Annotated in this window: 107 protein-coding genes and 9 tRNA genes (2 of these 116 cut by a window edge); 22 read left to right on the top strand and 94 right to left on the bottom strand. The window is 38.7% G+C overall.

The genetic code is table 11. From position 1 onward, the window contains the following. Positions 1-1,752, bottom strand: partial view of a 1,4-alpha-glucan branching protein GlgB gene (glgB, locus tag DPX34_RS00190; protein WP_111976396.1) — the 5' portion only. It extends 435 nt beyond the left edge of the window; only the first 1,752 of its 2,187 coding nucleotides appear in the window; it begins with the start codon at positions 1,750-1,752; its stop codon lies beyond the left edge, outside the window. A gap of 257 nt (positions 1,753-2,009) precedes the next feature. Next, positions 2,010-4,187: a 4-alpha-glucanotransferase gene (gene malQ / locus DPX34_RS00195; protein WP_111976397.1), complete on the bottom strand. Its 2,178-nt coding sequence runs from the start codon at positions 4,185-4,187 to the stop codon at positions 2,010-2,012. 238 nt (positions 4,188-4,425) lie between these two features. On the opposite strand from malQ, the gene gap reads away from it, so the two are divergent. Beyond that, positions 4,426-5,439 (top strand): type I glyceraldehyde-3-phosphate dehydrogenase, encoded by a 1,014-nt coding sequence (gap, locus tag DPX34_RS00200; protein WP_111976398.1) that lies wholly within the window; start codon positions 4,426-4,428, stop codon positions 5,437-5,439. A 65-nt stretch (positions 5,440-5,504) separates the two neighbouring features. After that, positions 5,505-6,401, top strand: a complete 897-nt coding sequence (locus DPX34_RS00205; RefSeq protein WP_111976399.1) for a D-hexose-6-phosphate mutarotase — start codon at positions 5,505-5,507, stop codon at positions 6,399-6,401. Between the two features lie 125 nt (positions 6,402-6,526). Here DPX34_RS00205 and DPX34_RS00210 read toward each other — a convergent pair whose 3' ends face one another. From DPX34_RS00210 to zwf, 5 genes are all read right to left on the bottom strand, one after another. Beyond that, entirely contained in the window at positions 6,527-7,177 is a 651-nt protein-coding gene (locus DPX34_RS00210) for a bifunctional 4-hydroxy-2-oxoglutarate aldolase/2-dehydro-3-deoxy-phosphogluconate aldolase (RefSeq protein WP_111976400.1), read from the bottom strand. A 3-nt stretch (positions 7,178-7,180) separates the two neighbouring features. Then, a complete protein-coding gene (locus DPX34_RS00215; protein ID WP_111976401.1) occupies positions 7,181-8,137 on the bottom strand; it encodes a glucokinase in 957 nt (318 codons plus the stop codon). Between the two features lie 10 nt (positions 8,138-8,147). Beyond that, positions 8,148-9,968, bottom strand: a complete 1,821-nt coding sequence (gene edd / locus DPX34_RS00220; protein ID WP_111976402.1) for a phosphogluconate dehydratase — start codon at positions 9,966-9,968, stop codon at positions 8,148-8,150. 257 nt (positions 9,969-10,225) lie between these two features. After that, positions 10,226-10,921, bottom strand: a complete 696-nt coding sequence (pgl, locus tag DPX34_RS00225; RefSeq protein ID WP_111976403.1) for a 6-phosphogluconolactonase — start codon at positions 10,919-10,921, stop codon at positions 10,226-10,228. Between the two features lie 11 nt (positions 10,922-10,932). Continuing rightward, positions 10,933-12,402 carry a glucose-6-phosphate dehydrogenase gene (gene zwf / locus DPX34_RS00230; RefSeq protein WP_111976404.1) on the bottom strand — a complete coding sequence of 490 codons (1,470 nt, stop codon included), beginning with the start codon at positions 12,400-12,402 and terminating at the stop codon, positions 10,933-10,935. Between the two features lie 268 nt (positions 12,403-12,670). Between zwf and DPX34_RS00235 the strand changes: the two genes are divergently transcribed. Together DPX34_RS00235 and pyk are read left to right on the top strand one after the other, a co-directional pair. Further along, positions 12,671-13,513 carry a MurR/RpiR family transcriptional regulator gene (locus tag DPX34_RS00235; protein ID WP_111976405.1) on the top strand — a complete coding sequence of 281 codons (843 nt, stop codon included), beginning with the start codon at positions 12,671-12,673 and terminating at the stop codon, positions 13,511-13,513. 167 nt (positions 13,514-13,680) lie between these two features. Next, a complete protein-coding gene (gene pyk / locus DPX34_RS00240; RefSeq protein ID WP_111976406.1) occupies positions 13,681-15,114 on the top strand; it encodes a pyruvate kinase in 1,434 nt (477 codons plus the stop codon). Between the two features lie 318 nt (positions 15,115-15,432). On the opposite strand, the gene DPX34_RS00245 is transcribed toward pyk, so the two are convergent. Both DPX34_RS00245 and DPX34_RS00250 read right to left on the bottom strand, forming a co-directional pair. After that, positions 15,433-16,251 carry an alpha/beta fold hydrolase gene (locus DPX34_RS00245; RefSeq protein WP_111976407.1) on the bottom strand — a complete coding sequence of 273 codons (819 nt, stop codon included), beginning with the start codon at positions 16,249-16,251 and terminating at the stop codon, positions 15,433-15,435. Then, positions 16,251-17,279 carry a M14 family zinc carboxypeptidase gene (locus tag DPX34_RS00250; protein ID WP_111976408.1) on the bottom strand — a complete coding sequence of 343 codons (1,029 nt, stop codon included), beginning with the start codon at positions 17,277-17,279 and terminating at the stop codon, positions 16,251-16,253. Before DPX34_RS00250 ends, DPX34_RS00245 begins: the two co-directional genes overlap by 1 nt. 420 nt (positions 17,280-17,699) lie before the next feature. On the opposite strand from DPX34_RS00250, the gene DPX34_RS00255 reads away from it, so the two are divergent. After that, the gene (locus tag DPX34_RS00255) at positions 17,700-19,595 is read left to right on the top strand and encodes a diguanylate cyclase domain-containing protein (protein WP_111976409.1); all 1,896 of its coding nucleotides are present in this window, start codon (positions 17,700-17,702) and stop codon (positions 19,593-19,595) included. Between the two features lie 296 nt (positions 19,596-19,891). Here the strand turns inward: DPX34_RS00255 and DPX34_RS00265 are convergent, their stop codons facing one another. The 20 genes from DPX34_RS00265 to ylqF all read right to left on the bottom strand — a co-directional run bounded on the left by DPX34_RS00265 (position 19,892) and on the right by ylqF (position 34,801). Continuing rightward, positions 19,892-20,278, bottom strand: a complete 387-nt coding sequence (locus tag DPX34_RS00265; RefSeq protein WP_111976410.1) for a tautomerase family protein — start codon at positions 20,276-20,278, stop codon at positions 19,892-19,894. Positions 20,279-20,419: 141 nt separating this feature from the next. Next, positions 20,420-20,510: transfer RNA gene (locus DPX34_RS00270), tRNA-Ser, on the bottom strand. A gap of 158 nt (positions 20,511-20,668) precedes the next feature. Further along, positions 20,669-21,730, bottom strand: coding sequence for a quinolinate synthase NadA (gene nadA, locus DPX34_RS00275; protein WP_111976411.1), 1,062 nt, complete (start codon positions 21,728-21,730; stop codon positions 20,669-20,671). 132 nt (positions 21,731-21,862) lie between these two features. Beyond that, positions 21,863-21,938, bottom strand: a tRNA-Lys gene (locus DPX34_RS00280). 33 nt (positions 21,939-21,971) lie between these two features. Then, positions 21,972-22,047, bottom strand: a tRNA-Lys gene (locus tag DPX34_RS00285). Between the two features lie 29 nt (positions 22,048-22,076). Continuing rightward, positions 22,077-22,152, bottom strand: a tRNA-Lys gene (locus DPX34_RS00290). A 186-nt stretch (positions 22,153-22,338) separates the two neighbouring features. Then, positions 22,339-23,100, bottom strand: a complete 762-nt coding sequence (gene ybgF, locus DPX34_RS00295) for a tol-pal system protein YbgF (protein ID WP_111976412.1) — start codon at positions 23,098-23,100, stop codon at positions 22,339-22,341. A gap of 8 nt (positions 23,101-23,108) precedes the next feature. After that, a complete protein-coding gene (pal, locus tag DPX34_RS00300; protein ID WP_111976413.1) occupies positions 23,109-23,654 on the bottom strand; it encodes a peptidoglycan-associated lipoprotein Pal in 546 nt (181 codons plus the stop codon). Between the two features lie 47 nt (positions 23,655-23,701). Beyond that, entirely contained in the window at positions 23,702-25,048 is a 1,347-nt protein-coding gene (gene tolB, locus DPX34_RS00305) for a Tol-Pal system beta propeller repeat protein TolB (RefSeq protein WP_198673589.1), read from the bottom strand. Between the two features lie 65 nt (positions 25,049-25,113). Further along, complete coding sequence (gene tolA / locus DPX34_RS00310; RefSeq protein ID WP_232824613.1) at positions 25,114-26,004, bottom strand: cell envelope integrity protein TolA; 891 nt, start codon at positions 26,002-26,004, stop codon at positions 25,114-25,116. Positions 26,005-26,008: 4 nt separating this feature from the next. Continuing rightward, entirely contained in the window at positions 26,009-26,437 is a 429-nt protein-coding gene (tolR, locus tag DPX34_RS00315) for a protein TolR (RefSeq protein ID WP_111976415.1), read from the bottom strand. Further along, a complete protein-coding gene (gene tolQ / locus DPX34_RS00320; protein ID WP_111976416.1) occupies positions 26,438-27,139 on the bottom strand; it encodes a protein TolQ in 702 nt (233 codons plus the stop codon). Further along, positions 27,129-27,551, bottom strand: a complete 423-nt coding sequence (locus tag DPX34_RS00325) for a YbgC/FadM family acyl-CoA thioesterase (RefSeq protein WP_111976417.1) — start codon at positions 27,549-27,551, stop codon at positions 27,129-27,131. The genes tolQ and DPX34_RS00325 overlap by 11 nt, the downstream gene beginning before the upstream one ends. A gap of 815 nt (positions 27,552-28,366) precedes the next feature. After that, entirely contained in the window at positions 28,367-29,371 is a 1,005-nt protein-coding gene (ruvB, locus tag DPX34_RS00330; RefSeq protein WP_111976418.1) for a Holliday junction branch migration DNA helicase RuvB, read from the bottom strand. Between the two features lie 2 nt (positions 29,372-29,373). Then, complete coding sequence (ruvA, locus tag DPX34_RS00335) at positions 29,374-29,991, bottom strand: Holliday junction branch migration protein RuvA (RefSeq protein ID WP_111976419.1); 618 nt, start codon at positions 29,989-29,991, stop codon at positions 29,374-29,376. An 8-nt stretch (positions 29,992-29,999) separates the two neighbouring features. Then, positions 30,000-30,524, bottom strand: coding sequence for a crossover junction endodeoxyribonuclease RuvC (ruvC, locus tag DPX34_RS00340; protein WP_111976420.1), 525 nt, complete (start codon positions 30,522-30,524; stop codon positions 30,000-30,002). Positions 30,525-30,662: 138 nt separating this feature from the next. Then, entirely contained in the window at positions 30,663-32,441 is a 1,779-nt protein-coding gene (gene aspS / locus DPX34_RS00345; protein ID WP_111976421.1) for an aspartate--tRNA ligase, read from the bottom strand. 248 nt (positions 32,442-32,689) lie between these two features. Next, positions 32,690-33,115: a secondary thiamine-phosphate synthase enzyme YjbQ gene (locus tag DPX34_RS00350; RefSeq protein ID WP_198673598.1), complete on the bottom strand. Its 426-nt coding sequence runs from the start codon at positions 33,113-33,115 to the stop codon at positions 32,690-32,692. Then, on the bottom strand, positions 33,112-33,582 hold the full coding sequence (locus DPX34_RS00355; protein WP_111976423.1) for a chemotaxis protein CheX: 471 nt from the start codon (positions 33,580-33,582) through the stop codon (positions 33,112-33,114). The genes DPX34_RS00350 and DPX34_RS00355 overlap by 4 nt, the downstream gene beginning before the upstream one ends. Before the next feature lie 292 nt (positions 33,583-33,874). Then, a complete protein-coding gene (gene ylqF / locus DPX34_RS00360) occupies positions 33,875-34,801 on the bottom strand; it encodes a ribosome biogenesis GTPase YlqF (protein ID WP_111976424.1) in 927 nt (308 codons plus the stop codon). 252 nt (positions 34,802-35,053) lie between these two features. On the opposite strand from ylqF, the gene DPX34_RS00365 reads away from it, so the two are divergent. From DPX34_RS00365 to DPX34_RS00375, 3 genes are all read left to right on the top strand, one after another. Further along, positions 35,054-35,129: transfer RNA gene (locus DPX34_RS00365), tRNA-Val, on the top strand. Positions 35,130-35,161: 32 nt separating this feature from the next. After that, a tRNA-Val gene (locus DPX34_RS00370) sits at positions 35,162-35,237 on the top strand. Positions 35,238-35,277: 40 nt separating this feature from the next. After that, positions 35,278-35,353: transfer RNA gene (locus DPX34_RS00375), tRNA-Val, on the top strand. A gap of 76 nt (positions 35,354-35,429) precedes the next feature. On the opposite strand, the gene DPX34_RS00380 is transcribed toward DPX34_RS00375, so the two are convergent. The 15 genes from DPX34_RS00380 to DPX34_RS00450 all read right to left on the bottom strand — a co-directional run bounded on the left by DPX34_RS00380 (position 35,430) and on the right by DPX34_RS00450 (position 46,900). After that, positions 35,430-35,636, bottom strand: a complete 207-nt coding sequence (locus DPX34_RS00380; RefSeq protein WP_198673599.1) for a DUF3565 domain-containing protein — start codon at positions 35,634-35,636, stop codon at positions 35,430-35,432. 288 nt (positions 35,637-35,924) lie between these two features. Then, a complete protein-coding gene (locus DPX34_RS00385) occupies positions 35,925-36,722 on the bottom strand; it encodes a TatD family hydrolase (protein WP_111976426.1) in 798 nt (265 codons plus the stop codon). Between the two features lie 64 nt (positions 36,723-36,786). After that, positions 36,787-37,113 carry a PilZ domain-containing protein gene (locus DPX34_RS00390; RefSeq protein WP_111976427.1) on the bottom strand — a complete coding sequence of 109 codons (327 nt, stop codon included), beginning with the start codon at positions 37,111-37,113 and terminating at the stop codon, positions 36,787-36,789. 4 nt (positions 37,114-37,117) lie between these two features. Continuing rightward, positions 37,118-38,059: a DNA polymerase III delta subunit-related protein gene (locus DPX34_RS00395; protein ID WP_111976428.1), complete on the bottom strand. Its 942-nt coding sequence runs from the start codon at positions 38,057-38,059 to the stop codon at positions 37,118-37,120. Continuing rightward, positions 38,056-38,673 carry a dTMP kinase gene (gene tmk, locus DPX34_RS00400; RefSeq protein ID WP_111976429.1) on the bottom strand — a complete coding sequence of 206 codons (618 nt, stop codon included), beginning with the start codon at positions 38,671-38,673 and terminating at the stop codon, positions 38,056-38,058. The genes DPX34_RS00395 and tmk overlap by 4 nt, the downstream gene beginning before the upstream one ends. Before the next feature lie 6 nt (positions 38,674-38,679). After that, a complete protein-coding gene (mltG, locus tag DPX34_RS00405) occupies positions 38,680-39,705 on the bottom strand; it encodes an endolytic transglycosylase MltG (RefSeq protein WP_157964574.1) in 1,026 nt (341 codons plus the stop codon). Further along, the gene (gene pabC, locus DPX34_RS00410) at positions 39,692-40,492 is read right to left on the bottom strand and encodes an aminodeoxychorismate lyase (protein WP_157964575.1); all 801 of its coding nucleotides are present in this window, start codon (positions 40,490-40,492) and stop codon (positions 39,692-39,694) included. The genes mltG and pabC overlap by 14 nt, the downstream gene beginning before the upstream one ends. A gap of 212 nt (positions 40,493-40,704) precedes the next feature. Further along, positions 40,705-41,943: a beta-ketoacyl-ACP synthase II gene (gene fabF, locus DPX34_RS00415; RefSeq protein ID WP_111976432.1), complete on the bottom strand. Its 1,239-nt coding sequence runs from the start codon at positions 41,941-41,943 to the stop codon at positions 40,705-40,707. Between the two features lie 72 nt (positions 41,944-42,015). Next, complete coding sequence (gene acpP / locus DPX34_RS00420; protein WP_111976433.1) at positions 42,016-42,252, bottom strand: acyl carrier protein; 237 nt, start codon at positions 42,250-42,252, stop codon at positions 42,016-42,018. A 211-nt stretch (positions 42,253-42,463) separates the two neighbouring features. Then, positions 42,464-43,204, bottom strand: a complete 741-nt coding sequence (fabG, locus tag DPX34_RS00425) for a 3-oxoacyl-ACP reductase FabG (protein WP_111976434.1) — start codon at positions 43,202-43,204, stop codon at positions 42,464-42,466. A gap of 5 nt (positions 43,205-43,209) precedes the next feature. Further along, positions 43,210-44,145 carry an ACP S-malonyltransferase gene (fabD, locus tag DPX34_RS00430; RefSeq protein WP_111976435.1) on the bottom strand — a complete coding sequence of 312 codons (936 nt, stop codon included), beginning with the start codon at positions 44,143-44,145 and terminating at the stop codon, positions 43,210-43,212. Between the two features lie 51 nt (positions 44,146-44,196). Then, positions 44,197-45,156 carry a beta-ketoacyl-ACP synthase III gene (locus tag DPX34_RS00435; protein WP_111976436.1) on the bottom strand — a complete coding sequence of 320 codons (960 nt, stop codon included), beginning with the start codon at positions 45,154-45,156 and terminating at the stop codon, positions 44,197-44,199. Positions 45,157-45,163: 7 nt separating this feature from the next. Then, entirely contained in the window at positions 45,164-46,192 is a 1,029-nt protein-coding gene (gene plsX / locus DPX34_RS00440) for a phosphate acyltransferase PlsX (protein WP_111976437.1), read from the bottom strand. 12 nt (positions 46,193-46,204) lie between these two features. Next, the gene (gene rpmF, locus DPX34_RS00445) at positions 46,205-46,375 is read right to left on the bottom strand and encodes a 50S ribosomal protein L32 (RefSeq protein WP_111976438.1); all 171 of its coding nucleotides are present in this window, start codon (positions 46,373-46,375) and stop codon (positions 46,205-46,207) included. A 15-nt stretch (positions 46,376-46,390) separates the two neighbouring features. Continuing rightward, positions 46,391-46,900 (bottom strand): YceD family protein, encoded by a 510-nt coding sequence (locus DPX34_RS00450; RefSeq protein ID WP_198673590.1) that lies wholly within the window; start codon positions 46,898-46,900, stop codon positions 46,391-46,393. A gap of 99 nt (positions 46,901-46,999) precedes the next feature. On the opposite strand from DPX34_RS00450, the gene DPX34_RS00455 reads away from it, so the two are divergent. After that, positions 47,000-47,593, top strand: a complete 594-nt coding sequence (locus tag DPX34_RS00455) for a Maf family protein (RefSeq protein WP_111976440.1) — start codon at positions 47,000-47,002, stop codon at positions 47,591-47,593. A 102-nt stretch (positions 47,594-47,695) separates the two neighbouring features. Here DPX34_RS00455 and DPX34_RS00460 read toward each other — a convergent pair whose 3' ends face one another. Together DPX34_RS00460 and rluC are read right to left on the bottom strand one after the other, a co-directional pair. After that, on the bottom strand, positions 47,696-48,346 hold the full coding sequence (locus tag DPX34_RS00460) for an HAD-IA family hydrolase (protein ID WP_111976441.1): 651 nt from the start codon (positions 48,344-48,346) through the stop codon (positions 47,696-47,698). After that, a complete protein-coding gene (rluC, locus tag DPX34_RS00465) occupies positions 48,339-49,295 on the bottom strand; it encodes a 23S rRNA pseudouridine(955/2504/2580) synthase RluC (RefSeq protein ID WP_111976442.1) in 957 nt (318 codons plus the stop codon). Before rluC ends, DPX34_RS00460 begins: the two co-directional genes overlap by 8 nt. 659 nt (positions 49,296-49,954) lie before the next feature. Here rluC and rne point away from each other — a divergent pair. After that, positions 49,955-53,062: a ribonuclease E gene (gene rne / locus DPX34_RS00470; protein ID WP_111976443.1), complete on the top strand. Its 3,108-nt coding sequence runs from the start codon at positions 49,955-49,957 to the stop codon at positions 53,060-53,062. Positions 53,063-53,331: 269 nt separating this feature from the next. On the opposite strand, the gene DPX34_RS00475 is transcribed toward rne, so the two are convergent. The 6 genes from DPX34_RS00475 to nudF all read right to left on the bottom strand — a co-directional run bounded on the left by DPX34_RS00475 (position 53,332) and on the right by nudF (position 58,738). Continuing rightward, positions 53,332-54,084, bottom strand: a complete 753-nt coding sequence (locus tag DPX34_RS00475; protein ID WP_111976444.1) for a hydratase — start codon at positions 54,082-54,084, stop codon at positions 53,332-53,334. A gap of 191 nt (positions 54,085-54,275) precedes the next feature. Then, entirely contained in the window at positions 54,276-56,168 is a 1,893-nt protein-coding gene (parE, locus tag DPX34_RS00480; protein ID WP_111976445.1) for a DNA topoisomerase IV subunit B, read from the bottom strand. Between the two features lie 159 nt (positions 56,169-56,327). Then, the gene (locus DPX34_RS00485; RefSeq protein ID WP_111976446.1) at positions 56,328-56,918 is read right to left on the bottom strand and encodes a YqiA/YcfP family alpha/beta fold hydrolase; all 591 of its coding nucleotides are present in this window, start codon (positions 56,916-56,918) and stop codon (positions 56,328-56,330) included. Beyond that, the gene (locus DPX34_RS00490; protein ID WP_157964576.1) at positions 56,915-57,655 is read right to left on the bottom strand and encodes a metallophosphoesterase family protein; all 741 of its coding nucleotides are present in this window, start codon (positions 57,653-57,655) and stop codon (positions 56,915-56,917) included. Before DPX34_RS00490 ends, DPX34_RS00485 begins: the two co-directional genes overlap by 4 nt. A gap of 2 nt (positions 57,656-57,657) precedes the next feature. Beyond that, entirely contained in the window at positions 57,658-58,083 is a 426-nt protein-coding gene (locus tag DPX34_RS00495; protein WP_232824615.1) for a DUF1249 domain-containing protein, read from the bottom strand. Positions 58,084-58,108: 25 nt separating this feature from the next. Next, positions 58,109-58,738: an ADP-ribose diphosphatase gene (gene nudF, locus DPX34_RS00500; protein WP_111976448.1), complete on the bottom strand. Its 630-nt coding sequence runs from the start codon at positions 58,736-58,738 to the stop codon at positions 58,109-58,111. A gap of 168 nt (positions 58,739-58,906) precedes the next feature. On the opposite strand from nudF, the gene DPX34_RS00505 reads away from it, so the two are divergent. Both DPX34_RS00505 and DPX34_RS00510 read left to right on the top strand, forming a co-directional pair. Beyond that, on the top strand, positions 58,907-60,199 hold the full coding sequence (locus DPX34_RS00505; RefSeq protein WP_111976449.1) for a TolC family outer membrane protein: 1,293 nt from the start codon (positions 58,907-58,909) through the stop codon (positions 60,197-60,199). 251 nt (positions 60,200-60,450) lie between these two features. Next, positions 60,451-60,828: a hypothetical protein gene (locus tag DPX34_RS00510; RefSeq protein WP_111976450.1), complete on the top strand. Its 378-nt coding sequence runs from the start codon at positions 60,451-60,453 to the stop codon at positions 60,826-60,828. Positions 60,829-61,279: 451 nt separating this feature from the next. On the opposite strand, the gene DPX34_RS00515 is transcribed toward DPX34_RS00510, so the two are convergent. From DPX34_RS00515 to DPX34_RS00565, 11 genes are all read right to left on the bottom strand, one after another. Beyond that, positions 61,280-62,134, bottom strand: a complete 855-nt coding sequence (locus tag DPX34_RS00515; protein ID WP_111976451.1) for a PA4780 family RIO1-like protein kinase — start codon at positions 62,132-62,134, stop codon at positions 61,280-61,282. A gap of 110 nt (positions 62,135-62,244) precedes the next feature. Beyond that, the gene (locus DPX34_RS00520; protein WP_111976452.1) at positions 62,245-62,532 is read right to left on the bottom strand and encodes a Dabb family protein; all 288 of its coding nucleotides are present in this window, start codon (positions 62,530-62,532) and stop codon (positions 62,245-62,247) included. Positions 62,533-62,675: 143 nt separating this feature from the next. Continuing rightward, positions 62,676-63,710, bottom strand: coding sequence for a DUF4340 domain-containing protein (locus DPX34_RS00525; RefSeq protein ID WP_111976453.1), 1,035 nt, complete (start codon positions 63,708-63,710; stop codon positions 62,676-62,678). 15 nt (positions 63,711-63,725) lie between these two features. After that, the gene (locus DPX34_RS00530; RefSeq protein WP_111976454.1) at positions 63,726-65,564 is read right to left on the bottom strand and encodes a GldG family protein; all 1,839 of its coding nucleotides are present in this window, start codon (positions 65,562-65,564) and stop codon (positions 63,726-63,728) included. A 10-nt stretch (positions 65,565-65,574) separates the two neighbouring features. Further along, positions 65,575-66,309, bottom strand: a complete 735-nt coding sequence (locus DPX34_RS00535) for an ABC transporter permease subunit (protein WP_111976455.1) — start codon at positions 66,307-66,309, stop codon at positions 65,575-65,577. 2 nt (positions 66,310-66,311) lie between these two features. Beyond that, positions 66,312-67,232 carry an ABC transporter ATP-binding protein gene (locus DPX34_RS00540; RefSeq protein ID WP_111976456.1) on the bottom strand — a complete coding sequence of 307 codons (921 nt, stop codon included), beginning with the start codon at positions 67,230-67,232 and terminating at the stop codon, positions 66,312-66,314. A gap of 806 nt (positions 67,233-68,038) precedes the next feature. Continuing rightward, a complete protein-coding gene (locus DPX34_RS00545; RefSeq protein ID WP_111976457.1) occupies positions 68,039-69,262 on the bottom strand; it encodes an EAL and HDOD domain-containing protein in 1,224 nt (407 codons plus the stop codon). A 119-nt stretch (positions 69,263-69,381) separates the two neighbouring features. Further along, a complete protein-coding gene (locus DPX34_RS00550; protein ID WP_111976458.1) occupies positions 69,382-69,927 on the bottom strand; it encodes a DUF6942 family protein in 546 nt (181 codons plus the stop codon). 65 nt (positions 69,928-69,992) lie between these two features. Beyond that, entirely contained in the window at positions 69,993-73,052 is a 3,060-nt protein-coding gene (locus DPX34_RS00555; protein ID WP_111976459.1) for an efflux RND transporter permease subunit, read from the bottom strand. After that, a complete protein-coding gene (locus DPX34_RS00560) occupies positions 73,049-74,161 on the bottom strand; it encodes an efflux RND transporter periplasmic adaptor subunit (RefSeq protein WP_157964577.1) in 1,113 nt (370 codons plus the stop codon). Before DPX34_RS00560 ends, DPX34_RS00555 begins: the two co-directional genes overlap by 4 nt. Positions 74,162-74,294: 133 nt before the next feature. Continuing rightward, the gene (locus DPX34_RS00565) at positions 74,295-75,374 is read right to left on the bottom strand and encodes an AI-2E family transporter (RefSeq protein WP_111976461.1); all 1,080 of its coding nucleotides are present in this window, start codon (positions 75,372-75,374) and stop codon (positions 74,295-74,297) included. 213 nt (positions 75,375-75,587) lie between these two features. Here DPX34_RS00565 and folX point away from each other — a divergent pair, with 213 nt between their 5' ends. Further along, entirely contained in the window at positions 75,588-75,950 is a 363-nt protein-coding gene (gene folX / locus DPX34_RS00570; protein WP_111976462.1) for a dihydroneopterin triphosphate 2'-epimerase, read from the top strand. 187 nt (positions 75,951-76,137) lie between these two features. Here folX and DPX34_RS00575 read toward each other — a convergent pair whose 3' ends face one another. The 18 genes from DPX34_RS00575 to DPX34_RS00660 all read right to left on the bottom strand — a co-directional run bounded on the left by DPX34_RS00575 (position 76,138) and on the right by DPX34_RS00660 (position 92,710). Then, positions 76,138-76,611 carry an acyl-CoA thioesterase gene (locus DPX34_RS00575; protein WP_111976463.1) on the bottom strand — a complete coding sequence of 158 codons (474 nt, stop codon included), beginning with the start codon at positions 76,609-76,611 and terminating at the stop codon, positions 76,138-76,140. Positions 76,612-76,837: 226 nt separating this feature from the next. Further along, positions 76,838-78,346: a hypothetical protein gene (locus DPX34_RS00580; protein ID WP_111976464.1), complete on the bottom strand. Its 1,509-nt coding sequence runs from the start codon at positions 78,344-78,346 to the stop codon at positions 76,838-76,840. 220 nt (positions 78,347-78,566) lie between these two features. Continuing rightward, positions 78,567-79,559 (bottom strand): phospholipase A, encoded by a 993-nt coding sequence (locus DPX34_RS00585; protein WP_198673591.1) that lies wholly within the window; start codon positions 79,557-79,559, stop codon positions 78,567-78,569. A gap of 334 nt (positions 79,560-79,893) precedes the next feature. Beyond that, positions 79,894-79,969: transfer RNA gene (locus DPX34_RS00590), tRNA-Gly, on the bottom strand. Positions 79,970-80,010: 41 nt separating this feature from the next. Further along, a tRNA-Leu gene (locus tag DPX34_RS00595) sits at positions 80,011-80,097 on the bottom strand. Between the two features lie 459 nt (positions 80,098-80,556). Then, positions 80,557-81,780 (bottom strand): NADH:ubiquinone reductase (Na(+)-transporting) subunit F, encoded by a 1,224-nt coding sequence (gene nqrF, locus DPX34_RS00600; RefSeq protein WP_111976466.1) that lies wholly within the window; start codon positions 81,778-81,780, stop codon positions 80,557-80,559. A gap of 63 nt (positions 81,781-81,843) precedes the next feature. Further along, positions 81,844-82,467, bottom strand: a complete 624-nt coding sequence (nqrE, locus tag DPX34_RS00605) for an NADH:ubiquinone reductase (Na(+)-transporting) subunit E (RefSeq protein ID WP_111976467.1) — start codon at positions 82,465-82,467, stop codon at positions 81,844-81,846. 5 nt (positions 82,468-82,472) lie between these two features. Then, a complete protein-coding gene (locus tag DPX34_RS00610; protein WP_111976468.1) occupies positions 82,473-83,096 on the bottom strand; it encodes an NADH:ubiquinone reductase (Na(+)-transporting) subunit D in 624 nt (207 codons plus the stop codon). Further along, complete coding sequence (locus DPX34_RS00615) at positions 83,096-83,866, bottom strand: Na(+)-translocating NADH-quinone reductase subunit C (RefSeq protein WP_111976469.1); 771 nt, start codon at positions 83,864-83,866, stop codon at positions 83,096-83,098. The genes DPX34_RS00610 and DPX34_RS00615 overlap by 1 nt, the downstream gene beginning before the upstream one ends. Beyond that, on the bottom strand, positions 83,859-85,061 hold the full coding sequence (locus DPX34_RS00620; RefSeq protein ID WP_111976470.1) for an NADH:ubiquinone reductase (Na(+)-transporting) subunit B: 1,203 nt from the start codon (positions 85,059-85,061) through the stop codon (positions 83,859-83,861). The genes DPX34_RS00615 and DPX34_RS00620 overlap by 8 nt, the downstream gene beginning before the upstream one ends. Before the next feature lie 2 nt (positions 85,062-85,063). Then, positions 85,064-86,401: a Na(+)-translocating NADH-quinone reductase subunit A gene (locus DPX34_RS00625; RefSeq protein WP_111976471.1), complete on the bottom strand. Its 1,338-nt coding sequence runs from the start codon at positions 86,399-86,401 to the stop codon at positions 85,064-85,066. 300 nt (positions 86,402-86,701) lie between these two features. Further along, complete coding sequence (fabV, locus tag DPX34_RS00630; RefSeq protein ID WP_111976472.1) at positions 86,702-87,889, bottom strand: enoyl-ACP reductase FabV; 1,188 nt, start codon at positions 87,887-87,889, stop codon at positions 86,702-86,704. Between the two features lie 84 nt (positions 87,890-87,973). Beyond that, positions 87,974-89,068 (bottom strand): TRAP transporter substrate-binding protein, encoded by a 1,095-nt coding sequence (locus DPX34_RS00635; protein ID WP_111976473.1) that lies wholly within the window; start codon positions 89,066-89,068, stop codon positions 87,974-87,976. 10 nt (positions 89,069-89,078) lie between these two features. After that, a complete protein-coding gene (locus DPX34_RS00640) occupies positions 89,079-89,768 on the bottom strand; it encodes a PilZ domain-containing protein (RefSeq protein ID WP_111976474.1) in 690 nt (229 codons plus the stop codon). Positions 89,769-89,802: 34 nt separating this feature from the next. Next, positions 89,803-91,164 (bottom strand): TRAP transporter large permease, encoded by a 1,362-nt coding sequence (locus tag DPX34_RS00645; protein WP_111976475.1) that lies wholly within the window; start codon positions 91,162-91,164, stop codon positions 89,803-89,805. Then, positions 91,164-91,679, bottom strand: coding sequence for a TRAP transporter small permease subunit (locus DPX34_RS00650; protein WP_111976476.1), 516 nt, complete (start codon positions 91,677-91,679; stop codon positions 91,164-91,166). The genes DPX34_RS00645 and DPX34_RS00650 overlap by 1 nt, the downstream gene beginning before the upstream one ends. A gap of 29 nt (positions 91,680-91,708) precedes the next feature. After that, positions 91,709-92,023, bottom strand: a complete 315-nt coding sequence (locus DPX34_RS00655; RefSeq protein ID WP_111976477.1) for a BolA family protein — start codon at positions 92,021-92,023, stop codon at positions 91,709-91,711. A 63-nt stretch (positions 92,024-92,086) separates the two neighbouring features. Further along, positions 92,087-92,710 (bottom strand): alpha-ketoglutarate-dependent dioxygenase AlkB family protein, encoded by a 624-nt coding sequence (locus DPX34_RS00660; protein ID WP_111976478.1) that lies wholly within the window; start codon positions 92,708-92,710, stop codon positions 92,087-92,089. A gap of 81 nt (positions 92,711-92,791) precedes the next feature. Between DPX34_RS00660 and DPX34_RS00665 the strand changes: the two genes are divergently transcribed. The 3 genes from DPX34_RS00665 (at position 92,792) to DPX34_RS00675 (ending at position 95,146) form a co-directional block, all read left to right on the top strand. Further along, positions 92,792-93,943: a class I SAM-dependent methyltransferase gene (locus DPX34_RS00665; protein ID WP_111976479.1), complete on the top strand. Its 1,152-nt coding sequence runs from the start codon at positions 92,792-92,794 to the stop codon at positions 93,941-93,943. 11 nt (positions 93,944-93,954) lie between these two features. Beyond that, positions 93,955-94,548 carry a peptidylprolyl isomerase gene (locus DPX34_RS00670; protein ID WP_111976480.1) on the top strand — a complete coding sequence of 198 codons (594 nt, stop codon included), beginning with the start codon at positions 93,955-93,957 and terminating at the stop codon, positions 94,546-94,548. Positions 94,549-94,816: 268 nt separating this feature from the next. Beyond that, on the top strand, positions 94,817-95,146 hold the full coding sequence (locus DPX34_RS00675) for a hypothetical protein (protein ID WP_111976481.1): 330 nt from the start codon (positions 94,817-94,819) through the stop codon (positions 95,144-95,146). A gap of 20 nt (positions 95,147-95,166) precedes the next feature. On the opposite strand, the gene DPX34_RS00680 is transcribed toward DPX34_RS00675, so the two are convergent. The 8 genes from DPX34_RS00680 to ffh all read right to left on the bottom strand — a co-directional run bounded on the left by DPX34_RS00680 (position 95,167) and on the right by ffh (position 104,944). Next, a complete protein-coding gene (locus DPX34_RS00680) occupies positions 95,167-96,528 on the bottom strand; it encodes an AmpG family muropeptide MFS transporter (RefSeq protein ID WP_111976482.1) in 1,362 nt (453 codons plus the stop codon). 347 nt (positions 96,529-96,875) lie between these two features. Continuing rightward, a complete protein-coding gene (glnS, locus tag DPX34_RS00685; protein ID WP_111976483.1) occupies positions 96,876-98,537 on the bottom strand; it encodes a glutamine--tRNA ligase in 1,662 nt (553 codons plus the stop codon). Positions 98,538-98,832: 295 nt separating this feature from the next. Continuing rightward, positions 98,833-99,027, bottom strand: a complete 195-nt coding sequence (gene csrA, locus DPX34_RS00690; RefSeq protein WP_111976484.1) for a carbon storage regulator CsrA — start codon at positions 99,025-99,027, stop codon at positions 98,833-98,835. Positions 99,028-99,152: 125 nt separating this feature from the next. Next, positions 99,153-101,777 (bottom strand): alanine--tRNA ligase, encoded by a 2,625-nt coding sequence (alaS, locus tag DPX34_RS00695; RefSeq protein WP_111976485.1) that lies wholly within the window; start codon positions 101,775-101,777, stop codon positions 99,153-99,155. 196 nt (positions 101,778-101,973) lie between these two features. Continuing rightward, positions 101,974-102,444, bottom strand: coding sequence for a regulatory protein RecX (locus DPX34_RS00700; RefSeq protein WP_111976486.1), 471 nt, complete (start codon positions 102,442-102,444; stop codon positions 101,974-101,976). Positions 102,445-102,492: 48 nt separating this feature from the next. Beyond that, positions 102,493-102,987, bottom strand: coding sequence for a WbuC family cupin fold metalloprotein (locus tag DPX34_RS00705; protein ID WP_111976487.1), 495 nt, complete (start codon positions 102,985-102,987; stop codon positions 102,493-102,495). 43 nt (positions 102,988-103,030) lie between these two features. Beyond that, the gene (locus DPX34_RS00710; protein ID WP_157964578.1) at positions 103,031-103,405 is read right to left on the bottom strand and encodes a Rieske 2Fe-2S domain-containing protein; all 375 of its coding nucleotides are present in this window, start codon (positions 103,403-103,405) and stop codon (positions 103,031-103,033) included. Between the two features lie 114 nt (positions 103,406-103,519). Next, positions 103,520-104,944 (bottom strand): signal recognition particle protein, encoded by a 1,425-nt coding sequence (gene ffh / locus DPX34_RS00715; protein WP_111976489.1) that lies wholly within the window; start codon positions 104,942-104,944, stop codon positions 103,520-103,522. 235 nt (positions 104,945-105,179) lie between these two features. On the opposite strand from ffh, the gene DPX34_RS00720 reads away from it, so the two are divergent. From DPX34_RS00720 to pepB, 6 genes are all read left to right on the top strand, one after another. Then, positions 105,180-105,971, top strand: a complete 792-nt coding sequence (locus DPX34_RS00720; RefSeq protein ID WP_157964579.1) for a cytochrome C assembly family protein — start codon at positions 105,180-105,182, stop codon at positions 105,969-105,971. A gap of 127 nt (positions 105,972-106,098) precedes the next feature. Beyond that, the gene (locus DPX34_RS00725; protein WP_111976491.1) at positions 106,099-107,385 is read left to right on the top strand and encodes an HlyC/CorC family transporter; all 1,287 of its coding nucleotides are present in this window, start codon (positions 106,099-106,101) and stop codon (positions 107,383-107,385) included. A 95-nt stretch (positions 107,386-107,480) separates the two neighbouring features. Further along, entirely contained in the window at positions 107,481-108,257 is a 777-nt protein-coding gene (locus DPX34_RS00730) for an alpha/beta fold hydrolase (RefSeq protein WP_111976492.1), read from the top strand. Between the two features lie 57 nt (positions 108,258-108,314). After that, a complete protein-coding gene (locus DPX34_RS00735) occupies positions 108,315-108,515 on the top strand; it encodes a DUF2788 domain-containing protein (RefSeq protein ID WP_111976493.1) in 201 nt (66 codons plus the stop codon). A 14-nt stretch (positions 108,516-108,529) separates the two neighbouring features. Beyond that, positions 108,530-109,054: a flavodoxin FldA gene (gene fldA, locus DPX34_RS00740; protein WP_111976494.1), complete on the top strand. Its 525-nt coding sequence runs from the start codon at positions 108,530-108,532 to the stop codon at positions 109,052-109,054. A gap of 435 nt (positions 109,055-109,489) precedes the next feature. Beyond that, on the top strand, positions 109,490-110,788 hold the full coding sequence (gene pepB, locus DPX34_RS00745; RefSeq protein WP_111976495.1) for an aminopeptidase PepB: 1,299 nt from the start codon (positions 109,490-109,492) through the stop codon (positions 110,786-110,788). Positions 110,789-110,856: 68 nt separating this feature from the next. On the opposite strand, the gene DPX34_RS00750 is transcribed toward pepB, so the two are convergent. The 5 genes from DPX34_RS00750 to DPX34_RS00770 form a co-directional block, all read right to left on the bottom strand. Next, positions 110,857-111,747: a DMT family transporter gene (locus DPX34_RS00750; protein ID WP_111976496.1), complete on the bottom strand. Its 891-nt coding sequence runs from the start codon at positions 111,745-111,747 to the stop codon at positions 110,857-110,859. A 41-nt stretch (positions 111,748-111,788) separates the two neighbouring features. Next, positions 111,789-112,481: an SDR family NAD(P)-dependent oxidoreductase gene (locus tag DPX34_RS00755; RefSeq protein WP_111976497.1), complete on the bottom strand. Its 693-nt coding sequence runs from the start codon at positions 112,479-112,481 to the stop codon at positions 111,789-111,791. 189 nt (positions 112,482-112,670) lie between these two features. Continuing rightward, positions 112,671-114,104 carry a sigma-54 dependent transcriptional regulator gene (locus tag DPX34_RS00760; RefSeq protein WP_111976498.1) on the bottom strand — a complete coding sequence of 478 codons (1,434 nt, stop codon included), beginning with the start codon at positions 114,102-114,104 and terminating at the stop codon, positions 112,671-112,673. Positions 114,105-114,260: 156 nt separating this feature from the next. Further along, positions 114,261-115,073, bottom strand: a complete 813-nt coding sequence (locus tag DPX34_RS00765; protein ID WP_111976499.1) for a flagellin — start codon at positions 115,071-115,073, stop codon at positions 114,261-114,263. 114 nt (positions 115,074-115,187) lie between these two features. Further along, positions 115,188-115,343, bottom strand: the 3' end of a protein-coding gene (locus DPX34_RS00770) for a nucleotidyltransferase family protein (RefSeq protein ID WP_157964580.1). The gene runs 579 nt beyond the window's last position; only the last 156 of its 735 coding nucleotides appear in the window; its start codon lies beyond the right edge, outside the window — the gene reads right to left on this strand; it ends in the stop codon at positions 115,188-115,190.

Raw genomic sequence — 115,343 nt, forward strand, 5'->3', positions numbered from 1 at the left:
GTTATAATTCCATTCAGCCGATTGACCAAATTCATTACCCATAAAGTTAAGTTTTTTACCTGGGTGTGCATACATAAAGGCGGCATAAGTACGCAGGTTTGAAGCGGCTTGCCATTCATCACCTGGCATTTTACGCAACATTGAACCTTTACCGTGTACCACTTCATCATGTGAAATAGGCAATACAAAGCTTTCATTGTAGGCATACACCATTGAGAAGGTGATCTCATTATGATGAAACTTACGATAAGCCGGATCTTTAGAAATATAATGTAAACTATCGTGCATCCACCCCATATTCCATTTAAAACCAAAACCTAAACCGCCCTCAAAGGTGGGTTTAGACACTTTAGGGAATGCCGTTGACTCTTCAGCAATGGTAAACGCGTGCGGATGTTGGGTGTAAACTTCTTCATTAAACCAACGCAATAAACTAATGGCTTCGTAGTTTTCGTTACCCCCATCAACATTTGGGATCCATTCGCCTTCATTACGAGAATAATCCCAGTACAGCATACTGGCAACAGCATCTACGCGTAATGCATCAACATGATAATGCTCTAACCAAACTAAGGCGCTAGCCACTAAGAACTGACGCACATTGTCGCGGCCAAAGTCATAGATGCAAGAATTCCAATCTGGATGCCAACCACGACGTGGATCTTCATACTCATATAAATGCGTACCATCAAATCGAGACAAACCATGTGAATCTTCAGGGAAATGAGCCGGAACCCAATCAATAATAACCCCGACTTCAGCTTGGTGAGCCGCATCAACAAAAGCTTTAAAATCGTTTGGATCGCCAAATCGACTCGTCGGCGCAAATAACCCAACAGGCTGATAGCCCCAAGATCCATCATAAGGATGTTCTGATACCGGTAAAACTTCTATGTGTGTATATCCCATGTCTTTAACATAAGGAATAAGCTGTTCAATAAATTCTTGATACGTTAATGAGCGCAGTCCTGTTTCTGTTGCCACTTTACGCCAGCTAGCTAAATGTAGCTCGTAAATACTCATTGGCGTTTTGTAGCGATCCACTTTTGCTTGTGCTTTTAACCATTTTTCATCATTCCATTGGTAAGTAGATTGGTCAAAAACAAGTGATGAATGCGATGGATATTGATCTTGGTGAAAACCAACAGGGTCAGATTTATGCGGCAAGCGATTGCCTAATGGATCTTTAATTTCATATTTGTACTTAGTACCTTCTGTGACACCCGGTACAAATAAAACCCAGTGACCACAATTGGTTTTTTGCATTGGATGATAGCGGCCATCCCAATGGTTAAACTCACCAATTAAGCTAACAGCAGATGCACTAGGTGCATAAACAGCAAAACGAACACCCTTTAAACTATTACCGGCATCGGTAACCACATCAACAAGTTGCGCACCTAATTGCTTATAAATATTCTCAGGTGCCGTGTTAACATAATGAACAGCATGAAAAGCGGCTTCAGCAAATTGATATGGGTCTACAACTTCGTAAGTATGTTCTTTGTTTGTGATGCGTAATTTATAATCAAATGTTTGTGTTTTTCCTGATATTAAGGCTTCAAACAAACCATTTTCATCGGTTAACCCAAGGTCTTGAATATATTGACCCGTGATATAATCAAGGACCTCAACTTTTATTGCGCCTGGACTCCAAGCCCGTAACTTTAAACTTCCATCTTCTGTTTTAATAAACCCGAGAACATCGAGAGGATTATATACTTTTGCTTGTTGTAAATTATTTGCGAGCATCTTTCCATCCATTAAAATAAAGTGTACTTAGCCTGTGTGTTATGACTAGATTAATACAATAACGTTAGCATTATCAATTATTTATTAAGTGATAATAATAGAATATAAGAATTATTAGTTGTGGGTGTGTTAAAAACATGACAATGCACAAAAATAAAAAGGCTGTACACTTCAATTAACCTCATTAATCAAAGTAAATACAGCCATTTAATTAAGCGACTTAATTAAGCGACTTAATTAACGTCTTAAATTATGTTTTAACTGGCGTCGTTACGGGCTTGCGTTAAACGAGCGGTTAAATCATCAATTGCTTCTTGACTGAATATTTCACTTAAATTCATCGTCAATTTACGACGCCAGTTTGGATATTCCGTGCTTGTGCCCGGTATATTAACCGGCTTGTCCATTTGCATCCAATCTTCTAATTGCAAACTTAAGAGTGCACTTGAGCCTTTAGCCATATGATATTGCAACCCAAAATTTAACTCTTGTGTCATCTCGGTATATTCCACGTCACGTGGTACCGCATCTGAAATAGATTGATGCCCATGTAATGTATCTAATATGGCTTGTTTATCACGATGACGGCTCGCAAATAAAGTTTGTAATACCTCTTCATCTGGGTAAACCCCCACTTCACGCCCTAGGTTTAAATCGTCACAATGCCAATAACCACGTAGAGTTGGCATATCATGCGTCGTTAATGTAGACATTGCTTGTACGGGATAGTGCGCAGGCGAGAAGAAACCACCATCGGGTGCAACTTCAAAAAAGAATACTCGGTAAGAATGAACACCATTTTCTTGCAGTAATTCGTAAATGCCATCTGGCACCGTACCAAGATCTTCACCGATCACTAAACACTTATTTCGATGACTTTCTAATGCCAGCAATGCTAACAAATCATCTACGGGGTAATACAGGTAAGCACCTTGCTTAGCGGTATCCCCTTTTGGCACCCACCATAAGCGCAATAACGCCATTGCATGATCAATACGTAAAGCGCCACACGCGCGCATGTTTGATCTAAATAACTCAACAAAAGGTGAATAACTTTGTTTAATTAATTTTTCAGGATCCATCGGGGGTAATCCCCAATTTTGTCCTTGTGGGCCTAATACATCAGGTGGAGCACCTACACTGGCATTAGTGCAATATAAATCACTATTTGCCCAAATTTCAGCACTACCTTCACTAACACCCACGGCTAAATCACGATATATACCAATCGACATGCCCGCATCCACAGCCGCTTGTTGGCAAGCATTAATTTGCTTGTCGGCTAGCCATTGTAAATAACAATAATAGTTAACTAATTCCGCATTATTTTTCGCGAATTCAGCAACGGCTTCTTTGTGGTATTCGTTAAGTGAATCAGGCCATGCCGGCCAACCCCAAGCGATTTCGCCCGTTGCGGCGACGGTTTCTTGGATGGCATCAAAAATAGCAATTTGCTGTAATGACTCGCCACCTTCTTCAACAAAAGCCGCAAAATCAGCTTGATCTTTTTGCTGATTAAACCAAGCAAAAATCAGCTTAAGTGCACTGTGTTTTAATTGTGTAACGGCTTCATAATCAACCGATTCAACATCACGTGCATGTTGTAATTTTTGTTGAAAATCGGCTGAATTAACCAAGGTTTGTACCGCCTCGGTATCAAAACCGGCAACGGCTTTTACGTCAATGTATAAACTATTTAACCACCGACGTGAAGACGGACTATAAGGACTACAACTATCAGAGTTAGCAGGGTAAAGTGCATGAATAGGGTTTAAACCGACAAACTCAGCTCCGCGAGCGGCGACTTCTTTTATTAATGTCGTTAAATCAGAAAAGTCACCAATACCCCAGTTATTTTCTGTTCGGATACAATATAACTGAACACTCGGCCCCCAACCTTTTTTACCTTGTGCAATCGCAGGTTGTTTATAACAAGCGGTTGGAGCAATAATGAGATCTTGCTTAGCTTCTACCTTAGCGTCGTCACTTTTTATGCTCAGTGTATGATAACCAATAGGTAAAAGCTGATCGATTTCAAGTAAGTATTCTTGATACTCTAAACCATCAAACTGGGCGACATCGACTAAATTTCCATCGATAGGCGTAAAAGGTGCTTGATATTGCTGACCCTGCTCTGTTGTGATTAACCAATTAAATTCGGTATTTACCGCTGTTATCGGCAAACGAATACTGGTGAGTAACGAGTCTGTATCACGTAAAATAGTTACCGGATTTAGCGGTGAACTCCAATGCTCCTCTGTTTCTGCTTCAATAGCTTCTTTTAAAGCCTCTTCATCATCTACCGGATATCCCATACCCGCTAATAGTTTAACTTTAACTGAAGGATCGACTACGGCATCCTTTCCCCATGCATCGACGTAATTACTTTCTATACCGCGAGCTTGCGCTAGCTGCTCGATCAACTCATTTTTCATTCGTTTGTTAACCTTATCGCTCAAATTTTAACTAATTAAAGGATACCCTACTTTTAAAATAATTCATCACTTAAACCCGTAAATTAAGTCTAATGCATACGTATTTATTCTTTGAGAAACAGACTAATGATCGTTTATAATCTAATTCAATTATAAAAGTGCTTAATTGGTTTAAATATTAAAGATTAATTAAACATACCAAAACATACAAATTTACTAACTAACAGTGGAACCAACAATGACTATTAAAGTTGCTATAAACGGATACGGACGTATCGGAAGAAATGTTCTTAAAGCGTTATATGAATCAGAAAAAAATTATGACATCAAAATCGTTGCGATTAACGATTTAGGCGATTCAGATATTAATGCTCATTTAACAAAATACGATACCGTTCACGGTCGTTTTAACGCAAAAGTTTCTCATGATGACGAAGCTCTTTATGTAAATGATGACAAAATTCTTACTTTCTCAGAGCGCAACCCAGCTGATTTACCTTGGGCTGAGCTAGGCGTAGACGTAGTTTACGAATGTACTGGTTTCTTTGCAGATAAAGACAAAGCTCAAGCACATATTGATGCCGGCGCTAAAAAAGTCATTATTTCAGCTCCAGCTAAAGGCAACATTGACGCAACTGTTGTATATGGTGTTAACCAAGATGTGATCACATCTGACATGACAATTATTTCAAATGCTTCATGTACAACTAACTGTTTAGCCCCAATCGCTAAGCCATTAAACGATGCTTTAGGCATTGTTTCTGGTTTAATGACAACTATCCATGCTTATACAAACGACCAAAAATTATCTGATGTTTACCATACAGATAAATATCGTGCACGTGCTGCAGGTCATAACATGATCCCGACAGCAACAGGTGCTGCAAAAGCGGTTGGTTTAGTGGTTCCAGAACTTCAAGGTAAGTTCGACGGCATGGCTGTTCGTGTACCAACAATCAATGTTTCATTAGTTGATTTAACATTTGAATCAGAAAAAGAAACAACGGTTGAAGAAGTTAATAAGATCATTGCTGATGCAATCGCAGCCGATCCAGTATTAGCTGAAGTATTATCAATCAATGTAGAACCATTAGTTTCTTCTGACTTCAACCATTGTGCATATACTTCAAACTTTGATGCAACACAAACACGTGTTATCGGCAAGTTAGTTAAAGTTATGGCTTGGTACGATAATGAGTGGGGCTTTAGTAACCGCATGTTGGACAACACTGTTCAATTAATGAAGGCCTAAACCTCAAAAGAACATCTAGCGCAGGCGGCTTATGCCGCCTTTTGTTTTTAGCGAGTTTTATTCCTATGAAAAATCCATTTATTCAATTCGACATTCTTGAAAACTATTCAGACGAGTTTAGTTTACGTGCTTTACCAACGGGTTTACATTATTGGTGGGTAGAGACCGAACGATATAAAGCCGCGATCACAGTAACGGGTGGTCAAGTCATTTGGTATGAAACCAGTAAACATCCTCACCCTGTAATTTGGCTTAGCGATTTTAGTCATTTAGATAACAGTAAATCATTAAGAGGCGGCATACCCGTTTGTTGGCCTTGGTTTGGTCGACATAGAACCGATAAAAGCAACCCGAGTCATGGGTTAGTGCGTAATATACCTTGGGTGATCAAAGATTTTAAGTTTGAAAATAGCGAATTTACATTACGTGTAACCCCGACTCAAACTGACGAAATGCGCAAACACATCCCAGAAGGCGTCGTGTTAACTGAAGTTATTAAGTTAACCGAAACACTCGATGTTAGTTTAGTTACAACCAACAATAGCCATGCGCCCTATGAATTCAGCGCCGCTTTACATACCTATTTTTATGTTGGTAATATCAAAGAAACCGAGTTACATGGATTAACTCAATCGCATTATATTTCTGAACAAACTAACTGGCAGTCTACCGATTCACCTAAATGCTACCGCTTTAGAGAACACACAGACAGAATACATATTGATCAAGCTGAATATGCAGAAATTGAAAGTCCGGTGCATACTTATCAATTAACTCAAAGTGGTCACAATAGCTTAATTGTGTGGAATCCGTGGAGAGAAGTTTCAACAAAGACTCCGGGCATGGGTTCGGAAGTTTGGCAAGAAATGCTTTGTGTTGAGCCTGCAGCATTTAAACCTTATTTAAATTTAAAGCCAGGTCATTCGCATACACTAAAACAGCATATTGATGTAGTTAAATAAGCTGACTACAAACGACTTTAATTAGACATAAAAAAACCGATGCAAGCATCGGTTTTTTTGTACCTTAATTAATTTAATGTCTAGGTACATTAAAAAAACCTGGGTGTATACAAATAAATGGAGGCCTAACCTTTAGCACCTTCAACAGCTGCTTTAGCGATTTGTGTAATGCGTTTCCAATCACCCGCTTCGACAGCATCTTGTGGCACTAGCCATGAACCACCGACACAAGCTACATTAGGCAAGGCTAAGTAATTTTTGTAGTTATCAGGGTTAATTCCGCCAGTAGGACAGAAAGTAATTTGCGGACAAGGACCGGCAATCGACTTAAGCATAGGAACGCCACCCGCAGCTTCTGCTGGGAAGAATTTAAAACAATCTAAGCCATGCTCAATGCCCGTCATCATCTCAGAAATTGATGCAATCCCCGGAATTAAAGGCATTGTACCTTGGTTAGCTGCTTGCAATAGCGCAGGTGTTAAACCTGGGCTAATACCAAATTGACCACCCGCACTTTCAACAGCACGATACTGATCAGCATTAATGATCGTTCCAGCGCCTGTTACCGCTTCAGGTAATTTGTTAGCTAATAATTCAATAGCATCAAGTGCGCATTCAGTTCTTAGTGTCACTTCTAAAACTTTAACGCCGCCTTCTAATAAGGCTTCTGATACCGGTAATGCATGTTCTAATTTTTTAAAAACAAGTACAGGTACAACTGTACCTTGCTTTAAAATGTCTAGAGAAGTTGTTTTCCAATTATTTGTAGTACTCATTTGTTAAGCCTCAATATTTTGAGTTAAATACGCAGCAGCACCTAATAATCCCGGTTGTTTTTCGGTGATAACAAACACCGGAATTTTTTTGTTTAATGCGGTAAATCGTCCTTTGGCTTCAAATTGTGTTCTAAAATCACTGTTTTTAAAATACTCAATAAAGCGTGGAATGATCCCACCCGCAATATAAACACCGCCATAAGTTAAAGTTGTTAATGCTAAATTACCACCAAAGCTGCCCATTACACGACAGAAAGTATCTAATGTTAGCTTACAATATTCACAGGTACCATCAACAGCATGTTTAGTTATATCAGCAGGTGAGCTAAAACTTAACTCAACACTTTTTATGTGACAAATTGCTTGATAAATTTCTAAAATACCGGGACCTGACACTAAACGCTCAACAGAAACATGCCCATATTTGCTCTGTAAAACATTTAGTATTTTTTGTTCTAATTCATCGTTACTGGCAAAATCAACATGTCCACCTTCGCCAGGAAGCGGGATATATTTTTCATTTGCTTTAATTAAGTGAGCAACACCTAAACCTGTACCGGGACCATAAACCGCCATCGGTGCAGATAAATCAGCTTTATCACCACCCACTTGAATTTTATTTTCGTCGGTTAAAAACGGCAAACACATAGCTTGAGCCGTAAAATCATTAATAACTAAAAAGCTATCTAGATTTAATTTCTTTTTAACCGCTTCAATCGAAAAAGACCACGTATGATTAGTCATACTGACTTGGTCACCATTAATCGGACACGCGATGGCAACACAAACATGCTGAACTGCATTGATGTTTTCATCGGTACAATATTGATTAATCACATCATCAATATTGTCATAGCCAGTAACAGGGTAAGTTCGATCTTGAGTAAATTGAGTATCAACACCATTTGTTTGGGCTATACGCATGTTGGTTCCACCAACATCTGCGATTAAACAAATCATATTAAATTCCTTAATCTTGGGTAAATACACATGATGCGCCTAACTCAGCACCCGTCATGTTGCTACGTAATGCGCCAAAAAATTCACGCCCCATACCCGAACGTTCACCTTCTACTCGTGTCGGTTCAGCAGGCTTTCTAGCCGCTAGCTCAGCATCATCAACCAACAATTGAATACCACCATTAGCTGGATCAACGCGAATTAAATCGCCGTTTTGCACTTTTGCCAGCAAACCGCCATCGATGGCTTCTGGTGTCATATGGATTGCTGCCGGTATTTTACCTGAAGCACCCGACATACGACCATCCGTTACAAGGGCAACAGAATAACCTTTATCTTGCAATACGCCAAGAGGTGGGGTTAATTTATGTAGCTCTGGCATACCAATCGCTTTAGGTCCTTGGAAACGCACAACAACCACGCAATCTTTGTTCAAATCACCGCTTTTAAATACGGCCTCTAAATCATGTTGACTTTCTAATACAACGGCTGGCGCTTCTATTACGGCATCTGGGTCTGGCATTGCTGACGTTTTCATAACACAGCGCCCAAGGTTACCTTCTAGTACCGATAATCCCCCATTCGATTTGAATGGTTTTGCGGCTGAAGCCACAACCTCGAGATCAGCAGACGATGTAGGGCCATCGCGCCAAACTAATTCGGCATTTTCTAAGAAAGGCTCTTTTGTGTACTTGTCTAAACCTTCACCACAAATAGTTTTAACATCATTGTGCAATAAACCTGCATCAAGCAATTCACGAATTAATAAAGCCATTCCGCCAGCTGCAACAAAGTGATTGATGTCTGCATGGCCATTTGGATAAATACGCGTCATTAATGGTGTCGCGCTAGATAACTCTGCAAAGTCATCCCAATTAATAATGATGCCAGCAGCTCGAGCCATAGCGACTAAATGCATCGTGTGGTTAGTTGAACCACCCGTTGCCAATAAAGCAACCACACCATTAACCACTGATTTTTCATCAACGATATGACCTATCGGTGTGTAGTTAGTCCCTAAATCAGTAATACGGGTCGCTTGTACAGCAGCAGCTTTGGTTAAAGCATCACGTAAAGGTGTACCAGGGTTAACAAATGATGAACCAGGCAAATGCAAGCCCATCACTTCAACCACTAATTGATTAGAGTTAGCCGTACCATAGAAAGTACAGGTGCCCGCTGAATGATAAGAAGCAGACTCTGCTGCTAACAATTCATCACGGCCCGCTTTACCTTCAGCATATAATTGACGTACATGGGCTTTTTCTTTATTAGAAATACCCGATGGCATAGGGCCAGCTGGTACAAACACCATAGGTAGATGACCAAATGATAAAGCAGACATCACTAAGCCAGGCACTATTTTATCGCAGATGCCTAACATTAAAGCACCATCAAACATATTGTGTGATAAGCCAATACTTGATGACATCGCGATCACATCGCGACTGATCAAGCTTAAATCCATACCCGCTTGGCCTTGTGTTACGCCGTCACACATAGCAGGAACGCCGCCTGCCACTTGGGCAACACTACCCACTTCTGAAATCGCTTCTTTAATAAAAGCAGGATAGGTTTCATACGGTTGATGTGCAGAAAGCATATCGTTGTATGACGTAATAATACCAATATTGGCTTTGGTGAATTGTTTTAATGAAGTTTTGTCTTCGCTGCCACAAGCCGCAAAACCATGCGCTAGATTACCGCAACTTAAAACGCCACGATGTGGTCCTTTTTCACGGGCTTTTTCAATTTTATCTAAATAGGCTTGGCGAGTTTCGCGACTTCTTTCAACGATCCGCTTAGTAACTTTATCAACTATAGGGTTCATAATTTCGTCTCAGGTTTATCTGTGTGTAATACTCAATATAAAAATCACACGAGCGTGTTATCTTCAGTTGAGTGCATGATGATGCTATGCATTCATTATGTGTTTGGTACATTGTAGCTATAAGGTATAGGGACTCAATTAAGCCCCTATTACAACGCAGCTCTGATGGCTACTTAGTTGTTTATTTTCATACTGTTATTAGGCTTAACCTTTTGGCTTGTTAATACAAAAAGGGTTAGCCAAATACTCTGTTCGCGTTATAACTTTGTTGCCGTGTAGATAACGTCAACAGGTACAGCGTCCTGCTGTAAAATAGCGCGAATAGGCATTTCAAATTTATCATCTGAAGCAAGCGCTTTATCTAAAACCGTTTTTTTGCTTGCGCCGACAATGTGTAAAAAGATTTGATTCGCGTTTAAAAGTGATTTCAATGTTAACGACATACGCTCATGAGGCGCTGTAGTCGGTTGTACCGCAATCACTAATTCTTCGCTTTCGAAGCATTGCTTAATTTGTTCTGAACAGGGGAACAAAGATGCCGTATGACCATCTTCACCCATGCCTAAAATCAGCACATCTAACGGTTGAGGTAAACCGGCTAAGCTTGCTGTCACACTTGCTTCTGAACCAAACGCCGATGCTTCAGGTGTTTTGATTGCAGCAAAAGTAGCCACCGCTGCTTTATTTTGCAGCAAGTTATTTTTAACTAAAGCGGTGTTACTGTCTTTGTGATCTTCTTCAACCCAACGCTCATCCGCTAGCGTAACGGTTACTTTTTCCCAAGCTAAATCAATTTGTGATAACGCTTTGAAAAAAGGAAGTGGCGTACTACCACCCGATACCACTAATGATGCTGCGCCTTTTGTAGCAATAGCGTCAGCCAAGATCCCCGCTACGCGTTCAGCGAAAGCAGGGTTTAACTCGTTAGTGTCTTTATATTCAACTAAATTCATCATACTTAACCTTATTTATCCCAATGACGACCGTCTTTATCTAACAATTCAAAAGACTCAACCGGCCCCCACATGCCAGCAGGATATGACTTAGGTTTATCACCTACTGTTTTCCATGCATCAAAAATGCCATCTACATATTTCCAAGCCGATTCAACTTCATCTCTACGCACAAATAAAGATTGATTACCTAATAACGCTTCAAGTAGTAAACGCTCATAGGCATCTGCAATACGTGAGTTTTTAAACGTGTCAGAGAAACTTAAATCCAGTTTAGTTTGCTGAAGTTTCATCGTTTCATCTAAGCCTGGAACTTTGTTCATCACTTGTACTTCAACACCTTCGTGTGGCTGTAAGCGGATGATCAATTTATTGTCTGGCACTTTTTGATATTCTTCGCTGAATATGTTGTGTGGTAATGATTTAAAATGGACAACGATTTCAGTTAACTTTTGTGGCATACGTTTACCCGTTCTAAGGTAGAACGGTACGCCAGCCCAGCGCCAATTATCAATATCGCAACGTAGCGAAACAAAGGTTTCAGTGCTGCTTTCAGTATTTGCACCTTCTTCTTCAAGGTAACCAGGCACATCATTGCCATTCATTTTGCCAGCGATGTATTGACCACGAACGGTTTTTATAGCTACGTTATCGGCTGTAATAGGACGTAAACATTTAATAACACGTACTTTTTCATGACGAATATCATCCGCATTTAAGCTCACCGGAGGATTCATCGCCACCAAGCTTAATACCTGTAATAAATGATTTTGTACCATGTCACGCATTTGACCGGCATCATCAAAATATCCCCAACGGCCTTCTATGCCCACTTCTTCAGCAACGGTGATTTGCACATGATCTATGCTTTTGTTATCCCAGTTTGAAGTGAAAATAGCGTTAGCAAAACGTAATGCAAGTAAGTTAAGAACGGTTTCTTTACCTAAGTAATGATCAATTCGGTAAGTTTGTTCTTCTTTAAAGAAACGAGCAACTTGGTCATTAATCACAGCAGAAGACACTAAATCATGGCCAATTGGCTTTTCTAAAACCACACGCGTTTCATCGTTAATTAATTCAGCAGTATGTAAACCTTCACAGATAGCCCCAAAAATCGACGGTGGCGTTGACATGTAATTAACCATCACTCGATTTTTAAGATCAACATGCTGTGCTAAATTTTTATAATCTTCGGTATCAGCCATGTTAACCATGCAGTAATCTAAACGGGCTTTAAAACGGCCCCAAACGGCTTGGTCGATCTCTTCTTTTACGAATGTCGATAAAGCGTCTTCAACAATATCAACATAATCATCAAGTTTGTATTCGTAACGAGCTACACCAACAATGCGCGTGTCGCTATGTAAAAGGTTTGCTTTTTCTAATTGATATAAAGCAGGTAATAATTTACGGCGTGCTAAGTCACCTTTTGTACCGAAAAGGACAAAATCGCAAGCTTTAGCTTTAGATTCAGAGACCATGATTGCTCCCATCGTGGATTTGATTAAAAGTGTGTGTATTAGGCATTTAAAGCCAATGCTTAATATATAACTATAAAAACTGTAATTTTACAACCTAAATAGCGTTTTTTAGTTAACAAAACGCTATTTTTTGTCTAAACTTACTAAAAAATAGGCACTAATTTGTTGCATACTTTCATTTTGCTGCATTAAGTGGCATTATAGCCTAACAATATGAAATTAAATTTCAGTGACATTAGCGTGAACCTTTTATACGGTATATAAAGCAATGAACATCTTAGAGAAAATCTCTCAGGTCCAAAACTCGTTCAGTAAATCTGAGCGTAAAGTAGCTGATGTTATAATAGCGTCTCCTGAAACAGCCATTCACTCAAGCATTGCCGCTTTAGCTAAAGCGGCCGACGTTAGTGAACCCACTGTAAATCGATTTTGCCGTCGACTAGAGACTAAAGGTTTCCCTGACTTTAAATTACACCTTGCACAAACAATTGCCAATGGCACTCCCTATGTTAGCCGTCATGTCGATGTTGACGATGGCCCTGACGCCTACTCTGCTAAAATTTTTGAATCTATAATGGCTGCGCTTGATGATGCCAGAAAAAGTTTAGATATTGTTAAGGTCAACAAAGCCGTTGATTATTTAACACAAGCAAAACATATTTCTTTTTTTGGGCTTGGCTCTTCATCATCGGTTGCACATGATGCGCAATATAAGTTCTTCAGGTTTAATATCCCTGTTAGCTGTTTTGACGATGTGTTGATGCAACGTATTAATTGTATCAATGCCAATGATAGTCATGTGATCGTGATCATCTCGCATACTGGCCGCACAAAAAGCTTAGTCGAAATAGCGAATATTGCACGTAGCAACGATGCGATCGTGATAGGTATTACCAGTGAAGATAGTCCACTTGCACAAGCTTCAAATTTGGTATTATCTATGGATGTACCAGAAGACACTGATATGTATATGCCAATGGCATCGCGTATTGCGCAACTGGCCTTAATCGATATTCTGGCTACAGGCTTTACATTACGCCGCGGCGATAAATTTATGCAAAATTTAAAGCGTGTCAAAGACGGACTCAAAGACTCTCGATATGAGAAATAAGCATTTAGATTAGCGATATAAAAAAGAATAAGGTTAAAGAAACTATAAACACTTGAAACCTAGCTGAAACACATGCAGAGTATCTTTAAACAAATTGAACACACAAAACGTTACATTAACGAACACGTTGCCGACTAAGTGCATCGGCAAACTAACGGGGAAATAGAATGACTAGAAGAACAAAAATAGTAACCACTTTAGGTCCAGCGACTGATCGTGATAATAATTTAGAAGAAATAATTAAAGCTGGCGCGAACGTTGTTCGCATGAATTTTTCACACGGTAGTGCTGAAGATCATATTGAACGAGCGGATAAAGTCAAAGCAATAGCAAAAAAATTAGGTGTTTATGTTGGTATCTTAGGGGACTTACAAGGCCCTAAAATTCGAGTTTCAACTTTTAAAGATGGCCCGGTATTTTTAGAAGAAGGTGCGGCATTCACACTCGATGCCGATTTAGGTAAAGGTGAAGGTACTGTTGATAGCGTGGGTCTCGACTATAAAGCGTTAGTCAAAGATGTTGTTGCAGGTGATACATTATTACTTGACGATGGCCGTGTACAACTGATTGTGAGTGGCGTTGAAGGCAACAAAATATTAACCAATGTCTCTATTGGCGGCAAACTATCGAACAACAAAGGCATTAATAAATTAGGGGGTGGCTTATCGGCCCCAGCACTAACAGCTAAAGATAAAAAAGATATCAAATTAGCCGCTAAAATTGGCGTTGATTTTTTAGCCGTTTCTTTCCCTCAATCCGGTGCTGATTTACGTTATGCGCGTCAATTAGCTGAAGAAGCGGGTTTAAATACCCAAATTGTTGCTAAAGTTGAGCGAGCTGAAACAGTTGCAACAGATGAAGCAATCGACGATATCATTATAAACTGTGATGTTGTCATGGTTGCACGTGGCGATTTAGGTGTAGAAATTGGCGACCCAGCATTAGTCGTTATCCAGAAAAAACTAATCTCTCGCTCTCGTCAATTAAACCGCGCGGTTATCACTGCAACACAAATGATGGAATCGATGATTGAAAACCCGATGCCAACACGTGCTGAAGTGATGGACGTTGCTAACGCGGTATTAGATGGCTCAGATGCGGTTATGCTTTCAGGTGAAACGGCAGCAGGTAAATACCCAATTGAAACGGTAACCTCGATGGCAAGTGTTGCAGTGGGCGCAGAAACTCACCCACATGTGTCATCTTCTAAGCATCGTTTATCTGAAGAGTTTGATTCAATTCCAGAAACGACAGCACTTTCAGCAATGTATGCGGCTAATCACTTACACGGCGTTAAAGCTTTAGTTTGCTTAACTGAATCAGGTAATACAGCGAAGTTAATGTCGCGAATTAGCTCTGGTATCCCAATTTTCTCTTTGTCACGCCATACCAGCACTTTAAATACCTGCGCTATGTATCGTGGTGTTCAACCTTTCTTTTTTGATTCAACAAAAAGTAACCCTGCATCATTAACAAAAGATGTCATGACTCTTTTGAAAGAATCTGGAAAATTAGAAGATGGCGATTTAGTGGTAATGACACACGGTGACGCAATGGAAACCGTTGGTGCCAGTAACTCATTTAAAGTGGTTAGAGCTTAATTAAAACCGCCTAAATCAACACTATAGTCAAAGCGATCGGGTTTTAGGGGAAGCCGTCAAAGCTACCGCGTCCTGCTCTCGCCCCTTACCTGCATCCATGCAGGCAAGCTTCGAGACGCCATGAGCATATGCTCTACTATGTGATTGGGGCCGCCTAAATGGATTTAGGTGTTAGAACGACGCAGGAGCCAAAGTCGAGAGTAAGCGCTGACAATGAACCATAAAACCTGAGCGAGAAGACTATATTAAGCCTGTGAGTTGCTAACCACAGGCTTTTTTTATGCCTATTTCGAGCTTACTTAGACAAAATTAACCCTATTAATCAACATTAACATACAGCCAAAACTCAGATAACTGCTCGCATAACCACTTCGGATCATCTAAAGGCAAATCGTGCCCTGCACTTTCATGCTGTATATGTTTAGTTTGCCACGCCTTTGCTAAATCAAGACTACATTGCTGATCAACTAATTGATCTAATTTTGAGCTCAATATTAACATCGGACAATTAGGTTTATTAACTAAGGTAAACCGTGCAGCCGCCTTTAATTGTTGATAAGCATTGTATATTGAAACAGGTTGACTCTGAGCAAATAAAAGCCAAGAACGCAGCAATGCTGAACTTAAGTCGACCGATTGTTGAGCGTGAATATTCGATGTTAATTGATATATAAGTTGCTCGCGTGCAGCGCTTTTACTGAATAACGCTTTGAAAATAAGCGGGTACTTCTGCCAACGTAATCGTTTATAAAAAGGCGTTATACCTTTTAAACTGCTATTGATTAAAACTAAAGATCGCACTTTTTTAGGTTCTGCTGTCGCCCACTCTGTCGCAACCATTCCGCCCATCGATAAACTTACGATATCAATAACTTGATGAGCGGGCACAAATGTCTTTAATTGCCTTTGCAATGACTTACGCATTGCCTGAATGGTATCTGGTGATGTTTCCGTGTTTAATAAACCGTTACCGGGTATATCTAAACAAATGAATTCTCGATCATAAAAATACTGCTTGGCGATACCGGTAAAATCCCCCCAATGCCTTTTTTCACGTAGTAGACCTCGCAATAAAATAACAGGTGGCTGCGGGTGAACACCGTTATTTTCAACTTCGTCATTATTCAAGTATCCCATTATGCTTGATCCTTGTACCAAAGTTTTTTTGCTCGTTCACAAAACTCACTATCGTTATCCATCTCTAGCCAATTTTTATAGGATGCCGTTGCTTGAATTAAAAAATCAATTAACGTTTGATGACCCCGTAAGACTCTTTTAATTCGATGCGGCTTTATCGGGTGATACAAACCCAATATTTTGAGTAATTGTAACGGGTTCTTTTTAACCCAACGCCACGATCCCATTTCTAACGTTAGGGGTAACAAGGTCGTTTGAGAGTCTATTGATAAATCATACAAATGATCCCATAAGTCACCATGACACAGATAATGTTTGGATTGCGGTTCAAATACATAGGGATGATAAGGGTGTGTTTTATTTAATAAGTTTTGCAGTTGATACAATTTACCAATATCACGGATGGGCTGAGTGGTTTTAGCGTAAGGAAACCATAATCGGTCACGAATACCAAAACCCGAATGACAATCAATAACCACACTCAATGGTGCTTTAAACGTTTTAGTTATAATAAAATCACACAAAGCTTGCGACTCTGTTTGCATTGGCTCATTCGCTTTACCTCTATACCAAGGTATACGTGTAGAAATACGTTGCCCGCCAACTAAAAAAGCCGCTCTTTTTTCGCTTTCTACCGGGGCATTGCGCATTAAATCAACGTGTTCACCATTTGATCGCCAATGGTTTAACATACCCACGGGGTTTAGTAATGGAATAAAATGAATACGTACATGCTCAAGTAAATGTTTAAAGTGAATATCCCAACTGAGCCGCTCAATTAACGTTTCTAAGGCAGCTAATACCACTTGAGTACCAATGCGTTCTAATCCATGTACACCGCCTACTAACGTGATAACAGGAGCATCGGGGTTATCTGAGCCCATACTGATCGCATATATTGGGAAAACATGAGTTTTATCACTCACCTCTGCAATGGTATTCACTTCTACGAATGAGGGAACTTGCGCAATAATCGATTCAAGCTGAACTAATTCGGGCAACAGAGAGGAATACTGACTAACCGGCATTTTACCTACCTAATATGATTTAGTGTTAATTTATTCTAATTTGGCGTGAGTTATCAGCGTATGCCCCATTATTTAATTTATCGTTAACTGATTTCGCCTAAGCAAATAACTTAGATCTAAAAAAGCACAACAAATAGCGAGTCCAACTTTTTAGTGTGATGTTACTTGTGATCTTAAAACACGCATACACTCACCATGATAACTAAACTAACTTAGCTTACTTTAAAATGAGATTAGCTGAATTATTGACTAATTTTTTATGACATTTATACGACATAAAGATTACACATGGCCTAGGTTTATACTTAAAGTTATTCCTGCTTTTCGAAAAAAATACAACGTGAATATTTTGCAGCAATGAATAATCACTATTACGCTTATAAAAGATAACGGTTTTAATGAGCTTAAACGTTGATAGATTTGAAGCAAAAAATAACGATTGGTTTTTTAACCAGCGAGATCACGCGTAATAATAATAGCCGGCTGTTTTTTGCATTAAAAAACCAAGCCATCAAAGCGAATTTAAATTTTATAGCGTACGAAGGCCGTTCGTTAAAAAGCGCAAACTACGCAGAAAAACAAAACAACTTTACTTACCAATTAGTGAATCAATCCAGAGTGGATCACATCATCGTACCTTCAGCGGCGATGCCAGAAAGTGTCAGTAACAAAGCATTTGATCAATTCTTTCAAAGTAAAACGAAACATCCAGTGATCACATATTATAATAAGCGAGCTCATCACCATGCTATACGCATTAATAATAGCTACGGTGAAACCAAGTTACTTGAGCATTTGATCAACGATCATGGCTTTCGAAAATTTATCGTTGTGCGTGGGCCAATAAGAGATTTAGACGCTAATCAGCGATTTGCATCGAGTATTCATATGCTTGAAAACGCGAGAATCAAACCGTTAGAATTTCAAAGCTCGTGGGCAGCAATAGACGGTATTAAAATAATAAAGCAGATCATTAAAAATCACTTAGATTATCAAGTCATTGTATTTCCAAACGATGAAACCGCAATAGCCGCCTTAGATTACATCAATAACTTTAAACCCGAGCTAAAACATCATTTTGCAATTGTTGGTTTTGATAACTCAGTCAATTCAAAAAATATTTCCCCCCAATTGACGACTGTCGATCATCCACACGAGGCGATGGCACAAAAAGCGATTGAACTGATTACAACAAAGCAACCTGTTATTACCGACAATATTTTCAATACCCATGAAATTATTAGAGCATCTTGTGGTTGTTCAACTAAAAATGAAGAGACAGCACCGACTCTAAAACTGTTCACCGATACTTTCAACATGCATGAAAACATTCAGGCGTTGAGTTACGATGAATATTTTAATAAGTTGTGTATCGCTTTAGCGGAAAAAGATATGCTGGGCTGCTCCATTTGTTTATACAATCACCCGCCATTTCAGCTCGACTCCAAATCAAACGTTCCACCCCAATCAACGCTTATATTTGAGTTTCATGATGGCCAACGTCAAGCCGAATTTGAAAAAGCCCATTTTGAAACCGGTAAATTACTACCCGATAATGTGATTTATAGAAAGCCTAATCATTACTTGCTCGTTAAAAATTTATTTTATAGTAATCATCATTTTGGCTATGTGGTATTTGATGTAAGCAGTGGTCGGCTACAAGACATAGCCGATATAACAGCGAATATAGCCACCTCGTTACACATAATATATTTGTTTGAATCGATGCAAAAAGCGCTCACTGAGAATGCACGGTTAGTTGAAAGCTTATCAGAAAAAAATACACATTTAATTAATGACAATTGTAGTCTCAAAGCTATATCAACAACGGATGAAATGACTAAATTGCTTAATCGTCGCGGCTTTAATCAAGCGATTAAACCGCTGATAAAAAATAACGAAGGTCAAACAGTGACTTTTTTATATGCCGATATGGATAGATTGAAATACGTTAATGATACATTTGGCCATCAAGCAGGCGACCATGCGATAACAGTTATGGCAAATACACTAAAAACCGTCTTTAGAAAAGACGATATCATCGCTCGCATTGGTGGCGATGAATTTGTTTTGTGTATCACAACCGATGATTTAGCTTACATACACACCATGATACAACGAGTAGATACCGAGTTAGCTAAACTCAATGATAACCCTTTCACTATCAGTATGAGTTTTGGTGTGCATTTAGCCATGCTTGATGAATTTTTTGATTTGGAACTTGCTATTAAGCAAGCTGACAAAAATTTATATACTCAAAAACAATTAAAAAAACAACGTTTAAAACAATCGAATCATACCAATTCATATAAATAAGTGATCTCTCAGAATGCATCCAGCGGTTTTTGAACAAGGCGTCGGTATACTTCAGGCATCCTGCCTTTCGCTAAAGCCAGCAAAGCTGTTCAAAAATGTTCCAGACATTTTTGTGTAGGAATGGTTGTTCCCTTTCAAATACCGATAACGCAGGTCAAAAGCCGCTGGGGCATTCCTTACAGCCGAGTTTAAATGCGCTTACTCTGTATTGCTCGAACTCAAAAGAGCACCACTATTCTTTCATTTAAGCGCATTTAAACGCTCGCTGACTGGGCACTTATTATTACGGATTGGTATTACACATCGACTCGATAGTTTAAATCCCCCACTTCATCACCTGTAATACCTCTAAAACCCCAACAATGCTTGGGTTGCTCTTTGATCGTAATTTCAACATCGATTGGGGAAATGGCAAGTTCGGCTTCGATATTATTGAATAACGCTTTTATCAGTGCTTTTTGTGTGTCAACTTTACGCCCTGCCATCATGTTTATTTCAATAACAGTATAAGCATCTGATCTTCCTTCGGGGTAATAGAAATCAGATTTGGTCATTGGAAAAAATCGATGTGCGCGTTTATCTTCAGGCATGCCTAAAACAACTTGCATTGACGCATGAATAATATTTGAGAGTTTTGCTTTAATGGGATTTAAATTTTCTTTGATACCATAAACGAGGATCATATTGTGTTTCCTTACGTTGATTATCCACAGAATAATTAATTTGCTTTTTTAAAAGCATATCTTTAACAAATTAGGTAAGAAAGTAAATAACCAAGTAGGTAAGAAAGTAAATAACCAAGTAGGATATGAGGCAGATAAAAATGGCGGTGAGAGAGGGGTTCGAACCCTCGATACGCTACAAACGTATACACACTTTCCAGGCGTGCGCCTTCAGCCGCTCAGCCATCTCACCGTTTTTATAAAAATCCTATTGCAGGACGGTCGTTATGGTAGGTAAATCTTTAAAATATAGCAAGTATAATCAATCAATTGCAGTCTATGTGTTTAATAATAAACCAATACGATTAAACACATACACAAGAAACAGTTTATGCCCACATTAAACGCTTATTAAGCATTACCTTTTAATTTCATATTTAAGGTTGCAGCAAAGTTTAGCATTCGATCAAGTGGAATTAATGCACGCAAACGTAAAGCTTCATCGACAAAAACTTCATGATGACCTTGTTCACCAGCCGTTAAAGCTTGCTCAATGGCCGCTAAGCCGTTCATTGCCATCCAAGGGCAATGAGCACATGTTTTACATGTTGCGCCTTCTCCACCGGTTGGCGCTTCTAAAAACACCTTGTCTGGAGATGATTGTTGCATCTTATAAAAGATACCGCGATCGGTCGCCACAATGAATTTTTTATTCGGTAATGTTTGGCTCGCTTTTATTAATTGACTTGTTGAACCAACGGCATCAGCAAGTTCGACAATTTCATCTGGCGATTCAGGGTGAACCAATACAGCAGCATCTGGGTTTTGCGCTTTTAAATTAACTAAAGCTTGTTGTTTGAATTCATCGTGAACAACACAAGCGCCATTCCACATTAACATTTTTGCGCCCGTTTGCTTCTCAATATAGCGACCCAAATGCTTATCGGGTCCCCAAATGATTTTATGGCCTTCCGAGTCGAGATGTTCAACAATTTCAAGTGCGATACTAGACGTAACAACCCAATCGGCACGAGCTTTAACAGCAGCAGACGTATTAGCATAGACAACAACAGTGTGATCAGGGTGAGCGTCACAAAATTCTGTAAATTCTTTTTCTGGACAGCCAACATCAAGTGAACAGGTTGCATCAAGTGTTGGCATAAATACGCGTTTTTCAGGGCTTAATATTTTTGCGGTTTCACCCATAAAACGGACACCCGCTACAATTAAATTGTCGGCGGCGTGATCACGACCAAAACGAGCCATTTCTAATGAATCAGAAACACAACCACCTGTTTCTTCCGCTAAAGCTTGAATCTCAGGGTCGGTATAATAATGCGCGATCAATACGGCATTTTTTTCTTTTAGCAATTGCTTAATACGTGTTTTATGTTCTTGTTTTTCAATATCACTTAACGCCTTGGGCTTAGGCGGGAATGGATAAGCAGCGTTACTAAAATCAATAATACTCATGCGTAATAAAATCCTGTGTTCTAGTGTGTTAAATGGCGGTAGTTGCGCGCGCGCATTATACAGGATACGTATGATAAAGACAGGTTGAAATTGATAAATATGAGATAGATTGTTCAGATGTGATTTATATAGTGGTGGGTCATGCTGGATTCGAACCAGCGACCAATTGATTAAAAGTCAACTGCTCTACCAACTGAGCTAATGACCCACTATATAAATAAACTGTAGTGTGACAAAAAAGTGGTGGGTCATGCTGGATTCGAACCAGCGACCAATTGATTAAAAGTCAACTGCTCTACCAACTGAGCTAATGACCCACTTTTTTGAAAACTTGATGATTGAAGATTGGTGGGTCATGCTGGATTCGAACCAGCGACCAATTGATTAAAAGTCAACTGCTCTACCAGCTGAGCTAATGACCCATCTTCAATGCTTGCCTAACATGCTTAATAAGCACCCCTTGGCAACGGAGGCGTATATTACTGATTTAAATTTTTAGTGCAACTACTTTTTGTTTGTTTTTTAAGTTTTATTTCAAAGTCTTAAAAAACAAACAATAACACCTCAAAAAACCACCAAAATGACTTTTTAAAATCTTAATCAATGCTTTATAAAGCACTTAATCTGTTTTTAGCTAAACGAGCAGCGCTCGTATCAGCACACTCATTTAATACTTTTTTATATAATTCAGCAGCATCGCCCAAATTATTTTGTTTTTGTGCCACCATACCCAATTTTAATAAAGCATCGCAGCGTTTATTAGAGTCTGGGTATAAATCAATTACCGTATTAAAATGGGTTGAAGCTTGTTTAAAATCACTTTTATTAAACAATAATTGCCCTAACCAATAATGCGCGTTAGGTAAATAAATTGAACTAGGAAAGGTTTTAATAAAGCTTTGGAATTCAGGTATCGCTTTATCATATAGTTTATCTTTCAAAACCATATTTACCGCACGATCATACGCTTCATTCTCATTTAAGTTGTCCGTCAATTGCACATCGTTTGATGTTGCCGTTGTTGGTACTAATGGTGAATGACCGCTTTGGCTGATTTCTTTTGTTTTCTCTATGACCGCAGATAACCGTGAGTCCATCTCTTGATATAAATCACGTTGCCGCTGTAATATTTGAGAAAGCTTGTAGCTATGCTCTTCTGTTACGCCTCGTAAATCACTAATCTCTTCTTGAAGACTGTCAATTTGTTGAGCAAGGTTAACTTGGGCACGACTACGCGCTTCTATAACACGCTCTAGCTTTTCAACTCTTTCATCAAGTTCAACTAATGTTGATTTTGCAAAAGCAGTTGGCGATGCCGCTATAAAAACAGCGGCACTTAACAAAGCCATACGAAAATGATGTTTACTCATAATACGTATTAATATACCAAGATTGCGCGACGGTTAGCAGCAAATGCAGCTTCGGTACGTGAACGATCAGTTGGTTTTTCTTCGCCATAACTTACGGTCGAAATCTGTGAAGATGAAACACCTAAGTTTTCTAAATAACGGGCAACTGCTTTAGCACGACGTTCGCCTAATGCAATATTGTATTCAGGTGTACCGCGCTCATCACAATGGCCTTCTACAACCACTTTAACACTGGCATTATCACGTAAATAAACAGCATGCGCTTCTAATACTTCGAAGTATTCGCCTGCAATGCGAGATTGATCAAATTCAAAATTAATAACGGTATTTTGACGTAATGCATCTTGCTTACGCTTACGCTCTTGAATTTTGAATGCTTTTTCTTTTTCAATCGCACTCACTGCAACATCTTGGCTGTTTGCTTTTTCAGCTTTAGCGGTTTCAGCGGCATTAGTTTCAACCTGACTTTCTGCGTCACTTGTCGAACCACAAGCGGTTAAAGTCATAATAGGTAAAGCTAGCGCGAGTGCTTTAATAATTTTTGAAGACTGCATCATTTTTTCCTTTATCTTTCTTTTATAATTAAAATTCAAATTCTTGGTTATTGCATTGGCGACCAAGCAGGTGATTTTACTTGGCCTGAGCCCGAAGGCAATCTCGCTTTAAATCGTCCGTCCAGCGAAACAAGGGCCAGTACTTGATTTCCTTCATGCAACGTACTGTAAATAATCATACTGCCATTGGGTGCAATACTCGGTGATTCATCTAAGTATGTTTTAGTTAAAACTTGTAATGAACCCGATGTTAAATCTAGACGACCTATATGGTAGTTGCCACGTGTTCTATTTACCATTACAAGATCTAGGCCATCTGGCGTATAAGAACCACCTAAATTCATATCACCCGTAAAAGTCTTACGCTTTAATCGCATTGTGTCTAAATTTACGCTATAAAGTTGAGGTTTACCACCCCGTTCTGAGGTAAAAATCAGTTTCTTACCATCAGGGGACCAGCTTGGCTCAGTGTCGATTGCACGATGCTTAGTTACTCGTGTTAATTTTTTACTCGCCAAATTCATAACGTAAATTTCTGGATTGCCATCTTTAGACAAAACCATCGCCATTTGAGTGCCATCCGGTGACCATTGTGGTGCACCATTAATTCCAGGAAAAGATGAAATCATTTCGCGAGCCGTACTATATAAGTCTTGAATATAGATCTGAGCTTGACGGTTTTCAAAAGTCACATAAGCCAACTTAGTGGCATCAGGCGACCAACTCGGCGACATAAGTGGCTCTTGGCTTGATAAAAGTTGTCGCTCACCGTAACCATCATAATCAGCAACCATTAATTTATAAGGTTGCTCAATACCTTCTTCAACATCCACTTGAACATAAGCAATTCGCGTTTTAAATGCGCCCGGTATTCCCGTTAATGTTTCAAACACACTATCTGATATATGATGGCCTAAACGACGAAAGCGTGGCGCATCGGCAGTGACATCCGCATCATACATGATATGATCGTTCGACTCGATTAATTGCCCTTCTGATAATATTTTTGAGCTACCGCCAGTAATTTGTCCACGCACAATATCAATCAACGTAATATGTACTTGATATTGCTCTAAAGCGACTTCTTTAACATGACCAATCAAAATAGCCTCAACACCTAAACCCGCCCATGCCGCATAATCAACATCGCTTTCTACATTCGGTTTTTGTGGCATGTTGATTTCAGCAATAGGGTTAAACTTTCCACTTCGCGCTAAATCAGCGGCAATAATACTCGACAATTTTAATGGCGCATCGCCCTGCCCTTCATAAGAAAAAGGCACAATAGCGATCGGTCTGGCGGTGTCTAACCCTTCAGTGATCAGTATTTCTAACGCAGCTTGAGATTGAAAACAAGATAAGACCAAACTCAACAATAAAATAATTCTTTTCATTACACACTCTAAATTAAACATAAATAGTTTTGCGACTTCAAACTCGAATAAGCATTAATACCGACTTACTTAAAAATAGGTTCAACAGTTAGATTAATATTTTTCAGTTCAGCAAAAACGTCAGGGTCTTGCGATACAGGCACCGTTTCCGCTTTAATAACCGCTCTTTCGGCTGCAACACAGAGTCGCTCATCACCAGCTAATTTTTTAACACCTATAACAAAACCACTCGCGGCCAGTTTAATGTTAAGTTTACAAGACTTACCCTTAAATGTCTCATCAACCAATAAATGCTGCTGTATCGTGTTACGTATCAAAGCTTGGTATTTCTGCCTTTCTGTGAGTATTTGCTTTTGCTTTGCTTTTTGACGAGCCGCCTGTTCAACTGCTAACTGCTCAGCCATTTGTTTTTCTAACTCCGCTTTTTCTTGTGCTTCTAGCGCTTTCCGTTTGCGTTCAGCAATTAAGGCCTGCTCACGCTTTTTAGCGTCATCGGCTCTTTGCTTAGCGGCCTGCGCTTCTTGCTCAGCTTGTGCTTTGGCCTGCTCTTGAGCTTCGGCTTGTTTTTTTAACTCTTTAGCACGTTTGGCTTCTTTAATTTGTAATTCTTTTGCAGCGTCGGCTTCTTGTTGAGCTTTCTTTTTTTGTTGTGTTAAATCTTTAATCTGTTTTTGATTACTGTTTAATTTTGATTCAGCGCGTTCAGCCCTGCGTTCCAGGTCTTTAACTCTCTTTTCTTCTGCTTTTTTTAGCGCTACTTGTTGAGCTTCAATACGTTTAACTTGTTTTTGCATTTCAGTTTTATCTATCGATACCGCTTTAACAATATCAGGTTCATTGTTTGATACCTGAGGTTGCGGCGGTGGCGTAATTTCAAAACTAAAAAATAAAACAAAGCCTATCGCTATATGTACACCAAATGATGAAATAAATGAGACTAGATATTGCTGCATCATTAAATTACTCCGGCGTATCGGTCATTAATCCAACCGATGGTACACCTGCTTTTTGCAGTAATACCATTAATTGCACAACCGTATTGTAATCAACTCGTCCATCACCTTCGACCATAACAGGGCTTTCTGGTTGTGCTTGCATATAGGCTGCCACTAAAGTAGCGATTTCTTGCGGTAACAACGGCCCTTGCTTTTCACTGCCAACCGTTAAAAAATATTCGTAATCAATTGTGACAGAAGCAACAATCGGTGGTTTTGAATCTTCAGCTAAAGGGTTGGCCTGTGCTTTGGGTAAATCAACATTAACCCCTTGGGTAATCAACGGTGCAGTTACCATAAAAATAATAAGCAAAACCAGCATGACATCGATATAGGGCACAACATTTATTTCAGCGACTGGGCGTCGACGGGTACGCGGAGGCGGTTGCTGCATTTATTTGTCTCCTGACGCTGACTCGGTTGCAGCTAAAGCTTGACGATGCAAAATAGCAGAAAATTCTTCCATAAAATTGTAATAGCTGGTTTCTATTTTTTCGACATTGTTAGCAAATCGATTGTAAGCGACAACCGCTGGAATAGCAGCAAACAACCCCATTGCAGTTGCAATCAACGCTTCAGCGATACCGGGTGCAACCATAGATAAAGTCGCTTGTTGGACTTCACCTAACGCAATAAAAGAATTCATGATGCCCCAAACAGTACCAAATAAACCAATATAAGGACTAATTGAACCCACGGTAGCTAAAAACGATAGATTAGTTTCAAGCTTTTCGACTTCACGAGATAAAGATACACGCATTGCACGGTGCGTCGCATCCATAATGGTATCTGACGAGCCTGTTGTACCTCGTCGGTGGCGAGCAAATTCTTTGAAGCCCGATTTAAAAATAAGTTCCAAGCCGTTTTTGTTCAAATTGTCGGTATTTAATTCTTGATAAAGTCGAGCTAAGTCAATGCCTGACCAAAACTTATCTTCAAATTGTCGTGCTTTTATGCGGGCATCTTTTAAAATCGAATTACGTTGAAAAATCATAGTCCATGAAATAACTGACAGCGCTAATAACAAAATCATCACTGCTTGTACTAATATACTGGCTTGTAAAAATAATCCCCAAAAGGTGATATCAGCAGACACGTTCTAATTCCTCATAAATTGTTTCGGGTATACGTACAGGTTTCATTGAAGCTAATAACACCGAAACAACTGTAATTTCACAGGTGTTAATCGGCTTACCATCAAGTTCAATCCATTGTGTAAATTCAACACTGGCTTTTTTTAAATGCTTAATTTTTGTTTTAACAACCAAATCATCATTAAATCTCGCTGGCGCTTTATTATCAATAACAATATTTTTTATAACAAAACCCATGCCTTGACTAAAAAGTACCGTCTGACAAACATTCAGCGCGCCTAACATTTCGGTACGAGCCCGTTCATAATATTTTAAATAGTTAGCGTGATAAACGACGCCACCGAGATCAGTATCTTCATAATAAATACGAACCGGAAAACGATATATTACATTATCAAAACCAGCACTAATCATAAGTTACCTATAAATAAAATCGGACTGCAAATTAAACACAAACTATTGAGTTTGCAAAGGCGGTTAAACGTTCATTAATTACCGTTTATCGCTAAACGATCATCATGCTCAGTATAAAATTATTCAGTTTTATTCTAAGCGGTTATATTAATAATTTTCTTATTGAGAAGACTTGTTTTTGGTAAAAAAGTTTACTCACATATAAAAAATGATAATCAACAGCCGAATATTGACTCTGTTTTAAGCATCAACGCTATCGTGTTTGCATACATTTTATCTTGATAGCGACTCATATACTTAACACATTTTTAACTCGTTCGGCACTCAACCGCTCATGCATACCCTGTTTAAAAGACCACTCTTTCTTATACGCTTTATTTTTTCTAAATAAATGAATATTAACAAATAAATTTAAATAACGAGTTAATATACAAAATAAAACGTAAACTTGTTTCAAATATGCCAAAAAGCCGTTACGACTTAAAGTCGATTATGGAATATACAAGATGATTATGCGTATGGTGAACGAGTGTATTTTTGGTAACTTGCTCTTTAACTAATGGCGGGCAGCAGTTTAAATAAATAGTCTGCTCTCTAAATGCATTAGTTTTTCTAATGCGAGGTATTGATTTATATCGTTTGTTGTTTTTATTCATTTAGCTAAGATACGCACATCTGAAACGTTAAACCCCTTTAGCGCACTACATTGTAGTACTCGGATTGATATTGACATGTTCCCAAGATGTTTTTGTATCTTACACTTTTGCCCAGTTTATTAACTGGGCTTTTTTTTGCGCGTTTTATTTAAACGGCCGTTATACCTTTTTTGTTAACCCAAAATGTTCATAAGCTCGCAGTGTCGCAATGCGCCCACGAGGTGTACGCTGTATAAAGCCTTGTTGGATCAAAAACGGTTCAATAACATCTTCGATAGTATCTTTTTCTTCACCTATCGCAGCAGCAAGATTATCAAGACCAACCGGGCCACCATCAAATTTATCAATGATGGTATCTAGGATTTTTCGGTCCATATAATCAAAGCCTTTTATATCCACTTCCAGCATGTCTAACGCCGCCGCTGTCACATCTTGGCTAGCATCACCTGCGGCTTTTACTTCAGCATAATCTCGCACTCGGCGTAAAAGTCGATTAGCGATTCGAGGCGTTCCGCGAGCTCGCCTTGCTACTTCTAGTGCGCCTTCTTCACCCATATTCATCTTTAAATGACTAGCTGAACGCATCACAATTTTTTGCAGTTCTTCAACTTTATAAAACTCTAAACGCTGAACAATACCAAAACGATCACGTAACGGAGATGTAAGTGAACCGGCTTTGGTTGTCGCTCCAATTAATGTAAAAGGGGGTAAATCAAGCTTTATTGAGCGAGCGGCGGGGCCTTCACCTATCATAATATCTAGTTGATAATCTTCCATCGCCGGATAAAGTACCTCTTCAACAACTGAGCTAAGGCGATGAATTTCATCAATAAACAAAACATCATTAGGCTCAAGGTTGGTTAGCAGTGCCGCTAAATCGCCAGCCTTTTCTAACACCGGACCCGATGTCGTTTTAATATTCACATTCATTTCATTGGCCAATATGCGAGCCAATGTTGTTTTGCCTAAACCAGGCGGACCAAAAATAAGTACATGATCGAGTGCATCTTGGCGATTTATCGCCGCTTCAATATAGATACTCATTTGTTCGACGACATGCGTTTGCCCCGTGTACTCACTTAACGCTTGTGGTCTTATCGCTCTATCAATAACCTCTTCATCAATATCAAGGCTGGCGCTAATTATTCGATCGGCTTCTATCATCGTTATAACATCGCTTTAAGTGCTTCTTTAATCACAGCTTCGCTACTCATACCAAGTTTTGCCACTTTTTTAACGGTCGATTCCGCTTGTGCAGGTTTGTAACCTAGCGCTATAAGCGCATCAATAGCATCATTAACGGGACTATGCGCAACCTCTAATGGTAAATCACCAGACGAGGCGATTTTTTCGGGACTTGTAACTTGAGGTATATCTCGCCAATTTTTTAATCGGTCAGACATTTCAAGTAATAACCGTTCCGCGGTTTTTTTGCCAACACCCGGTATTTTAACAAGTCGACTCACATCTGCTTGGTTAACCGCCCAAATGAAATCTTCAGCCGACATAGCAGATAAAATACCTAAGGCTAATTTGGGTCCGACACCATTAGCTTTTAGTAATTCACGAAATAAGTCACGTTCAAATTTAGTGATAAAACCATATAAGGCTTGAGTGTCTTCACGGTATACCGCATGTATAAATAAAGTAACGAGACTGTCATCTTGCGGCAATGCGTAAAAACTGGTCATGGGCAAATTAACTTCGTAACCCACTTGGTTCACATCGAGTACACATTGTGGTGGTGTTTTTTCAATAACAACACCGGTTAATCTAACAATCATAAATATCCTTAACGCCTTAAGCGACCTCTAACCGTTTTACTCGCTTGGCCAGCCATATAAACCAAGCTTTGACGAGTGTGAGCATGACACATTGCGATAGCAAGTGCATCTGCTGCATCTGCTTGTGGCATTTTAGATAAGTTGAGTATGCTCTGTACCATATGCTGCACTTGGCTTTTAGTTGCATTACCTTTACCCACAACCGATTGTTTTATTTGCCTAGCTGAGTATTCAAAGACAGGCAAATCGACTAAAACAGCAGCAACGATAGCGGCACCTCGAGCCTGGCCTAACTTTAAAGCTGAGTCAGGGTTTTTAGCCATAAAAACCTGCTCGATAGCAAACTCTTCTGGTTGAAATTGTTTTATGATTTCGGTAATGCCCTGGTGTATATTTTTGAGTCTCTCAGGTAAAGGGGCATCACCTAAGCGAATACAGCCACTGCCTAGATATTCAAATTTATTGCGTACCTGCCTGATCACACCATAGCCAGTTAAACGCGACCCTGGATCAATACCTAAAAATACAGTCACTTATATCTTACCCACACTTCATTTTTAGGTTCTATAAATGAAACAAAACGACAGGCTGAATTAAGCACTATCGTTTTATTTGTTATTTAAGTTTAAATTTTACCCAATGAATAAATACTCAAGTATATAGCGTATGCGTTACTCGGCAGTTTCATCTTCAACAATTGGTTGAATACCTAGCTCAGTTAACTGAGCCGGATTAGCAAAACCAGGGGCATCAGTTAAAGGACACGCCGCCGTTAATGTTTTAGGGAATGCCATTACATCGCGAATAGATGAAGCACCGGTCATTAACATCACAAGACGATCAAGGCCAAAAGCCAAACCGGCATGGGGTGGTGCACCAAACTGTAATGCTTCAAGTAGGAAGCCAAACTTTTCTTCTGCTTCTTCTTTTTCAATGCCCAATATCTCAAAAATAGCAGCTTGCATATCTTGTTCATGAATACGGACCGAACCACCGCCTAACTCACAACCATTTAATACCATGTCATAAGCATTTGATAAGGCTTTTTCAGGATTAGCTTTTAATTCTTCTGGTGTTAAGCCAATTGGCGCAGTAAATGGATGATGTAGCGGGGTTAAACCTGAGGCGATTTCTTCAAACATTGGGAAATCAACAACCCATAATGGCTTCCATTCATCAACAGTTAAACCTAAATCTTCACCTAATTTAAGACGTAACGCACCTAATGCTTCAGTTACCACATTGTATGAATCTGAACCAAAGAAAATAATGTCACCTGATTTTGCATTAACACGGGTTGTAATTGATAACGCAACATCTTCAGGTAAGAATTTCAAAATAGGTGATTGTAAACCATCAAAGCCCGCATCAATATCGTTCACTTTGATATAAGCTAACCCTTTCGCGCCATAAATGCCGACAAATTTAGTGAGTTCATCAATACCTTTACGCGAGAACTTATCGGCGCCGCCAGGTACATTGATAACGGCAACACGGCCTTTTTCATCATTAGCCGGTCCAGAGAATACTTTAAAGTCTACCGCTTTTAATAAGTCAGCTACGTCAACCATTTCAAGCGGGTTACGTAAATCAGGCTTATCACTACCAAATCGAGTCATCGCTTCAAGGTAAGTCATACGAGGGAACTCACCTAAATCGACATCGAGTAAATCTTTAAAAATACCCGCAATCATTTTCTCGGTGATAGCCATCACTTCATCAGCCGACATGAAAGACGTTTCAATATCGATTTGTGTAAATTCAGGTTGACGATCAGCTCGTAAGTCTTCATCACGGAAGCATTTTACAATTTGATAATAACGATCTAGGCCTGACATCATTAATAATTGTTTAAATAATTGCGGAGATTGTGGCAACGCAAAGAACTGACCTTTATGGGTACGACTTGGCACTAAATAATCACGTGCACCTTCAGGTGTGGCTTTAGTCAAGATAGGCGTTTCAATATCTAAGAAATCATTATCGTCCATAAAACGACGGACAGCACTGGTAATTTTAGCTCTGAACTTTATGCGATCAGACATTTCTGGACGACGTAAATCTAAATAACGGTATTTTAATCGTTGCTCTTCAGCGTTTTTTTGATGGCCATCTAAGCTAATCGGCGATGGTAAAGAACGATTTAAAATAACCAAGTCACTCGCGAGTAATTCAACCGCGCCAGTGGCCATATCTTTATTAATCTGACTATCAGGGCGAGCACGCACAGTGCCGGTAAGTTGAATACAGTATTCATGGCGTAATTGGTTAGCCGTTTCAAATAACGCTTTAAAATCGGGATCGATGACAACTTGTAAAATGCCTTCGCGATCACGCATATCAATAAAAATTAAGCCCCCGAGATCACGGCGACGATTTACCCAACCACATAATTTGACTTCTTGTCCGACAAGAGACTCATTGATCTGCCCACAATAATGACTACGCATGAATTTTAATACCTTGTGAATTTTAAACTGAAAGTACGCCTCACTCTTTGAATGTTATGCTAATAGCCGAAGGGGTATTATATAGAGTAAGAGGATGCTATTTATGGGGCGGATTATAAAGCAATTAAAGGCCTAATCCTAGGGCGTGTATATTTAAAGACAGGTAATAAAAAGAAAAGTGGTCAATAAAAACGGTTATGAAAGCATAAGTTTTGTTGCTGCGTCATTCGATGATCAGTTAATAAATATTAACATTGACCATTTAACGTAACAACAATACGTCGGCTACCGCCATAATCGCGGTGTTCACCTAAATAAATACCCTGCCAAGTCCCTAATGCTAATTTTCCATTCGAAATTGGAATGTCGACACTAACACCTAGTGTACTCGTTTTAATGTGTGCGGGCATATCATCACAGCCTTCATAAGTGTGTCGGTAGTATGAAGCGTTTTCGGGGATAAACTTGTTGAAGTGAGACTCCATATCAGTACGTACTGTTGGGTCGGCATTTTCATTTATTGTTAGACTCGCCGAAGTATGGCAAATAAAAAAGTTTGCCATACCAACTTCGTACTGTCGCAACATAGGTAGCTGCGCCAATAATTCATCCGTGATTAAATGAAAACCTCGGTCACGAGGCTTAAGTTCAATTGATGCTTGTTGCCACATTATTTGTCAGAATGGAAACAGATTTCGATATGCGCATTACCAGCTTCACCTTCAAAAGGCATTAATACAATAGCACCTTCTGATTTGTGCCCAATAGTATGTCCTTTGCCAGAAACAACCATAGGGGTAGCCATATCAAACTCATAACCTTTCTCGCCTAAAAGCTTTTTCGCGCCTCCCGTAACCATGTTAGTGATTTCACCCACCATGTCTGTTACGTCTTCGTTAATGCCATCAGGTCGCTCGCCGAGCATACGACTCATAATATCAAGCGCTAGTGCTTCATCAAATGATATTGAAAAAGAGCCTTTAGTTTGTGGTCCAACCATACCAATCAACCCTGATACATCTCCACGAGCGACTTCGTCTTTTTTAATGCGTGGCTTACCTGGCTTTAATTCCACGGTAGCCATCGTACTTAACACGTTTAATAGAGATGATAAAAATGGATTAACAAAATCAACATTCATTACAGTATCCTGAATAGCTTTTATGTTTAATTAACTGGGTTTCAATTTTATATATAATGTAAACTGCATTGCACAATAGTTCAATGCTATTCCCGCTCACATTTTTCGTTAGCTTAAAAAATAAACTAAACGTTTGTTAGTCTCTTTAGTGCGATAAAAGCTTTTTATTGCCGATAAAAAAATAGCTTAATACAAACGTAGACAACAAAACGATTAAAGCCAAGCTTAATAGATTAATTTAATAAAATCAGTTGCTTGTTAATAGCATTTTCGGCTACAAAATTAAATTATATCAACGCCTTTTTTTCTTTTTATAGGCTTCTTTACGTATCAAATCTTTAGCTGCTTTTTTCTCTCGTTGAATAATTAAAGCATCTTCTTCTACTAACATCATGTCAGGCGTTTCCATCGATATCAGACCCAAAGTTGAATCCCTTAACTCGTGTAATACGATATCGGCAGCTTTATTCATCTCAACACGACCACCAGATCTTAAGCAACCTCGCTTACGGCCTATTAATTCAAGCGTATCATAGCCAGTATGAGCAAACGCTTCTAACCCGTAACGATTTTTAAGCATTTCGGGATAAGCTTGCATTAAGTATTCAACAACATAAGTAGCAACATCATCAGATTCCATAGCCGTATCTTTAATCGCACCGGTTGCAGCTAAACGATAACCTGAGTTTTCATTTTCTACTTTTGGCCACAACATACCTGGTGTATCTGATAGCACAATATCATTATCTAATCTAATTCGCTGCTGCGCTTTTGTTACAGCAGGTTCATTACCGGTTTTAGCTATAATTCTATCCGCTAATACATTTATCGTTGTGGATTTACCAACGTTAGGTATTCCACAAATTAATGCGCGTAGTTGTTTACCTTGCTGCACTCTATGAGGGGCAAGTTCAGCACATAACGCAAAAATTTGCTTAGTTTCAGTCACATTTCGAGCACTGATTGCAATCGCCTTAGTTCCCAGCTGCGCGTTAAAATAATCAAGCCATAATTGAGTTGTGACGGGATCTGCTAAATCTTTTTTATTTAAAACTTTAATAAAAGGTTTATCACCACGCAAAGTAGCAATCATTGGGTTATTACTGCTGTATGGAATGCGAGCATCTAAAACTTCAATGATGACATCAATAGCAGGCATAATTTCTGCAATTTCTTTTTGTGCTTTATGCATATGCCCTGGATACCAATTTAATGCCATGTGTTTATTACCTTTATACAATTAACTTAATTTGATCTTACCTGCCTAACTTAAAAGAATCGATATCTTATTGTCTAAACCGCCATAATTTACAAATTCATTTGCAGACAAACACAAAATCGCTTAAATATCAGACGTAATGTTCAAAAAAAAGACACTTAAATATTATTTATAAAAAAAGTGCTAGATTGTGTTGACACTCAAACGTTCATCTCTATAATACGCCCCCACAAAGACAGAGAGTCTTCAGTTGGGTGGTTAGCTCAGTTGGGAGAGCATCGCCCTTACAAGGCGAGGGTCACTGGTTCGAGCCCAGTACCACCCACCAACTTAATTCTTGTTTTTGTCGCTTATTAAAGAGGGTGGTTAGCTCAGTTGGGAGAGCATCGCCCTTACAAGGCGAGGGTCACTGGTTCGAGCCCAGTACCACCCACCAATTTTTTTTGGTCCTCTTTAATAGCATAATATATCTGATTGGGTGGTTAGCTCAGTTGGGAGAGCATCGCCCTTACAAGGCGAGGGTCACTGGTTCGAGCCCAGTACCACCCACCAATTTCATTGGTTTCCTCAATCAGATATCCTACACATTCAAAGAAAACATCATTTAAAATTCTACATACTCAGCTGTTTAACGACTAATCCAGTCTCTTGGTTCTACTCTTTCGCACTTCTTACAGTTTAATTTCAAGCCTAATTTACTTTTTCGACCAGCTGGAGTGATCACCCATTCTCGGTTAATAAAAGGTGGTTGGTGACGTACATGTTGATTGTGACCACAAGCTAGCTCTGCAACCCAATCTTCGATCTCATCCTGATGAAAACCAATTATACCAATTCATATAAATAAGTGATCTCTCAGAATGCATCCAGCGGTTTTTGAACAAGGCGTCGGTGTGTAGGAATGGTTGTTCCCTTACAAATACCGAGAACGTAGGTCAAAAGCCGCTGGGGCATTCCTTTCAGGCGAGTTTTAAATGCGCTTACTCTGTGTTGCTCGAACTCAAAAGAGCACCACTATTCTTTCATGTAAGCGCATTTAAACGCTCGCTGAGTGGGCACTTATTATTACGGATTGGTATTATAGGTTGTAGATATGCCTTTACTTTTAGCATGGCGACTATAGTTAAACTGACTTGAGTGCCGGTTTATTTGTTAAAGAGAAAAGTTGATAAAAATTATGTGTTGTTATTGTAGCAAGTTCATCTATTGAGATACCTTTTAAGTCGGCCACAAATTGCGCTACGTTTTTAACATAAGCAGGTTGATTTTGCTTACCACGATGAGGAATAGGCGCTAGCCAAGGAGAATCGGTTTCGATCAATAGTCGGTCTAATGGAATCTCTCTAACGGTACTTTGCAATTCTGCCGCATTTTTAAACGTGACAATCCCAGAAATAGAAATATAAAATCCCAATTCCATCGCTTGTTCAGCCATTTCTAAAGACTCAGTAAAGCAATGTAAAACCCCACCCACTTTTTCTGCACCTTCCTGTTTTAAAATATCAATAGTTTCTTGTCTAGCATCACGGGTATGAATAATAAGCGGTTTATTTAAGGCAACAGCCGCACGTACATGTTTTCGGAAAGAATCAATTTGGATATCTTTACTTTCTGGAGAGTAAAAAAAATCTAATCCGGTTTCGCCCACCGCGACAACTCGTTCATCAGATGCTAAACGAATTAGATCGTCATATTCATACTCAGCATCTTCTTGATGTAAGGGGTGAACACCACATGATATAGAAACGCAATCGAACGGCTTTACCGCTTCAACCATGCTTGAGAAATCTTGCAAAGATACTGAAACACAAAGAAAATGCTCAACCCCCTGCTCTTTAGCTAAACCAATGACACTATTTAAGCCATCATCAAACTCTTCAAGTTTTAATCTGTCTAAATGACAGTGTGAATCAACAAACACTTATTACACTCCGAAAAACTACGCCTAAAATAAAGACTAAACGAATAATACATGGCCCATAAAATTACATCGTATAGGTAGGTTCACTCGAATTAAGTAATGTCCCTAACATCGTTTCTATACGATCTTTAACACGATCTTTATCATCAATAAAGGCAATCCCAATGCCTTGTGGCGTCGCACTTGAAGCCCCCAATGGATTCAGCCAAGCGACTTGACCGGAAACGATAAGTGAGTCGAGCGCATTGGGTAATAAAACACTTAGCGCGACCGCATCTCCCATATCGTAGGGGCGAGTTGTTTGCACAAATAAGCCACCGTTGTTAAAAAATGACATATAGCTTTTATATAATTCTTGTACGGTTCTAAATTCAACAGGGATCTCTTGCATCTATTTACACTCCAGATGTTTGACTATGGGATATTTTATGGCAAAGCTGCTGATAGTTCAGTTTTTTATTTACCCCATTGTAATGGCTTTGCCGTTGGCTTGTTAACACTGCTTGATACATATCCATAATTTTATATCGCTGATCTTGGCGCGGGATCTGAAGGTCGACACCTTGTGATTTAACCTTCATCCATTTATTTAACGCCTGCATAAGCCAAATGTAGTAAAAGGCGATATCCTCTTCATTAATCGTTTTACTAAATTCAGCCGTGCTCACCTTTCCACTTAACAATGCTTTAAACTGACTCAGATATTCAGCTCGTTTTAATAAATAATCAGTTGAATAATGAGCAAGAGCGGTTAAAGGAGCCTGCCCCATATCTTCAAATATAACGTCAAATTGCGTTGGTTCGATCTTTTGTTCATTCAACCAAGGTAATAATTCGGGTAAGGTAGGGCTTTTAATTTTATAAAGCTGACAACGACTAATCAATGTGGGTAACAACTGGCTAACCGATTCAGTGGTTAATATAATATAAGAATGCGGGAACGGCTCTTCGAGTGTTTTAAGCAGTGCGTTGGCAGCTGACTCAGTCATTTTATAACTCTGATTAACCACAAACACTAGGTTTCCACCTAATTGAGATTTATGCTGAGATTTATTAACTAAAGCACGAATTTGATCAACACCAATCGAGTTAGCGTCTAGATCACTAATTTGAAAATAATCAGGGTGATTGCCATGTTTAAATAAATGACAAGATTTACATTGGCCACAGGCTTCAATATTAGGTGTTTGACATAACAAGACTTGAGAAAGATCACGGGTAAGTTCAAATTTACCCATCCCTGCCCTTGCCTCAATTAAAAGGCCATGGTGCAAACGTTTAGACAAAAATTGATTCGTTATTTTTTGCGTTACGTCACGCAACCAAGGATACATCATGGATACGCCCTATTTAGCGCATCAATGATAGACTGATGCACGTCCTCAATTGTTTGCATCGCATCAATGGTTACAATGCTTGCATCTTCAGCTGCTATTGCAAGGTAACGTTGTCGAGTACGTTCAAAAAAACTGAGTTGCTCTAACTCTATACGGTCGAGTTCGCTACGGGCACTTGCTCGCGCTAAACCCACTTTAGGCTCAATGTCTAAATAAAGCGTTAAATCAGGTTTAAACCCTTTTAAAACAGCATGGCGAATAGGGTCAAGCAATTCATCTGAGATCCCGCGCCCACCGCCTTGATAAGCTCGAGAAGATAAGTCATGACGATCGCCAACAACCCATTTTCCTTGCGCCATATTAGGCTTAATAACGGTTTCGATTAACTGAACTCGGCTAGCATACATAATAAGCAATTCGGCTTCAGGAGTAACAACTTCATCTCGCACTTGCTTAATGAGTGTTCTTAACTCTTCAGCCAATGGCGTACCACCTGGTTCGCGGGTTTTAGCATAAGCTATTTCACGTTGGTTTAACCAAAACTCGATGGCCTTAATAGCCGTTGACTTACCAGCCCCTTCTAAACCTTCAATCACAATAAATTGAGTTTGCATTTAGGTTTAACCCTTATTCTTTAATTGACGTAAATAATCTTTAACTGCTCTATTATGATCAGCTAAATTTCTTGAAAATGTATGACCACCTGAGCCACTTGCAACAAAATAATAATAATCACTCACTAATGGCTGTACAGCAGCTTGTATTGCAGATTTTCCCGGCATCGCGATTGGGGTAGGCGGTAACCCTTTAATCACATAAGTATTATAAGCTGTTTTTTGTTTAAGATGCGCACGTGTTATATCGCCTTTGTATAGCTCACCTAAACCATATATAACCGTTGGATCAGTCTGCAAGCGCATGTTCTTTTTTAACCGATTATAAAAAACAGATGAGACCATGGGCATTTCATTGACAATAGCCGTTTCTTTTTCGATTATCGAAGCCAAGGTTAAAATTTCATAATCATCTAGTACGGTATCATATTCAGTTAATTGACTATTATGCATTGCATCGTTCAGCACTTCTTCCATGCGAGAATGTGCTTGCTGTATCAGTTCAATATCTGTCGTTCCGGCATAAAAAACATACGTGTCTGGAAATAATAAACCTTCAATAGATCCCTTTCTTTTAAACTTATTTAACGCTTTATCATGATGAGAGACCAGTGTTTTGATAATATAAGGATGCTGCTGCAATTGCGTCCACCAATCTCGCCATTGACTACCTTCAATAAACGTTATTTTAAACTCAGCCGGCTTAGCATTAAGAATATATTCGATCAGTTCTCGTTGAGTTAACTCACTCGGAATTCGATATAAACCGGCTTTAAGCGTTTTAAACTCAGGGTTAACCCAGCGCAATACTTTAAAAGGAAAAACAGAATCAATCGAACCTTGCGAAGCTAATTCATTAATTAACCGATAATAAGACCAGCCTTTTTTGACTTCATAAAGCTCGGTAGTTTGCTCTGCGGGGAGCTGCCAAGTATTATTTACATAAAATAACAAGCCACCAAGCCATGTTAGTAAACTGAAAAATGAAACTATAATTAATTTGAAAAACCAATGGATTTTAATATTCAACACTATTTTTCACTTGCTCAACTAAAGTTGTATTCATTTTAATACCCGCTAACTTAATAACAGGCACAATACCAATTAATGCATTACAAATAAATGCAGAGCTGATTTCATTTAATCTCGATTGGTGTATTTCTATTTCTTTTATCGTTTGATTTTCCGCTTTAAATTTATTCATTATATGTTGCCGCAGAACACCATTAATGCCCGCTTTGTCTAGTAAAGGTGTTTGCCATTCGCCTTGTCGAAATAAGAAAATATTGGCCACGGATGTTTCAATTAAAGAATTGTTTAAATCAAAGACTAAACCATCAAGCAAGTTACGTTGCATAAGCTCATTTTTAATTAAAACTTGCTCAAGTCGATTACAATGTTTTAAACCGGCTAATATAGGTTGATGACCTAATTTAAACTCAACTTGCTCAAGATTAATACCTTGCTGCATATTATCGAGTAAAGTTTGAGGACGGTCGGATACAAATAGATAGACATTAGCTTCACAACCAAGACCAGCATAACCGCGTTGACTCTCACCGCGTGAAATAACAACTTTTATTACACCAAATTGTTTTTTCAATGCCTCATTTTGCATTGCTTGCCAAACGGTTTGCCAAGAAATTGCAGCAAACTGTAAACGCTCAGAAGCGATTTGTAAGCGTTGCTTATGTAAATCAAACAAGCAGACTTTGCCATCGTGGATCTTAGCCGTTGTAAAATGCGCATCACCAAATTGTACTGCACGATCAAAAGCACTCACTTGTTGGCGCCCAGTCTCAGCAATAAAAATATTCATACCGTTTGGCTCTACCTTCATGATCAACAATTTGGCTCATTTTAATCAAGTTTATCGTATAAGGATCACGCAAACAGCGCTTAATCCACCAACTTAGCAACAAGTCATTTTAAAATTGACGTTACGAGTGGTTAAACTCGTTTAATGCACCACTATTTTACCTACAAAAAAGGCCTGCAAGCAGGCCTTTTTTATTGCACTAATAAATAAAACTAAACACGTTTAAATATTAATGACCCATTTGTTCCACCAAATCCGAATGAGTTACATAATGCATACTCGATATCAGCTTGACGTGCTTCATGCGGGACATAATCAAGATCACAGCCTTCATCCGGGTTATCTAAATTAATAGTCGGAGGAATCGCACCATCTTGTACCGCTTTAGCTGTAATAATAGCTTCAATGGCTCCGGCAGCACCTAATAGATGCCCAGTCATTGATTTAGTCGAACTGACTGCTAATTTATGCGCATGATCACCAAATAAGTTTTTAACCGCAGCGGTTTCAGCTTTATCACCAACAGGTGTTGAAGTGCCGTGAGCATTAATGTAAGCCACTTTATCAAGTGCAAGACCAGCATCATTCAATGCATTAGCCATGGCAGCTTGAGCGCCTCGGCCATCTTCCGGTGGAGATGTGATGTGATTAGCATCACCACTCATACCAAAACCGACTAACTCGGCATAAATTTTAGCTCCACGGGCTTTGGCATGCTCATATTCTTCAAGCATAACAACACCAGCACCATCACCCATAACAAAACCATCACGGTCTTTATCCCATGGACGACTTGCACGTGTTGGATCATCGTTGCGTGAAGATAATGCACGAGCAGCTGCGAAGCCACCTAAACCTAAAGGTGTAGTGGCCGCTTCAGCGCCACCCGCTAACATCGCATCTGCATCGCCATAAGCGATCATACGGGCAGCGTGCCCAATACAATGAACCCCAGTCGTACAAGCGGTTGTGATCGCAATATTAGGGCCTTGTAAATTATACATAATCGACAAATGACCAGAGATCATATTAATAATTGTCGACGGCACAAAAAATGGCGACATCCGCTTAGGACCACTGTTTAATAATTTGTTGTGGTTCTCTTCTATAAGAGATAAACCACCGATACCCGATCCAATCGTTGCGCCTACGCGATGAGCGTTTTCGCTTGTGATCTCAATACCAGAATCTTTAAATGCTTGAATACCAGCAGCAACACCATATTGGATAAATAAATCCATTTTTTTGGCTTCTTTTTTTGGTAAATATGCTTCTATATCGAAACCTTTTACCAAACCGCTGATTTGTGTAGTGAATTTAGACACATCAAAAGTATCAATTACTTGAATACCACTTTGACCCGCTAATAATGCTTTCCATGAATCGTCAACTGAGTTACCAACAGGCGACAGCATGCCCAGGCCAGTTAAGACTACGCGACGTTTAGACACTTTTCTTGCCTCCGAAAGGAGAAATAACAGATGGGAAATAAAAAAGGCGGTCTGAAAACCGCCCTGTGGTAATTAGTCTTGATTAGCTGTAACGTAATCAATAGCTGTTTGAACAGTAGTGATTTTTTCAGCTTCTTCATCAGGAATTTCAGTATCAAATTCTTCTTCTAAAGCCATAACTAATTCAACTGTATCTAGTGAATCAGCGCCTAAATCGTCAACAAATGACGCTTCATTGCGAGCGTCTTCTTCTTTAACGCCTAACTGTTCAACGATGATTTTTTTAACTCTTTCTTCGATAGTGCTCATAAGTGTATCCCTTAGAATATATGCAATATAAATATTGCCGATAGTGTATTTGATTCGTTAAATCAGATGCAAGTTAAGATTGACAAAACTAGACTGGTCTAACCTGTATAACGCAATAATTACGCACATAATAACTTGTATAAATCGCATTTCAAGCTTTAAGTAGCCGATTTAGGCGCTAAAAACTATCACTTGATTAATAATCAAGCAATTATGCCATGTGCATACCACCATTTACGTGGATAGTCTCACCTGTAATATAAGCGGCTTCTTTAGATGCTAAAAATAAAACAGTTGATGCGATCTCTTCTGGTTGACCTAAACGGGCAGCTGGGATGTTAGCAAAGATGCCTGCTTTTTGCTCATCGTTTAAAGATTTAGTCATATCGGTATCAATGAAACCAGGAGCAACGGTATTAACCGTAATACCACGAGAAGCAACTTCTTTCGCTAAGGCTTTAGAAAAACCAATGACGCCTGCTTTAGCAGCACAGTAGTTAGCTTGACCAGGGTTACCTGTAGATCCAACAACTGACCCAATATTAATAATACGACCATGACGTTTTTTCATCATTGGACGCAAAGCGGTTTTTGAAATACGGAAAATAGACGTTAAATTGGTATCAATAATGGCATCCCAATCTTCTTCTTTCATGCGCATCATCAAGTTATCACGAGTGATACCGGCATTGTTAATAAGGATATCAACATCGCCAAACGTCTCTTTAATTTCTTTAAATGTAGCCGTTATGCTATCAGTATCGGTTACGTTTAAAACTAGACCTTTACCATTATCACCTAAATAATCGCTAATCGCTGCAGCCCCATTTTCGCTTGTAGCCGTACCGACTACTTTAGCGCCGGCAGCAACTAATTTAAGAGCGATCTCTTTACCAATACCTCGGCTAGCGCCAGTGACTAGAGCCGTTTGCCCTTCTAAATTTGAAAACATACTTGTTACTCGCTAATAAATGAATTTAATGAATTAAGGTCATTAACTGGCGCCGCCGTCAATGATTTATCGATTCGTTTAGTTAAACCCGTTAATACTTTACCAGGGCCAACTTCTACTAATCGTGTAACCCCTAAAGAGGCTAACTTTTGAACCGTCTCAGTCCAGCGTACCGGGCAATATAACTGACGAACTAATGCATCTTTAATCGCTTCAGCGCTTTCTTCTATCGCTACGTCTACATTATTAATTAAAGCTAAGTTAGGTGCCGATACTGAAATATCGTTTAATGAATTAGCTAAAGAGTCAGCCGCGGGTTTCATTAATGCACAATGCGAAGGCACGCTAACAGGTAAAGGCAATGCTCTTTTAGCACCCGCAGCTTTACAAGCTGCGCCTGCTCGTTCTACCGCTGCTTTATGACCGGCAATCACAACCTGCCCTGGTGAATTAAAATTAACGGCAGAGACAACCTCATCGCCTGCGCTTTCTATACACGCTTGCTTAACTGCTTCATCATCAAGGCCAATAATGGCAAACATGCCGCCAACACCGGCGGGAACAGCCGCTTGCATAAATTGACCACGCGCTTCAACTAATTTAATTGCATCTTCAAAAGCGATAACGCCTGCAGCAACCAAAGCAGAATATTCACCTAAGCTATGGCCAGCAATATAAGCAGGTTCAGGTAAACCTTTCTCTCGCATCACCGCTAAAATAGCCATACTAGCAGCAAGTAAGGCGGGTTGGGTTATATGCGTTTCACCGAGTTTTTCATCAGTACCATTCGCAATAATATCCCAAAGATCATAACCTAAAGCAGCACTTGCCTTAGCAAATGTTTCTTTAACGATAGGAAACTCTTGATAAAGATCATTTAGCATTCCAATGGTTTGCGAACCTTGACCAGGAAATACATAAGCAATTTTTTGTTCAGACATATTTTTCACTTTTAATAAAAATAAAGCCCTAAAAAGGGCTTAAAGTAATAATTAATATTTTAATAAGGCAGAAGCCCAAGCAAAACCAGCACCAAATGCTTCAATTAATACCGTTTGCCCTCTTTGTATACGACCGTCGCGTATACCTTCGTCTAAGGCTGTAATCACCGAGGCGGCAGATGTATTACCATGTTTTGGTAACGTCACTATCACGCGCTCCATGGTCATATTTAATTTTTTAGCTGTTGCTTTAATAATGCGTAAATTAGCTTGGTGTGGCACTAACCAATCTATATCTTCTTTTTCGAGTTGGTTGGCTTTTAAAGTTTGCTCACAGATCTCGCTTAACTTAGTCACTGCCACTTTAAAGACTTCGTTACCTTTCATGTAACCCCAAGAAGTATGAACTGACTCTTCATCACCCCGTAGAGGCATATCTGCGCCTAACAATTCACCATAGCGACCGTCAGCATGAATATGCGTAGATAATATACCGGGCTCTTCACTTGCTTCAATAATACAAGCGCCTGCTGCATCACCAAATAAGATAACAGTAGAACGATCGGTTGGGTCAATTAATCGAGTAAGCGCATCGGTGCCAATAACTAGGATACGTTTATTAGCCCCCGTTTTAATAAATTTATCAGCGATACCGATTGCATAACAAAAACCTGAGCAGGCAGCCGCAACATCAAAGGCAGGAATATTGGTTACACCCAACATATTTTGAATTTCACAAGCAGCACTAGGAAACGCTTTTTCCCAACTGGTTGTGGCGCAAATGATCATATCGAGATCTTCTGCTTTTATATTTGCAGCTTCTAATGCTTTTTTAGTTGCTTCAAACCCCATTGTGGCTACATTTTCATCCGGACCGGCAATCCGACGTTCACATATACCAGTGCGCTCTATAATCCACTCGTGGCTTGTTTCAACCATTTTTTCAAGATCCGCATTTGAACGAACTTGCGAAGGGAAATAACTACCTGTTCCAACAATTCTAGAATACATACAAATTTTAAGACCTATCGTTTAACGCTGTAATTCGGTTACCAATTGACTCTGGTACCTTATGTTCAATCTCATTAATCGCTTCAATAATCGCGTATCGAAATCCATCTTTGGTCGCATTACCATGGCTTTTAATAACAATACCCCGCAATCCTAACAAACTTGCTCCATTGTACTGGTCGGGGTTGACCTTTTTGTACATCTTTTTAAGAGCAGGCAAAGCTAGAATGGCTAAAATCTTACTGATCCAGCTTTTACCAAGCGCTTCTTTTATACTTTGAATAACAAACTTTGCAATACCTTCACACGCTTTTAATGACACATTACCAACATAACCATCACATACAACAACATCAGCACGGTCCGTAAAAATATCATTGCCTTCAACATATCCGATGTAATTAATCTCATCATCATTGGCAATTAACTTAGCGGCCCGTTTGATTTTATTTGAACCTTTAATCTCTTCTTCGCCAACATTTAATAAAGCAACTCGCGGTTTGCGAGAAGAGGCTGTTCCTTTGGTTTCTGCTAACACACTGCCCATTAAAGCAAACTGATGCAAAATGGTTTCATCAACATCTACATTCGCGCCTAAATCTAACAAATATGTTTTATGCCCTTCAATTGAAGGCATGGCCGTGACTAAAGCGGGTCGACTAATACCAGGGATCATTTTTAGCACATAATAAGCAATCGTTATTAATGCACCTGTATTACCTGCGGTCACACAAGCTTGAGCGTCACCCGATTCAACCGCTTCAAGCGCTTTTCGCATTGAAGATTCAGGTTTATTTCTTAGCGCTTGAGAAGGTTTTTCACCCATAGTAATCGTTTGACTGCAATGAACAATTTGAATACGTTCAGCGATCGATTTAGCAGGGGAGTCTATTAAAGGTTCTATTTGGTATTTATCGCCAAATATAATAAATTTTATGCGAGGAAAAGCAGAAAGGACTTCGAGAGCCGCAGGGATTGTAATGGGAGGACCGTTATCTCCTCCCATTGCATCTAACGCAATCGTTAGATCTACCAAAGCATGAATCTCTTATACAGAGATTACTTTTTTGCCTTTGTAGAAGCCATCAGCAGTGATGTGATGACGAATATGAGTTTCACCTGATGTGCTATCAACTGATAAAGTTGTGCTAGTTAAGGCATCATGTGAACGACGCATACCACGTCTTGAACGAGATTTTTTACTTTTTTGAACAGCCATTGGCCCACTCCTAATCTATTGAGATTTTAACTTTTTTAAAACATCAAACGGGTTTGGTTTGGATGGCTCATCTTCGCCAATATCGCCCCAACTCATTTCACCTTGCGAAATTAAACAATCGTTTTCATCGTGCTTAGGAAAAATAGGAATAGCGAGCAAAAGCTCATCTTCAACCAAATCTCTTAATGCAACGAAGCCATATTCATCAGTGGCAACAATTTCATATGTAGAAGGAATTATATCTTCATCTACTTTCTTAGACTCAGGCGTAAAAATACCTGAAGTCTTCAAATGCAGTTCAAATTCACTTCCACAACGTTCACAAGGTAAACGAACATCCGTCTGCGCATCAACAAGTAAGACCGTTAAGCCTTGCTCATCTTGTTTACAGGATAAAGTAACCGTCACGATCCCAGTGGAGTCGTTAACCGTTTCTTTTAGTCTTTTTAAATCTTCCAATCGATACACACCAGAATAATCAGAGCGCTTTTGCGCACTTTTCCCCGGTTCGATATCAATTGGCATTTTTACATTCTGCATAGCGCGCGAATAGTATAGATCTGGGGTTGTTTAGTCAAACAAAATTAACGAAAATAGCAGCAATTAATCAAATAGGTATTTCTAATGACGACACCCGATATTATTCTAGCTTCGACTTCACCTTATAGAAAACAAATACTGGAAAAATTAACCATCCCTTTTAACACCGCAAAACCTTATGTAGATGAAACGGCATTAGCTAATGAAAATGCACATGATTTGGTATATCGCCTTGCCGAAGCAAAAGCGCAAGCTATCGCGATAAAAAATCCAGGGTCATTAGTTATCGGTTCAGATCAAGTCGCCGTCATCGACAACACTATTTTAGGTAAACCGGGAGATTATGATAATGCAGTAAAACAACTTTCGCAGCTTAGTGGTAAAACCGTAAGGTTTTTAACCGGTTTAAGTATGCAATGGTTAGATGAAGATAAAATAAAAACCTGCGTGGTACCTTTTGATGTTACTTTTAGGCAATTAATGCCTGAAGAGATATCGGCTTACCTTAATAAAGAAAAACCTTATAACTGTGCTGGTAGTTTTAAAAGCGAAGCATTAGGTATTACATTATTTGAATCACTTAGAGGTGACGATCCAAATACGTTGATGGGTTTACCGTTAATTGAAGTCACCAAAATAATGAAAAACTTTGGTATTAACCCGTTACTCGATTACTAAACACAGTATGCCCAAGTCACTTTAAGCTACTAATTAGCTTTTATACCCAAATGAATTGGGTATCGTGACTGGGTAGATATAGGTCATACACTGATTAAGTTATTATTTGATATTTAAAAAGTGATTTAGCTCAGTTAATGAATCAACCATTGCAACAGGGTTATGCTTAATTAAATCTTCTGCGTGACCTGCGCCATGTGTAATACCGATATGATCCATATTACACGCTTCAGCCATTGCCAAATCGTGTACCGTATCACCAATAAATACACACTCTTCCATGTTCACACCCAGCTCTTGTACTATTTCTAGCAACATTTGCGGATCTGGCTTAGAAGCACATTCATCAGCACACCGGCTTGCTTTAAAATAATGTTCTGTTTGCGTATTCTCAAATATACGGGTTAACCCCGCACGGCGCTTTCCTGTAGCCACGGCTAGCAACGCTTGCTTTTCAATTAAATCATTAAGTAAGGGCAAGGCATCATCAAATAATGGCGCACTAAAAGTCGTATTTTTAAATACATCACTATAAGCTAAAGAAAATGCACTTCTGTTATCATCTGACTCTTCTGGAAATAACGTCGCAATCGCTTTTTCGAGTGACAGACCAATGATACTTTTTGCTTTATCGTAACTGGGGACGGTAAATTGCATCTTTGTTGCTGTTTCTTGCATGCAATGCACTATTTTACCGATCGAATCCATTAATGTACCATCCCAATCAAAAATGATAACTTTATACTTAAGCATTTTTTAACTTCTCCAACCCAGTCTTTAACTTCGCCTCCAAAGGCGCTTCAATTTTAAACTTCTCTTCTGTCCTGGGGTGAATAAAACTGACGCTCGCAGCATGCAGGAATAAACGTTTTATTCCCGTATTTTTAATTGATTGATCAAAATCTTTGCTTCCATATTTATCGTCACAAGCTATTGGGTGACCACTTGCAAGTGTATGGACTCTGATTTGATGCGTTCTTCCGGTAATTGGCGACGCTTCAACTAAGGTGGCATTATTAAACCGTTGTAAAACCCTAAAACGCGTCATACTTGGCTTACCTAATTTAGCATCAACTTTAACTAAACGTTCACCAGAAGATAACTGATTTTTATAAAGTGGTTTTTCTACCACTCTTAATTTATCTGACCAGCGTCCTTCAACTAACGCCCAATAGCGCTTATCAACGGTTTTCTTTCTTAATTGCTCATGCAGAGATTTTAAAGCCGAACGTTTTTTCGCAATAATGATACAACCCGATGTATCACGATCTAAACGATGAACTAACTCTAAATCTTTAAGTACCGGTCGTAATTTTCGCACAGCCTCTATCAAGCCAAAGTTTAAACCTGAGCCACCGTGAACAGCTAAACCAGATGGTTTATTAATAACCATCAAAACTTCATCTTCGTACAAAATGCTTTTTTCAACAACATCTAAAATTCGCTGCCCAACTTGTTTTGGCTTGTCCGCAGTTTCATCAATTTTAATCGGTGGTAAACGAACAATATCTCCCGGCTGTAATTTATATTCTGGCTTAACTCTTTTTTTATTTACACGGATTTCGCCCTTGCGAACGATCCTATATATAAGAGAAGTTGGCACGCCTTTTAAATGACGCTTGAGCCAATTGTCTATTCTTTGACCGCAAATTTCTTCATCTAGGGTCACAAAGCTTACTGACTTCAGGTCATTTAGGTTCATTTGTCATATTTCTTCATTTAATTGAGTTTTTCAATTGCCGCTTATGGCGAGTATTTGCTATATTTTCCTTTATGGCATTAAGCAATGCCAGTATTATTTTCCAATTGTTGAAAAGACATAGTAATTACCCCTTGCTTACATAAGAGGTTTACGCGCAGCATACACATAAGCAGTGATAGTTTTTAGTAGGTGACTTGTGTGTCTTAACGCATTTTTAGTTCAGTCGGAGCGTGTACTTTTTCGTTACTAACTAAAACGTGAAAATCCTGTAAGGAGTGGTTTAAATTAAAGTTTCGCTAATCGCGGAAATATAAACTATCCCGATCTACATTTAATGGATAACGTTATCCCTTAAATTTAAGTTTTAAAAGAACTTACGCTCTTGTAAAGGCAGTGCCGCCCGTTAGCGATCACACTGATTACATTAGTTGAAGCGTATTAAAATTTAAAAATAATGAAAACAACATGAAAACAAGCGAGCTAGAGTGTCCTATCATAAGGCCCTAGCAAAAGTATTTGGCTAGCATTAAAGTTAATGCTAGCTTCGCCGTATCATGCCGTTTAGTTATTCGAATGTAAAAATACATGACGCTCGTGAGAACGACATGGAAAGATAATTTGTATTTGTCCACGATTAGCGGTATCAAGGTAAAACAGCCATGAAACGCATGCTAATTAATGCAACGCAAGAAGAAGAGTTACGCGTTGCCCTAGTAGACGGCCAAAAATTATATGATTTAGACATTGAAACGTCTGGACATGAACAAAAAAAAGCCAGTATCTACAAAGGAAAAATAACTCGAGTTGAACCCAGCCTAGAAGCCGCATTTGTAGATTACGGCGCTGAAAGACATGGTTTTCTCCCGTTAAAAGAAATAGCCCGCAACTACTTTCCAAGTGGTTACACTTTCTCCGGTCGTCCTAACATCAAAGACGTTGTTAAGGAAGGTTTAGAAGTCATTGTACAGATTGATAAAGAAGAGCGAGGTCAAAAAGGCGCAGCACTTACAACTTTTATCAGTTTAGCCGGTAGTTATTTAGTTCTTATGCCGAATAACCCACGTGCAGGTGGTATTTCACGTCGCATTGAAGGCGATGAAAGAACGGAACTAAAAGAATCACTAAACAAGTTAACCTTACCTAAAGGTATGGGTTTAATCGTGCGTACAGCCGGTGTTGGCAAATCTTATGAAGAACTTGAATGGGATTTAAATGTACTGCAACGTCATTGGCAAGCTATACAGCAAGCCGCTGATGAACGCCCTGCTCCATTTTTAATTCATCAAGAAAGTAATGTTATTGTTCGTGCAATCCGTGATTATCTTCGTCGTGATGTAGGTGAAATCTTAATAGACAGTAAAAAAATCTATGAAGAAGCAAAAGAGCACATTTCTTTAGTTAGACCTGATTATGTAAACCGTGTTAAACGTTATACCGGTGAAGTACCTCTATTTACTCATTACCAAATTGAAAGCCAAATTGAATCAGCGTTCCAACGCGAAGTCAGATTGCCATCGGGTGGTTCAATTGTTATCGACCCTACTGAAGCATTAACCTCTATCGATATCAACTCATCTAAAGCAACTAAAGGTGGGGATATTGAAGAAACAGCGCTAAATACCAACCTTGAAGCAGCCGATGAAATAGCCCGTCAATTACGTTTACGTGATTTAGGTGGTTTAGTTGTTATTGATTTTATTGATATGACACCGACCCGCAATCAACGTGAAGTGGAAAATCGTTTACGTGATGCAACTCGTCAAGATAGAGCACGTATTCAACTCGGTCGCATTTCACGTTTCGGCTTACTTGAAATGTCACGTCAACGCTTGCGTCCTTCGTTAGGCGATAACGCTAATAAGATGTGTCCTCGTTGTTCAGGTACCGGTACAATCCGTTCAACTGACTCTTTAGCGCTTTCAATACTTCGTTTATTAGAAGAAGAAGCAATAAAAGAGCACACAGTTCAAGTTAAAGCGACAGTGCCAGTTGATGTAGCCACCTATTTATTCAATGAGAAACGTGGTGCCGTTCGTTTTATAGAGAAAAGTCATAATGTGCGCGTTTTGGTGTTACCAAACCCACATTTAGATTCACCTCATTATGAAATGGTACGTTTAAAGAAAGATGATGTAACCGATGAATTAAGTTATTCATTAGTTAAAGCACCAGATCTTGAAATGGACGTGAGTATAAAACAATTTGTTGATACGCCAGCCAGCGCGATTAATAAAGAAGAACCCGCTTTAAAAGGCTTTTCTTCTCCTGTAGCGGCTCCGGCTCCAACAGCTGCGCCTAGCAAAAAACCAGCCGTTGCAAAACAAGCTGTCCCTGCCAAGCCGGTGGCAACACCTTCGTTACTTGATAAGTTATCAACTTGGTTCAAAGCATTATTTGCGACAGAAGAAGTCAAAGAAGAACCGCCGGTTAAACGTAATAATCAAAACCGTAATAACCGTAACGGCTCTTCAAATAACAAGCGTAACCAAAATAGACGTAACAACCGTAATAATCGTAACCGTAAACCTTACGAAAACGATAACGATGTTAAAGAACAAAAGAATACGGCAAAAGAAAATCATAAACCCGTAGCGAAAAAAGAAAAACCGCCGGTTACGGAAGCAAAAGTAGAAGAAAGAAGAAAACGCCGAACACAACGTAAGAAAGTGCGCGTGCAAGATAAGAATGCTGAATCTAAAACGACGAATACACCAACGGAATCAAAAGTTGAAGCGAAGTCGGCAGTGCAAGTAACAAAAACGCAGCCAGAAACCGATGCTAAGTTAAATGCACAAGCCAATGAAGTTGTTAATACAACCGATACGGCAACAACAAATAATGATGAAGCAAAACGAGATGAACCGAAACGCGAAGGTCGTAGTCGTCGTACACCTCGTCATTTAAGAACATCAGGGCAAAAACGTAATAAACGTCAAGATGATACAGCAGATAATGCTAATAATGGTTTGAAAACGCATGAAGAACCTTCATTTAAAACCGAACCAGAACTTCAAAATGCAGATTCAGCGCCGGCTAAACCAGTAGTAGAAGAGCCTGTTGCAGCCGCTACTGTTGAGACAGCACCAGCTGAGACTGCGCCTGTAGAGTCAGTAACGGAAGCTAAAGCTGAAACAGTTGTTGAAGCGCCTGCTGAGACAGTAGCTGAGGTTAAAGCTGAAGCGGTTGTTGAAGCACCGGCTGTGGAGACAGCACCAGCTGAGCCATTAACGGAAGCTAAAGCAGAAACCATTGTTGAAGCACCGGCAGTGGAGACAGCACCAGCTGAGCCAGTAGAAGAAGCTCAAGCAGAAACCGTTGTTGAAACACCGGCAGTGGAGACAGCGCCAGCTGAGCCAGTAGAAGAAGCTCAAGCAGAAACCGTTGTTGAAACACCGGCAGTGGAAACAGCACCAGCTGAGCCAGTAGCTGAAGCTAAAACTGAAACAGTGGTTGAAGCACCGGCAGTGGAAACAGCACCAGCTGAGCCAGTAGCTGAAACTGAAACAGTTGTTGAAGCAGACGTAGCTCCAACTGCTGAAACTAAAGCAAAACCTGCGAAGGTTACAACCAATGCTCTAAAGGCGTTTAAAGGACATGCATCTTCACCTATGGTGAAAACAATACCTGAAGCGTTAGATTTAAGCCGAGAGCTTAATGTGATTGCAGCACCTAGTGAGCAACGTCAGCATATTGCGGTATCAGGTAAAGCAGCAGGCAGTGTATCAGCAACCAGTCATAGTGAATCAGCAATGACCCGTGCTATATAAAAATTAATGGCATAGTAAAAAGGGAAGATGCGAGCATCTTCCCTTTTTTAATATGACCACCTAGCTTTAAAAATAAACGTACCGCACAAACACTTTAAAAGCCCCAGCCAAATTACGGTTAAAAACCCACTAAGCGACCAACAAAAGATATACTCAAGTAACTTTGACTTTATAGAATTCAGGCACAAAAAAACCGATAGTTATATCAATACGGTTAATAAGCGATTGACATTAAATATCGGTTTTTAAATGCGGTCTTATCGTCTAACTTAACGCGATTTAAAGGTTACGGTATATTCACCTAAACCCGTGTATTTAATGGTGCAACACTCATCAAAATCAGCATCGACAATACCCGCATATGATCCCGTGATCATGGCTTGACCCACTTTAAAATCAACACCTTTTTTAGTCATCGTGTTAATCAACCAATGTAATGGTTTAAAAGGTAATTCATTAGGATGGACACCATCGAATGATTGTGTATTTCCATTTTGTGTAAAACTAACATAGATCGATGTGGCTTTATAAGCGGCAGCTTTGTCAATTTCAGGGCCAATAAATAGCCCTTGATTAACCATACAATCTGCTAATTTTTCAAAAAAAGTTGCCTCACAAGCATCTTCGAATCGATGTTGCATTAATTCTAAAGCCATATGGCATGATGCAACAGCATCATCTATTTCTTGTTCAGAATATCCCGTCTCTGAAGCCGGTAAATCACGTCCTAAAACAAATGCAATCTCAGGTTCAACTCGGGCTTTTCCACCTTGAGGGTATAAATAACACTCAGCACCCGTTTCAACCGTATCTGAAAATATCGGCGCTGCAATTTGCTTATCAACATCGAGTGGCAATAAACATTTCCAACCCGAGATTGAGTCAGAGCGAGTTTTAGCCACCGCTTGTTGAATAGCAAAAGCTTCATCTAATGACTTTGGTCTAGCCTCTTCGTTTAAACGCTGGCCTTTGATATTACTTTTACGACGCGCTAATAAATCAGCAACAATTTGTGCATACATAATTATGGTTCCATGGAGTTAATCAACCTAATGATCAGCAAAATATACGCTCAAAATTAGGTTAAGGGGTAAACAGAAGTCTGTTCTTATGCATCTCACTTCACTGTTATTCTTTATCATAGTGAAGTAAGATGATTTTAAAGTGAGTTAATCATAAATAACAATCATAGCAAAACGTGTCTACCGAAAAATTAGCTTAAATCGACTTGATCACCTTTTGATTCAAGCCAAGTTTTACGATCACCTGAACGCTTTTTAGCTAATAACATGTCCATTAATTCATTAGTCGCTTCTTGTTCATCAATCGTAAGCTGAATTAAGCGACGCGTATTAGGGTCCATTGTCGTTTCACGCAATTGTAATGGATTCATCTCACCTAAACCTTTAAAGCGTTGAACATTAACTTTACCGCGCTTTTTCTCTGCTTCAATGCGATCTAAAATACCTTGTTTTTCACTTTCGTCTAACGCGTAATAGACCTCTTTACCCACATCAATACGATAAAGTGGCGGCATGGCAACAAACACATGACCTTGCTCAACTAGCGTTTTAAAATGACGCATAAATAACGCACATAATAATGTAGCGATATGTAATCCATCCGAGTCAGCATCGGCTAAGATACAAATTTTGCCATAGCGGAGTGAAGATAAGTCAGCTGAATCAGGGTCAATACCTAATGCAACGGATATGTCATGTATTTCTTGTGAAGATAAAATTTGTCCAGATTCAACTTCCCAGGTATTTAAAATTTTACCTCGTAAAGGCATAACCGCCTGAAATTCACGATCTCGGGCTTGCTTTGCAGAGCCGCCAGCAGAATCACCTTCAACCAGAAATAATTCACCCAATGCAGGATCTTGAGAAGTACAATCGGTTAATTTACCGGGTAAAGCCGGACCCGACGTGATTTTTTTACGGACGACTTTTTTAGCCGCCCGCATACGTCGTTGTGCATTGCTGATAAAATTTTCAACAAGTTGTTCAGCCACGTCGGTATGTTCATTCAACCATAAACTGAAAGCGTCTTTGACTACACCCGAGACAAAAGCAGAGCATTGTCGAGATGATAAACGCTCTTTGGTTTGTCCCGCGAACTGAGGGTCTTGCATTTTAACAGACAAAATATAAGCACAACGATCCCAAATATCATCTGGCGTTAACTTAACACCTCGAGGTATTAGGTTTCTAAATTCACAAAACTCACGAACTGCATCAAGTAAGCCTTGGCGTAAACCATTTACATGTGTGCCGCCTTGAGCCGTAGGGATCAAGTTAACATAACTTTCAGCTAAGCCTTCACCACCTTCAGGTAACCATGCAACGGCCCAATCAGCACCTTCTGTCGAGCTACTAAATTTACCCACAAAAGGATATTCAGGTAATGAGATATAATCTTTTATTGATTCAATTAAATAATCGGTTAAACCATCTTCATAAAACCATTTGTAGGTTTTACTACCAACTTTATCTATAAATTCGATAGTTAAACCAGGACACAAAACGGCTTTGGCTTTTAAATTATGAATCAAGCGAGAAACAGAGAATTTAGCCGTGTCAAAGTAACTCGCATCAGGCCAAAAATGCACACTTGTTCCTGTGTTACGTTTACCACAAGTACCAGTAACCGATAAATCAGTCACTTTATCACCATTTTCAAAGGCCATTTCATGCACTTGGCCATCACGCCTAACGGTTACTTGAACGCGAGTGGAAAGCGCATTTACCACCGAAATACCGACCCCATGTAAACCACCGGAAAATTGGTAGTTGTCATTCGAGAACTTACCGCCCGCATGTAATTTGGTAAAAATCAATTCAATGCCTGGTATACCTTCCTCAGGATGAATATCAATTGGCATGCCTCGACCATCATCAATAACTTCAAGTGATTGATCGGTGTTTAAAATAACTTTAATGCTTGTAGCATGACCAGCCATTGCTTCATCAACAGAGTTATCAATAACTTCTTGACCCAGGTGATTAGGCCTCATGGTGTCTGTGTACATACCTGGACGACGGCGAACCGGCTCTAATCCATTTAAAACTTCTATTGCTTCTGCATTATAATTTTGCGTTGTCATATTTTTATTTCTTTTTCAACTTTCGGTAACGAACTTTGCCTGCCAGTAGCAAGATAATACTTAAATTATCAAAACAATATTCAGGCTAACGCTAAGCGTAACAACTAATGGCATGTTGGTTTTTTCTTTGCCATTTATCAACAGCTAATAAAACGCTAATTAAGATATTTTATCAAGCCTTCGCGTAAAATACTCGACGATATCAGGTAAAAATCGTTCATATTGCTGAAATGCATGATCTCCACCTTCTTCTATGGTGAAACGGCAACCTTTATATTTATTAACAGCATCTTGATAATTTAATGTCTCATCTGCCGTTTGCACTAGTACCCATAAAGGTAAAACAGGTACTAAAGGCACTTCAAATGACTTAAGTTCATTATTAAAATCTGGCGTCACGACAAAGGTTTCTTGTGTATAGGGGTGCACATGTTCACCAAAGTAATCTTCTAATAAAATATAGGGATAGGCAGCCGGATTAATTAATACCGCAGGTAAATTTAATTGATAACTACACCAAGCTGCAAAGTACCCCCCTAAAGAACTCCCCACAACCCCGATTAATTCATTTTTGTGCTCAACCAATATATCGGTGAGTTCTTTTTTAACCACTGCCGGATCATTGGGTAGTTGTGGCATAACGATGCCGAGTTCAGGGTAATGCTGAGTGAGATAGGCTTTCGTTTGTTGCGCTTTAACTGAATTAGGCGAACTTAAAAAACCATGTAGATAAAGAATTTTATTTTTCATAACCAAACCGTATTAACGAGTAAGTCGCCATTACTTTGTAGAACTAATTCATTTAAGCCAGGTGTTAAACGGCCGATTTCAAATGCAGGACGATCATGTAAATATTCAATGCTAGTGGCAGGGCATGCGTATACATCAACATCCATAAAACGATAATGTCGACTAGAATGGATATGACCATGCACAATTGATTTTTTATTCGGTAAAGCCGATAACCAGTTCATAAATTCATCATCATATTCAGCTATATACTTGTCCATAAAGCTATGACAAGGCTGTAAATGATGATGCAAAACAACTAAAGTAAATAAAGACGAAAGATTCGGTAATTGTTTAATCTTTTGATTATCAATTAACCCTTTTGCTTGCATCGGTATAGTAGAATCAACATGTACTAAAGCCCAGTCACCCAGTAAAAACGGCCATTGCCAACTAAAAACAGGGGCCGTTAAATACGTTTGCATTAACACCTTGTCATCGTGGTTACCAGCGATACAGATGAAAGGAAGCTGCCAATCATAGTCCGCAATTACCTTGTTTAATAAGGTGTATGTCTCAGGCGTAATCTCTTGTACAAGATCGCCTGTAATCAAAATAGCGTGATACTGATGCTGGCGCAGAAAAAGATAATCAAGCGCGGTAGTTAAATTAACGAATGGGTTTGCCCCTTCATAACACGCTTTAGGGTCGGATAATAAATGAAGATCAGATAGCTGAGCGATAGAATATTGAGTCACGTTTAGCTTCGTATATTTAATGGCAAAGGCACCGCCATCCCATGTTTTAAACTAAATTTAAGCCAATCATTTAAAAAAACATTATTTTGTGTTTTTTCGTCTTTTTGCAGCATGCGTTTATTGGGGTAATCATAACTAGGCTGTATGCGGCCAATATTCTTATTTTTAACAACTTCGGCAAGTTTAGCATCGTGATACACCCTTATTTGCAATAAAGGCTGTAACAAAGCAGGTAAACTGGCTGATAGCTGGCGCATCTCTATTAAATTAGTGTATTTAGCACATTCTATAATCTTGATTTGATAGACCAACTGCTGACTCGTTTCAAACTGCACGGTCGATAGGGCTTCATGCCAATTTTGCACAAGTTGATCTAACATTTGATAGTTTTGCTCATGCAAAGCTGATAATTGTATCAAACTAGGCACATATCTATTGCTAAAGGCAATCAATTTATAACCACGCTTCTCTGATCTTAGCTAAATTAAGTTCAAGCCATTGTAATGAAATAATCGTTGCTGCATTTTCGATTTGGCCAGTATTCATATAGTGTAGTGCTTGTTCACGAGAAACGACATGTACCTTTATATCTTCATCTTCATAATCTAAGCCACAAATATGTCCGGCTTTACTGGCATCAACTTGACCAACATACGTAAAAATACGCTCAGACGTGCCACCCGCACTCGATAAATAATTAACCATTGGCGTTAAGTTTTTTAAACTTAAACCGGACTCTTCTTCCGTTTCACGGTGTGCTACAGCTTCAACTTCTTCTCCTGGTTCAATCATGCCGCCAACGAGCTCAAGCATCCAAGGTTGTTGGCTATTTGCAATGCACCCAATTCGAATTTGTTCAAGCAAGACAATTTGATCACGCTCTACATCATAAGGCAATACAACAACGGCATCGCCTCTTTCAAATAATTCACGCTCAACACTGCCAGACCAGCCGCCGGCAAATAACTTGTGCTTAAATGTCACTTTGTTGATATTAAAAAAGCCATCGTACAATCTTTCTTTTTGTTCAATAACGACATCGTCTTCTGTAAAACTGAAAAGACTATTAGCAGAATCTTGCATACAAAAACCTTAATATTCTGACGTTGATAGAAAATATTTGTTGATTTAACCTATTTCAGTGCCAAGCGATTAAACTTTATATAAACTCCGCTTTAAATAAACCGCTTGGTGATCTAGACTCACTGCTCGAACAAGCGATATAACATATTCATTTCAGGATAGAAAAATATGAACAAAACACTTTCATGGAGTGTTCCAGCAGCGCTAGTTAGCTTACTGGCCATGCCAAGCCAAGCCGAAAATTTAATCGATGTATATCAACTCGCTGAAAAAAACGATCCTATCATACAAGAAGCTAAAGCCAATTATTTATCTACTTTAAAATCCCTCGATATTTCGCGCTCAAGCTTACTACCTCAACTGCAAGGCAGTATTGCTTACAATGATAGCGATAGCGACTATAGCCAAACATCATCGGCAGGCATCAGTCTTACACAGCAATTATATCATCACGATAGCTGGCTTAACTTATCTCTAACTGAAAAATCAATAAAACAAGCTGAACTTAATTATCAAGATGTAGAACAATCTTTAATTCTTAGAACCGTCGAAGCCTACTTATCTATCTTAAAAGCCAAAGACAACGTCGAATTTGTTATCGCCGAGAAAAAAGCATTTGCCCGTCAATTAGAGCAAACTAAACAGCGTTTTAGCGTTGGTTTAACCGCAATCACGGATGTACACGAAGCTCAAGCACAATTTGATAGCGTGATCGCGCGAGAAATTACAGCGAATAATGAAGTCGAATTTGCTTTAGAAAACCTTCGAGCCCTGACTGGCCACTATATAAACAATCTGAATGGGCTCAACACAGAGCAATTTAGCACAAATGAATTAAGCCCTAATAAACCAGAAGAATGGGTCAAATTAGCACAAAATGGCAGTAAAACGTTGTTAGCTCAAAAAATAGCTAAAGATATTGCGCATAAAAAAATTGATATTAGTCATGCCGATCACTTACCGACAGCCGATTTCAACGCCGGATACGGTTGGTCTAGTTTAGAAACGGTTAATGGCGATATCAGTGGCACCGGTGTTAATTGGGGCGTATCAGTTTCAGTACCTATTTTTTCAGGTGGCAGAACATCAGCACTGACAGAACAAGCCCGTGAAGCTTATGTTGCGGCCTCACAACGCTTAGAGTATACGTTTAGAACCACACAACGCGATGTCCGCAACTCATTTAACGAAGTGAAAGCCACCGTTTCACGCTTAAAAGCCCTTAATCAAACAGTTATATCGACTCAAAGCGCGTTAAAAGCAACAGAAGCCGGCTTTGAAGTGGGTACACGAACGATTGTTGATGTGCTTAATAGCACTAAGGGTTTATTTGAAGCTAAACGTAATTTAGCGGACGCTCGCTATAATTACATATTATCGGTTTTAAATTTAAAGAAATCGGCGGGCGTACTCCAGCCCATTGATATCAAAGACGTTAACCGAGGTTTAGCACAAGGCTAAATCATATTTATATGCCTAAGTCAGAAGCAAGTGCCAGGTTCACTTGCTTCTATACCCTAGGGCGTGTTTATCACCTTAACTTAACGATTTGATGTTTACCGGCCTCATTACCAACCATTTATTTAAAACACTAATACAACATAAGAATTAAGATAAGCAAGACAATATCTAATTCAACCCACCTCAGCTAGTATCTAATCTTCAATTAAGTAATAATAAACACGTCTATACGTAATTTATTGGAGTTAAACATGCAACAATCAAGTAAAATCTCAACCCTCATCTCTGGTATTGTTTTACTCACCTTCTCTAGTTTCTCATATGCAGAAGAAGAAAAATCGTGGTGGCAACTTACAAAGAATTATGTAAGTGAATCGCTAAATATTTTTAATGAAGAAACGGAAGAAGTCACCACTGATATTACTGAAGGCTCTAAAGAATTAATGGGTGACATTAAAGATAAAAGTGGTCAACTTTGGGATAAAAGTAAAGAAAAATCAAAAGAAACTTGGCAAGATATCAAAGAAGGTAGCGAGCCTGCAATTGACAAGACAAAAGAAGTAAGTAATGACTTACTTAACAAAGCAAAAGAATTAGTTAAAACTGAAGAAAAGAAAGACGTTATTTAGTTTTAAATAAGCTATCACTATAAAAACAGTAGCCAATGTTACCGTTTATATATAGTCTTCTCGCTCAGGTTTTATGGTTTATTGTCAGCGCTTACTCGCCCCAATCACATAGTAGAGCATATGCTCATGGCGTCTCGAAGCTTGCCTGCATGGATGCAGGTAAGGGGCGAGAGCAGGACGCGGTAGCTTTGACAGCTTTGCTTACAGGGATGTAAGTACTTCGGTTTCGTCTGGCACGAGAAACCTGCCCTTAAAACCCGATCGCTTTGACTATATCTAAAATAGATACGGTCATATTTTCATTCAACAAACTCAATCGCTAACGTCTTTGCTTATGTAGCGCTTATCATCGATGTTGTATAAATCGATTGAAGTTGACTTACGATAATAGGCGCTGAAGGTTAGCGCATTAATGCCTGATAAAGCGTTGGATTAGATAGTTTACCGCCAGTTACTCTTCATCTTGCATTTTAAGATAGGCTTCACGAGCTTCTTTTTCAGCAAATGCCGCTTTGATCTCTTCAAGAACAGAGTCCACATCGGCTGCTGCGCTGTCATCAACAAATTGACCAGTCAATTGTGTATCCGATTTTAAATCGCCGCTTTCGTATAAATCCCACATTTCAAGCGCATATTGCGTTTGGGCTAATTCAGGGCAAAACTGAGCGTAATAATTCGTAATGTTTTCAACATCACGTATGAGCATTCTTTTAGCATTGTTATTAGCCGAAGCATCTACCGCTTGCGGTAAATCAATGATCACCGGGCCATAGGCATCAACAAGCACGTTAAACTCTGATAAATCACCATGCACGATCCCTGCACACAGCATTCTCATGACATAAACCATCATAATGGCATGATCTTCTTTAGCTTGCTCTGCATCCATGGTTACATCATTTAAACGCGGAGCTACATCGCCATCATCATCCGTTATAAGCTCCATCAATAATACGCCATCCACACAAATATAAGGTTGTGGTACTCGCACCCCCGCTCGCGTTAACGTATATAAAGCATCAACTTCGGCGTTATGCCAAGCTTCTTCTTGCTGATCACGACCGTATTTTGAGCCTTTTTCCATTGCCCGAGCACGGCGGCTGTTACGACTTTTACGCCCTTCTTGATACTGTGCCGCTTTTTTAAAACTGCGTTTGTTAGCTTCTTTATAAACTTTAGCACATTGTATTTCTTGACCACAGCGCACCATAAATACGCTTGCTTCTTTACCGCTCATGAGTTGCGACAAAACTTCGTCAATTAAACCATCATCTACGAGTGGTTGTATTCTTTTAGGTATTTTCATAAGGCGATGTTATACAGGAGTAAGATTAAAGAAGAAATATACTGGCACTTTATTTTATTGTGCACAGACAGGAAATTGACTTTGCGATCCATTATACAATTCAAAATCGCTTACAACTGATAATCAATTTCAAGAAAATCAATAACGTCAACAAGCCAATAATCATTAACAAAAGCTTGGTGTAATGGGGCTTCATTATAGGTTTGGTATGCCGTTTGATTAGCAAATTCCATCGACAAACCAAAATCAAAATTATTTTTAGTACTTATTTGGACTAAACATTCAAATTTTTCAACACCGGGGATAAGCGCTAATTCTTTTGCTTTAGCTAAAAAAGCGTCTTCTTCTGCAGAACCTGCAGCATGCTTTAATTTAAAAGCAACAGTATGTCTGATCACGAGAAAGCTCCCTACTCTCTTTATCAATATCAAAATAAATCGTTATAAAAAAGGCGATTAATTCATCGCCTTTTTTATGTAATATCCAACTCACTGCAGAATGCGTGGTTAGCGTTACTTGAGTTTCGTTATGCTAATATATACTATTCAGTCGACGATTGGGTATCCACCAGCATATCTTTGATATTTTTATTTAAACTATCAAAGCTATAGTTAGCAATTTGATACTGCCATTGACCAAATCGACTATTAAAATCATTAGCCGCTAATTCACTAGCATCATCAGTGCCTCTTGCGGTTGCACTCAACCAGCTTTTATCATTATTTTGCTTTAATTTAATCTCAAATTTGAGTCCATTAAATAAATTAACTTGAAATTGGTTTGCTAGATCCGTTTGCCAAAAATCGGCTTTAAACTCAGTAGGCGCATTCATACGTAAACCGGCTAGCGAACTCGCAAGGCTGGCTAATTCTTCACTCGGTTTAGCAACCGCATTTTTAGGCAATTCAGCTAAAGAAAAACCAACAGCTGATTGATCAGCTTTAGTTAAACTAAATCCGTCAGCACCACTTTTTTTAATCTGCTGAATATCAAGCATGGTAAATTCAGTGAATAGTTTTTTATCTATCCAACGGGTCGCACTACTAGGTGTTGTTAATGCATTATCAACAAGCCACGTTTGATCATTATTAGCAAAACGAACATATCGACCGCCACTGCTTTTTGCGGTATGACCAAGTAATAAAGTTAACGTTTGAGTATCGTTTGTTAATGCTAATTGCGTTCCCGTGTTAGCTTTACTATCCACACTCGATTGATCATTAAGCGCATTTAACCCTAACTGTCCGTGTTTCTCAGCAACCTTAGTTTTAGCTTCAATAATGCGCGCATCTTTTAATGTTTGCACAAATTGACTTAAATCTTGAATTTTAACCGGGTAATTATCCAAGTTGCTATGCTGCCAATGCACAGTGCCTTCGTCCGTTAACGCTTTTTGAGCTTGAATCACGGTGCCTGAAACATCACTTATTTTAAGAGCTGTTAAACTGGCTAAATCAAATGTCTCTATCAACGGTTTATTCGTTAATTTATTTGTCGCTTTATCATTCAGCTGCAAAATAAATGCAATAATGATAATGATTAACCCTGAAAAAATTAATGGGATCTGTTTTTTCATAATAAATGCTAACCTTTAAATTATCTCTTTACGTAATAAACGACGGCTTACAAAAGCCAATAATAAAGTCAGTAATAATGGAATTAAGCCAATATTTAAAAATTTAAGCCACGAACCAAGTGCATCAATATCTTTATTAAGTTGATGTTGCACATCTCGCAATTCTTTACGTATCTCGACTTTTTGTTTTAAAAACTGCTCTAACGCTAAACTTTGCTCATTGTTTAAGACTAAACTTTCACTATCGCCCGTTGCACCTTGCAACTGTTGTAGTTGTAATTCGGTTTCGTCTAAACGTTTTTGCAGCTCTTCTTGTTTTAAGCGAAAAGCCGCTTCAGCTTCTACTTTTAACTCTGCGACCACATCAAATGGACGAGAGAATTTTCCACGAGCGCGAATACTAATTAAATCAGAACTGCCACCCAGATTTTCGATAGCATTAGCAATAAAATCACCGTTGTTAGCAAATGGGTTTAAAATAGTCTGGCCAAAAAATGCAGACTTTTGCACCCAAAAATTATCAGCAAGCAAATCAGAATCAGTAACAACCAAAACACGAGCTTGTTCAGTTTGTTTTAGTACTTCAGTATCACTCACTGGCGCACCCTCTGCATAAGCTGATGTTAACTTACCCGCAATGCGAGCCGCTAACGTATACACGTCTCCACTCGCGGCAAAGCTGCGTTGGAATATTTGCGGATCTTGAGTGGTGGCATAAGATGAAGCGGCTATAAGTTTGGCATGTTCAGAAGAATATAATAACGGGGTAAATTCATACTCACTGCCCTCTTTAGCGCTCACAGTACCAAAAGAAGCGCCGTTAACCAATTCAAGTGACGATACAATAACATCTTGGTTATCCACATTTTGACTACCCAGACCTAAATAACCAAAGTGTTTACCTTGTCCACCCGTTGGAAAGCGAATTTCGAGCGCGACGGCAGCATCCAATACAATCTTATCGCTGCTATAATCAATACCCCAACCTTGTAATAAGTGATCAATGTCACTCGCATTGGCCCCCATCATTCCCATCGCTGATTGACTAGACACTTCTGCATGTGGGTCAACAAAAGCCACTAACGCTTTGCCTTGCATCACATATTGATCAATCGCAAATTTCAGTTCATCAGATAAGGTTTTTGGGTGCACCAACATTAATACATCAATATCAGTTGGCAACTCGGTCACCGTTGTTGATAACGACGTAACATCATACATTTCTTGTAATTGCTCATAAAAAACCCAAGGTTGCGAAGCAGGTCCTGGCATCATCGGATTAGGGTTAGGAGCGCCCGCATAAGGTAAATCGCCTAATAAAGCGACTTTTAATTTTGCTGGCGCATTGAGTTTATAAATTAATTGACTGATATCGTATTCCAAAAATTCTTCTTTTGATAAATCAAAGAAAGGAATCGTCAGCTCATCATCAAGAGAATTGCTCGCACTTAAGCCAAAGTATAAAGTTTGGCCACTCGCTCCCACTTGTGCTGCCGTTAAATTAAGGGCGGCAGCACGATCTTCAGCTTCTGAAAAGGGTTCAGGGTCAATAACATGAAGCTTAATTTTACCGGCGCTGTATAACGCATACTCTTCTAATAAACTCTGTACGCGATCGGCATAATTACGAATATGCGCTAAACCTTCTGAGTTTTCTTGTGAAAAGAAAAAATATAAATTTAATGGCTCATCGAGTTTTTCAATAATCGCTTTTGAACCCGGTGAAATTGAATAAATTTGATTTTCAGTTAAGTCTAAACGCGCTTTATCAAATAAAGTGTTGTTAATAATGACTAAACCAAAAAACAGAATAGCTAACGCACTTAAACCAATAGTTGATTGAATTTTTTTCATGATTGTCTCCTTATTCGGCTTTTTTACGTTCAATCAAGATCAGACCGGCTTTTAACCAAACCGCCATTACAATGACAAAATAAAGTACGTCTTGTAAGGCGATAACGCCTTTCACTAAGGCATCAAAATGGCTAATAAATGACAATGACGCAATGGCATCAAGCAACACACTAGGTACCACCCCTTTAAACGCGGATATCACCATCGTTGAACCACTCAACACAAACACAAAACAAACGACAACCGATAATATAAAAGCAACCACCTGAGATTTAGTTAATGCCGACATGCACACGCTAACCGCTAAAAAGCTGCCCGCCATTAACCAACTGCCAAGATAAGCAGCAAAAATAATACCGTTATCTGGATCACCTAAATAATTTACCGTGATCCATAAGGGTAAAGTCAGTAACAAAGCTAAACCTAACACCGCCCAAGCCGCTAAAAATTTACCTAACATCGCTTGCAAAGGTGTTATGGGTAATGTCATTAATAATTCAATCGTGCCACTTTTACGCTCTTCTGCCCAAGTTCGCATGGCCATCGCGGGTACAAGAAACAGATATAACCAAGGATGAAAATTAAAGAAAGGTTGCAAATCGGCTTGGCCTCTTTCGTACAAATTACCAAAATAAAAGGTAAATACACCACTTAATATTAAAAATATCGCGATAAAAACATAAGCAACCGGTGTGGCAAAAAAGCTGGAAAACTCGCGCTTAAATAAAATTTTAGTCATATTCATTTTTATACTCCTGCCGTTAATTCTCTAAACACATCATCTAAACGACCTTGCTCGGCATATAAAGCGGTCACAGGCCAATCATGCGTTTTCGCCAGCGCATAAATCGTACTGAATAAAGTATTGGCCGTCGCTTGAGGAATAACCGTAATTTGTGTCAGTTCAGCATTTTGTTTGATATCGGCAACCGACGACTCAGCCCGCAGTGGCGCAAGATCAACCGGCTCGGCAAAATGTATTGTGATCGCATTATGGAATTGCGATTTAGCTTGTAACGTTTGTGGTGAACCTTCAAATAATTTTTTTCCACCGGCAATGATCATCGCGCGATTACAAACAGCAGTCACCTCTTCTAAAATATGAGTTGAGATAATCACGATTTTATCGCTCGATAAATTTTGTATTAAACGCCGAACTTGGTGTTTTTGATTGGGATCAAGGCCATCGGTGGGTTCATCCAAAATTAATACTTTTGGATCATGAATAATAGCTTGCGCTAAGCCAACACGGCGTTTAAAACCTTTTGATAAGTTATCTATGCTCTTATGTAGTACAGATTTAAGCTCAACGCTGTTAATAACACGACGTAAACGTTCAGTTTTTTTATTACCTTGTAAACCTCTTACATCCGCAATAAAGTCGAGAAATTGCGCCACCGTCATATCACCATAAGCGGGGGCACCTTCAGGTAAGTAACCAATACTTTGTTTAATGGCCAATGGCTGGTCTTCAATATTTAAACCATCAATTTCAACAGTTCCGGCACTGGGCTGTAAAAAACCCGTGATCATCTTCATCGTTGTAGACTTACCGGCACCATTAGGCCCTAAAAAGCCGAGTATATCACCCGGTTTAAGGCTCATTGATAAATTATCGACAGCGACATAATCGCCAAAGTGTTTAGTTAAATTGTTTATCTGGATCATAGTTTTGTTGTACTTATTTGACTGAATTACCCATTAAACGAACGGTCTTTATTAACATTTACATAAATGCTTAATAAACACCCCTAGCAAAATTTATGAATTTAACTTTATTCATTTATGATAAATAAAGTTAAACCAGAACCTTGATTAAGTGACTTGAGCTAACGCTTGGCATTTAACCACAAATATCAATTATCCGACATTGTCTTAACCTTAAAGGCGTAAATAACATAAGAACGTCAAACTTTTAATGCTTTGCTTTCACTTATATATCCAAGTTATTGAACATAAAGCCTTAACAATAGAGTGAGCAATAACATAGTGAGTGCTAATACAGACCACACATTAAAGAGTCATTGATATAGAACAAAAGCAATTAATAACAGCTTATTGCGGTTCTGATTCAATAATTGGGATGCTTTTTTTTATTTTCAAGTGTAAAAAAAGAAAATTATACAACAGAGAAAAATGCGAATTAAATGCGCGATTTAAGAAAAATACAGGCAGGGGTATACAAATAAAACGAATACCAATCATGGTTAAATACGTGCTCAAGCTTAATCTAAAAAAAGAGTGAGAACCTAGAAAAAATTTATCTAAGTCGTTATAGTCTTCTCGCTCAGGTTTTAGGGTTCATTGTCAGCGCTTACTCGCCCCAATCACATAGTAGAGCATATGCTCATGGCGTCTCGAAGCTTGACGGCTTCCCCTAAAACCCGATCGCTTTGACTATATTTTTAAACGCAGCTATCGAGTTTTTATCCAGCAAAGGTAAACGGTTATTAACGACTATGGGTCTAACATGGTTATTCCATGGCTAATTCATAGGTATCAACCCATTTAACAGCATCTTGATAACACTCACCCATTTGTTCATAAGTTATCATCAATTTAGCGGCCTCTTTCGTGGTTAAATGCCAACTCCCCGCTTCATATAACTTAACGGCACGCAAGATGATATTCAGTGGGGTTTCGTTTTCGTCAACTAACGCATCCTCTATTGTTTTATCTAGCGGTAATTGCTCAATAATACTGGCCATGGGCATATCTAAAATAGCATCGAGTAATGAAAATAATCCCGATAGAAAAGCCGGCTCACTTAATTTAATATCGACATGAATAGTCAATAACTCAGCAAACCTGGCTCTTAAAATAGCAACTCTAATTAACTCTTTAGGCTTATCAAACGCCAGCACACTCGTAGTAAGCAATGAAATCAATTTGCGCATTTCTGATTCACCCAAATAAACAATAGCTTGTTTAATAGAGCCTATTTTTTCTCTAATTGGGATCGCGCCCGAGTTGATAAAACGCAACAGTTTATAACTTAGATTTAAATCTTGTTCAAAATAACGAGTTATACGTTTTACATTCAAATCATTTTTAAGCGTTTCGCGATATAAGCCTAATAATATGTGTTTATTACTTTCAACTTCTTTACGTTCACTCATCTCAGGTTTACAAAAAAAGTAACCTTGGAAGTAGTCAAAGCCCATTTTTGCCGCTTCGACTAATTCTTCTTTCGATTCTACTTTTTCAGCTAATATTTTTACGTTTTTACGTTCAGATTTTAATTGCTTAACTAAAGGCTCAATATATTTAAGCGGGGTTTGCATAATATCGAATTTAATTAATTTAACGTATTTAAAAAAACGTTCCCATTCTTCTTTATATATAAAATCGTCAAGTGCAATGTGGTAGCCTTGATGAAATAAGGTTTTACAAACTTCGTATACTTCATCAGAAGGCGATACATTTTCGAGGATCTCAATCATGACTTTTTTGTTTGGTAACATAAAAGGTAATTGTTTGATCAGGCTCTCTTCATTGAAATTGATTAACGCCGGTTTGCCCGCGGTAAAATGGTCGATCCCTTGGCTTAAGTGCGTACGCACAATGAGTTTTGATGTCGCTTCATGAGAATCAATATTAGGGAAAAAATTGTCGGGGCCATCACGAAACAATAACTCGTAAGCGACAACATGACCTTTTCGATTAAAGATGGCTTGCCTAGCGGTATACACAGACATAACGGTAATATCCCTATTAAAAAGCGAGGAGTGAGGAGACTATATTTGAGTATAGAATAAAAAAGAAAGAAGAGAGGGGTCGATGACCACTTTATATAAAGAAATAAACGCTCGCCGGTTTAAAATACCCCAAAGTGAGTTTCGATTAGATAACACAATTTACTTATTTTCTGATTAGATAACTGACGGTAATCAAAATAAGGACAAATAATAACGTGCTCTTCAAGGGCAATGGCAAACTCATCATCTAACCAATTTACTGAAATTTTAGCTTGTTGAGTTAATTTAAGGCCGTGCTGCTTACCCATTAAAATACGAATAAGCTTGTTGTTAGCATTAAAGTTTGCTGTACTAACACGACTCAGTTGACTAAACAATAAATTATGCTGGCAGTCTAATGCTAAAAGCGCATCATCTCGAAAAGCTTGCCAAGAAGCATAACACTGACGATGTTCGGCTTTTAATTCATATAAAAATTTAGCATACACATTAAATATTTTACGCCAATGATTACCCGTTTTTTCAGCGATATCGGCTACTTCCCCTTTTTGTAATACATGCATTGAGTCTAAATCGGTATATAGTGGTAAAGGCGGGCGATTAGCAATATAAACTTCAATGCTCACGGTTCGCTCACCTAGACCAACTTTATCGATATTAAGCATAAAAAGTACCGCTCATTAAGCAAATATAAAATGTGAATATAAAACTATTATTTTCATTCATCGGCTTAGGCATGCTTAATTACCCTATCGAATTTCTCTTCTCCCATACGCAATAAACTAGGTAAAAAGATTAAAGTAAATAGAGTGCTGACACTCATCCCACCCACGATCACAGCAGCAATACCTCGGTATAACTCAGCCCCAGCCCCAGGTATGAGTAATAGTGGCATCATGCCAAACAAGCTGGTTAAAGTACTCATTAAAATAGGCCTTAATCGTAAACGCACAGATTGTTTAACCGCATCACGTCTATGCATTCCTTCACGCTCGGCTACTCGAGTTTGATGCACTAGCAGAATGGCGTTATTAACCACTAACCCTAATAAAATAACAAAACCAATCATGGTTAATAGATCAAGAGGTTGAAAGATAAACAGGTTAGTTATTTGCAGCACCGCAACGCCGCCAAAAGTAGCCAGCGGTAACGCTAATACAACCAGTAAACTATCTTTAAATGATCGAAATAACGCCGCCATAAGCAAATATAAAATAACTAAAGCCAGTAAAAAGCTGCCCCCCATTTGTTTCAACGTGGTTTCTAATGCATTAGCACTCCCGCGATAGGTAACCGTGCCATCTTCAGGTAGTAAGGCAGTAATAACGGGCTCTACGTCTTCTTTTAAAAGGGTGATCGCTTGTTCTAAGCTCATATTGTCTGGTGGTGTAACCAGTAATGTGATCGCGCGCCGACGATCAACTCGCCGTATTTGCGAAGGCCCAGCGGTACGTTTCATGTCAACCAGTTCAGACAAGGGTAATACATCACTGTTAGGGGTATAAACCGGAGATGCGACAAGTTGCTCAGGAGTGGTCCACTCAGGGGCACGTAAAATCATACGGGCGCGGCGCTGGCCATCAAAATATTCGCCTAAAAATAAGCCATCGCCTAATGCGGCAGTCATTTGAGCGACATCTCGACGTTGCAAACCAGATTCAACAATTCGCGATTCATTAGGCGTTAATCTGATTTCAGGCTCTGCAAATTCCAACCCTGGCAAAGGTCGAGTTTGGGCCGCAGGCATCACTTGCATAATTTTACCAAAACCGGCACGAGCAGCATCAAGCGCTAAATCAATATTAGTCGCTTGTATATCAACTTCAATAGAGCGTCCGCCATCTAAACGGGCAAAAATTTCGGCTTGGCTAGCAAAGGCAATCGTATCAGGAAACCCCTGTAAAATTTCAGTATTTAACTTATGCAACAATTCTTGAATTTGATCAGGATCTCGAGCAGTTCCCCCAACAAACCCAAAGTTACCAAATAGTCCTAAAAAGTAATCTTGAATATGAGGCTCTTTTTCACCTTCATAATAAGCCTTCAAGCGTTCATTCAATACTTCGCCAATTTCGACTCGGCTCGCTTCAACACCTTGTCCTGGCGGTGTCATCACAATACCAAAAATCAAATTGCGATTACCTTTAGGTAAATAATCTGTTTGTGGAAATAATAATAACGTAATCGAGATAGCCGTTAACATGAGGCCGATAACCCATGCCCAACGTTTTTGTGCTGTAGAGGTTATCAACATCACTTTATCTGTGATCTGATCCCACCCTTTTTTATGCGGATCATCATCTTTTACATCCGAAAGTAAATTCACACTGCCAGCCGGTAGTACTAACACCGCAACCAATAATGAACTCACAACAGCAACCGTGATCGCTAACGCTAAATCACCAAATAACTGACCAGATACATCTTCTAAAAATAGAATAGGAATAAAAATAGCGATAGTTGTGGCGGTAGAAGAAAGCAATGCGCCCCACACTTGCCCTGCACCTTGCAAGGCGGCTTCGACCCGTGATTTGCCTTCCTCACGCAAACGCACAATATTCTCAAGCACCACAATAGCGGCATCGAGAACCATGCCAACCGCAAAGGCAAGACCCGCAAGCGAAACGATATTTAAGCTGCGACCAAAAACATCAAAAACAATAAAAGTTGATGTTAATGCCAATGGAATGGCAACCGCCACCATCAGCGTGGCTCTAAATTTGCGTAAAAACCACCATAATACGGCAATCGCTAAAATAATACCTAAAGCTAAATTACTGCGCACTAACTCTACTGCATCAGTAACATATAAACTTTCATCATAAACTTTAGTAATACTTAATCCGGCTTTCGGTAAAACATTGGCGTTAAGCTCATCTGTGATCACTTTCACTTTAGCCATAATATCAAGCACGTTAACATTATTTTCAGGAATAATGTTCATCGCGATCCCGCGCGAACCGATTTGATAAAGTACCCCAAACTCATCTTGTAAACGATATTCAATTGCAGCCACATCACTTAATAAAATCGCTTGTTGATTGTGTGTTGCTACGACTATTTGGCTAAAATTTTCAACCTCGTGTTTACCTTTAAAGCGAAGGGTATATCGTCTTCGTCCCACATCGGCAAACCCACCAGAACTATCTTGAATGCCTGAAAGGCGGTTAGCAAGCTCAGCGATGGTTAATCCAACCGCGGCCAATTTAGCAGGATCAAAGGTTATTCTTAATTCTTGCTCTAGAGCACCATAAATATTCGTTTTAGACACGCCATCAATACGTTCAATACGAGTTTGTATAACATCTTCAACATACTCTTTGTATGAGCGAATATCTCGCTCATTGCCTTCGGTTGCTTGAATGGCAAACCAGGCTATCGAACCACCAAACTCATCAGATCCAACATAAAGAATCGGCTCATCGGCATCAACAGGATATCGCGGAACACGATTAAGTTGATTCATGGTTTCTAACAAAGCACGGCGCAAGTCAACTTCAACATCAAACTTTAACGTAACGGAACTACGGCCTTGCGATGCTTCACTTTCGAGTTTAATTAAACCCGGTACATTTTTAAGTACATCTTCTTGCGGTTCTATAATTTCAGCTTCGATTTCTTCTGGTGCCGCTGCGCGCCAATTGGTTTGTACAATAATTTGTGGCCGTTCAACATTTGGGGTCATTTGAACAGGTAAACGTAATAAACTGAGTAAACCAAACAAAGTAATTAAGATGAGGCCGACAACAACCGCGGTCGGGTTACTCAAGGCTTGACGAGTTAAGTTCACGAACGATGTCCTCGTACTTTAACTAATCCTTCTTGCCCACCAATTTCTTGCACCGCAGCCCCTGTTCTTAAACGCTCAGCACCGCGCACAATAACTTTTTGGCCAATTTTGAGTTCACCAATCACGGCAATATTTTGTTCCATGCCGAAGGTTTCAATCACATCAACTTGCAAAGCAAGGTTGTTTTCATCGATAACAAAAACGCTAGTACGACCTTTGCGTAACACGAGTGCATCACGAGGCACTAAAAAAGCATGTTTAACATTCGCTGTCGGGGTAGCTAAAGGGGATAACGGTATTGCCACATCAACAGCGATACCCACAGGCCAAGATAATGATTCAGCATCAAGTAATAATTCCATTAAACGCGCCTTGTTATCGCCCACCGGCACTGCTTGTCTAATTTTTAATTTAGCGTTACCAAGCGCTGATTGCACTTGCAATAACATGCCTGCTTTTACATTTTGCCAAAACTTAAGTGGAATTTTTACTTTAACGTCTTTATGTTTTGTATCCACCAACCTAATGACGGCATCTGTTTGATTAACCACTTGACCTATTTGAGAAAATCGCTCAGTAACCATTCCTGAAAATGGAGCGGCTAAATCGGTATAGTCGAGTTCTAATTTGAGCCCTGCTAATAACGATTGCCCAGCATCTATTTCGGCTTTAATCATTTGTAACTCAGCAACCCGTTGCTCTAATAAGGTTTTTGATGTGTTATTTTGCGCAGCAAGCGTTTTCAAACGCCCAACTTCTTGCTCTAGAAAAGTACGCTGAGCTTCATGTTTACGTAATTCGGCTTCTTGTTTTATTAGTGCTAACTCAGCTTGCTTTTTGTCTAGTTTAAAAAGTATATCTCCCGTATTTACCTCATCCCCCACCTCAGCAAGCCAAGTGATTTGCCCCATCATTCGGCTTGCAACCATAGAATTATGACGGCTAATAAGATGTCCATTGCGCCAAACTAATTGAGCTTCTGTATTGGCTTTTATAACCGCCGTTTTGACTAAAGCAGGCGGCATATTAGCAAACGTATGAAAAGAGAAGAGAGAAGAGAGAAGAAAAAAACAAGGCAAAAATACTGAAATTCGAGGCGGTAACGACATGTTTGCTCCATGCATAAAAATGTTAATACAATTATTCTAAACAAAGAATGAATATTGTTATAGGTATACAACGACTTGTGTTAATACTTGATGAATGGGTTTAATTTGTTAAACCCAAGCCTAATAAATAATGCTATTTAATCGGTGTTTCGGCTGACTCATTAGGTGCAACCACTTCGTCTACTTCATCGCCACTAGAAAGCAATACCGCGATCCATTGTGTTTCTTCGGATGACTCTAATGCAATTTTCACCACCATGGTTAACGGCACGCTCAATAACATACCAACAGTACCTAATAACCAGCCCCAAAAAACTAATGATAAAAAGACCACGAGTGTCGAAATACCCAAGCCTTTACCCATGTAACGAGGCTCAATCATGTTGCCCATAACCGTGTTGATAGCAAAATAACCTAATGCGATAACACCGGCACCACCTAAACCAACTTGTAATAATGCTAACAAAATAACCGGCACAGCAGCAATAATGGATCCAATCGTTGGAATATAGTTGAGTAAAAAAGCCAAAAGTCCCCATAAAATAATATAATCAACGCCAACGACCCAGCATAAAATACTGGCACAAATACCCGTTAATAAACTAACAATGGTTTTGATCGCTAAATAATTTTTAACCGACGCTAAAAAGCCATCAATTTTTTTAAGGTGCATTGTTGGATCATCAAGTGCAATGTGTAATTTCTTTTTAAGCACATCGGCTTCAAATAACATAAATATCGAAGTCAGTAATATAAGAAAGAAGTTAGCTAACACATTGCTTAAGCCAGACAACGTATCGGTGGCAATAGACATAGCAGCACCAGGATCAAAATGTTCAGTGAGAAACGCTTTATTTAAATGTATGTTAAAGTTAGCGAGCTTTTCAATCAACCAAGCTAATTCGGCTTGTAACTGCGATTTATACGTCGGGATATCTTGGCTAAACTGGCTCATAGATTTAGCGACAACCCCTGTTAATAACACGCCCACGATCACAACAAAAACAATCACTAAAACAACAGCAATACTTTTGGGAATGCGATGTAGGCTTAAAAAATTAATAACCGGCTGACAAATAATAGCGACAAAAATGGACAATAATAATGGTTCTACAATAGCTGAAGCGCCATGAATACCAGCTAAAACAATAAATGTTGCGGCTAAGGTAAGCATCATTTTACTGGCAACGGATATGTGTGTTTTTATGTTCATTTTGTCCCTAATTTAATAATGAGGAGGCATAACCCCCTTTTCAAGTAATTGATCTAGACTACTTTATAACGCTATTATTTGTTTATATGCGCCAATATGCAATATATTGCCACGTTTATCACTCAAATATCACACATTATGATTAAACATTCATGTGACGACGATAGCATTATTGCGTTATGATAAAACCACAACTTTTAGATAAAATGCCTCATGAATAACAACTTAGCTAGAATAAAAATTAAAAATTTACGCCTTCGAACTTTTATTGGTTTTAATCAAGATGAAGTAAAAAACAAGCAAGATGTCATCATTAATGCCGCCATTTATTACAGTGCCAGCCGCGCTGTCACATCAGATAATGTCGATGATGCCGTGAATTATCGCACGATTACAAAAAAAATAATTGCACATGTTGAAGATGGGCGATTTTTACTATTAGAAAAGCTAACTCAAGATGTAGTTGAGATATGTAAGGATCACCCGTGGGTAGAGCTAGTCGAGGTAGAAATAGATAAGCCACATGCCTTAAGATTTGCAGATTCTGTATCGTTACAACTTAATTGGCAACGATAACGCATTATAACATTATAACATTATAACATTATAACATTATAACATTATAACATTATAACATTATAACATTATAACATTATAACATTATAACATTATAACATTATAACATTATAACATTATAACATTATAACATTATAACATTATAACCGCTACACACTGCTATTAAAGCAGTGTGCTGACACCGCATTTAGCGTAATATTTGCATTTCTTCGCCAATTTGCTTACGCATATCCATCAGCTTGATAGCAGATTCATGCTGTCGAATATCTTCTTCGGTCACAGGCACCCACTCCGGCACTTTGATTGTTTGACCCGACTCGTCTACCGCAACCATAATAACGATACAATGCGTGGTTAACCGACGATTCAATGATTTAGGATCACAAGCATAAACTTCAAGCGCAATATGCATCGAAGAACTCCCCGTATAAATAACTTTAGCCCCAACTTCGACTAAGTTACCAACATGGATAGGCGAAACAAAACGAATTCCCCCTGCATAAGCCGTGACACAATAGCGACCACTCCAGCCAGCAGCACAAGCGTAAGCGGCTAAATCGATCCATTTCATCACGGCACCACCGTGAACTTTACCACCAAAATTTACATCTTGTGGTTCAGCTAAAAAACGTAAGGTTATTTCGCGTTGACTTTGATCCATGTTTCTCTCCCCGCATAAATCAAATATAAAGAATAACTAGGCGAATAATACATACGCTTAGTTGGATAACTAATATTATCGCATGCTTCTGGAGATTTTTCTTTTGCGCTTTCAATAAATTGTCATAATTTTGCAATTAAAAACAAGGCAGGGTTTTAATTTATCAAAGCTAATTAAATAAACGTTGCACACGTTAAAAAAGAATTTAAGCCAAGTTAATAATGGGTTAGTTTATTTTAAACGTGCCGTCTTTTTTCCAAAATGCTAACGCCGATATTTGCGTTTCCCATTGCTCATTGGCATTCCAAGTAAACTTACCTTGGTAGCGTTTATTGAGCATATCAGCAGGGAATTCAGATTTTTCACGGGCAGCGGCATAATAAAAGTTAGTATCTCGACTCACAATGACTTCAGCATGACTTAATGATTGGGCTTGTTGTCGCGTTATTTGTTTAACGGTGGGTTCATCAAATCGCGTTGGGTATAAAGACGACACAATCGCTTTTTCAATCATGTTCGTTTCTTTAGAGAGAAAGTAAATACCAGCTCCTACCGGGAAGCTACCAACCATTTTTAAAAATAAACGCGTGAATTTTTCATGATAAAAACCGCGTTTCATGCCATCAAGCATCCAATCATAGGCTTTATATATTGAGTTGTAATCAAAGTCTGCTTTAGTTGATACAATAAATGACGAATAAGTCATGGGTATCCGTAGCAACTCGTTAAGTTCATTTTTAACGCCTTCACGCATATCAACCATACTTAACATGAAACGTAGCTTTTTGGTTTCAGCTTCAATAAATTCACGACGTTCGTCACGCGAATCTAATTTTCGGGGCGGTAAGCCAATCCCTAAACGCAAATAATCAACCGATTTTTTGCGCATGATCGCCAGCATAGGCTCACGTTCGTTAGGGTCTAAATTTCTGAAACGATCACCATCAAAAATAGCTTCAACTTCGGGTGCATAGCTCCCCATAGAATGCACGAGGGCAACTTTAGTTAATGGTTTTAGAATTTCTTCACGATATTTCATTTTGGCTACCGGATCGAGCTTGTTGACTTCGTCCGACATGTAACAAAGAGATTGCTCTTTAAAAATATCTTCGAGGTTTTCGCATAAATACGGGTGTTCAAATTGATGATTCCGTCTGGCATCATCAAATAAAGCAACACACAGGGCCGTGATATAAATAGGCTTAAATTTTTCATTACGTTTGCACCTAACTCGCTCTTTTGGTAAAGGAGTTGAAAGCGCGATTGTGCCTAAAAACTGGCTGAATATGCGTCGTCCATCTAATAAGTCTAATATTTGATCCGATAAACGATCAAGCGACTTAAAACGTTGCAAGCGCTCTTCATTCATTTCTTTAAATAAGCGGGTATAATCAGCTTGAACTTTTTCTTTTAGATCATATAAACGCTCTAAATAACGCTTGGCTGATTTCTGGCCCTTTATCTGCGGTAACTTCCCATTTGCTTTTTGATAGTCAGTAATAATCGTAATTTGATTATCATACTCACCAATACTTACTTTTAAGTTATTTAATTTTTTATGCTTCTCTTCATATGTTTCAAAAAAAACTTGTGCATCATCTGCTATTTTCACATATTGAGTTTTAAAATCAGAAATACGTTTTGAAATCGCACTCGCCATAGTCGGGATCGCCGATAAACGATCAGTACGATATTGCGAAAAACGCTTTATTTGGGGTTTAGTTGAACTAGCCATCAATAATTAACAACAACTCACAAAGTAAATAAAAAATATTTAGGCCGCTTTACAGCAAATAAATAACCATTTTAGCCATAGTGCAACAGAAAACATGGCCTTCGAACGAATAACACAGGTAGATTTATCATTTTAAACAAAACCGTAACATAAAGCAGCTTTCTATTGCATATTTATGTTAATTACATCAAAAGATATAAATAAATCACAAACCTTACTTTTAAAGTATATTGGTTAAAGCAATTCCTATACCAAGCCTTTGATGTTTATGGTTATAGTCAATTAAGCTTTCACCATATCCAGCAAAATACTGCGCATAGCCTCTAATTTTGCCCCACAAAGGAAAAGTAAAACCCAGTTCGACGCCGCCATTATTTGAAGTGAAATTATATCGAGTCATTAAATTGACTTCATAACGATCCCACTTATGGGCCATCAACACTTCAAAATGCCCCATATATTTCTGTATATCAGGGTTATCATCGCCTTTGTCATCCAGTGGATCTGCTTTTTTGTTTTCAGGAATACGGATCCAAGGTACAAATGCAAACGCAAAATTTTGCTTCTCTACCAGAAAGCCGGCATAAACCCGATTCCAACTGCGTGATAAAATTTGTGTACGGCCATTTGACTGATGTTCAATACCTATAATTGCCCCTGTACTCACAGACAAAGGTCGCCAATTGATAGGCGTTATGTAAAACAATTCAGGACGATAATTTGTTTCTCGGAAAGGTTTAGATATGTTATTGGAATAAACTTGCCACCACGAGGCTAACGTAAAGCCAAAATACAAGCCATCACCTTTGCTAAAAATAGGATCTTCATTAAAAGGTACTTTCAAGCTCATTTGAAATTTTGATTCTGACTTTTCTAAATTATCCGCATAATTATTCAAATCCTGATATGCGTCAGTATTTATAGAATCGGTATAGGTGAAGGGTAAAATATAATTCATGCGATGTGGGGTTATCACATACGGGTTAAACGCTGAATTTCGTTCTTTATCAAAACGACGTGATAACGCGCCGGGTTGATTGGCTTCTTGCGTCACTAAATGTTTACAGCGCTCTTTAAGTTTAGCAATCATCGCATCATTAGCTAATTGAACGAGGTGTGTTTCAATACAATCAAGATAATCCGTTTCTTTTGCTTGCAGTGGTAGGTTCAGTATTAATAACAAGCCATATACTGTAGCGCTTACTTTTTTCATCATTAACCTTATTTAACAAAGGGCAAAATAATACCAATTCATATTAATAAGAGATCTCTCAGAATGCATCCAGCGGTTTTTGAACAAGGCGTCGGTGTGCAGGAATGGTTGTTCCCTTTCAAATACCGATAACGCAGGTCAAAAGCCGCAGGGGTATTCCTTTCAGACGCCTTGATCAAGCGCATTTAAACGCTCGCTGAGTAGGCACTTATTATTACGGATTGGTATTTACCTGATGCAACTTTAACTGATTTAATTATCAAGCTAAACAGGTGATAATGACAAATAGATGATAGGTTTAATTTTGACTAGGATTTCATAAGTAGGTAAAGATTGGAGCGGCTAACGAGACTCGAACTCGTGACCCCGACCTTGGCAAGGTCGTGCTCTACCAGCTGAGCTACAGCCGCACGGTAGAAATGTCTTTCTTGTATTTATCAATTATGATAAATGGTGCCCGGGGCCGGACTTGAACCGGCACGTCCTTACGAACGAGGGATTTTAAATCCCTTGTGTCTACCAATTCCACCACCCGGGCGTTTGGGTGCTCTATTGCAAGAGTCTGTGGACTATACAATTTAACGTTGCGTTTGCTACTGCGTTGTTCTCTTGTATGGCGCGGCATTTTACGGATTTAGAGAAAGTTGTAAAGCCTTTTTTTAAAGTTTTTTTACATTTTTTGTTAACCGAACACTTAATAATCAAAAAAGCCATTTTTTGTTTATTTATTCAGCAATAACAATGATTTAATCCCTTCATATTAATATTAACCATACTCTCTACATTAAACTAAAATCACGTTACCAACATTCAAATCACTATTCTTCTAAATATTTTTGATTTGTAATCACTAATCAGTGCTCCCCAGTTAACACAAAATAATAACTACAGTTGCTCTCTCCTTTTTACCGTCATTATTTTTCTAGCATATAAAATAAAAAAGGCCTTCATTTAATTGAAGGCCTTTAAAATTTTCTATGTTGAAATACGTTACTGATTAACCACCAAAGTCATCAAGTAAGATATTATCATCTTCAACACCTAAGTCTTTCAGCATGCCGATAACAGCGGCATTCATCATAGGTGGACCACACATGTAGAACTCACAATCTTCTGGTGCATCATGGTCACGTAAATAATTTTCATATAATACGTTATGAATGAAACCAGTATAACCTTCCCAGTTATCTTCAGGTTGTGGATCCGATAATGCAACATGCCAAGTGAAGTTTTCGTTTTCAGCGGCTAAACCGTTAAAGTCATCTTCGTAGAACATTTCACGTGATGAACGAGCACCATACCAGAAAGTAATTTTACGCTTAGAATTAAGACGCTTAAGTTGGTCAAAGATATGTGAACGCATTGGCGCCATACCAGCACCCCCACCAACAAATACCATTTCGGCATCAGTGTCTTTAGCAAAAAACTCACCAAATGGCCCTGAAATAGTAACCTTATCACCTTCTGTTAAACCCCAAATGAATGAAGACATTTTACCACAAGGTAAAGTCAGGTTATTAGGCGGCGGCGTAGCAATACGCACGTTAAGCATAATAATCCCTTCTTCTTCTGGGTAATTAGCCATTGAATAAGCACGTAATGTAGGCTCATCAACTTTTGATTCTAACTTGAAGAAACCAAAACGCTCCCAATCACCACGATATTCATCAGGGATTTGGAAATCAGCATATTTAACATGATGCGCTGGCGCTTCAATTTGAATGTAACCACCCGCACGGAAAGGGACTGACTGACCATTAGGGATCTGAAGTTTAAGTTCTTTAATGAAAGTTGCTTTATTATCATTAGAGATAACTGAACATTCCCACTGTTGAACACCAAAAATTTCATCTTCTAATTCAATGTCTAAGTCTTGTTTAACACTAACTTGACATGATAAACGACAGCCTTCTTTCGCTTCACGTTTAGTTATATGGCCTTCTTCAGTTGGTAATATATCACCACCACCTGAATGAACGTGCACACGACACTGACCACATGTTCCACCGCCACCACAGGCAGATGGTATAAAAATACCTTTGTCAGCTAAAACACCCAATAATTTACCACCGGCTGCTGCTGTCACTGATTTTTCTGGATCGCCGTTTATCGTAATAGTTACATCACCAGATGAAACCAACTTTGATTTAGCAAAAATAATTACTAAAACTAAAGCTAGCACTATCGCGGTAAACATCGATACGCCGAGAATGATTTCCATCGACTTTTCCTTTAATTTTATCAAAAGGCTCTCGTATCATTAATACGAAAGCCGACATTAACCTTACAGGGAAATACCACCGAAAGACAAAAAGCCAAAAGCCATAAGTCCTGCAGTAATGAATGTAATACCCAAACCTTTTAAGCCTGCTGGTACGTCAGAATATTTCATTTTCTCACGTAAACCTGCCATTAATACAATAGCAAGCATCCAACCAACACCACTTCCTACACCATAAACAACACTTTCACCTAAGGTGTAGTTACGCGCTACCATGAATGATACGCCACCGAATATTGCACAGTTAACCGTAATCAAAGGTAGAAAAATACCTAATGCGTTGTATAAAGGCGGAAAGTACTTATCTAACACCATTTCAAGAATCTGAACTAATGCCGCGATAACACCAATAAAGGTAATAAATGATAAAAAGCTTAAATCAATTGATTCAGCCGGATCAGTAACGCCTAATAAACCATCTAATGCGCCTGGTGCTAGAATGCCTTGATATATAACTTGGTTAGCCGGTACAGCGATACCGAGTACCACAACAACAGCAACACCTAAGCCAATAGCCGTACTAATTTTTTTAGATACCGCTAAAAATGTACACATCCCTAAGAAGAAGCTTAGCGCCATATTCTCAATAAATATGGTTTTAACAAATAAACTTAAATAATGTTCCATTTGAATTAATCCTTCTCTACTTGTTCAGGTTTCTTTTGACGAATAGCCCAAATCAATAAACCAATAATGAAGAAAGAACTAAAAGGTAAAACCAATAAGCCATTCGCTTGATACCAACCGTCGTTTTGAACTAATGGTAAAATCTCAATACCAAATAAAGTACCAAAACCAAATAATTCACGGACAGTCGCAACCACTAATAAAATGAAACCGTAGCCTAAACCATTACCAATACCATCCATAAAGCTAAGCATTGGGGTTTCTTTCATCGCAAATGCTTCAGCACGCCCCATAACAATACAGTTGGTAATAATCAAACCAATATATACCGATAACTCTTTCGATAATTGATAAGAAAAAGCTTTTAACACTTGGTCAACCACGATAACTAATGATGCGATAATTGCCATTTGCACAATAATTCGCACACTAGATGGTATGTGGTTACGAATAATAGAGATAAATAAGCTTGAAAATGCAGTTACAACAACAACGGCTATTGTCATTACTGCTGCATTTACCATTGAACTTGTAACCGCTAATGCAGAACAAACACCCAGTATTTGTAATGCGATAGGGTTATTATCAAGTATTGGACTCGTAAGAACTTTTTTTGCATCTGCAGACATTAGTTCAATCCTCCATTACGGAATTTAGTAATGAATGGGCCATAGCCTTCATTACCTAACCAAAAATGTAGTGTGCGCTCAACGCCATTACTTGTTAACGTTGCACCAGATAGAGCATCAACACCATGCTCGTCACCTTTTTTAGCGCCACCTTTAACAATGCGAATTGCCACTTCATTTTGCTCATTAAACATTTTTTTACCATCCCACAACGCTTTCCATTTAGGATTTTGTACTTCAGCACCTAAACCTGGCGTTTCTTTGTGATCAGAATAAATAACACTTTTAACGGTATTTAAATCAGTTTCTAAACCGATGAAGCCGTACATTAAATCCCATAAGCCACTACCAACGATCGGCAATACTACGGTATCAACTTGGCCTGCATCATTTTTAACTAAATATATAACCGCAGTATCAGAACGTCGGTTAATACCGGCAATATCGTTTTCAGGTTTGCTGCTTTTTTCTGCATCACGTGCATTAGCACGTTCATCAAACATATCAACATCACCAGGTACGACGTTACCGCTATCCAGTTCAATAATTTTTGCTGATACATACTTAGCATATGTTCCAACAATATCTTTGCCAGCTTTATCTAATAAACCAGCAGCTTCTAATATTTTAGTTTGCTTATCTAACAATTTGTTAGCGGTTTGCATCTCTTTAAGGCCAACAGCAGAGGTTGAAACTAAAGCAGCACAAACTAAACAAACAGCTAAAACGAATAAAATCGTTTTGCTAAATGATTCTTTATTGCTAGACATGGCGAGCTAATCTCCGTTTTACATTTGCTTGAGCAACGAAATAATCAAACAATGGCGCAAACAAGTTAGCAAATAAAATTGCCAACATCATACCTTCTGGGAATGCAGGGTTAACAACACGCACCAGTACAACCATTACACCGATTAAGGCACCAAATGCATATTTACCTTGGTTCGTAAATGACGCTGATACCGGATCAGTTGCCATAAACATCATACCGAAAGCAAAACCACCAACAACAAAATGCCAATACCAAGTCATCGCAAACATGTGATTAGTATCACTACCGATTGCATTAAATAAACTTGCCGTCGCAACCATACCAAGGAACACACCTAATACGATCCGCCAAGAAGCAATACCTTTATAAAGGATATACGCACCACCGAGTAACACGGCAACAGTAGACACTTCACCAACAGAACCAGGAATAAAACCTAAGAAGGCATCCCACCAAGCAGCATTAAGTGTGTAATCAACTAAACCGCTGTTAGCTGCGCTTAATAAAGTTGCACCAGAGAAACCATCAACGGCCACCCAAACAGCATCACCTGAAATTTCAGCTGGGTATGCAAAGAATAAAAATGCACGACCGGCTAAAGCAGGGTTTAAAAAGTTCTTACCCGTGCCACCAAATACTTCTTTAGCAATAACCACACCAAAAGTAATACCTAAAGCAACCTGCCATAACGGGATGGTAGCCGGTAAAACCAATGCAAAAAGAATAGATGTTACGAAGAAACCTTCGTTAACTTCATGTTTGCGCACGGCGGCAAATAAAACTTCCCAGAAACCACCTACGATAAAGGTCGTTGCATATATAGGAAGAAAGAAGCAGCCGCCATAGAACATCAATTCAAACCAAGCTGAACTGACCGTTAATTCACCACCTAAAGCAGCAAATATAGCGGTTTGCCAAGAATCTGGGATTGCATAACCAGCAATCAAAGCATCTTGCGCTTGTAAGCCAACGTTGTACATACCAAAAAACATGGCAGGAAAAACAGCTAACCAAACGGTGATCATAATACGTTTTAAGTCAATACTATCACGTACATGGGTTTTACCTTTAGTTACATAACCCGGTGTAAATAAACCGGTAGCGACTGCTTCATATAAAGCAAACCACTTTTCATATTTACCGCCTTTTTCAAAATGCGGTTCTATGTCTTCAATAAACTTTTTAACGCTCATGTCTAACCTTCCTTCTCAATTGTCGTTAGGCAATCACGCAATATGACTCCGTAGTCTGTTTTACCAGGACAAACGAAAGTACATAAAGCTAAATCTTCTTCATCTAGCTCCAATGCGCCCAATTGTTGAGCCCCATCAGTATCACCCGCACATAAATCACGTAATAATAAAGTAGGAAGGATGTCTAAAGGCATGACTCGCTCATAGTTGCCAATTGGCACCATCGCACGATCACTACCATTAGTTGTAGTGGTCATGTTGAATAGTTTACTTGGGAAAAGATGAGACATATAAGCACGTGTAACCGAGAACATATTAGGTCCAGGATACATATAACCAATGAATTCTTTTTCGCGACCTTCAAGTAAAGCAGATACTTGAGTATGGAAACGACCAAGATAAGCATGCACACCCACGGCTTTAGAACCCGCTAAAACAGAACCAGAAATAAGACGCACTTCACCTTCGTTGGTTTCGTTTGCCATTAATTCTTCTAGGTTTGCACCTAATAATGTTTTAACTAATCGAGGCTTAGCAGCAACAGGGCCACCCAGCGCAACAACACGTTCTGAATTTAATTCACCGGTTGTAAAGAGCTGACCTAGCGCAATCACATCTTGATAGCCAATATGCCATACTGATTTATTTGCACTAACCGCATCTAAATTGTGAATATGCGTACCCACTAAGCCTGCTGGGTGTTTACCCGCAAATTCCTGGCTTTCAACACCAGAAACAGAAGGGACATTACTGCCGCCGGCTTTACATAAGAATACTTTGCCATCAGTTAACTGAGTTAATAGCGTTAAACCATTAATAAAGTCTTCTGATTTTTCAGCGATCACAACTTCTGGATTAGCAGCTAAAGGGTTTGTATCAATAGCCGTAACAAAAATTGAATGCGCAGTAGCATCTAATGCTGGGGTTTTACTAAATGGACGTGTACGCAAAGCCGTCCACAAACCCGATTGAACCATGGTTTCTTGAACTTTTTCACGACCTAAGCTGCTTAATGCACCCGAGTCATATTTAGTGAAGGATTCTTGCTCATCCCCTTTGAGAGTAATAACTACAGATTGTAATACGCGTTTTGCACCGCGATTAATCTCTGTAATTTCACCAGCTGCCGGTGCTGTAAATACAACACCTAAATTCTTTTTATCTTCAAAAAGAACTTGCCCTTTTTTAACGTTATCGCCAACGCGAACACGCATAGTAGGGCGCATGCCAATGTACTCTTCACCAAGGACAGCAATCTTTGTAACGGTATTACCGCTAGATATTGCTTGTTCAGGTGCTCCTGAGATAGGAACATCCAAGCCTTTCTTGATAGTTATCATAGGTTTGCACTTAATGTTTTAATGTTAAAAACTAGAAATAGGAATTTTTTTGTCATGTGTGCTCGCATATTATTTTTATTCGACGGCAAGCTTTTACACTTAAATATGTATATATGTGCTTAATAACCGGTAGATTTTAGCACGTATTGATTTTTTTTCGCTACGAAAAATACGTAACTTATAATTTTTTTGCAGTAAAATGGTGTTTTTTTATGCACAAAAATAATGCACAAAGGAAAATACAGCTATTTAAGAATAACAAGCCTGCATGACAGGCTTGTTATTTAAACACAAAATTGCTTAGTCAACTAAGTTAACATTCACAATCGGGCTAACATCTTGATCATAATCAACGCCAGCCACTTCAAAGCCAAATAATTTTAAGAATTCATGATTATAACCAACGTAATCGGTTAATTCATCGATAGTTTCAGTTGTTACTTCATGCCATAACGATTCAACACGCGCTTGTACATCGTCTTCTAATTCTTTGTAGTTTTGGCGTAAACGGCCTTCTTCATCAAGGCGTGGGCTTTCACCGTACAAGTTTTCCCAGAATAAGCCAGCAATTTGCTGAATTACACCTTCATAAGTGCCATCTTCTTTCATCACTTTAAATAAAGCTGAAATATATAATGGCATAATTGGAATAGCCGAGCTTGCTTGAGTAACAACGGCATTTAACGAGGTTACATAGGCTTCACCTTTTAAATCACTCGTTGTTGATTTAATTGCTGTTGCCGCTCTATCAAGATCTTCTTTTGCTTTACCAATAGTCGCGTGGCCATAAATTGGCCAAGTTAATTTTTTACCGATGTATGTGTAAGCCGTTGTTTTAAAACCGTCGGCTAATACACCCGCTTCTTGTAAAGCGTTGATCCACAATTCCCAATCTTGGCCGCCCATTACATTAATGGTGCCTTCGATTTCAGCTTCATTTGCCGCTTCAACACTAACTTCATCAATAATACGTTTAGAGGTATTTAAGTTTTTAGTGGTAACAGACGAGCCAATGGGCTTTAACGTTGAAGAGTAAACTTCACCTGTTTCAGGATCGGTACGGCGAGGAGACGCAAGGCTATACACAACTAAATCAATCTTACCTAAATCTTGCTTGATCGTTTCAATTGTTTTGGCTTTTATTTCATTAGAGAATGCATCACCATTAATATTTTTTGCATATAAACCTTCGCTTTCGGCAGCGGCCTGAAATGCAGCCGTGTTATACCAACCTGCACTACCGGTTTTCTTTTCAGTAGCCGGTTTTTCAAAAAACACACCTAAGGTGTTAGCGCCACAACCAAATGCAGAGGTAATACGCGATGCTAATCCATAGCCAGTTGAAGAACCAATAACAAGTACATTTTTAGGGCCTTTAAGTGCACCTTTAGATTTTACAAAGTCAATTTGCTCTTGAACCGCAGCAGCACAACCAACTGGGTGCGCATTTGTACAAATAAAGCCACGAACTTTTGGCTTAATTACCATAATAAATATCCTAATAAAAAAGTATGGGTCAGACCCTAAAAATAGGGCCTTATGTTAATCGTTTTAAAACACAAACTGATCTGATCAGTTAGCTTTTAATTCTCGAGTTCGATAGTAAGCTTGCTCAGATACTTCATGATACTTTCGAGCTTGCTCATAGAATGCTAAATAAGATCCATAAACCTTTTTAGAAACTGGATCATTTTGAATTAAATCAGCAATGACTTCATCGGTGAGTTGCTTATATTGGCGTAGAACATCATCAGGTAATTGCTTAATTTCGACGCCATGTTTATTAACTAATGTTTGTAGAGCTTTATTATTCTCTGCTGTGTATTCCGACAACATATCAGAATTTACGGCACGCGCAGCCACTTCAACTATCTTTTGCAGATCGGCGGGTAAAGCTAATAACGCGTCTTCATTAACAATAAACTCCAACATAGAACCAGGTTCATGCCAAGCCGATGTGTAATAATATTTAGCCGCTTTATGAAAACCAAACGCTAAATCATTATAAGGACCAACCCATTCAGTCGCATCAATCGCGCCAGTTTGTAATGCGGTAAATAACTCACCACCGGGTAAATTAACCGGTACACCGCCAGCTCTTTGAAATACATCGCCAGCCAATCCTGGAATACGCATTTTCAATCCTTGGATATCGGCCAAAGAATTGACTTCTTTGTTAAACCATCCCGCCATTTGAGTGCCGGTATTGCCCCCTGCAAACGGAACCAAACCAAAAGGCTTATAAACTTCACGCCATAACGCGAGGCCTTCACCGTGATGGATCCAAGCATTGAGTTCTTGTGCATTCATCCCAAAAGGAATTGAAGAGAAAAACGGTGCGGCTGGAATTTTACCTTTCCAATAATAAGCGCCAGAATGCCCCATCTGAGCAGTCCCATTTCTTACCGCTTCAAATACACCTAATGCCGGTACGATCTCACCTGCCCCATAAACTTTGACGGTTAAACGCCCACCCGACATTTCGTTTACATACTTAGCAAATTTTTCAGGCCCTAAACCTAAACCTGGAAAGTTTTTAGGCCAACTCGTCACCAACTTCCATTTAAATTGTTGTGTTTTTTGTGTTGTGTCTGCTGTATTTTTTTCACCGCAACCCGCTAAAAATAGTGCGCAGATAAGAGTGAGATAAGGTAATAACAATTTCATTTTATTCTCATTATTCTTCTAATGTAACGCCTTGAACGTCCATTAACATTTTCATATAAATAGGGCTAAAAGTGTCTTGTGTTGCTGTATCAAACTTCAACCCCATGTGTAATTTTTCTTTTATCGTCATATTTTTTATATTAGCCGTTAACTGCGTATTTGATTCTGATAACGGATCAAACTGGGTAATAAGCGATATAGGCTTATCTAACAAATCAAGCGTGTCTAATTTTAATTCTGATAACGCTGAGCCATCAACAGGTAAACATTCACATTTACAACCCGATAACGAAATATCAGTTATCAACGCCAGTAGTTTAATTTTATGATTAATTATTTCAAGCTCAGCCATGAGTTCAATTCGAAGTCGAGGCTGAGTTCTTAGCTTTTGAGTTTTCACATCCTCAGGAAAATCAAGAACAAGAATGGTTTCTTTATAGGTCGTTAACGCTTGAACAGCCGTATTAAAAATAACGTAATCCATACGTTCAGAATTAATAACGGCTCTAACCGTTAAAGAAACGCCCGGTTTTAATAACATCAAATCACGGCTTTCTCGCGTTTTAGGCATACGAAACATTAAGAATTGCTTTGAAATACACCCTATATATTCAGCTCTTGCCCTGACTTTTTTATGGGCCGCATTCATAAAAAACAAATCAACTGCGGTTGTAGGTTTCAACTCTAATAACTGATACATACTCATCCTTGGTCATAAATAGTTTTATTCGATGTTAATACACTTGTTCGGGTAGCCAAGTCGCGATCTCAGGCCATAAGGCTAACAACAAAAGAACAAATAATTGAATACCGATAAAGGGCATGACACCTTTATATATATCTATCGTCTTCACCGATGCAGGAGCCACGCCTCTTAAATAAAACAAAGCAAAACCAAAAGGCGGTGTTAAAAACGAGGTTTGAAGATTAAGCGCTATCATAATACCTAACCAGACGGGGTCAATCCCCATTGATAATAAAACGGGCGCAACAATAGGAACAACAACAAAAGTTATTTCAATAAAATCGAGAATAAAACCCAATAAAAAAATAACAAGCATAACAACTAATGTAGCACCAACGACGCCCCCAGGCATATTTTCAAATAGAGAATGAATAAGCTCTTCACCCCCTAAACCTCTAAACACTAAAGAAAAAATAGACGCGCCAATTAAAATCAAAAAGATCATGCTACTAATTTTAACCGTGCTTTGTGATACCGTTTTTAATTGTTCAAAATTAAGCTTTCTTTTACACAGTGCCAGCAAAATCGCACCAAAGGCCCCCACTCCAGCGGCTTCTGTTGGCGTTGCAAAGCCTAATAAAATAGAACCTAACACAATTAAAATTAAACCCAGAGGCGGTAATAGTGCAGCCCAAACAGAAACGTTCACATCAGCTTCAATCGCTTTTGTCGCAGTCGTTATTGTGTCAGAACGCCAACAAACAATACAAACATAAATAGCATAACAAGCAACAAGAATTAATCCTGGAATAACAGCACCAACAAACAGGTCACCAACCGATACTGTTTCAGGCGAAAATATCCCCATGTTAATTTGTGACTGTTGATAAGCACTTGAAATAACATCGCCCAACAAGACCAGTGCAATAGAAGGAGGAATTATTTGGCCTAATGTCCCTGTAGCACAGATAGTGCCAGCCGCTAACGAAGTAGGATACTTTTGTTTAAGCATGGCCGGTAAAGATAAAACCCCCATTGTAACAACGGTTGCGCCAACGATCCCGGTGCTTGCAGCCAGTAACATGCCAACAAGAATAACACTTAAACCTAAACCGGCTTTGTAACGGCCAAAAACACTTGAGATAGACAAAAGCAGGTCTTCTGCTATTTTTGATTTTTCAAGCACCAAGCCCATAAAGACAAATAGTGGAACCGCTAAAAGCGTTTGATTATTAATGATGCCAAATAAACGTATTGGTAAAGCATTAAATAAACTGGTATCAAAAGCGCCAAATAACGCACAAGCCCCCGCAAAGAGCAATGATGTGCCAGCCAAAACTAACGCGACGGGGTAACCTGACATTAAAACAATACAAACTAATACAAAGAGAACGAGCGATAACCATTCCATTAGCGCGCTCCTTTATGACTTAATTGACGAAAGGCAACAAAGTCATTAATCATCATCGCAAGTGCTTGTATAAATAAGCAAACGCAAAAAAGCAAAAGTAATGATTTTTGAATATAGACAAAAGCTAAGCCTCCAGGCTCAGGCGATGTTTCCATCATATCCCAAGAATTAAGTACATATTCAAAACTCATAACAAAAACGAATACAACAACCGGCATTAATAAAAATAAATGACCAATAAAATTAGTCAGGTGTTGAGTTCGCGCAGTCACTGAACGATAAAAAACATCAACCCGCACATGGTCATCGTGTTTTAGTGTATAACCGGCTCCCAGTAGCAACGCAGCGCCATGTAAATAAAGAACACCTTCTTGCATCGCAACCGTACCCACATCAAAGCCATAACGTAAAATAACGATGGCCGCCATGAGTAACACCATAATAAGCGTAAACAAGCCCATAGCGTTGCCTAACCATTCAGAGGCGGCATTAATTTTTTTTGTATATAAATTCATTATTATTCTTATTTATGAGTAACGTCAGATTAAGCAGATTTACTGCCCCCCAAACATTTAGGTGAAAGCGGAACTGAATGTTGTCGAGTTTCCCATTCTTCAGGAGTGTAAACATGAATAGCTAAAGCATGAACATCACCAGCGAGCTCTTCCGCTAAACATTCATTAACCGCTCGGTGACGGGCAATTAAACGTTTCTGTTCAAACACATGGCTAACCATAATAACTTTAAAATGTGATTCTAAAGCAGGTCCCGAATGCATATGACTTTCATTCACCACATCTAACACGCGAGGAGTAAATGTTAAGGAGAGCTTCTCAATAATACTTTTTTCAATGGACATCTATCGTTATTGCCTAAATTGTTCAGTTAATAATCATCATTTCGAAATTTGCCAAACTATCTTTTATCGATGTTTTAACAAAGTACGAAAAGTTAAATTTATACGAGGTTGCGTGACACGGGCACGTTTTGGCAGGCTATGATACCAAAACTCCTGCGTTTTGCCTGCCATAATTAGTAAACTACCGTTATTTAAACTAAAAGTATGAGTTAATGAATTATATTTATGCTTCATTTTAAAATCACGACTGATGCCAAAACTGTATGATGCAATAATGGGTTCAAAACCTAACTCAGGTTCATCATCCGCATGCCAACCCATACAATCTTGTCCATTCCGATATAAATTACCTAACATACAATTAAAATTAACACTTTCACCCATTGTCTCTGAGACATACTGTTCCGCTGTTTTTTTTAACTGTAATAAAGGCGCTTGCCATTTTTCAGTTTTAAAACGAGTATTTGAATAAACATAACTTAATTCATCGCCATAAAAACACTGCAAACGTGGAATTTTATGTGTTTCACCGTAAAGTGTTATATAAGCTTCATGCCAATTTAAACCATGTAAAACGCTAAAAAGTTGCTCAGTTTTACTTGATGAAAATAATTGCTCTGTGTAATGCAATTTGGCATCACTTAATATCACTTCGCCATCAGGTACATCAAACATATTCATTTGCATAATAAAATCTACGGTATAACGCTGTGCAAGACGTCTCGCCTTGGTTAAAATAGCGTTTTATCATAATAGAAGGTCGCTCCATTGCAAACAGAAACCGAACTCACACTCTCACCTCAAGAGAAATTCGAATTATGGCGCTACCCTAAACAAACAACACACTCAACCTTAAGAGCGTGGGATGCATCTGACCTTTATTTAGTAAATGAACTAAAGTCAGAAAATAAAAAAGAGTTAAACATGCTCATCATCAATGATAGTTTTGGTGCTATTAGCTGCATGTTAGCCGATATTCATCACCTCAGCTGGTACAATGATTCTAAAGTAGCAGCACTCGCTTTAGATCAAAACTTAGCTTGTAATCAAATAGATTTAAATAAAATTCAGCGTTTAACCACGCTAACAAGCGACGAATTAATAACTAAAAACTATCACAAAATAATCATCAAATTACCGAAAAGCATTGCGTACCTAGAATTCATCTTAACTCTAATACATCAAGCCGGGTTGCCAAATTGTGATGTGTTGCTCGCAGGTAAAGCGAGTGACTTTTCACCTAATATCATTAAAAAATTAAAATCATTATATGATGACGTGATCCCGAGTCGCATTGTAAAAAAATCACGTTATATTTCATTAAGTGGCCAAAAAAGCCAAACGCTTCAATTTAATTACTGGCAACCAAACAAAGAAAAATTTAATGATCTAATCACCGATAGCGCCCCCAATGTATTCTCTCGCGGCAAATTAGATATTGGCGGACGCTTTTTAGCCGACAATTTACCTTCAATAGCAGAACATGCTCATATTCTCGATTTAGGCTGCGGTAACGGATTACTTGGCTTAGCCATTTTAAAGCAATGCCCAACTGTGAATGTGGATTTTTATGATGAATCGGCCATGGCTATTGAGAGTGCACAGCATAATTGTCTACTTAACGAATTTAATCTCGATCAAACTCGATTTATACAAGATGATTGTGCTAAAACAGCGCAGGATACGCATTACGACTTAATCGTTTGTAACCCTCCTTTTCACCAATTAAATGCGATCACTGATCATATAGCAGAACAAATGTTTACTGATGCATACCGTATTTTAAAACCAGGAGGTGAATTACGTATTGTTGGTAATCGGCACTTAGCCTATCAGCAAAAATTAATGGCTATTTTTGGTCAATGTGATCCCATTACGAGTAATCAAAAATTCGTTATTCTAAGTGCAATAAAAAACTAAAAGAGAACACTATGTTTTTAATTAAAAATTTCATTATTATCCTGACGACTTGCTTTGCTTTTTTGCTTCATGCTGCCGATCAACGCATACAGCCCGATACCATATACCCAAGAATAAAAATAGAGACGACATTAGGGGATATTACAGTCGAGCTTGATCGCCGTCGTGCACCTAGAACTGTCGATAACTTTTTAACTTATGTGGTCAATGGAGAATATGATGGCAGTATATTTCATCGAATCATGCCGGGGTTTGTCGCTCAAGGGGGTGGCTACAACAAAAAATATGAAGAACTAAATAAACAAGCCCAAATCAGTAACGAAAGTGGTAATGGTTTATTAAATAGGCAAGGAACAATCGCGATGGCCAGACTTAATGACCCGCACTCAGCCACAAGACAATTCTTTTTTAATTTGGCAGATAACAAGCACTTAGATCCCGGAAAAAATTGGGGATATACCGTTTTTGGTGAGATAGAAAGCGATTTAAGTATTTTAGAAAAAATAGAATCGGTTGATACTGAATTTAATTCACAATTAAACCAACCTAATGTGCCAAAGCAATTAATTCTAATAAACCGCATTACATTACTACCACATAATTAATCTATGACTATACTTAATATCAAATGATATTCACGCTTTTACACAGTTGATAAAAGCGTGCTATTTCATATTTGAATTATTTAGGGTACTAACAAGCAATTTATCTTTTAGTTTTTTTAGTGCCGCCTGATAAATAAAACAAGTGTAAAGATTACCTCGCTAAGTGGAAATCAATTTAGCGTTATTGTTATCACCACGATAAATCTATAGATCAAGGCCGGCTAAAAAACTAAGTATAATTTGTTCTATCTGGGGGGTGGATCAGTACGTGATTGTAAAAGAATTCATCGAGCTCAAGAAAAAACAAGTTAGTTTTTATGTAAAAGAATTTAATGCAAAAAGAATTCCTTACAGCGAACTTAATCTGTTTTTATGGGACACGCTAGAAGAATGGACCCAAGTTAATTTAGCTCAAGATGAGCCATACACAGAAACCGAGCGTGTATTTTGGCACCTTATTCATTTACTCAGTTATTGGTCTGAGGATAAACTCTTATCTGATCAATATTTAAAAGATGAAATGCTTTTATGCATTGAGTATTTTGAGTTTGAAGGCGAAGGGTATTTCCCGTTTGAATGTATCGGTATACGCCCCTAGCCTGCTTTTAAATGGTTATTTTACTGAGTTTCTTCTAAGCCCTTAATCGACGTTTTTATCTTCCACAGTAATAACAGGGCTGGAATGATCATCAGTGTAGTTAGCATAAAAAACAAAGACCAGTTTCCATCTAAATAGTCGACTAAAACACCACTAAACGAGCCAATAAGTGTGCGCCCCATGGTGCCTAACGAGGCCAGTAAAGCATATTGAGTCGCACTGAATGTATGACTACACAGTAAAGAGATAAAAGAGACAAAAGCCACAGTACCCCAAGCAGCGGTAAAACCATCAACAATAACGGCGAATATAAATAAATCAGTTTGTGGTCCTACATGCGCTAACCAAGCAAATAACAGGTTGCTTGACGACATCGCAATACCGGCAATAAATAACCCTTTGACGATCCCGTGTTTAGCTGTGATCCACCCACCGACTAATGAAAAGAGTACAGTTACCCACCAAGTAATCATTTTAGAATAAAGAGCTATATCGGTGTTTGAGAAACCAATTTCTTTATAAAACACAATCGACATACGGCCTAAAATCGCTTCTCCTAATTTAAAAATCAGCACAAAGCACAGTATTGAAAGCGCCAGTTTAATTCCGTTTCGATCAAAAAATTCTTTTATCGGTTCTACACTCGTAACCAAAAACCAAATAAGCATTTGTCTTACTTTTAATGGTAATTGCGTATTATGTTTCCATTTATCTTGGTATTTGAGTTCTAATGCTTTTAACTTTTCTGAGCGTTGAGCATTTGGCTCATTAACCCAAATAACCGGTAGAGTGAGCAAAATCATTATAAGTGCGATGACAAAATAAACTTGTGACCAACTCCAAACCGCTGAATCAGATAAAATGAGCGGAATGCTGCCTAATGCCGCATACCCTGTCCACCAACCAGAGGTTGCCATACCTGCCGCTAGCGGTATTTTTTCAGCTTCGTTTTGCTTAAAAAAATCAATCCGTAAAGCATCAATTGCAATATCTTGACTGGCAGAAGCAAATGAAACAACCAAAGCGGCTAACGCTAAATACAAAATCTGACTTTGAATATCGATAAAAGCCATTGCTAAACAACTGCTCGCAATCAGTGTTTGACAAAATAAAATCCAGCTCCGTCGTTGTCCAAACCAATGATATAAAATAGGTAATTTAATTCGGTCAATTAAAGGCGCCCAAAAAAAGTTAATTGAGTAGGCCAAGAATACAGCACCAAGGTATCCAATTTCTGAGCGAGAGAAACCTTCATCTTTTAGCCAAGCGGATAAAGCAGAGCCAATAATAACCCAAGGAAAGCCACTTGAAATACCTAATAAAAAAACAGAAAATAAGCGACGATCGTTATATTGCTGTAAACGTGAAAAAAAAGCAGACATTAGATAAGCATCCTTTGCATTCTGACGAGAGACGTGAATAATAGGCTTATTGAATTATGAAACCTAAGCCTGAAGTAACTAACATAAAATGATAAAACTATTCTTACTAATACCTTTACTCTCTTTTGGTCTGTGGTATTTATTTTTAAAACAAAACGGTTGGAGCTCTGATCAAGGTCGTAAAGGCTTTATTGTGATCAGTATTTTTAATGTCGTGATTTTATCGTTCTTTGGTTTTTTGCTTTGGGTAACAAACTAAAAACTAAAGCACTTCGTTACTATTAATACCGTAGTGCTTTAATTTTCATCATCTAAAATGATACCCAAATCAATGGGCATCGTTTTATTTAAGCATGATCCCACGTATCACGTAATGTCACCGTGCGATTAAATACAAGATCATCTGGAGTTGATGACAGATCCGGACAAAAATAACCTAATCGTTCAAATTGCACGGCTTTCCCAGCATCTAACTCAGCTAAGCTAGGCTCTACAACCGCACTTTTCATTTCGATCAAACTTTCTGCATTAAGCACTTGCGTAAAGTCGTCTTCGGCTGCAGGATTAGGCACAGTAAACAAACGATCATACATATTAACGGTAGCCGGTTTACCTTCGCTTGCAGAAACCCAATGAATAACGCCTTTAGGTTTAGTGCCATCTTCTGGATTTTTGCCTAAGGTATTTGGGTCGTAAGTACAATAGACTGTGGTTACATTACCCTTCTCATCTTGTTTAAAACGTTTAGCCGTTATGACATAAGCACCACGTAAACGTACCGATTTATCAATGACTAAACGTTTGTACTTTTTGTTACCCGATTCTCTAAAATCTTCTGCTTCAATGAGTATTTCACGCGTAAAAGGCACCATGCGTTTACCAAATGATTCATCTTGTGGGTGGTTAGACACCATCAACTCTTCAACTTGGCCTTCAGGGTAGTTTTCTATGATGACTTTAATCGGATCTAAAACAGCCATTGCACGTGCTGAATTCGCATTTAAATCATCACGAATACACGCTTCTAACATACCCATTTCGATCATGTTTTCCATTTTAGTTACGCCTATACGTAAACAAAATTCACGTAATGCAGCGGCGGTATAACCTCGACGTCGTAAACCCGCAATCGTTGGCATACGGGGATCATCCCAACCATTAACATGCTTTTGAGTTACTAAGTCGTTAAGCTTGCGTTTACTCATCACGGTATATTCAAGGTTTAATCGAGAAAACTCATACTGATGTGGACGGACTTCAAGGCTGATATTATCTAAAATCCAATCATATATACGGCGATTGTCTTGGAATTCAAGCGTACATAATGAGTGTGTAATACCTTCAATCGCATCTGATATACAATGCGTGAAATCGTACATAGGATAAATGCACCACTTATCCGCCGTTTGATGGTGATGAACAAAACGAATGCGATATAAAATAGGATCGCGCATACACATAAAAGAAGAAGTCATATCCACTTTAGCGCGTAAACAACATTCTCCTTCCTGCATTTCACCATTTTTCATTTTTTCAAATAAAGCGAGGTTTTCTTCTATCGATGTATCACGTGTCGGGCTGTTTTTGCCAGGTTCTTTTAACGTACCGCGATACTCGCGTGTTTGCTCGGCATTTAAAAAACAAACATAAGCTTTGCCGGCTTTAATCAGCTCTACAGCATAAAGGTAAAGTTGATCAAAATAATTCGATGAATAACACACTTCACCATCCCATTCAAAACCTAGCCATTTAACATCTTCTTGAATTGAATGAACGTAGTCTATATCTTCTTTTTCTGGGTTGGTATCATCAAAACGTAAGTTACACTTACCTTGATAATCTTGTGCTAGGCCAAAATTTAGACAAATAGATTTAGCGTGACCTATGTGTAAATAGCCATTAGGTTCAGGCGGAAAACGAGTATGTGTTGAAGGATGTTTACCTTCAGCTAAATCTTTATCAATAATATTACGGATAAAGTTGGTCGGGCGAGTTTCATTCTCGGCCATAGGGATATTCTTCCTTACATACTTAAATACAAAAATGCGAGTGTGGTTGTTAGTCAACTGACTAGCGATAGTTGATTTTAACCGCTTGTTGGATTGGGATATAGGGGTTCGTGCTTAAAATTATTAAAAAAATGCATAAAAAGCATTTGAGCTTGATATTTACAGTCTTTTTAATTTTATACGCCTGCTTAGCCTTTAATTTAAGGTATTAAGATGCCAATGAAACATTAATAAAGCCATAAGATCAAAAAAGCCGATAAAAATATCGGCTTTTTGTATAAACAAAAAATAATAACTAGGCGTTGCCTTCGGCATCCTGTTGATTTTTTTCTGCCTGTATACGCATATAAATTTCTTCACGATGAACTGAAATTTCTTTAGGTGCGTTAACACCAATGCGAACTTGATTACCTTTAACGCCTAATACAGTTACGGTAACATCGTCACCGATCATCAATGTTTCACCAACACGACGCGTCAAAATTAACATATCCTACTCCTTTTCCTAATCCAACTAACCGTTTAAATAAGTACAAATTAAAGTTAGTCTAAAAAGTGCAAAGCTTCACTCTAATCTGCAATATTTTTTAATAAAAGCTAAATAATAATACGTGTTTATAACTTTTCTTCAAGCCATTTATCGACACTTGCGATAGCTGACGCTAGGTTTTCAGGTTGTGAACCACCCGCTTGCGCTAAATCAGGACGCCCACCACCTTTACCACCTACTTGTTGAGCAAGATAATTAACTAACTCTCCTGCTTTAACCTTAGCAGTAAGATCAGCGGTTACGCCAACAATCAGGTTAACTTTATTATCACCTTTTAAGCCAAGCGCTATAATTGCCGAGCCTAACTTAGCTTTTAGGTCATCAACCGTGGTACGTAATGCTTTGGGCTCAATGCCTTCTATTTCAGTTACCAGTACTTTTACACCTGCAATAGTTTTAGCGCTTGAGAGTAAATCTGAACCCGCCATGCTTGAGAGTTTATCTTGTAACTGGCGCAATTCTTTTTCTAACGATTTAGTTTTATCAAGACCCGCTTTCACTTTATCAATAACACTCGCGCTATCCGTTTTTAATAAACACGCAATAGATGAAATATCATTCTCTAAATGATGTGTATATTCAAGTGCTGCTTGACCCGTGACGGCTTCTATACGACGAACGCCTGCCGCAATACCACTTTCAGATGTGATTTTAAATAAACCAATATCACCCGTCGCGCTGACATGAGTCCCCCCGCAAAGCTCAACCGAGAAGTCACCCATGCTCACCACTCGTACTTCATCATCATACTTCTCACCAAATAAAGCCATTGCGCCTTCTTTTTTGGCTGTTTCAATATCCATTAGCTTAGTATTTAGCGGATTATTTAAACGGATCTCGGTATTAACATCCGCTTCAATTTGTCTCAGTTGCTCAGCGGTTACACCTTCAAAATGAGAGAAATCGAAACGTAATTTATCTGGGTCTACTAATGAACCTTTTTGAGAGACATGCTCACCTAATAAATTACGTAAAGCAGAATGCATAAGATGAGTCGCAGAATGGTTTAATTTAATGGCTTGACGACGCTGCACATCAATTTGCGCATCTACTTTGTCACCCACGGTTAAGGCCGCTTTAACTTGACCTTTATGAGCTATCGCATCATTTAACTTAACGGTATCAGACACCGAGAAAACAAGCTCTCCGGCCGTTAAAAATTGACCTTGGTCACCCACTTGTCCACCTGATTCGGCATAAAATGGAGTTTGATCTAAAATGACAATCGCGGGTTGATCACTCGCAACCGCATTTACTGATTCACCATTCACAATAATTTCAGTCACCGTTGCGTTATCGGTGTCTAAATCATAGCCGGTAAATGTTGAAGCTTGTTCGCTCGAAATCGAATCATTATAATCTTTATCAAAATGACTCGCTTGTTGCGATAGTGAGCGCTGTGCTTGCATCGCTTTTTCAAAGCCGGCATCATCAATGGTTAAATCACGTTCACGTGCAACATCGGCAGTTAAATCGGCCGGAAAACCATACGTATCATATAATTTGAAAACCAACTCACCTGGTATAACTGAGCCTGATAATGTTTTTAAGGCATCATTCAAAATAGATAAACCACGATCTAAGGTTTTTAAGAATTGCTCTTCTTCAATACGTAACATTTTTTCAATGATCGCACGTTGAGATATGAGTTCAGGATAAGCATCACCCATTTCAACAATCAAGGCTTGTACTATTTTATAGAAAAAGACATCTTGGGCGCCCAGCTGATTACCATGCCGAATAGCACGACGAATGATACGTCGCAATACATAGCCACGGCCTTCATTTGAAGGCATTACACCATCAGCTAACAAGAAGCTACAAGAACGGATATGGTCGGCAATCACGCGTAATGATTTATTCTCAAGATCACTTACATTTAATGTTTTAGCGATAAAATTGATTAAATTTTGGAAAATATCGATTTCATAATTAGAATGCACACCTTGCATAATCGCGGCGATTCGCTCTAAACCCATGCCAGTATCTACAGACGGTTTAGGTAATGGCTCCATTTTACCGTCGGCATGACGGTTAAATTGCATGAAAACTAAATTCCAAATTTCAATATAACGGTCACCATCTTCTTCTGGCGAGCCAGGAACACCGCCCCAAATATGTTCACCATGATCATAAAATATTTCAGTACAAGGCCCACAAGGTCCAGTGTCGCCCATTGACCAAAAGTTGTCTGATTCAAATTTCTTTTCAGGTGATTTATCACCAATGCGAATAATACGTTCTTCTGGCACACCAATTTCATCGCGCCAAATAGAAAAAGCTTCATCATCGGTCGCGTAAACAGTCACCGTTAATTTTTCTTTAGGTAACTGTAAAACGTCAGTTAAGAATGCCCAGCCAAAGCGGATCGCATCCTGTTTAAAGTAATCACCAAAGCTAAAATTACCTAACATTTCAAAAAAGGTGTGATGGCGAGCTGTATAGCCTACGTTTTCTAAATCATTGTGTTTACCACCCGCTCTAACACAACGCTGGCTTGATGTAGCACGAGTATAGGCACGTTTATCACTGCCTAAAAATACATCTTTAAATTGATTCATACCTGCATTCGTAAATAACAAGGTTGGATCATCTGAAGGGACTAAAGAACTACTCGCAACTATTTGATGTTTTTGTTGTGCAAAAAAATCTAAAAATGCCTGCCTAACTTGTGCAGTGTTCATTTTCATTTATAAATCCTGTGGTAAACAATTTGCCTAATATAATGGGTGATGAATGTAGCACGAACTTGTGATTTAGTTAATAGATGATCGAACATCATAAAGACTAAATTATGCAAAAATTAACTATGCAAATTCAATTTGGGTTTGCCGAAGAATAATCGGTAAATGGTAAGCCTTAGGGCACAAACATAAATTTACAAATCTAATCACATGACTCAACAAGCACTTGCCACATATTTTGGATTTGTGCACCGGTAAATCCACGTTGATACAAAAAGCGTTGCACTTTTTGTTTGGCTTTAAAATCGTTTAAATCGATAGCTCTAAATTTACGATCAAACAAAGACAATAAATTTTCAAGCCAATCTATATCAGTTTCTTGCTCGGCTAGTGCGTATTGATATTTATCAATACCATGCTGCATTAAGCTTTGTATGATCGCATTAGGGCCAAAACCTTTACTGGCTTTGATTCTGATAATTGATTGCGTGTAGCGAAAATCTGACTGGTAATCTTTTTCAGCAAATTCGGCTAATAACGCTTGGGTTAACTCATGATCATATTCTTTTTCTGTTAATTTTCGTTTAAGCGTAAATTGAGAGTATTCGCAACGCCCCAACAGATAAAATAGATAATTGCGAGCTTGTTGCCTTTGTTTATCCTGGTCACTCATTGTTTTTATGCGTACCTAAACTACCTAAAAATCATTATTCAACACGCTTTATGCCGAAAATAAACTCGCGTCATCACCCATATTGAGTAGGCTGAGGTGCTGAATAAACGCTGGCACAGTTGAGTCACCTTCTGCTGGCGCCCAATTGGCAAATCCTTTATCCGTTGTTACGGTATAAGGGCCTTCTTTTACTTCAAAAAAAACGGTACCCGCACTTAACGCGATTGTTGAATGCCATACATTGGGCGGTATTTCTAATCCTTGTTGATCCCCTTCTGCCGATAATGTAATTCGTTCAGTAACAACGCCTTTATCGTCATACATTAAAAACAATAAAGAGCCCTTAACAACAAAAAAGAATTCCCACTTATTACTTTCTATGTGCTTGTGCGGCCTAACATAGCTATCAGGTTCCATTGCAATAAACAAACGTTGAACTGGCGATTGATAATCATCATGAATGTTCACATTACTGCGACGACGTTCAGATGCTTGCGCTGTGTTAACTAAATTAGCAAAGAAATCATTATCAAAATGCTGCATGTATTTTCCTTAACGAGTGTGATTGATGAAGGTCTAATGAAGATTATAATGCGTTGGCTTTAAGTATAAAGTCATTACCATTTTTAGTAACAGGATAAGCCATGTTGTATTCGCTATAAATACAAATAGGCCGACGATGCAATGAGCAATAAATATTCCCGTCCTCTTTTAATGGCTCCTTACTAATATCATAATGTTGATGCGGGCAATAAGCAGAAATCGCACGATAATCGATACTTTCGTCCTCTTTTATTACGGCATAAATAACAATTTTACTTAAACAATCTTCTTCAGGCAAAATAGCATGACCAGTCCAAACACCATCTAGTTTTGTCGTTTTTATATTGGTAATTTCAATATCAACATTAACCGTAGCCGCTGCTGGGTAGATCGTTTTCATTGATGGCAGAGTAGTCAAAAGATCACCATGTTAAATTCTATACATTTAGAAAAGGTAAATAAAAAAGCCACTCAATGAGTGACTCTATATATTTATAAGTGAGGATGTCAGTTCGCCGCTGGCATTTAAGGCTTATTTTTTACCAAACATGCCACCTAAACCGCCTAGCCCTCCAGGGCCACCAGCACCGCCCATACCGCCTGCGCCGCCAGGAGGCATCATGCCTTTCATTCCTTTCATCATCTTCATCATGCCACCTTTACCCGACATTTTTTTCATCATTTTTTGCATTTGGGTAAATTGCTTAAGCAGACGATTAACATCTTGGATCTGAGTACCCGAACCGGCAGCAATACGACGCTTACGTGCACCTTTAATTATATCCGGGCGTTGACGTTCACCAGGGGTCATTGAATTGATAATCGCTTCAAGCTGGTTAAATTGCTTATCGTTCACTTTGTCTTTCATATTATCAGGTAAATTCGACATACCGGGCAGCTTATCCATCATTGACATCATGCCGCCCATGCTTTTCATTTGCACAAGTTGGTCTCTGAAGTCTTCAAGATCAAAGCCTTTACCTTTTTGTAATTTCTTAGCCATTTGCTCAGCTTTGGTTTTATCAACCTTACGCTCAACTTCTTCAATTAAACTAAGAACATCACCCATACCTAATATACGAGATGCGATACGATCAGGATGGAAAGGTTCTAATGCGTCAACTTTTTCACCCATACCGATAAATTTAATCGGTTTGCCGGTTATTTGACGTATAGAAAGCGCAGCCCCACCGCGCGCATCACCATCGGCTTTAGTTAAAATAACACCGGTTAGAGGCAATGCTTCATGAAACGCTTTGGCCGTGTTAGCGGCATCTTGCCCCGTCATCGCATCAACAACAAACAAGGTTTCAACTGGGGTTATAGCCGCATGTAGTTGTTTAATTTCATCCATCATGGATTCATCAACATGCAATCGACCAGCGGTATCGACTAATAACACATCAAAAAATTGAATTTTTGCATGTTCAATTGCAGCGTTAACAATATCAATCGGTTTTTGTTCAACTGAACTGGGGAAAAATTCAACACCGACTTCTTCAGCAAGTGTTTCTAATTGCTTTATCGCAGCAGGACGATAAACATCGGCCGAGACCACCAATACCTTTTTCTTTTCACGCTCGACTAAATATTTAGATAGCTTGGCGACAGACGTGGTTTTACCCGCCCCTTGTAAACCCGCCATTAAAACCACGGCCGGTTTTTGTGCGGCTAAATTTAAAACTTCATTAGCTTCCCCCATCGCTTTAACAAGTTCGTCATTAACGATTTTAACAAAAGCTTGGCCTGGGTTAAGGCTTTTACTTACCTCTGAACCTAACGCTGCGGTTTTAACATTATTAATAAAGTCTTTAATAACCGGCAACGCAACATCAGCTTCAAGTAATGCCATGCGCACTTCGCGCAACGTTTCTTTTATATTATCTTCGGTAAGGCGACCGCGCCCGGTTACATTTTTTAATGTTTGGCTTAAGCGATCTGATAAATTCTGAAACATGAATTATCCTAATAACAAATACAGTAAATAAAATAGGTGCTGAGGGTCACTTTACTTAACCACTCGTAATGCCTCTATTATACGCATAAAAAATTAAATTTCGCCCATCTGAGCTAGTTGATTTAACTTAGATTGACTTTTGCTCAATAAATTTAATTAACTTGTGCTCTTTTCGTTGTTATTATCGGGTGAAATGCAATATTGTGTCTCGATAAATTTAACAAAAGGTTTAATCATGTTACTGGCTGTATTAGGGATTATCGGTTATTTGTTCAGTGCTATTGCCCTGCTTTTAATATTTTTTAACCATGCAAAGCTCAGTTTAAAATTTGTTGTTTTACCTGGTATTGTTGCTTTTATATGTCATGTGCTTTTTGTGCAGCTGCATTATCAATTAAATGAACCGTCCGCTTATAACTTAGTATTGGTTGCAAACATTATTAGTTTAGTTGTGGGCTTTACCGCTTTAGGTTTTGCACAAAAATACCATAATTATTTTGTTGTGCCTGTTTGTTTTTTATTCTCATCACTAATGTTATTTATTGGCATTTTTGCGCCGATATCTTTAACAACTGTTGCCTCTTGGTCAATCGAAACATTGTCGCACATTAGTTTTGCTTTATTAGCTTATGCGGTTTTAACGATCACGACGCTATTATCGTTTCAGTATAGTTTTATTAGTAATCGTTTAAAATCACATGATTTATCGGTATTGCAACTGCCTCTACCAGCGCTTAATGATGTAGAAAAGCAAATATTTAAGCTCTTATTATCAGGTACATTATTTTTAACGGTATCAATTATTACAGGGGCTGTTTTTTTAGATAACTTTTTTGGTTCAGGTCAATCGCATAAAGCCATATTATCTATTTTAGCTTGGTGCTGTTTTACCAGCTTGCTTATTGGCCATTCACTGTTAGGCTGGCGTGGTAATATAACTTTAGCCTTAACGTTAAGCGGTTCGACATTATTAACTTTAGGTTACTTTGGCTCTCGCATCATTCATGATTTTGTCATGATGCACTGAATTTAAAGTCACTGAAAAGACAATTGAAATCGTAAGTTTGATCGACAACATTAAACGATAAGATAAAATTACAATACTGAGCGCAATTAGGTATAATAAAATTCGATAATCATGAAGGGTTAATTTCTTGGACGACATCTCTACCAGTACGCTTGCCATCATACTTGGCGTACTTGTATTAATATCAGCTTTTTTCTCAAGCTCAGAAACCGGTATGATGGCTTTAAACAAATATCGTTTAAGGCACTTAGTTTCTAAAAACAATATTCCTGCACTACGTGTTCATAAATTATTAGCACGCCCTGAAAGGCTTATAGGCCTGATCTTAATAGGTAACAACCTTGTTAATATTGCTGCATCAGCAATAGCCACTATTATTGGTATGCGCTTATATGGCGACTATGGTGTTTTGTTAGCCACAATCGGCTTAACCGTTGTTATTCTCATTTTTGCCGAAGTCACGCCAAAAACATTAGCCGCTTGGTTTCCTGAAAAAATAGCGTATCCAGCCTCAATTATTTTAACGCCTATGTTGTGGTTGTTTTACCCTTTTGTATTTGGTTTAAACAGTATTACAAATGCGTTTCTAAAAATATTTAATATCAAACCCGCCAATGAAAACGGTCAAACATTAAACCCTGATGAATTACGCACTGTGGTTAACGATGCGAATTCGATGATACCGCGCAAACATCAAGATATGCTGCTCAGTATTTTAGATTTAGAAAAAGTAACAGTTGAAGATGTTATGGTTCCTCGACCTGACATTTTAGGTATTGATATTAACAATGATTGGAAGGTCATTGTTAAGCAACTCAATCATGGTCAACATACACGTATGCTGTTGTATCGAACAACGGTTGATGATGCAGTCGGCTATGTACATGCTAAAGATATTTTGCGGCTAACATCAAAAACTCAGTTTTCGAAAGAAACACTGCTTCGAGCGGCTCGTAAAATCACGTTTGTACCCGAAGGTACGCCATTAAATAATCAGCTTTTACATTTCCAACGTGAAAAATACCGTATCGCATTAGTGGTAGATGAATATGGCGACATTATTGGTTTGATCACACTAGAAGATATTTTAGAAGAAATCGTTGGTGACTTTACAACCAACCAAATACCAGGCGCAAACGATGATTATCATAAGCAAAAAGATAATACCTATATTGTAGAAGGTTCAGCGAATGTTCGAGATATTACCAAAGAACTCGGTTGGAAGTTGCCTGTTGATGGTCCTCGTACAATTAATGGCTTAATACTTGAATATTTAGAGGAAATACCTAAACCCAATGTTTCAATTAGGCTTTATGGTTACCCTGTTGATATTCTTGATGTAAACGATAATGCAATAAAACAAGTTCGTGTGCATGTCGATTTATATAAAGCAAAAAAAGCCAAAAAACCTTAATCATTTGACATGGCAAGATTGATTTCTGCTCTTTAAATAGCGCATTTATTGAGTTTGCCATGTTGGTTATATCATTCTTCAAGTAACGACTAAACATGCAACTAAATTATACAGACAAAGGAACAGGCCCCGTACTTGTTCTTATTCACGGACTCCTCGGCAGCCTCGATAATTTAAACATGGTTGCGCGCTCGTTTAATAAACAATTTCGCACGATTTCTGTCGATTTACGTAACCACGGTAGCTCAGCGCATTTAAATCCAATGGACTACCCAACACTCGCGCAAGATGTATTTGAAACACTTGATGCATTAGCAATCGATGATTTTACCGTTTTAGGGCACTCGATGGGTGGCAAAGTTGCAATGCAAATGGCTTTACAAAGCCCTGCGCGAATTGAACGCTTAATCGTCGCAGATATAGCTCCTATCACTTACCCTGAGCGCCATCAACAAATATTTAATGGCTTAAATGCCATTAATCTCAGCACAATAAAAAATCGCACTGACGCAGATATCACGCTTGCAAAGCACGTAACAGAGCCAGGTGTACGACAATTTTTATTGCGTAATTTAGTTAAAGAGCCTAATGGCTTTAACTGGAAAATGTCTTTAAATAATATAATGGCGGGTTATCAAGATGTAATCGGCTTTCCGACCCTGCAAACCCAATACACTAAACCCACCTTATTTATTAAAGGCGGCGCATCTGAATATATAACACGTGAGCATCAAACGGCTACATTAGCGTTATTTCCAAGTGCCACAGCAAAAGTAATTCAAGGTGCCGGTCACTGGTTACATGCCGAAAAAACAGTAATATTTAATAAGATAGTCCATGATTTTCTATCGAACACAACCGAGCAAGGCTAACTCTTATTGTACGCTTGTGTTAAAATGCGCTCTTATATTCAGCATTAGCAATCAGTTATGACATTTGAGCAATTTGAATCACTCGGATTCTATCTTGGTATTTCAGCCCTTTTTCTGTTTATCTTTTTAGCAATAAAAGATGTATTAGACCAAGGTGAAGTGCCGTTAGTAGGTAAAATAGCTGTTTGGTTGGTGCTATTTTTAGGTTGTTTTGGCTTTTTGGTCAAAGGCATAATACAAGTATTTTTTGATTCATAGCGAGACACGACACTATGTCAGTTATAGGCTGTTTTTTTGGTAGCGATACCGGCAATACAGAAGCCATTGCCAAAATGCTTCAAAAAGAAATAGGTAAAGATTTAGTTGATGTTTATGACATCGCTAAAGTAAATAAAGAACAAATAGCAGAATACGATTTTATTTTATTCGGTATTCCAACTTGGTATTACGGTGAAGCTCAATGTGACTGGGATGACTTTTTTCCCGATCTTGAAGAGTTAGATTTCACCGATAAGCTTGTGGCTATTTTTGGTTGTGGCGATCAAGAAGATTACGCAGAGTATTTTCTCGATGCGATGGGCATGATCCGTGACATTGTTGAAACTAAAGGCGCGATTGTTGTTGGTCATACTTCAACTGATGGCTACGAATTTGAAGCATCAAAGGCCTTAGTAGATGACAATACGTTTGTTGGCTTAGGCATAGATGAAGATCGTCAGCCCGAATTAACCGATCAACGTGTTAAAGCGTGGTGTAAGCAACTTCGTGAAGAAATGTGTTTAGACGAGTTAGCTTAATAATTAAATCAAGTCGATTAAAAAAGGGATTAACATCCCTTTTTTTGTGCCTGCCATTTATACCACTAACCATAAATAGTCGCGCTCAGCTGTTCAATAATATTAAATAATACCAATCCGTAATAATAAGTGCCCACTCAGCGAGCGTTTAAATGCGCTTAATCAAGGCGCTTGAATGAAAGAATAGTGGTGCTCTTTTGAGTTCGAGCAACACAGAGTAAGCGCATTTAAAATTCGCCTGAAAGGAATGCCCCAGCGGCTTTTGACCTGCGTTATCGGTATTTGAAAGGGAACAACCATTCCTGTACACCGACGCCTTGTTCAAAAACCGCTGGATGCATTCTGAGAGATCACTTATTTATATGGATTGGTATAAAATATCGACTTATTCTAATCTCATGCTATGTTCAACAAAATTACTTTTAGGTTTAATCAATGTCTGACTTCACTCACATTCAACTAACTAAAACATCAATAGCCACAGGCTGGCAAGCAAACAATCGCGAACAATTTATTGCCGACAATGTTTATATCGTCATTAATAACGACCCAATAAATTTATTGCGTGAAATTCAACAATCCGCTCGTAAACTAGAAAATTTAGGCATTGAACACGCTTGTTTAGTCGGTGAATTATGGGACGAAGCTAGCCAATGGGCTTTTGCTATGGGTTTTACCTGTGTTAATAAACTAACTAACATCACATTTACAGGTTCAGATGCTTTAATTGATAAATTAGAAAAAAAATTAGTCACTTATGCTTGGAGTCGTGATTTAACCAACCAAACACCCGCTCAACTCTACCCTGAAAAGCTGGCACAGCTAACCGTTGATTATATTACCCGTTTAGCACCTGATTTTATTAGCACTAAATTAATATCGGGTGAAGATCTAATCACCGCAGGCTGGACTGGCATTTATAATGTAGGTAAAGGCAGTGTCAACCCGCCTTGCTTGCTCGAGCTTGACTATAATCCAAGCCAAAACGAGACGGCCCCAATACAAGCTTGTTTAGTCGGTAAAGGGATCACCTTCGATAGCGGTGGTTACAGTATGAAATCAGGCCCTGGCATGTTTAGCATGAAATGTGACATGGGTGGTGCCGCTGTCGTAGCTGGCGCTTTAGCGTTGGCAATACAACAAGGGCTGTCACAACGCGTTAAGTTATTCCTGTGCTGTGCAGAAAACATGGTCAGTCACAACGCCTTTAAACTCGGCGATATATTAACTTATAAAAATGGAGTTACCGTTGAAATATCAAATACCGATGCCGAAGGCCGCCTTGTTTTAGCCGATGGTTTAATGGCGGCATCAGAAACTAATGCCCCTTTAATTATTGATGCAGCCACACTCACAGGCGCATCTAAAGTCGCCACGGGTGGCGAATACACAGCACTTTTTAGTTTAGATGATTCACTCGTACATAAAGCACAAACACTTGCAGCACAAGTTAACGAGCCAATTTGGCCTTTACCGCTAGCTAAATGGCATCAAGATAATTGCCCATCCGCATTTGCCGATACAACTAATAGCAACATAAAAAATGGGGGTTTAGGTGGCGCGAGTAATGCAGCTGGCTTTTTATCTCGCTTTGTAACCAATGAAAAAGGCTGGTTGCATTTTGATTTATCAGCGGCTTATCATGCAAGTCAAACACCTAGCTGGGCAGAAGGCGCAACAGGTCAATCTATTGCCTTAATAGCTGAATTAATCTCTGCAAAAAATAGAGTCTAAATTAGGCTAGTGATACTTCTATTCTCTTTAAAGTTATATGTTTAAAGTGGTTTTCAGATAATAGTCGCCTACGACGGTGGGCGACTATGAATCACTAATGCAACACCACTGAGTAATAAAAAAGAAGAAAGCGAAATCAACCAGGTTAAATCTTCATCTAACCAAATAATAGCGGCTATGGCGGCTAATACGGGTACAGTTAATTGCACTGAAGCCGCATATGTCGATTTTAAATGAGGAACAACGGCATACCATAAAGCATAACCCGCACCCGATGCCAATGCGCCCGACAATATCGCATAAACAAGACCGACTTGGTTAAATTTCATCTGCGAATACAACAAAATCGATAATACTAAAGTAAACGGTAGCGCATACAAAAAATTGTTTGCGCTCACACGAATTGGCTCTGTTACTCCTTTAGCCTGAATACTATAAAGAGCCCACGCGATCCCGGCTATTAGCATTAAAAGCGCAGATAAAGTATCAATATCATTGATATCCGTTGTTAGTAATTGCGGTAAAAACAACATCACTAATCCGATGATGGCGGTAAAAAAACCGACTTTTTGTTTAAGCCCAAGTAACTCACCTTGCATGATCCCATGTGTTACCATCACAACTTGTACCACACCAAATAAAATAAGCGCGCCAATGGCAGTCGGTAATTCAATATAAGCAAAAGAAAATGCAGCCGCGTAAGTAAATAAAGCAAACGCAGATAACCAGCGGGTATGATTAAACTGTGGTTTGTTGTGACTATCGCTTTTACTTTTAAGTGAAAGCGTTAAATCTTTATTTCTCCTCAATAAGCAATCAATAATGGCACGGTATTGTAAAATACCCCATAACATGACGGTACCCGATAATAGGCGAATAGCCGTAAAAGAAGCAGCATCAATATGCTCCCCCGCTAAAGCTAAACGACAAAATAGTGAATTAGCGGCAAAAGCAGCCATGGCTATAAAAGTCAGTATAATTAACGTCAAAACAAAGTGATTTAAAAGTTAGATTCAGATTGAGGGCGCAGCACCAATTCATGAAAATGCACATTGTCCGGTGTCTCAATCATATTAATGATCGCACTAGCAACATCATTCGCCGATAAATATTGCGGTCTTTCTGCCGGTCTAAACTCAGTATTCACACCACCAGGGTAAACAGACAATAATTTGATATTATCTTCACGTAATTCTTTTCGCATCACTTTTGTATAAGCATCAAGAGCCGCTTTAGAAGCCGTGTATGCGGCTATTCCTTCATTAGAATATAAACAAACAGTCGATAATACATTGACAATGCAACCAGCTGATTTTGTTTGCATATAAGGTACTTGTGCTTGCATAAAGCGAATAGGTGCATAGCAATTTACATTCATCTGCCAAGCCAGCGTGTCAATCGGAACGTCTTTAGCTTGCTCACGGCTGTTATTCAAACCAACAGAGTTAATTAATATGTCGACGGGTCGATTTTCATTAGCTTTAGTTACAAAATCGGCTACAGCTTCAGCATCACTTACGCAAAAATGTGCAGATAAGTTAACTTGTTCCACAGGGAGACTAGCAAGCGTTGTTTGTAGTTTATCAGGCTGACGCCCACATAAACTAAGTGTATAACCTTTATGAGCTAATAAAACAGCAAGAGAGCGGCCAATGCCTGATGAAGCCCCATTAATAAGAATGTGTTTATTCATACCATCTTTAACTTTTAATTAATTTAAGTATGAATATACAGGTTTATACAATGAGATAAAGTGAATTTTAATAGTACAAACAGGGTAATTAAACGGATGAAAATGTTACCTTCAAATTAACAGCGTTAACTTTGAGTTGTGAAAAGGTATATCTGAGCAAAGCGTCAATATGAACAAACGTATTGTGTATTAGTTAATTCCATATTTTTTCATTTTTTCGACTAACGTAGTCCGTCGTATCCCTAATACTTCTGCCGCTCTCGCAACAACACCAGAGTGCATGACTAAAGCTTGGTTAATTAACGAAACCTCTAATTCGGCTAAATACTCTTTTAAGTTAATGCCCTCTTCAGGTAAAAAAGCCAGTAATTCTGCAGATGGCGGTGCATCGTTTTCCGGTTCATCACTTGCACTAAATAAATCATTCAACGCTTGACGTTCTAATAACTCATCAGGATATTCAGGCTCAAAAGATTGAATCTCAATGTGCTGGTATTTTTTAGGTAACTCAGCAACATCAACCATTTGATTTGGATACAAAATAGTCATCCGTTCAACGAGATTAGATAATTCACGCACGTTACCAGCCCATTTATGTTCCATCAATGATTGCAAAGCTCGCTCTGTAAACTTAACGGTCTCTGCACCCTGTTCGGCAACCCGTTTGGTTAACTCATTTAATAATTGCGGTATATCTTCTCGTCTTTCTCGAAGTGAAGGGGTTTCAATAGGAAATACATTGAGTCGGTAAAATAAATCTTCTCTAAATTTACCATCCGATACCATCGTTTCTAAATTTCTATGGGTCGCCGCAATAACACGAACATCGGCTTTAATAGACTTACCCGAACCAACCCGTTCGAATAAACGCTCTTGCAATACACGTAATAATTTAACTTGCATCTGCAAAGGCATATCGCCAATTTCATCTAAAAATAGCGTGCCATTTTGCGCCATTTCAAAACGCCCTTTACGACTATTTATCGCTCCGGTGAACGCCCCTTTTTCATGACCAAACAGCTCACTTTCGAGCAGCTCAGGTGGAATAGCTCCACAGTTAACCGGTACAAAGGGTCCTTTTTTACGGTTAGACAGTCGATGTAAACTTTGCGCAACAACCTCTTTACCAGTACCAGATTCACCTAAAACCAAAACATTGGCTTCAGTTGGGGCGACTTGCTCTATCATGCGTCTAACTTGCTGCATCTCAGATGATGTGCCCACTAAGGTTTGTAATAGATCTTTTGCTGTTTTGACAACTTGGTTGGGTTTTTGACGTAGATAGGCTTCACAATGCGCAAGAAGTTGAGTGAATTCAGGATAATTAATATCATTAGCAATAACACCAATCACGTTGGCGATAACATTTAGATCAGATAATTTATGATTAACAATAAAGGGCAAATCAGGTGTGGCAGAAATTAAACACTTATAAGAATCAAAAGATGAAGCATCTCCACCCAACAGCACACACTTCCACTGTTTTTGATCAACTAAATACGTTGTTGCATCATCGATACCAACAACATCATAATCTTCATTAATAAACTGTAATATAGATTTTAATGTTTCAAAGTGACCGTCTTGCGTGTCGACCACTAAGATCCGTTTAGCATTGTTCATGTAAGTGTCAATTTATTGCTATTTAAAAAATATAATAGCGTATTTTTTGACGATATAAAGTTTTATTGACGAATAAAGTTCATACTGTCAAAAATATAACGCTCAATACAAAAAAACCTGCTCAAAAGCAGGTTTTTAACAAAACGATTAAATATTTTATTGCAGTAGGCTAACCACTGAACTTTCTTGTTGCCTGGCTTGAGAAGCAACAGCCGTTGCAGCTTGCCCTCGAATACTATCCGCTGCATTTTCTGAGGCAACTTGCGCATAATCGGTATCTTGAATTCGACTACGAGCCGCTTGAACATTTTCATTAGTCGTAGCTAAATTGTTAATAGCCGATTCAAATGCATTTTGCGCCGCACCCAAGTCACCCCGCTGTGCACTCACAAACTCACTCAAACCATCAAGCGCTTCAATTGCGCCAGCAATTCCACCGCCACTGGTATTCGTAACATCAATATCACTAATACCTAACTCAGCATATTTCTGAGTAAAATCAGCCGTGCCAATCGATTGCGTTTGACCCGCTTCAGAGCCCATCTGAAAACTAAATTCACCTCCACCACTAAATAATGATTGGCCAGCAAATTCGGTATTCTCAATCGTTGATTGAATGTTCTGTTGAAGCTGCGATATTTCAGATTGGATCGCATCACGATCGCTGGCTGAATAAATACCACTACCTGATTGCAATGCAAGCTCACGGATCCGCTGTGTATCTTGAGTTATACCCTCAAGCGCACCATCAGCCGTTTGTGCCAGCGAAACGCCATCATAACCATTACGTATAGATTGTTGATAGGCGCTCGAATCTGCCGTTAAGCGATCAATGATTTGTTGAGCCGCAGCGCCATCAGCCGCTTTATTTACTTTTTTGCCTGATGCTAGCTTTTCTAGATTGTCTTCCTGCTTCTTATGGATTTGATCTAAAAAGCTACCACCTGAAGTTACACTTCCAAAATTCATTACCTACTACCCCTAGCATGTGTAATTAAATTAAGTATAGTCTTTTGAAAATATAGGTCAATAATTAAACAGGTTCGGGTATTAGTATATTTAGCTATATATGAATAAACTTAACTACAAAAAATGATATTTAGCATTTAAATTGACACTATCAACTAAAGCTTGGTTGTAAGACTGCATATTACCAATGTCTCGTAAATAACCATCTGTTGGCCAAACTTTTATATGGTTTAATAACTGGGGTATAACATCTAAACTTATATCGGGTGT

The sequence above is a fragment of the Algibacillus agarilyticus genome (assembly GCF_003286125.1).
Taxonomy (GTDB): domain Bacteria; phylum Pseudomonadota; class Gammaproteobacteria; order Enterobacterales; family Alteromonadaceae; genus Algibacillus; species Algibacillus agarilyticus.

Excerpts from the sequence above, each read along its gene's own strand:
- malQ (WP_111976397.1), bottom strand. The coding sequence starts at position 4,187 with ATGAAAAATGAGTTGATCGAGCAGCTAGCGCAAGCTCGCGGTATAGAA.
- gap (WP_111976398.1), top strand. The coding sequence starts at position 4,426 with ATGACTATTAAAGTTGCTATAAACGGATACGGACGTATCGGAAGAAAT.
- DPX34_RS00205 (WP_111976399.1), top strand. The coding sequence starts at position 5,505 with ATGAAAAATCCATTTATTCAATTCGACATTCTTGAAAACTATTCAGAC.
- DPX34_RS00210 (WP_111976400.1), bottom strand. The coding sequence starts at position 7,177 with ATGAGTACTACAAATAATTGGAAAACAACTTCTCTAGACATTTTAAAG.
- DPX34_RS00215 (WP_111976401.1), bottom strand. The coding sequence starts at position 8,137 with ATGATTTGTTTAATCGCAGATGTTGGTGGAACCAACATGCGTATAGCC.
- edd (WP_111976402.1), bottom strand. The coding sequence starts at position 9,968 with ATGAACCCTATAGTTGATAAAGTTACTAAGCGGATCGTTGAAAGAAGT.
- pgl (WP_111976403.1), bottom strand. The coding sequence starts at position 10,921 with ATGAATTTAGTTGAATATAAAGACACTAACGAGTTAAACCCTGCTTTC.
- zwf (WP_111976404.1), bottom strand. The coding sequence starts at position 12,402 with ATGGTCTCTGAATCTAAAGCTAAAGCTTGCGATTTTGTCCTTTTCGGT.
- DPX34_RS00235 (WP_111976405.1), top strand. The coding sequence starts at position 12,671 with ATGAACATCTTAGAGAAAATCTCTCAGGTCCAAAACTCGTTCAGTAAA.
- pyk (WP_111976406.1), top strand. The coding sequence starts at position 13,681 with ATGACTAGAAGAACAAAAATAGTAACCACTTTAGGTCCAGCGACTGAT.
- DPX34_RS00245 (WP_111976407.1), bottom strand. The coding sequence starts at position 16,251 with ATGGGATACTTGAATAATGACGAAGTTGAAAATAACGGTGTTCACCCG.
- DPX34_RS00250 (WP_111976408.1), bottom strand. The coding sequence starts at position 17,279 with ATGCCGGTTAGTCAGTATTCCTCTCTGTTGCCCGAATTAGTTCAGCTT.
- DPX34_RS00265 (WP_111976410.1), bottom strand. The coding sequence starts at position 20,278 with ATGATCCTCGTTTATGGTATCAAAGAAAATTTAAATCCCATTAAAGCA.
- nadA (WP_111976411.1), bottom strand. The coding sequence starts at position 21,730 with ATGAGTATTATTGATTTTAGTAACGCTGCTTATCCATTCCCGCCTAAG.
- ybgF (WP_111976412.1), bottom strand. The coding sequence starts at position 23,100 with ATGAGTAAACATCATTTTCGTATGGCTTTGTTAAGTGCCGCTGTTTTT.
- pal (WP_111976413.1), bottom strand. The coding sequence starts at position 23,654 with ATGCAGTCTTCAAAAATTATTAAAGCACTCGCGCTAGCTTTACCTATT.
- tolB (WP_198673589.1), bottom strand. The coding sequence starts at position 25,048 with ATGAAAAGAATTATTTTATTGTTGAGTTTGGTCTTATCTTGTTTTCAA.
- tolA (WP_232824613.1), bottom strand. The coding sequence starts at position 26,004 with ATGATGCAGCAATATCTAGTCTCATTTATTTCATCATTTGGTGTACAT.
- tolR (WP_111976415.1), bottom strand. The coding sequence starts at position 26,437 with ATGCAGCAACCGCCTCCGCGTACCCGTCGACGCCCAGTCGCTGAAATA.
- DPX34_RS00325 (WP_111976417.1), bottom strand. The coding sequence starts at position 27,551 with ATGATTAGTGCTGGTTTTGATAATGTAATATATCGTTTTCCGGTTCGT.
- ruvB (WP_111976418.1), bottom strand. The coding sequence starts at position 29,371 with ATGATAGAAGCCGATCGAATAATTAGCGCCAGCCTTGATATTGATGAA.
- ruvA (WP_111976419.1), bottom strand. The coding sequence starts at position 29,991 with ATGATTGTTAGATTAACCGGTGTTGTTATTGAAAAAACACCACCACAA.
- aspS (WP_111976421.1), bottom strand. The coding sequence starts at position 32,441 with ATGCGTAGTCATTATTGTGGGCAGATCAATGAGTCTCTTGTCGGACAA.
- DPX34_RS00355 (WP_111976423.1), bottom strand. The coding sequence starts at position 33,582 with ATGAATGTTGATTTTGTTAATCCATTTTTATCATCTCTATTAAACGTG.
- ylqF (WP_111976424.1), bottom strand. The coding sequence starts at position 34,801 with ATGGCATTAAATTGGTATCCAGGGCATATGCATAAAGCACAAAAAGAA.
- DPX34_RS00390 (WP_111976427.1), bottom strand. The coding sequence starts at position 37,113 with ATGCAAGAGATCCCTGTTGAATTTAGAACCGTACAAGAATTATATAAA.
- DPX34_RS00395 (WP_111976428.1), bottom strand. The coding sequence starts at position 38,059 with ATGATGTATCCTTGGTTGCGTGACGTAACGCAAAAAATAACGAATCAA.
- tmk (WP_111976429.1), bottom strand. The coding sequence starts at position 38,673 with ATGCAAACTCAATTTATTGTGATTGAAGGTTTAGAAGGGGCTGGTAAG.
- pabC (WP_157964575.1), bottom strand. The coding sequence starts at position 40,492 with ATGAATATTTTTATTGCTGAGACTGGGCGCCAACAAGTGAGTGCTTTT.
- acpP (WP_111976433.1), bottom strand. The coding sequence starts at position 42,252 with ATGAGCACTATCGAAGAAAGAGTTAAAAAAATCATCGTTGAACAGTTA.
- fabG (WP_111976434.1), bottom strand. The coding sequence starts at position 43,204 with ATGTTTTCAAATTTAGAAGGGCAAACGGCTCTAGTCACTGGCGCTAGC.
- fabD (WP_111976435.1), bottom strand. The coding sequence starts at position 44,145 with ATGTCTGAACAAAAAATTGCTTATGTATTTCCTGGTCAAGGTTCGCAA.
- DPX34_RS00435 (WP_111976436.1), bottom strand. The coding sequence starts at position 45,156 with ATGTATTCTAGAATTGTTGGAACAGGTAGTTATTTCCCTTCGCAAGTT.
- rpmF (WP_111976438.1), bottom strand. The coding sequence starts at position 46,375 with ATGGCTGTTCAAAAAAGTAAAAAATCTCGTTCAAGACGTGGTATGCGT.
- DPX34_RS00450 (WP_198673590.1), bottom strand. The coding sequence starts at position 46,900 with ATGCCAATTGATATCGAACCGGGGAAAAGTGCGCAAAAGCGCTCTGAT.
- DPX34_RS00455 (WP_111976440.1), top strand. The coding sequence starts at position 47,000 with ATGACGACACCCGATATTATTCTAGCTTCGACTTCACCTTATAGAAAA.
- DPX34_RS00460 (WP_111976441.1), bottom strand. The coding sequence starts at position 48,346 with ATGCTTAAGTATAAAGTTATCATTTTTGATTGGGATGGTACATTAATG.
- rluC (WP_111976442.1), bottom strand. The coding sequence starts at position 49,295 with ATGAACCTAAATGACCTGAAGTCAGTAAGCTTTGTGACCCTAGATGAA.
- rne (WP_111976443.1), top strand. The coding sequence starts at position 49,955 with ATGAAACGCATGCTAATTAATGCAACGCAAGAAGAAGAGTTACGCGTT.
- DPX34_RS00475 (WP_111976444.1), bottom strand. The coding sequence starts at position 54,084 with ATGTATGCACAAATTGTTGCTGATTTATTAGCGCGTCGTAAAAGTAAT.
- parE (WP_111976445.1), bottom strand. The coding sequence starts at position 56,168 with ATGACAACGCAAAATTATAATGCAGAAGCAATAGAAGTTTTAAATGGA.
- DPX34_RS00485 (WP_111976446.1), bottom strand. The coding sequence starts at position 56,918 with ATGAAAAATAAAATTCTTTATCTACATGGTTTTTTAAGTTCGCCTAAT.
- nudF (WP_111976448.1), bottom strand. The coding sequence starts at position 58,738 with ATGCAAGATTCTGCTAATAGTCTTTTCAGTTTTACAGAAGACGATGTC.
- DPX34_RS00505 (WP_111976449.1), top strand. The coding sequence starts at position 58,907 with ATGAACAAAACACTTTCATGGAGTGTTCCAGCAGCGCTAGTTAGCTTA.
- DPX34_RS00510 (WP_111976450.1), top strand. The coding sequence starts at position 60,451 with ATGCAACAATCAAGTAAAATCTCAACCCTCATCTCTGGTATTGTTTTA.
- DPX34_RS00515 (WP_111976451.1), bottom strand. The coding sequence starts at position 62,134 with ATGAAAATACCTAAAAGAATACAACCACTCGTAGATGATGGTTTAATT.
- DPX34_RS00525 (WP_111976453.1), bottom strand. The coding sequence starts at position 63,710 with ATGAAAAAACAGATCCCATTAATTTTTTCAGGGTTAATCATTATCATT.
- DPX34_RS00530 (WP_111976454.1), bottom strand. The coding sequence starts at position 65,564 with ATGAAAAAAATTCAATCAACTATTGGTTTAAGTGCGTTAGCTATTCTG.
- DPX34_RS00535 (WP_111976455.1), bottom strand. The coding sequence starts at position 66,309 with ATGAATATGACTAAAATTTTATTTAAGCGCGAGTTTTCCAGCTTTTTT.
- DPX34_RS00540 (WP_111976456.1), bottom strand. The coding sequence starts at position 67,232 with ATGATCCAGATAAACAATTTAACTAAACACTTTGGCGATTATGTCGCT.
- DPX34_RS00545 (WP_111976457.1), bottom strand. The coding sequence starts at position 69,262 with ATGTCTGTGTATACCGCTAGGCAAGCCATCTTTAATCGAAAAGGTCAT.
- DPX34_RS00550 (WP_111976458.1), bottom strand. The coding sequence starts at position 69,927 with ATGCTTAATATCGATAAAGTTGGTCTAGGTGAGCGAACCGTGAGCATT.
- DPX34_RS00560 (WP_157964577.1), bottom strand. The coding sequence starts at position 74,161 with ATGTCGTTACCGCCTCGAATTTCAGTATTTTTGCCTTGTTTTTTTCTT.
- DPX34_RS00565 (WP_111976461.1), bottom strand. The coding sequence starts at position 75,374 with ATGAACATAAAAACACACATATCCGTTGCCAGTAAAATGATGCTTACC.
- folX (WP_111976462.1), top strand. The coding sequence starts at position 75,588 with ATGAATAACAACTTAGCTAGAATAAAAATTAAAAATTTACGCCTTCGA.
- DPX34_RS00575 (WP_111976463.1), bottom strand. The coding sequence starts at position 76,611 with ATGGATCAAAGTCAACGCGAAATAACCTTACGTTTTTTAGCTGAACCA.
- DPX34_RS00580 (WP_111976464.1), bottom strand. The coding sequence starts at position 78,346 with ATGGCTAGTTCAACTAAACCCCAAATAAAGCGTTTTTCGCAATATCGT.
- DPX34_RS00585 (WP_198673591.1), bottom strand. The coding sequence starts at position 79,559 with ATGAAAAAAGTAAGCGCTACAGTATATGGCTTGTTATTAATACTGAAC.
- nqrF (WP_111976466.1), bottom strand. The coding sequence starts at position 81,780 with ATGGAAATCATTCTCGGCGTATCGATGTTTACCGCGATAGTGCTAGCT.
- nqrE (WP_111976467.1), bottom strand. The coding sequence starts at position 82,467 with ATGGAACATTATTTAAGTTTATTTGTTAAAACCATATTTATTGAGAAT.
- DPX34_RS00610 (WP_111976468.1), bottom strand. The coding sequence starts at position 83,096 with ATGTCTGCAGATGCAAAAAAAGTTCTTACGAGTCCAATACTTGATAAT.
- DPX34_RS00615 (WP_111976469.1), bottom strand. The coding sequence starts at position 83,866 with ATGTCTAGCAATAAAGAATCATTTAGCAAAACGATTTTATTCGTTTTA.
- DPX34_RS00620 (WP_111976470.1), bottom strand. The coding sequence starts at position 85,061 with ATGAGCGTTAAAAAGTTTATTGAAGACATAGAACCGCATTTTGAAAAA.
- DPX34_RS00625 (WP_111976471.1), bottom strand. The coding sequence starts at position 86,401 with ATGATAACTATCAAGAAAGGCTTGGATGTTCCTATCTCAGGAGCACCT.
- fabV (WP_111976472.1), bottom strand. The coding sequence starts at position 87,889 with ATGGTAATTAAGCCAAAAGTTCGTGGCTTTATTTGTACAAATGCGCAC.
- DPX34_RS00635 (WP_111976473.1), bottom strand. The coding sequence starts at position 89,068 with ATGAAATTGTTATTACCTTATCTCACTCTTATCTGCGCACTATTTTTA.
- DPX34_RS00640 (WP_111976474.1), bottom strand. The coding sequence starts at position 89,768 with ATGTATCAGTTATTAGAGTTGAAACCTACAACCGCAGTTGATTTGTTT.
- DPX34_RS00645 (WP_111976475.1), bottom strand. The coding sequence starts at position 91,164 with ATGGAATGGTTATCGCTCGTTCTCTTTGTATTAGTTTGTATTGTTTTA.
- DPX34_RS00650 (WP_111976476.1), bottom strand. The coding sequence starts at position 91,679 with ATGAATTTATATACAAAAAAAATTAATGCCGCCTCTGAATGGTTAGGC.
- DPX34_RS00655 (WP_111976477.1), bottom strand. The coding sequence starts at position 92,023 with ATGTCCATTGAAAAAAGTATTATTGAGAAGCTCTCCTTAACATTTACT.
- DPX34_RS00660 (WP_111976478.1), bottom strand. The coding sequence starts at position 92,710 with ATGCAAATGAATATGTTTGATGTACCTGATGGCGAAGTGATATTAAGT.
- DPX34_RS00670 (WP_111976480.1), top strand. The coding sequence starts at position 93,955 with ATGTTTTTAATTAAAAATTTCATTATTATCCTGACGACTTGCTTTGCT.
- DPX34_RS00680 (WP_111976482.1), bottom strand. The coding sequence starts at position 96,528 with ATGTCTGCTTTTTTTTCACGTTTACAGCAATATAACGATCGTCGCTTA.
- glnS (WP_111976483.1), bottom strand. The coding sequence starts at position 98,537 with ATGGCCGAGAATGAAACTCGCCCGACCAACTTTATCCGTAATATTATT.
- csrA (WP_111976484.1), bottom strand. The coding sequence starts at position 99,027 with ATGTTAATTTTGACGCGTCGTGTTGGTGAAACATTGATGATCGGTGAC.
- alaS (WP_111976485.1), bottom strand. The coding sequence starts at position 101,777 with ATGAAAATGAACACTGCACAAGTTAGGCAGGCATTTTTAGATTTTTTT.
- DPX34_RS00700 (WP_111976486.1), bottom strand. The coding sequence starts at position 102,444 with ATGAGTGACCAGGATAAACAAAGGCAACAAGCTCGCAATTATCTATTT.
- DPX34_RS00705 (WP_111976487.1), bottom strand. The coding sequence starts at position 102,987 with ATGCAGCATTTTGATAATGATTTCTTTGCTAATTTAGTTAACACAGCG.
- ffh (WP_111976489.1), bottom strand. The coding sequence starts at position 104,944 with ATGTTTCAGAATTTATCAGATCGCTTAAGCCAAACATTAAAAAATGTA.
- DPX34_RS00720 (WP_157964579.1), top strand. The coding sequence starts at position 105,180 with ATGTTACTGGCTGTATTAGGGATTATCGGTTATTTGTTCAGTGCTATT.
- DPX34_RS00730 (WP_111976492.1), top strand. The coding sequence starts at position 107,481 with ATGCAACTAAATTATACAGACAAAGGAACAGGCCCCGTACTTGTTCTT.
- DPX34_RS00735 (WP_111976493.1), top strand. The coding sequence starts at position 108,315 with ATGACATTTGAGCAATTTGAATCACTCGGATTCTATCTTGGTATTTCA.
- fldA (WP_111976494.1), top strand. The coding sequence starts at position 108,530 with ATGTCAGTTATAGGCTGTTTTTTTGGTAGCGATACCGGCAATACAGAA.
- pepB (WP_111976495.1), top strand. The coding sequence starts at position 109,490 with ATGTCTGACTTCACTCACATTCAACTAACTAAAACATCAATAGCCACA.
- DPX34_RS00750 (WP_111976496.1), bottom strand. The coding sequence starts at position 111,747 with ATGGCTGCTTTTGCCGCTAATTCACTATTTTGTCGTTTAGCTTTAGCG.
- DPX34_RS00755 (WP_111976497.1), bottom strand. The coding sequence starts at position 112,481 with ATGAATAAACACATTCTTATTAATGGGGCTTCATCAGGCATTGGCCGC.
- DPX34_RS00760 (WP_111976498.1), bottom strand. The coding sequence starts at position 114,104 with ATGAACAATGCTAAACGGATCTTAGTGGTCGACACGCAAGACGGTCAC.
- DPX34_RS00765 (WP_111976499.1), bottom strand. The coding sequence starts at position 115,073 with ATGAATTTTGGAAGTGTAACTTCAGGTGGTAGCTTTTTAGATCAAATC.